This is a genomic window from Klebsiella sp. SYXHC3 (assembly GCF_057196925.1).
The window spans coordinates 172,007-285,592 of record NZ_JBXUNG010000001.1; the positions used below are offsets into that span (position 1 = coordinate 172,007).

Annotated in this window: 110 protein-coding genes and 2 pseudogenes (2 of these 112 only partly in view); 54 read left to right on the top strand and 58 right to left on the bottom strand. The window is 56.4% G+C overall.

The features are described from left to right. Window positions 1-750: the 5' portion of an IclR family transcriptional regulator domain-containing protein gene (locus AC2CGP_RS00825; RefSeq protein WP_484502227.1), read on the bottom strand. The gene continues 57 nt to the left of window position 1, outside the view; only the first 750 of its 807 coding nucleotides appear in the window; the start codon lies at window positions 748-750; its stop codon lies off the left edge, out of view. 167 nt (window positions 751-917) lie between these two features. Here AC2CGP_RS00825 and AC2CGP_RS00830 point away from each other — a divergent pair, with 167 nt between their 5' ends. Genes AC2CGP_RS00830 through pcaC form a run of 6 tightly spaced genes read left to right on the top strand, consistent with a single transcriptional unit; the run spans window position 918 to window position 5,982 of the window. Beyond that, on the top strand, window positions 918-1,604 hold the full coding sequence (locus tag AC2CGP_RS00830; RefSeq protein WP_015705261.1) for a 3-oxoacid CoA-transferase subunit A: 687 nt from the start codon (window positions 918-920) through the stop codon (window positions 1,602-1,604). 10 nt (window positions 1,605-1,614) lie between these two features. Continuing rightward, complete coding sequence (locus AC2CGP_RS00835; protein ID WP_015705262.1) at window positions 1,615-2,271, top strand: 3-oxoacid CoA-transferase subunit B; 657 nt, start codon at window positions 1,615-1,617, stop codon at window positions 2,269-2,271. Between the two features lie 10 nt (window positions 2,272-2,281). Beyond that, window positions 2,282-3,484 carry a 3-oxoadipyl-CoA thiolase gene (pcaF, locus tag AC2CGP_RS00840; protein ID WP_020078965.1) on the top strand — a complete coding sequence of 401 codons (1,203 nt, stop codon included), beginning with the start codon at window positions 2,282-2,284 and terminating at the stop codon, window positions 3,482-3,484. Between the two features lie 9 nt (window positions 3,485-3,493). Next, window positions 3,494-4,846 (top strand): 3-carboxy-cis,cis-muconate cycloisomerase, encoded by a 1,353-nt coding sequence (locus tag AC2CGP_RS00845; RefSeq protein ID WP_020078964.1) that lies wholly within the window; start codon window positions 3,494-3,496, stop codon window positions 4,844-4,846. Further along, window positions 4,836-5,603, top strand: a complete 768-nt coding sequence (gene pcaD, locus AC2CGP_RS00850; RefSeq protein ID WP_020078963.1) for a 3-oxoadipate enol-lactonase — start codon at window positions 4,836-4,838, stop codon at window positions 5,601-5,603. Before AC2CGP_RS00845 ends, pcaD begins: the two co-directional genes overlap by 11 nt. Beyond that, on the top strand, window positions 5,593-5,982 hold the full coding sequence (gene pcaC, locus AC2CGP_RS00855) for a 4-carboxymuconolactone decarboxylase (protein WP_015705266.1): 390 nt from the start codon (window positions 5,593-5,595) through the stop codon (window positions 5,980-5,982). The genes pcaD and pcaC overlap by 11 nt, the downstream gene beginning before the upstream one ends. A gap of 153 nt (window positions 5,983-6,135) precedes the next feature. Here pcaC and AC2CGP_RS00860 read toward each other — a convergent pair whose 3' ends face one another. The 3 genes from AC2CGP_RS00860 to AC2CGP_RS00870 all read right to left on the bottom strand — a co-directional run bounded on the left by AC2CGP_RS00860 (window position 6,136) and on the right by AC2CGP_RS00870 (window position 11,115). Beyond that, window positions 6,136-7,752 carry a mechanosensitive ion channel family protein gene (locus AC2CGP_RS00860; RefSeq protein ID WP_020078962.1) on the bottom strand — a complete coding sequence of 539 codons (1,617 nt, stop codon included), beginning with the start codon at window positions 7,750-7,752 and terminating at the stop codon, window positions 6,136-6,138. A 149-nt stretch (window positions 7,753-7,901) separates the two neighbouring features. After that, entirely contained in the window at window positions 7,902-9,554 is a 1,653-nt protein-coding gene (gene fumA, locus AC2CGP_RS00865; RefSeq protein ID WP_484502228.1) for a class I fumarate hydratase FumA, read from the bottom strand. Window positions 9,555-9,609: 55 nt separating this feature from the next. Then, on the bottom strand, window positions 9,610-11,115 hold the full coding sequence (locus AC2CGP_RS00870) for an anion permease (protein ID WP_015366800.1): 1,506 nt from the start codon (window positions 11,113-11,115) through the stop codon (window positions 9,610-9,612). Window positions 11,116-11,754: 639 nt separating this feature from the next. Here AC2CGP_RS00870 and AC2CGP_RS00875 point away from each other — a divergent pair. Both AC2CGP_RS00875 and AC2CGP_RS00880 read left to right on the top strand, forming a co-directional pair. Beyond that, window positions 11,755-14,532, top strand: coding sequence for a flavocytochrome c (locus AC2CGP_RS00875; protein WP_020078960.1), 2,778 nt, complete (start codon window positions 11,755-11,757; stop codon window positions 14,530-14,532). A gap of 62 nt (window positions 14,533-14,594) precedes the next feature. Further along, window positions 14,595-15,545, top strand: coding sequence for an FAD:protein FMN transferase (locus tag AC2CGP_RS00880; protein ID WP_020078959.1), 951 nt, complete (start codon window positions 14,595-14,597; stop codon window positions 15,543-15,545). Here AC2CGP_RS00880 and dcuR read toward each other — a convergent pair. Both dcuR and AC2CGP_RS00890 read right to left on the bottom strand, forming a co-directional pair. Then, window positions 15,526-16,245, bottom strand: a complete 720-nt coding sequence (dcuR, locus tag AC2CGP_RS00885) for a two-component system response regulator DcuR (protein WP_015366795.1) — start codon at window positions 16,243-16,245, stop codon at window positions 15,526-15,528. The two genes, AC2CGP_RS00880 and dcuR, sit on opposite strands and share 20 nt — an antisense overlap. After that, on the bottom strand, window positions 16,242-17,858 hold the full coding sequence (locus tag AC2CGP_RS00890) for a sensor histidine kinase (protein WP_020078958.1): 1,617 nt from the start codon (window positions 17,856-17,858) through the stop codon (window positions 16,242-16,244). The genes dcuR and AC2CGP_RS00890 overlap by 4 nt, the downstream gene beginning before the upstream one ends. 305 nt (window positions 17,859-18,163) lie before the next feature. On the opposite strand from AC2CGP_RS00890, the gene AC2CGP_RS00895 reads away from it, so the two are divergent. The 3 genes from AC2CGP_RS00895 to AC2CGP_RS00905 all read left to right on the top strand — a co-directional run bounded on the left by AC2CGP_RS00895 (window position 18,164) and on the right by AC2CGP_RS00905 (window position 22,069). Beyond that, complete coding sequence (locus AC2CGP_RS00895; protein ID WP_015366793.1) at window positions 18,164-19,084, top strand: N-acetylmuramic acid 6-phosphate etherase; 921 nt, start codon at window positions 18,164-18,166, stop codon at window positions 19,082-19,084. 244 nt (window positions 19,085-19,328) lie between these two features. Further along, on the top strand, window positions 19,329-20,984 hold the full coding sequence (gene mqo / locus AC2CGP_RS00900; protein WP_046884264.1) for a malate dehydrogenase (quinone): 1,656 nt from the start codon (window positions 19,329-19,331) through the stop codon (window positions 20,982-20,984). Between the two features lie 158 nt (window positions 20,985-21,142). After that, the gene (locus AC2CGP_RS00905; protein ID WP_015366791.1) at window positions 21,143-22,069 is read left to right on the top strand and encodes a LysR family transcriptional regulator; all 927 of its coding nucleotides are present in this window, start codon (window positions 21,143-21,145) and stop codon (window positions 22,067-22,069) included. On the opposite strand, the gene mdcH is transcribed toward AC2CGP_RS00905, so the two are convergent. The 9 genes from mdcH to AC2CGP_RS00950 all read right to left on the bottom strand — a co-directional run bounded on the left by mdcH (window position 22,059) and on the right by AC2CGP_RS00950 (window position 30,377). Next, window positions 22,059-22,961: a malonate decarboxylase subunit epsilon gene (gene mdcH / locus AC2CGP_RS00910; protein WP_015705275.1), complete on the bottom strand. Its 903-nt coding sequence runs from the start codon at window positions 22,959-22,961 to the stop codon at window positions 22,059-22,061. The genes AC2CGP_RS00905 and mdcH overlap by 11 nt on opposite strands. After that, complete coding sequence (locus AC2CGP_RS00915; RefSeq protein WP_046884262.1) at window positions 22,961-23,578, bottom strand: malonate decarboxylase holo-ACP synthase; 618 nt, start codon at window positions 23,576-23,578, stop codon at window positions 22,961-22,963. Before AC2CGP_RS00915 ends, mdcH begins: the two co-directional genes overlap by 1 nt. Window positions 23,579-23,581: 3 nt before the next feature. Further along, window positions 23,582-24,541 (bottom strand): AEC family transporter, encoded by a 960-nt coding sequence (locus tag AC2CGP_RS00920; protein WP_004148291.1) that lies wholly within the window; start codon window positions 24,539-24,541, stop codon window positions 23,582-23,584. A 136-nt stretch (window positions 24,542-24,677) separates the two neighbouring features. Further along, window positions 24,678-25,478 (bottom strand): biotin-independent malonate decarboxylase subunit gamma, encoded by an 801-nt coding sequence (gene mdcE, locus AC2CGP_RS00925; RefSeq protein WP_125991972.1) that lies wholly within the window; start codon window positions 25,476-25,478, stop codon window positions 24,678-24,680. Beyond that, on the bottom strand, window positions 25,478-26,311 hold the full coding sequence (locus tag AC2CGP_RS00930; RefSeq protein ID WP_015705279.1) for a biotin-independent malonate decarboxylase subunit beta: 834 nt from the start codon (window positions 26,309-26,311) through the stop codon (window positions 25,478-25,480). The genes mdcE and AC2CGP_RS00930 overlap by 1 nt, the downstream gene beginning before the upstream one ends. Then, complete coding sequence (mdcC, locus tag AC2CGP_RS00935; RefSeq protein WP_008805033.1) at window positions 26,304-26,603, bottom strand: malonate decarboxylase acyl carrier protein; 300 nt, start codon at window positions 26,601-26,603, stop codon at window positions 26,304-26,306. The genes AC2CGP_RS00930 and mdcC overlap by 8 nt, the downstream gene beginning before the upstream one ends. A 17-nt stretch (window positions 26,604-26,620) precedes the next feature. Beyond that, window positions 26,621-27,463 carry a triphosphoribosyl-dephospho-CoA synthase gene (locus AC2CGP_RS00940; protein ID WP_004190298.1) on the bottom strand — a complete coding sequence of 281 codons (843 nt, stop codon included), beginning with the start codon at window positions 27,461-27,463 and terminating at the stop codon, window positions 26,621-26,623. Continuing rightward, window positions 27,463-29,118 carry a malonate decarboxylase subunit alpha gene (gene mdcA / locus AC2CGP_RS00945; protein WP_015705280.1) on the bottom strand — a complete coding sequence of 552 codons (1,656 nt, stop codon included), beginning with the start codon at window positions 29,116-29,118 and terminating at the stop codon, window positions 27,463-27,465. Before mdcA ends, AC2CGP_RS00940 begins: the two co-directional genes overlap by 1 nt. Window positions 29,119-29,342: 224 nt before the next feature. Further along, entirely contained in the window at window positions 29,343-30,377 is a 1,035-nt protein-coding gene (locus AC2CGP_RS00950) for an AI-2E family transporter (RefSeq protein WP_015366785.1), read from the bottom strand. Between the two features lie 234 nt (window positions 30,378-30,611). Here AC2CGP_RS00950 and AC2CGP_RS00955 point away from each other — a divergent pair, with 234 nt between their 5' ends. The 4 genes from AC2CGP_RS00955 to AC2CGP_RS00970 all read left to right on the top strand — a co-directional run bounded on the left by AC2CGP_RS00955 (window position 30,612) and on the right by AC2CGP_RS00970 (window position 33,762). Further along, entirely contained in the window at window positions 30,612-30,710 is a 99-nt protein-coding gene (locus AC2CGP_RS00955) for a protein YdgV (RefSeq protein ID WP_463732190.1), read from the top strand. Between the two features lie 115 nt (window positions 30,711-30,825). Next, complete coding sequence (mdtJ, locus tag AC2CGP_RS00960; RefSeq protein ID WP_015705282.1) at window positions 30,826-31,188, top strand: multidrug/spermidine efflux SMR transporter subunit MdtJ; 363 nt, start codon at window positions 30,826-30,828, stop codon at window positions 31,186-31,188. Then, window positions 31,175-31,504 (top strand): multidrug/spermidine efflux SMR transporter subunit MdtI, encoded by a 330-nt coding sequence (gene mdtI / locus AC2CGP_RS00965; RefSeq protein WP_015366783.1) that lies wholly within the window; start codon window positions 31,175-31,177, stop codon window positions 31,502-31,504. Before mdtJ ends, mdtI begins: the two co-directional genes overlap by 14 nt. 101 nt (window positions 31,505-31,605) lie before the next feature. After that, window positions 31,606-33,762 carry a putative bifunctional diguanylate cyclase/phosphodiesterase gene (locus tag AC2CGP_RS00970; RefSeq protein WP_411303042.1) on the top strand — a complete coding sequence of 719 codons (2,157 nt, stop codon included), beginning with the start codon at window positions 31,606-31,608 and terminating at the stop codon, window positions 33,760-33,762. On the opposite strand, the gene AC2CGP_RS00975 is transcribed toward AC2CGP_RS00970, so the two are convergent. Next, window positions 33,763-34,575 carry a trypsin-like serine peptidase gene (locus AC2CGP_RS00975; RefSeq protein WP_015366781.1) on the bottom strand — a complete coding sequence of 271 codons (813 nt, stop codon included), beginning with the start codon at window positions 34,573-34,575 and terminating at the stop codon, window positions 33,763-33,765. It lies immediately after the preceding gene. A gap of 653 nt (window positions 34,576-35,228) precedes the next feature. On the opposite strand from AC2CGP_RS00975, the gene AC2CGP_RS00980 reads away from it, so the two are divergent. Next, complete coding sequence (locus AC2CGP_RS00980; protein ID WP_015366779.1) at window positions 35,229-35,486, top strand: hypothetical protein; 258 nt, start codon at window positions 35,229-35,231, stop codon at window positions 35,484-35,486. Between the two features lie 6 nt (window positions 35,487-35,492). Here the strand turns inward: AC2CGP_RS00980 and ydgU are convergent, their stop codons facing one another. The 3 genes from ydgU to AC2CGP_RS00995 form a co-directional block, all read right to left on the bottom strand. Next, the gene (gene ydgU / locus AC2CGP_RS00985; protein ID WP_095103248.1) at window positions 35,493-35,576 is read right to left on the bottom strand and encodes a small membrane protein YdgU; all 84 of its coding nucleotides are present in this window, start codon (window positions 35,574-35,576) and stop codon (window positions 35,493-35,495) included. Window positions 35,577-35,644: 68 nt separating this feature from the next. Continuing rightward, window positions 35,645-36,064 (bottom strand): acid resistance repetitive basic protein Asr, encoded by a 420-nt coding sequence (asr, locus tag AC2CGP_RS00990; protein ID WP_015366777.1) that lies wholly within the window; start codon window positions 36,062-36,064, stop codon window positions 35,645-35,647. A 171-nt stretch (window positions 36,065-36,235) separates the two neighbouring features. Continuing rightward, complete coding sequence (locus tag AC2CGP_RS00995) at window positions 36,236-37,723, bottom strand: carboxypeptidase M32 (protein WP_213759244.1); 1,488 nt, start codon at window positions 37,721-37,723, stop codon at window positions 36,236-36,238. A 194-nt stretch (window positions 37,724-37,917) separates the two neighbouring features. Here AC2CGP_RS00995 and AC2CGP_RS01000 point away from each other — a divergent pair, with 194 nt between their 5' ends. Then, entirely contained in the window at window positions 37,918-38,010 is a 93-nt protein-coding gene (locus AC2CGP_RS01000) for a KPN_01571 family protein (RefSeq protein ID WP_020078946.1), read from the top strand. A gap of 35 nt (window positions 38,011-38,045) precedes the next feature. Here AC2CGP_RS01000 and AC2CGP_RS01005 read toward each other — a convergent pair whose 3' ends face one another. Beyond that, complete coding sequence (locus AC2CGP_RS01005) at window positions 38,046-39,335, bottom strand: MFS transporter (protein WP_071596080.1); 1,290 nt, start codon at window positions 39,333-39,335, stop codon at window positions 38,046-38,048. A 92-nt stretch (window positions 39,336-39,427) separates the two neighbouring features. On the opposite strand from AC2CGP_RS01005, the gene AC2CGP_RS01010 reads away from it, so the two are divergent. The 3 genes from AC2CGP_RS01010 (at window position 39,428) to bioD (ending at window position 42,498) form a co-directional block, all read left to right on the top strand. Further along, window positions 39,428-40,330: a LysR family transcriptional regulator gene (locus AC2CGP_RS01010; protein WP_015366774.1), complete on the top strand. Its 903-nt coding sequence runs from the start codon at window positions 39,428-39,430 to the stop codon at window positions 40,328-40,330. Between the two features lie 124 nt (window positions 40,331-40,454). After that, window positions 40,455-41,675 (top strand): sugar metabolism global transcriptional regulator Mlc, encoded by a 1,221-nt coding sequence (gene mlc, locus AC2CGP_RS01015; RefSeq protein ID WP_015366773.1) that lies wholly within the window; start codon window positions 40,455-40,457, stop codon window positions 41,673-41,675. Window positions 41,676-41,802: 127 nt separating this feature from the next. Continuing rightward, complete coding sequence (bioD, locus tag AC2CGP_RS01020) at window positions 41,803-42,498, top strand: dethiobiotin synthase (RefSeq protein WP_015366772.1); 696 nt, start codon at window positions 41,803-41,805, stop codon at window positions 42,496-42,498. Here bioD and clcB read toward each other — a convergent pair. From clcB to AC2CGP_RS01050, 6 genes are all read right to left on the bottom strand, one after another. Beyond that, window positions 42,451-43,746 (bottom strand): voltage-gated ClC-type chloride channel ClcB, encoded by a 1,296-nt coding sequence (gene clcB / locus AC2CGP_RS01025; protein ID WP_020078944.1) that lies wholly within the window; start codon window positions 43,744-43,746, stop codon window positions 42,451-42,453. The two genes, bioD and clcB, sit on opposite strands and share 48 nt — an antisense overlap. A 101-nt stretch (window positions 43,747-43,847) precedes the next feature. Beyond that, on the bottom strand, window positions 43,848-44,456 hold the full coding sequence (gene dmsD, locus AC2CGP_RS01030; RefSeq protein ID WP_213759245.1) for a Tat proofreading chaperone DmsD: 609 nt from the start codon (window positions 44,454-44,456) through the stop codon (window positions 43,848-43,850). A 42-nt stretch (window positions 44,457-44,498) separates the two neighbouring features. Further along, a complete protein-coding gene (locus AC2CGP_RS01035; protein WP_015366769.1) occupies window positions 44,499-45,356 on the bottom strand; it encodes a DmsC/YnfH family molybdoenzyme membrane anchor subunit in 858 nt (285 codons plus the stop codon). 1 nt (window position 45,357) lies between these two features. After that, the gene (locus AC2CGP_RS01040; RefSeq protein WP_046883579.1) at window positions 45,358-45,975 is read right to left on the bottom strand and encodes a DMSO/selenate family reductase complex B subunit; all 618 of its coding nucleotides are present in this window, start codon (window positions 45,973-45,975) and stop codon (window positions 45,358-45,360) included. 10 nt (window positions 45,976-45,985) lie between these two features. Beyond that, window positions 45,986-48,421: a selenate/tellurate reductase subunit YnfE gene (gene ynfE / locus AC2CGP_RS01045; RefSeq protein WP_213759246.1), complete on the bottom strand. Its 2,436-nt coding sequence runs from the start codon at window positions 48,419-48,421 to the stop codon at window positions 45,986-45,988. A gap of 148 nt (window positions 48,422-48,569) precedes the next feature. Further along, on the bottom strand, window positions 48,570-48,842 hold the full coding sequence (locus AC2CGP_RS01050; RefSeq protein WP_015366766.1) for a DUF1161 domain-containing protein: 273 nt from the start codon (window positions 48,840-48,842) through the stop codon (window positions 48,570-48,572). Between the two features lie 103 nt (window positions 48,843-48,945). Here AC2CGP_RS01050 and AC2CGP_RS01055 point away from each other — a divergent pair, with 103 nt between their 5' ends. Continuing rightward, complete coding sequence (locus AC2CGP_RS01055) at window positions 48,946-49,656, top strand: YnfC family lipoprotein (RefSeq protein WP_213759247.1); 711 nt, start codon at window positions 48,946-48,948, stop codon at window positions 49,654-49,656. Here AC2CGP_RS01055 and speG read toward each other — a convergent pair. Next, window positions 49,650-50,210, bottom strand: a complete 561-nt coding sequence (speG, locus tag AC2CGP_RS01060; protein ID WP_015366764.1) for a spermidine N1-acetyltransferase — start codon at window positions 50,208-50,210, stop codon at window positions 49,650-49,652. The genes AC2CGP_RS01055 and speG overlap by 7 nt on opposite strands. A 57-nt stretch (window positions 50,211-50,267) precedes the next feature. Then, the gene (locus tag AC2CGP_RS01065; RefSeq protein WP_015366763.1) at window positions 50,268-50,609 is read right to left on the bottom strand and encodes a DUF1283 family protein; all 342 of its coding nucleotides are present in this window, start codon (window positions 50,607-50,609) and stop codon (window positions 50,268-50,270) included. A gap of 86 nt (window positions 50,610-50,695) precedes the next feature. Here AC2CGP_RS01065 and AC2CGP_RS01070 point away from each other — a divergent pair. From AC2CGP_RS01070 to AC2CGP_RS01100, 7 genes and pseudogenes are all read left to right on the top strand, one after another. Further along, a pseudogene (locus AC2CGP_RS01070) lies at window positions 50,696-51,084 on the top strand (YnfA family protein). Window positions 51,085-51,216: 132 nt separating this feature from the next. Further along, on the top strand, window positions 51,217-52,500 hold the full coding sequence (locus AC2CGP_RS01075) for an MFS transporter (RefSeq protein WP_032705753.1): 1,284 nt from the start codon (window positions 51,217-51,219) through the stop codon (window positions 52,498-52,500). Between the two features lie 140 nt (window positions 52,501-52,640). Then, window positions 52,641-53,855, top strand: coding sequence for a D-mannonate dehydratase ManD (manD, locus tag AC2CGP_RS01080; protein ID WP_213759248.1), 1,215 nt, complete (start codon window positions 52,641-52,643; stop codon window positions 53,853-53,855). A gap of 10 nt (window positions 53,856-53,865) precedes the next feature. Then, a complete protein-coding gene (locus AC2CGP_RS01085; protein ID WP_213759249.1) occupies window positions 53,866-54,885 on the top strand; it encodes a Zn-dependent oxidoreductase in 1,020 nt (339 codons plus the stop codon). Window positions 54,886-54,927: 42 nt separating this feature from the next. Then, window positions 54,928-56,310 (top strand): MFS transporter, encoded by a 1,383-nt coding sequence (locus AC2CGP_RS01090; protein ID WP_213759250.1) that lies wholly within the window; start codon window positions 54,928-54,930, stop codon window positions 56,308-56,310. A 207-nt stretch (window positions 56,311-56,517) separates the two neighbouring features. Further along, window positions 56,518-57,981: a mannitol dehydrogenase family protein gene (locus AC2CGP_RS01095; RefSeq protein WP_213759251.1), complete on the top strand. Its 1,464-nt coding sequence runs from the start codon at window positions 56,518-56,520 to the stop codon at window positions 57,979-57,981. Between the two features lie 249 nt (window positions 57,982-58,230). Beyond that, a complete protein-coding gene (locus AC2CGP_RS01100; protein ID WP_108429179.1) occupies window positions 58,231-58,662 on the top strand; it encodes a universal stress protein in 432 nt (143 codons plus the stop codon). Between the two features lie 44 nt (window positions 58,663-58,706). On the opposite strand, the gene AC2CGP_RS01105 is transcribed toward AC2CGP_RS01100, so the two are convergent. Beyond that, window positions 58,707-59,393: a GntR family transcriptional regulator gene (locus tag AC2CGP_RS01105; protein WP_045360768.1), complete on the bottom strand. Its 687-nt coding sequence runs from the start codon at window positions 59,391-59,393 to the stop codon at window positions 58,707-58,709. Between the two features lie 93 nt (window positions 59,394-59,486). Beyond that, complete coding sequence (gene ydfG, locus AC2CGP_RS01110) at window positions 59,487-60,236, bottom strand: bifunctional NADP-dependent 3-hydroxy acid dehydrogenase/3-hydroxypropionate dehydrogenase YdfG (protein ID WP_045381673.1); 750 nt, start codon at window positions 60,234-60,236, stop codon at window positions 59,487-59,489. Window positions 60,237-60,408: 172 nt separating this feature from the next. On the opposite strand from ydfG, the gene dcp reads away from it, so the two are divergent. The 3 genes from dcp (at window position 60,409) to AC2CGP_RS01125 (ending at window position 64,204) form a co-directional block, all read left to right on the top strand. Beyond that, on the top strand, window positions 60,409-62,448 hold the full coding sequence (gene dcp / locus AC2CGP_RS01115) for a peptidyl-dipeptidase Dcp (RefSeq protein WP_213759327.1): 2,040 nt from the start codon (window positions 60,409-60,411) through the stop codon (window positions 62,446-62,448). A 355-nt stretch (window positions 62,449-62,803) separates the two neighbouring features. Next, window positions 62,804-63,064 (top strand): hypothetical protein, encoded by a 261-nt coding sequence (locus tag AC2CGP_RS01120; RefSeq protein ID WP_015705301.1) that lies wholly within the window; start codon window positions 62,804-62,806, stop codon window positions 63,062-63,064. Window positions 63,065-63,088: 24 nt separating this feature from the next. Next, window positions 63,089-64,204, top strand: a complete 1,116-nt coding sequence (locus AC2CGP_RS01125) for an AAA family ATPase (RefSeq protein WP_059443942.1) — start codon at window positions 63,089-63,091, stop codon at window positions 64,202-64,204. Between the two features lie 4 nt (window positions 64,205-64,208). Here AC2CGP_RS01125 and AC2CGP_RS01130 read toward each other — a convergent pair whose 3' ends face one another. Continuing rightward, window positions 64,209-65,474 (bottom strand): MFS transporter, encoded by a 1,266-nt coding sequence (locus tag AC2CGP_RS01130; RefSeq protein ID WP_015705302.1) that lies wholly within the window; start codon window positions 65,472-65,474, stop codon window positions 64,209-64,211. A 41-nt stretch (window positions 65,475-65,515) separates the two neighbouring features. Further along, the gene (locus AC2CGP_RS01135; protein ID WP_484502229.1) at window positions 65,516-68,623 is read right to left on the bottom strand and encodes a beta-galactosidase; all 3,108 of its coding nucleotides are present in this window, start codon (window positions 68,621-68,623) and stop codon (window positions 65,516-65,518) included. A gap of 208 nt (window positions 68,624-68,831) precedes the next feature. On the opposite strand from AC2CGP_RS01135, the pseudogene AC2CGP_RS01140 reads away from it, so the two are divergent. From AC2CGP_RS01140 to AC2CGP_RS01150, 3 genes and pseudogenes are all read left to right on the top strand, one after another. After that, window positions 68,832-69,895, top strand: a pseudogene (locus tag AC2CGP_RS01140) (LacI family DNA-binding transcriptional regulator). Between the two features lie 381 nt (window positions 69,896-70,276). Beyond that, window positions 70,277-70,525, top strand: coding sequence for a hypothetical protein (locus tag AC2CGP_RS01145; RefSeq protein ID WP_015366743.1), 249 nt, complete (start codon window positions 70,277-70,279; stop codon window positions 70,523-70,525). A gap of 40 nt (window positions 70,526-70,565) precedes the next feature. Beyond that, window positions 70,566-71,522, top strand: coding sequence for a sensor domain-containing diguanylate cyclase (locus AC2CGP_RS01150; RefSeq protein ID WP_213759253.1), 957 nt, complete (start codon window positions 70,566-70,568; stop codon window positions 71,520-71,522). A gap of 6 nt (window positions 71,523-71,528) precedes the next feature. Here AC2CGP_RS01150 and AC2CGP_RS01155 read toward each other — a convergent pair whose 3' ends face one another. Continuing rightward, window positions 71,529-72,137, bottom strand: a complete 609-nt coding sequence (locus tag AC2CGP_RS01155; protein ID WP_032712621.1) for a glutathione S-transferase family protein — start codon at window positions 72,135-72,137, stop codon at window positions 71,529-71,531. Between the two features lie 177 nt (window positions 72,138-72,314). Between AC2CGP_RS01155 and AC2CGP_RS01160 the strand changes: the two genes are divergently transcribed. Further along, entirely contained in the window at window positions 72,315-73,205 is an 891-nt protein-coding gene (locus AC2CGP_RS01160; RefSeq protein ID WP_100279819.1) for a LysR substrate-binding domain-containing protein, read from the top strand. A gap of 75 nt (window positions 73,206-73,280) precedes the next feature. Here the strand turns inward: AC2CGP_RS01160 and mgtS are convergent, their stop codons facing one another. From mgtS to ftrA, 3 genes are all read right to left on the bottom strand, one after another. Continuing rightward, window positions 73,281-73,376 (bottom strand): protein MgtS, encoded by a 96-nt coding sequence (gene mgtS, locus AC2CGP_RS01165; RefSeq protein ID WP_004102377.1) that lies wholly within the window; start codon window positions 73,374-73,376, stop codon window positions 73,281-73,283. A 139-nt stretch (window positions 73,377-73,515) separates the two neighbouring features. Then, window positions 73,516-73,731 carry a DUF4177 domain-containing protein gene (locus tag AC2CGP_RS01170; RefSeq protein ID WP_015366741.1) on the bottom strand — a complete coding sequence of 72 codons (216 nt, stop codon included), beginning with the start codon at window positions 73,729-73,731 and terminating at the stop codon, window positions 73,516-73,518. Between the two features lie 64 nt (window positions 73,732-73,795). Further along, window positions 73,796-74,797 carry a transcriptional regulator FtrA gene (gene ftrA / locus AC2CGP_RS01175; RefSeq protein WP_015705308.1) on the bottom strand — a complete coding sequence of 334 codons (1,002 nt, stop codon included), beginning with the start codon at window positions 74,795-74,797 and terminating at the stop codon, window positions 73,796-73,798. Window positions 74,798-74,865: 68 nt separating this feature from the next. Between ftrA and AC2CGP_RS01180 the strand changes: the two genes are divergently transcribed. Together AC2CGP_RS01180 and AC2CGP_RS01185 are read left to right on the top strand one after the other, a co-directional pair. After that, on the top strand, window positions 74,866-75,279 hold the full coding sequence (locus AC2CGP_RS01180; RefSeq protein WP_045387751.1) for a rhodanese-like domain-containing protein: 414 nt from the start codon (window positions 74,866-74,868) through the stop codon (window positions 75,277-75,279). Between the two features lie 142 nt (window positions 75,280-75,421). Then, entirely contained in the window at window positions 75,422-76,525 is a 1,104-nt protein-coding gene (locus AC2CGP_RS01185; protein WP_042897583.1) for a cobalamin-independent methionine synthase II family protein, read from the top strand. A 29-nt stretch (window positions 76,526-76,554) separates the two neighbouring features. On the opposite strand, the gene AC2CGP_RS01190 is transcribed toward AC2CGP_RS01185, so the two are convergent. After that, window positions 76,555-77,025, bottom strand: coding sequence for a helix-turn-helix domain-containing protein (locus tag AC2CGP_RS01190; protein WP_032707969.1), 471 nt, complete (start codon window positions 77,023-77,025; stop codon window positions 76,555-76,557). 115 nt (window positions 77,026-77,140) lie between these two features. Beyond that, window positions 77,141-78,325 (bottom strand): efflux MFS transporter YdeE, encoded by a 1,185-nt coding sequence (gene ydeE, locus AC2CGP_RS01195; RefSeq protein ID WP_015705311.1) that lies wholly within the window; start codon window positions 78,323-78,325, stop codon window positions 77,141-77,143. A 193-nt stretch (window positions 78,326-78,518) separates the two neighbouring features. On the opposite strand from ydeE, the gene eamA reads away from it, so the two are divergent. Then, window positions 78,519-79,433 (top strand): O-acetylserine/cysteine exporter, encoded by a 915-nt coding sequence (gene eamA / locus AC2CGP_RS01200; protein ID WP_045360784.1) that lies wholly within the window; start codon window positions 78,519-78,521, stop codon window positions 79,431-79,433. A 33-nt stretch (window positions 79,434-79,466) separates the two neighbouring features. On the opposite strand, the gene marB is transcribed toward eamA, so the two are convergent. The 3 genes from marB to marR are packed head-to-tail and all read right to left on the bottom strand — an operon-like array spanning window position 79,467 to window position 80,539. Continuing rightward, complete coding sequence (gene marB / locus AC2CGP_RS01205; RefSeq protein WP_020078926.1) at window positions 79,467-79,673, bottom strand: multiple antibiotic resistance protein MarB; 207 nt, start codon at window positions 79,671-79,673, stop codon at window positions 79,467-79,469. A gap of 30 nt (window positions 79,674-79,703) precedes the next feature. After that, window positions 79,704-80,087 carry an MDR efflux pump AcrAB transcriptional activator MarA gene (marA, locus tag AC2CGP_RS01210; protein ID WP_015366733.1) on the bottom strand — a complete coding sequence of 128 codons (384 nt, stop codon included), beginning with the start codon at window positions 80,085-80,087 and terminating at the stop codon, window positions 79,704-79,706. A 17-nt stretch (window positions 80,088-80,104) separates the two neighbouring features. Beyond that, on the bottom strand, window positions 80,105-80,539 hold the full coding sequence (gene marR, locus AC2CGP_RS01215) for a multiple antibiotic resistance transcriptional regulator MarR (RefSeq protein ID WP_015366732.1): 435 nt from the start codon (window positions 80,537-80,539) through the stop codon (window positions 80,105-80,107). Window positions 80,540-80,801: 262 nt separating this feature from the next. Here marR and AC2CGP_RS01220 point away from each other — a divergent pair, with 262 nt between their 5' ends. Further along, a complete protein-coding gene (locus AC2CGP_RS01220; RefSeq protein WP_015366731.1) occupies window positions 80,802-81,470 on the top strand; it encodes a MarC family NAAT transporter in 669 nt (222 codons plus the stop codon). 99 nt (window positions 81,471-81,569) lie between these two features. Here the strand turns inward: AC2CGP_RS01220 and AC2CGP_RS01225 are convergent, their stop codons facing one another. Next, a complete protein-coding gene (locus tag AC2CGP_RS01225) occupies window positions 81,570-82,769 on the bottom strand; it encodes a sugar transporter (RefSeq protein ID WP_213759255.1) in 1,200 nt (399 codons plus the stop codon). A gap of 194 nt (window positions 82,770-82,963) precedes the next feature. Here AC2CGP_RS01225 and AC2CGP_RS01230 point away from each other — a divergent pair, with 194 nt between their 5' ends. After that, window positions 82,964-83,761, top strand: coding sequence for a PhzF family phenazine biosynthesis protein (locus tag AC2CGP_RS01230; protein WP_213759256.1), 798 nt, complete (start codon window positions 82,964-82,966; stop codon window positions 83,759-83,761). 41 nt (window positions 83,762-83,802) lie between these two features. Here AC2CGP_RS01230 and AC2CGP_RS01235 read toward each other — a convergent pair whose 3' ends face one another. From AC2CGP_RS01235 to AC2CGP_RS01260, 6 genes are all read right to left on the bottom strand, one after another. After that, window positions 83,803-84,480 (bottom strand): SDR family NAD(P)-dependent oxidoreductase, encoded by a 678-nt coding sequence (locus tag AC2CGP_RS01235; protein WP_047038698.1) that lies wholly within the window; start codon window positions 84,478-84,480, stop codon window positions 83,803-83,805. Next, window positions 84,477-84,950, bottom strand: a complete 474-nt coding sequence (locus AC2CGP_RS01240) for a NanQ anomerase/TabA/YiaL family protein (protein ID WP_213759257.1) — start codon at window positions 84,948-84,950, stop codon at window positions 84,477-84,479. Before AC2CGP_RS01240 ends, AC2CGP_RS01235 begins: the two co-directional genes overlap by 4 nt. Beyond that, window positions 84,947-86,113, bottom strand: a complete 1,167-nt coding sequence (locus AC2CGP_RS01245; RefSeq protein ID WP_015705317.1) for a sialidase family protein — start codon at window positions 86,111-86,113, stop codon at window positions 84,947-84,949. Before AC2CGP_RS01245 ends, AC2CGP_RS01240 begins: the two co-directional genes overlap by 4 nt. 2 nt (window positions 86,114-86,115) lie before the next feature. Beyond that, window positions 86,116-87,528, bottom strand: a complete 1,413-nt coding sequence (locus AC2CGP_RS01250; protein WP_015705318.1) for a sodium:solute symporter family protein — start codon at window positions 87,526-87,528, stop codon at window positions 86,116-86,118. A gap of 73 nt (window positions 87,529-87,601) precedes the next feature. Continuing rightward, entirely contained in the window at window positions 87,602-88,486 is an 885-nt protein-coding gene (locus tag AC2CGP_RS01255) for a dihydrodipicolinate synthase family protein (RefSeq protein WP_015705319.1), read from the bottom strand. Next, a complete protein-coding gene (locus AC2CGP_RS01260; protein ID WP_213759258.1) occupies window positions 88,487-89,653 on the bottom strand; it encodes an iron-containing alcohol dehydrogenase in 1,167 nt (388 codons plus the stop codon). It lies immediately after the preceding gene. 175 nt (window positions 89,654-89,828) lie between these two features. Here AC2CGP_RS01260 and dtnK point away from each other — a divergent pair, with 175 nt between their 5' ends. The 3 genes from dtnK to AC2CGP_RS01275 are packed head-to-tail and all read left to right on the top strand — an operon-like array spanning window position 89,829 to window position 92,806. After that, on the top strand, window positions 89,829-91,064 hold the full coding sequence (gene dtnK, locus AC2CGP_RS01265) for a D-threonate kinase (RefSeq protein ID WP_047038683.1): 1,236 nt from the start codon (window positions 89,829-89,831) through the stop codon (window positions 91,062-91,064). Next, window positions 91,057-92,043 carry a D-threonate 4-phosphate dehydrogenase gene (locus tag AC2CGP_RS01270; protein ID WP_213759259.1) on the top strand — a complete coding sequence of 329 codons (987 nt, stop codon included), beginning with the start codon at window positions 91,057-91,059 and terminating at the stop codon, window positions 92,041-92,043. The genes dtnK and AC2CGP_RS01270 overlap by 8 nt, the downstream gene beginning before the upstream one ends. Window position 92,044: 1 nt before the next feature. Next, window positions 92,045-92,806 (top strand): DeoR/GlpR family DNA-binding transcription regulator, encoded by a 762-nt coding sequence (locus AC2CGP_RS01275; protein WP_015366720.1) that lies wholly within the window; start codon window positions 92,045-92,047, stop codon window positions 92,804-92,806. Window positions 92,807-92,816: 10 nt separating this feature from the next. Here the strand turns inward: AC2CGP_RS01275 and ptrR are convergent, their stop codons facing one another. Then, window positions 92,817-93,695, bottom strand: coding sequence for a putrescine utilization regulator PtrR (gene ptrR / locus AC2CGP_RS01280; RefSeq protein ID WP_015366719.1), 879 nt, complete (start codon window positions 93,693-93,695; stop codon window positions 92,817-92,819). 105 nt (window positions 93,696-93,800) lie between these two features. Between ptrR and sad the strand changes: the two genes are divergently transcribed. The 7 genes from sad to AC2CGP_RS01315 all read left to right on the top strand — a co-directional run bounded on the left by sad (window position 93,801) and on the right by AC2CGP_RS01315 (window position 100,930). Beyond that, a complete protein-coding gene (gene sad, locus AC2CGP_RS01285; RefSeq protein WP_015366718.1) occupies window positions 93,801-95,186 on the top strand; it encodes a succinate-semialdehyde dehydrogenase in 1,386 nt (461 codons plus the stop codon). 80 nt (window positions 95,187-95,266) lie between these two features. Further along, complete coding sequence (gene glsB, locus AC2CGP_RS01290) at window positions 95,267-96,193, top strand: glutaminase B (protein WP_015366717.1); 927 nt, start codon at window positions 95,267-95,269, stop codon at window positions 96,191-96,193. Continuing rightward, entirely contained in the window at window positions 96,193-96,561 is a 369-nt protein-coding gene (locus tag AC2CGP_RS01295; protein WP_015366716.1) for a DUF4186 domain-containing protein, read from the top strand. Before glsB ends, AC2CGP_RS01295 begins: the two co-directional genes overlap by 1 nt. 114 nt (window positions 96,562-96,675) lie before the next feature. Beyond that, window positions 96,676-98,097: a GGDEF domain-containing protein gene (locus AC2CGP_RS01300; protein ID WP_015366715.1), complete on the top strand. Its 1,422-nt coding sequence runs from the start codon at window positions 96,676-96,678 to the stop codon at window positions 98,095-98,097. An 81-nt stretch (window positions 98,098-98,178) separates the two neighbouring features. Then, window positions 98,179-98,718, top strand: a complete 540-nt coding sequence (locus AC2CGP_RS01305) for a GNAT family N-acetyltransferase (RefSeq protein ID WP_032714446.1) — start codon at window positions 98,179-98,181, stop codon at window positions 98,716-98,718. Window positions 98,719-98,821: 103 nt separating this feature from the next. Next, on the top strand, window positions 98,822-100,273 hold the full coding sequence (locus AC2CGP_RS01310) for a tagaturonate reductase (protein WP_032714447.1): 1,452 nt from the start codon (window positions 98,822-98,824) through the stop codon (window positions 100,271-100,273). Window positions 100,274-100,489: 216 nt separating this feature from the next. Next, window positions 100,490-100,930 (top strand): GNAT family N-acetyltransferase, encoded by a 441-nt coding sequence (locus AC2CGP_RS01315; RefSeq protein WP_032711589.1) that lies wholly within the window; start codon window positions 100,490-100,492, stop codon window positions 100,928-100,930. Between the two features lie 159 nt (window positions 100,931-101,089). Here the strand turns inward: AC2CGP_RS01315 and denD are convergent, their stop codons facing one another. The 5 genes from denD to otnK form a co-directional block, all read right to left on the bottom strand. After that, window positions 101,090-102,073 carry a D-erythronate dehydrogenase gene (gene denD / locus AC2CGP_RS01320; protein WP_045360802.1) on the bottom strand — a complete coding sequence of 328 codons (984 nt, stop codon included), beginning with the start codon at window positions 102,071-102,073 and terminating at the stop codon, window positions 101,090-101,092. Window positions 102,074-102,092: 19 nt separating this feature from the next. Beyond that, window positions 102,093-103,409, bottom strand: coding sequence for an MFS transporter (locus AC2CGP_RS01325; protein ID WP_015366709.1), 1,317 nt, complete (start codon window positions 103,407-103,409; stop codon window positions 102,093-102,095). Window positions 103,410-103,472: 63 nt separating this feature from the next. Further along, window positions 103,473-104,252 carry a 2-oxo-tetronate isomerase gene (gene otnI / locus AC2CGP_RS01330; RefSeq protein ID WP_020078910.1) on the bottom strand — a complete coding sequence of 260 codons (780 nt, stop codon included), beginning with the start codon at window positions 104,250-104,252 and terminating at the stop codon, window positions 103,473-103,475. Beyond that, window positions 104,252-104,881 (bottom strand): 3-oxo-tetronate 4-phosphate decarboxylase, encoded by a 630-nt coding sequence (gene otnC / locus AC2CGP_RS01335; protein WP_032711593.1) that lies wholly within the window; start codon window positions 104,879-104,881, stop codon window positions 104,252-104,254. The genes otnI and otnC overlap by 1 nt, the downstream gene beginning before the upstream one ends. Continuing rightward, on the bottom strand, window positions 104,878-106,146 hold the full coding sequence (otnK, locus tag AC2CGP_RS01340) for a 3-oxo-tetronate kinase (RefSeq protein ID WP_045365832.1): 1,269 nt from the start codon (window positions 106,144-106,146) through the stop codon (window positions 104,878-104,880). The genes otnC and otnK overlap by 4 nt, the downstream gene beginning before the upstream one ends. A 220-nt stretch (window positions 106,147-106,366) precedes the next feature. On the opposite strand from otnK, the gene AC2CGP_RS01345 reads away from it, so the two are divergent. Further along, window positions 106,367-107,140, top strand: coding sequence for a DeoR/GlpR family DNA-binding transcription regulator (locus AC2CGP_RS01345; protein ID WP_015705335.1), 774 nt, complete (start codon window positions 106,367-106,369; stop codon window positions 107,138-107,140). Here the strand turns inward: AC2CGP_RS01345 and tam are convergent. Then, on the bottom strand, window positions 107,130-107,894 hold the full coding sequence (gene tam, locus AC2CGP_RS01350; RefSeq protein WP_154105099.1) for a trans-aconitate 2-methyltransferase: 765 nt from the start codon (window positions 107,892-107,894) through the stop codon (window positions 107,130-107,132). The genes AC2CGP_RS01345 and tam overlap by 11 nt on opposite strands. A 177-nt stretch (window positions 107,895-108,071) precedes the next feature. Between tam and AC2CGP_RS01355 the strand changes: the two genes are divergently transcribed. After that, the gene (locus AC2CGP_RS01355) at window positions 108,072-108,872 is read left to right on the top strand and encodes an MBL fold metallo-hydrolase (protein ID WP_045365837.1); all 801 of its coding nucleotides are present in this window, start codon (window positions 108,072-108,074) and stop codon (window positions 108,870-108,872) included. 6 nt (window positions 108,873-108,878) lie between these two features. On the opposite strand, the gene AC2CGP_RS01360 is transcribed toward AC2CGP_RS01355, so the two are convergent. From AC2CGP_RS01360 to AC2CGP_RS01370, 3 genes are all read right to left on the bottom strand, one after another. After that, window positions 108,879-109,169, bottom strand: coding sequence for a hypothetical protein (locus AC2CGP_RS01360; protein WP_015366702.1), 291 nt, complete (start codon window positions 109,167-109,169; stop codon window positions 108,879-108,881). Between the two features lie 215 nt (window positions 109,170-109,384). Further along, a complete protein-coding gene (locus AC2CGP_RS01365; protein WP_032714453.1) occupies window positions 109,385-110,569 on the bottom strand; it encodes an MFS transporter in 1,185 nt (394 codons plus the stop codon). A 475-nt stretch (window positions 110,570-111,044) separates the two neighbouring features. Next, window positions 111,045-111,923: a DMT family transporter gene (locus tag AC2CGP_RS01370; RefSeq protein WP_045365839.1), complete on the bottom strand. Its 879-nt coding sequence runs from the start codon at window positions 111,921-111,923 to the stop codon at window positions 111,045-111,047. 98 nt (window positions 111,924-112,021) lie between these two features. Here AC2CGP_RS01370 and AC2CGP_RS01375 point away from each other — a divergent pair, with 98 nt between their 5' ends. Continuing rightward, window positions 112,022-113,350, top strand: a complete 1,329-nt coding sequence (locus AC2CGP_RS01375; protein WP_154105608.1) for an aminotransferase-like domain-containing protein — start codon at window positions 112,022-112,024, stop codon at window positions 113,348-113,350. Window positions 113,351-113,531: 181 nt separating this feature from the next. Continuing rightward, window positions 113,532-113,586, top strand: the 5' end (the start) of a protein-coding gene (locus AC2CGP_RS01380; protein ID WP_164513129.1) for a YbfB/YjiJ family MFS transporter. It continues 1,112 nt past the right edge of the window; only the first 55 of its 1,167 coding nucleotides appear in the window; its start codon is at window positions 113,532-113,534; its stop codon lies beyond the right edge, outside the window.

A 113,586-nucleotide genomic window follows, 5' to 3' on the forward strand; every position in this document is an offset into this window, starting at 1 on the left:
GTCCAGCATTTCGCGGGTCGACATCTGGCCCGCGTGAACCCCGACGTTCAGCGCTGCTTTCACCTGTCCCTGCGGGTTATATAGCGGTACCGCCAGCGAACGCAGCCCCATTTCCAGTTCCTGATCGTTCAACGCATATCCCTGCTGATGCACGCGTTTTAGCTCCGCGCGCAGCTTATTCACCGAATCTACCGTTTGCGGGGTGTAGCGAATCATCGTCACCCGGCCCAGCATGTCGTTCAGCCGTTCTTCCGGCTGATGGCTTAACAGCACGCGGCCCATGGAGGTCGCCCACGCCGGCAGGCGGCTGCCGATATCAAGATCGATCGTCATAATTCGCGAACTGGAGGCGCGGGCGATATACAGGATATCGTCGCCATCGAGGGTGGCGATTGAGCAGGATTCATTGAGCATTTCGCTCAGATGCTTGAGCACCGGCTGCGCCGAGCGCGCCAGCGGCGTTGAGGCCAGCCAGGCGTGACCGAGGGCGAGGATCCGCGGACGCAGCTGGAAATTCTTACCGTCTTCGGCGTAGACGAATCCCAGTTTGCTTAAGGTATACAGGCAGCGCCGTACCGCCGCTCGGGGGATGCCGGTCTTTTGGCTGATCTGCGAAATCGACAGCACCGGGCGCTGCGGGGTAAAAGCCTGAATCACTTCCAGCCCCCGCGCCAGCGACGCCATAAAGTTCGGGTCGCCCTTAAACGGATCGCCGTCGCCCGCCACTACATCATCTGGATGCTTGTCCATTTTGTTCTCCGTATTTGCCATCGATCACATTCTTTCGCTAAAGATATACGATGTTCGATTATCGCACCATATTTCGATTATCGCCCTTGACCAGCATCGTTAAGCGGGTCACATTTTGTGCGAACAACGCATATAAGTGCGATTACCGCACGTTAAGGAGCGACCTGATGATTGATAAAAGCGTGTCGACGCTGAGTGAGGCCATTGCCGGGATCCACGACGGCGCGACCATCATGATCGGCGGATTTGGCCCCGCCGGGCAGCCGACGTATCTGATTGACGCCCTGATTGACCAGGGCGCCCGCGACCTAACCATTATTAATAACAACGCGGGTAATGGCGAAGTGGGGCTGGCGGCGCTGCTCAAAGCCGGGCGGGTGCGCAAAATGATCTGCTCATTCCCGCGCCAGGTAGATTCACAAATTTTCGATGACCTCTATCGCCGCGGCAAAGTTGAGCTGGAACTGGTGCCGCAGGGCAACCTGGCGGCGCGGATCCAGGCCGCTGGCGCAGGTCTCGGCGCGGTCTTTACCCCTACCGGCTACGGCACGCCGCTGGCGGAAGGCAAAGAAACCCGGGAAATAGATGGCCGCCATTATGTGCTTGAGTATCCGATTAAAGCTGACTTCGCCTTGATTAAGGCCCACCAGGGAGACCGCTGGGGCAACCTGGTCTACCGCAAAGCGGCGCGCAACTTCGGCCCGATTATGGCGACCGCCGCCAAAACCACCATTGTTGAAGTCTCGCAGCTGGTCGCCCTTGGCGAACTCGACCCGGAAAACATCATCACCCCGGGGATTTTCGTCCAGCGTGTATTCTCGCTGGAAAATCTGTCCGTCGCGCAAAGCGCCTGAGGAGCCGAACATGCAAAAACTGACTCGTGACGAAATGGCCCAGCGCGTCGCCCGCGATATTCCGGAAGGCGCTTACGTCAACCTTGGTATCGGTCTGCCGACCCGTATCGCCAACTATCTACCTGCCGATAAAGAGGTGTTCCTGCACAGTGAAAACGGGCTACTGGGAATGGGGCCGAAGCCGCAGCCCGGCGAAGAGGATCCAGAACTGATCAACGCGGGTAAAGAGTATGTCACCCTGCTGCAGGGCGGCTGTTTTTTCCACCATGGCGACTCCTTCGCCATGATGCGCGGCGGACATCTGGATATCTGCGTGCTGGGCGCCTATCAGGTTTCCGCCAGCGGCGATCTCGCTAACTGGAGCACCGGCGCGCCGGATTCGATCCCGGCGGTTGGAGGGGCGATGGATTTGGCTATCGGCGCCCGCCAGGTGTTTGTGATGATGGACCATCTGACCCGCGATGGCGAATGCAAACTGGTCGAACAGTGCAGCTACCCGCTGACCGGCGTCGGTTGCGTCAGCCGTATCTATACCGATCTGGCGGTCATCGATATTACCGACCGCGGCCCGGTGGTGCGCGAAATCTTTAATGGCCTCTCCTTTGAAGAGCTACAGCGCATCACTCCGGTGGCGCTGACTTTTGAACAACTGGCGGAAAGTGCGTAAGGAACCTATGATGAATCAGGCATTTATCTGTGATGCGGTGCGTACGCCGTTTGGCCGTTTTGGCGGCGCATTATCCAGTATGCGCGCCGACGATTTGGCGGCGCTGCCGCTGAAAGCGCTGCTGGAGCGTAACCCGGGACTCGATCCGGCGCTGATCGACGATGTGATCTACGGCTGCGCTAACCAGGCCGGAGAAGATAACCGTAACGTGGCGCGCATGGCGCTGTTGCTGGCCGGGCTGCCGCAGAGCGTTCCCGGCAGCACGATTAACCGCCTCTGTGGTTCCAGTCTCGATGCGATCGGCGTCGCGGCGCGGGCGATTAAAAGCGGCGAAACTCAACTGATGATCGCCGGTGGGGTGGAGAGTATGTCGCGCGCGCCGTTTGTGATGGGCAAAGCCGAGAGCGCCTTTAGCCGCTCGATGCAGATGGAAGATACCACCATCGGCTGGCGCTTTATTAACCCGCAGATGAAAGCGCTGTACGGCGTGCACTCGATGCCGGAAACTGCGGAAAACGTCGCCGATGAGTTTGCCATTTCTCGCGCCGACCAGGACGCTTTTGCGCTACGCAGTCAGTTACGTACCGCGGCGGCGCAGGAAGCGGGGCGTTTCGCCGATGAACTGATCGCCGTATCGGTGCCGCAGCGCAAAGGTGAGCCGCTGCGTTTCAGCCGCGATGAACATCCGCGCAGCACCTCGCTGGAGGCGCTGGCTAAACTGCGCGGCGTGGTCCGCGCCGACGGCAGCGTTACCGCCGGTAACGCCTCCGGCGTCAACGACGGCGCCTGTGCGCTGTTGTTGGCCAGTGAACAGGCGATGTCGGCGAATGATTTACAGCCGCTGGCGCGGGTTGTCGGCGTGGCGACGGCAGGGGTGGCGCCGCGGATTATGGGCTTCGGCCCGGCACCGGCGGTGCGCAAAGTGTTAGCGCAAACCGGGCTGACGCTGGCGCAGATGGATGTCATCGAACTGAATGAGGCTTTTGCCGCGCAGGCGCTGGCGGTTACCCGTGATTTAGGCCTGCCGGATGATGCTGCCCACGTTAACCCCAACGGCGGGGCCATTGCGCTGGGTCATCCGCTGGGGGCTTCCGGCGGACGTCTGGCGATGACCGCCGCTTATCAGTTGAAGCGTACCGGCGGCCGCTATGCGCTGTGCACCATGTGTATCGGCGTGGGCCAGGGGATTGCGCTGATTATTGAACGCGTTTAAGGAGTCGCGATGAGTTTGTTGACCCCCATGTTGCGTAGCAGTCCGCTAACCGACTGGTTCAGCGATGCGCAGCGGGTACAGGGTATGCTGGATTTCGAAGCCGCGCTGGCGCAGGCGCAGGCCGACTGCGGGCTGGTGCCGCAGGCGGCAGTCTCGCCGATAGTCAACGCCTGCCGGCATGCGCTTATCGATTTCGACGCGCTGGGACAATCGGCGGCCAGCGCCGGCAATCTGGCTATTCCGCTGGTTAAACAGCTGACTGCGCGGGTGAAAGCGCAGGATCCGGACGCCGCGCGCTATGTCCATTGGGGCGCCACCAGCCAGGACGCTATCGATACCGGGTTTGTTCTGCAACTGCGGGGCGCGCTGGCGGCGACGGATAGCCTGCTACAAAGCCTGATTGACGCGTTCGCCGAACAGGCGCAGCGCTATCAACATACGGTGATGCCGGGGCGCACCTGGATGCAGCATGCGCTACCGGTCACGTTTGGCCTTAAACTGGCGGGGACGCTGGATGCGCTGCTGCGCTGGCAGCAGCGGTTGATTGAGATGCGCCCACGGGTGCTGGCGCTGCAGTTTGGCGGCGCGGCGGGCACGCTTGATTCATTGAAACAGCAGGCGCCGCAGGTGGCGCAGGCGTTGGCGCAAACCCTCGACCTGCAGTTGCCGGATACGCCATGGCATAGCCAGCGCGACCGTTTCCTCGAGGTCGGCGCCTGGTTCGCCGGCGTTTGCGGCACCCTGGGAAAATTCGCCAATGATTTTTCGTTGCTGATGCAAACCGAGGTTGCGGAAGTCGGCGAGCCGCTGGCGGAAGGGCGCGGGGGCTCCTCGACCATGCCGCACAAACGTAACCCGGTCTCCTGCGCGGCGATTCTAACCGCGGCGCAGCGCACGCCGGGGCTGGTCGCCACCCTCTACGCCGGCCAAATCCAACAGCATGAGCGCGCGCTCGGCGGCTGGCAGGCCGAATGGGAAACGCTACCGGAGCTGATTATGCTGGTGGGCGGGGCGCTGGCGCAAACTGACATGCTGGTGCGCGAGATGCAGGTTTTCGTGCATAAGATGCGTGCCGACCTTGATATCACTCACGGGCTGATTATGGCGGAAGCGGTGACCCTGGCGCTGGCGGAGTTTATTGGCAAAGCCGAGGCGCACCATCGTGTAGAAGCGCTGTGTCGTCAGGCGTTGGATCGCAATGGCTTGCTTGTCGATCTGCTGGCGGCTGACCCGCAGGTCAGTCAGTATCTCTCCCGCGAACGTTTAAACGCGCTACTGGATCCTGCAACGGCTACCGGTAGCGCCGAACGCTTTGTGCGCCAGGTACTGGCGCGTTATCAGGAGCAACATCATGAATCTTGATTATCAACTCGACGGGCCGGAAGGCGCGCCGGTTATCGTGCTGTCGAACTCGCTTGGCACCACGCGCGCCATGTGGCAGCCGCAAATGGAGGCCCTGACGGCGAATTTTCGCGTACTGCGTTATGACACCCATGGCCATGGTAAAACGACGAAAAACGGCAAGGTTACCCTGGCGCAACTGGGCGAAGACGTACTTGCGCTGCTCGATCACCTTAATATCGGTAAGGCACTGTTTTGCGGTATTTCGATGGGCGGGCTGACGGGATTATGGCTGGCGCGCTTTGCGCCGGAACGTTTTTACGCGGTGGCGGTGGCCAATACCGCTGCGCGGATCGGCGATCAGTCGGGCTGGCTTTCTCGCGCTCGTGCGGTGCGTCAGGAAGGGATGGATGTGGTTGCCGCGGGGGCGGCGGATCGCTGGTTCAGCGATGCTTTCCGCCAGCGCGCGCCGGAGGTGGTCGAGGCATTATGCCATCAACTGACTCATAGCGACGCCGAAGGCTACGCTGCCTGCTGCGAAGCCCTGGCGGCGGCTGACCTGCGGGGGGAGGTCGGGCAAATTGCGATTCCGGTGCTGATTATTGCCGGAGAAAGTGACCCTGTCACGACTGTCGCCGACGCTAACTTCCTGCATCAGCAGATTGCCGATTCCCAGGTGGTGGTGCTGAGCGCGTCGCATCTGTCGAATATCGAAGCGCCAGCCGCCTTTAACGCCGCGCTGAACGGCTTTTTGCTGGGGGAGCAAAATGGAAGATAAACAACGTTATCAGCAGGGAATGGAGGTTCGCCGCAAGGTATTAGGCGATGCTCACGTTGACCGTACGCTGCAGAACCTCACGCCGCTGAATGAGGAGTTTCAGGATTTCATCACCCGTTACGCCTGGGGAGAAACCTGGACGCGTCCGGGGCTCGATCACCATACCCGCAGCATGATCACTATTGCGATGCTGATTGCGCTCAACCGCGAGGCGGAACTTAAGATGCATCTGCGCGCCGCCTTTAATAACGGCGTGACCCGTGATGAGCTGAAAGAGTTGATTATGCATTCGGCGCTGTACTGCGGCTTACCGGCGGCAAACGCCACGCTGCACCTTGCGCAGCAGGTGTTTGCCGAGATCGACGCCGCGCAGGCGTAGGGGGCGGCGCATTGCGCCTTGTCCGGGCTACTAAATCGCACGGCGCTGTAGCCCCGGTAAGCGGTAGCGCCACCGGGGATTTTGAGTTGTAGGCCGGATAAGCGCAGCGCCATCCGGCATTACCTGGTGACGCTGCGTTGGCGTAGGATGACGTTATCTGTCGCCTTCCTGCGGCGCGACGGCCGGGGCGGTATACCAATCCTCTTTGGCGACCACCACCGCGCCTTTCGGTTGCATGACAAAATTGGGCGACATAATCTGCACGCCAAATTCGTTAAACACATCGATAATGCTGCTGTGCAGCGCGTTGCGCCCCTCCGGCAGCGTCGTTTCCGGTAACAGCCGCACCTGCAGTTCATACGACGTATACCAATCGAGCAATCCCAGTTTGCGAACCACCGGCGCCACCTGATGATCCACTCCCTGGGCGCGGTGGGCCGCCAGTTCCAGCATCGCCTGTACCTGCCGCCACGGCGTATCGTAACCAATGGTCACGCCGGTGGTGAGGTTGATTCCCTGTTGCGGGTCACTGCCGCTGAGATTGGTGATTTTACCGCTGACCACCACCGCGTTCGGCAGGGTGACAATATAGTTCTCGCGGGTCAGGATTTTGGTCGCCAGCATGCCGATCTCGCTGACCTGGCCTTCGTTATCGGCGATGCGGATCCAGTCGCCTTTATGCAGCGCACGGGTATAAATCAGCACCAGTCCGCTCATGGCGTGATTCATCACCCCCGCTGAGCCCAGCGTCAACATCAGGCCGAAGAACACGCTAATCCCCTTGAAGGCCAGAGAGTTTGCGCCAGGCAAGAAAGGATAGGCGGCGGAGAGCGCAAAGAGCCAGATAACCACGGCGATAAGCTTTCGCGTGGCGCCGACGGTTTCTGGATGCAGACCGGGGATCTGCAGACGCCCGGCGGCGACCTGATCCAACACCACCTTCAGCAGGCGGATGATAAACCACGTAATCAGAAAGATAAGCAGTACGATCATCAATCCCGGCAGCGCCGACACGATGGACAGCGAAATATCACGAATTACCCCTACTGACCACTCACCGAGCGATTCTCCCCATACCCGGGTCCACGGAAACAGGCTGAATACCCAACTCAGCCAGACATAACCCGCCAGTATCCCTAGCAGTACTAACAGCAGCGCGTATAACCGGCTCTCGACGTTACCGAGAAACCGCCGCCAGCTATGTGGGATCATGCTGCGTTTTTCGAGGATCCGTAGATGGAAAAAACGGCGCACTCGCCGCCATGAGCGAAAAGCGAAATAGCAGGCCAGGGCGAGGAGCAACGCGCCGGCGGCGGATTTCAGCGCCGCCAGCAACAAATAGCGGGTATTGTACTGTTCGCGCAGCGACGTCCTTTGCGCTTCCATACGGGCAAGAACGCGCTGCGCCGCCTGATCCAACGTCAGATCGTCGCCTTCATCGAGGTCAGCCTGGCTTAGCAACATAATAGGTTTGCCATTCATCAGAAACAGCCGCCCCGGCTGGTTGTAGCGGGTGACTGGCACCACCTGTAGCGGCTGGCTGATGTCGGCTTCGGTGAAGGCGCGTAGCGTATTGCGGATGCGCAGAACCCGTTCTTCCGGCGTGGTCTGGCCGAATGTAGCCTGTAGCATGACGATCGGTTGATGGAAAATAGCGACGGTTCGCGCCTGCTCGCGAGCGGTGGGCTGCTGACGAGGTTCTGCCGCGGAAAGCGGGAAGGCCAGCCATAGCAGAAAGCACGCCGTTAACAACGCCTGAATCCTGTTCATATGCGACACCAGAAAAGAGGAATTATTGTTATTTTTCAGCCGGTCAAACTCTGAGCGGCTGCTGGATTGAGCATAGTTCAGCGTCGGGTGAATTCAAGAATTAAGGGGGGAGAATACGCCCGACGATGAGCCGCCGGGCGCGGAGGGGATTAGCCGTGTTGTTTACAACCGGCGCACTGCTGATTTTGGATCTGCTGGAAGAAGTCGTTACCTTTATCATCAACGAGGATAAAGGCCGGGAAATCTTCCACTTCGATTTTCCAGATAGCTTCCATTCCCAGCTCCGGATAAGCCACGCACTCGAGGCTCTTAATGCTCTGCTGGGCGAGTACTGCCGCTGGGCCGCCAATGCTGCCGAGGTAGAAACCGCCGTGTTTATGGCAGGCGTCAGTCACCTGCTGGCTGCGGTTACCTTTGGCCAGCATCACCATGCTGGCGCCGTGCGATTGCAGCAGATCGACGTAGGAATCCATTCGTCCTGCGGTGGTCGGGCCGAGAGAACCTGAGGCGTAACCGGCGGGTGTTTTTGCCGGGCCGGCGTAGTAGATCGGGTGATCTTTCACGTACTGCGGCAGCGCTTCGCCGTTATCGATAAGCTCTTTCAGCTTAGCGTGGGCAATGTCGCGGGCCACGATAATGGTGCCGTTAAGGCTCAGACGCGTTGAGACCGGGTGCGCCGACAGCTGCGTCAGGATCTCACTCATCGGCTGATTCAGGTTGATGCTAACCACATTGCCTTCACCCTGTTGGCGCAGGTGTTCAGGGATATATTTCCCCGGGTTGCTCTCCAGTTTTTCGATCCAGATGCCGTCGCGGTTGATTTTAGCTTTGATGTTGCGGTCGGCGGAGCAGGAGACGCCCATACCGATAGGACAGGACGCGCCGTGGCGCGGCAGACGGATAACGCGGATATCGTGGGCAAAATATTTCCCGCCAAACTGCGCGCCGAGGCCGAGATTTTGCGCTTCCTGCAGCAGCTCTTGCTCCAGCTGCACATCGCGGAACGCCTGACCGTGCTCGTTACCCGCGGTCGGCAGGTCGTCATAGTAGCGGGCGGAAGCCAGCTTAACGGTCTTCAGCGTCGCTTCCGCTGAGGTGCCGCCGATCACAAAGGCGATGTGGTAGGGCGGGCAGGCCGCGGTACCGAGGGTACGCATCTTCTCGACGAGGTAGTTTTTCAGCTTCGCCGGGGTGATTAACGCTTTGGTTTCCTGGTACAGATAGGTTTTGTTGGCGGAACCGCCGCCTTTCGCCATGCACAGGAATTTATATTCGTCGCCGTCGACGCTGTAGAGATCGATCTGCGCCGGCAGGTTGGTGCCGGTGTTGACCTCTTTATACATATCCAGCGGCGCATTCTGCGAGTAACGCAGGTTGTCTTCGGTATAGGTGTTATAGACGCCCTGCGCCAGCGCGGCTTCATCGCCGCCGCCCGTCCAAACGCGCTGGCCTTTTTTACCCATGATGATGGCGGTGCCGGTATCCTGGCAGGTGGGCAGCACACCTTTGGCGGCGATTTCGGAATTACGCAGGAACTGCAGCGCGACGTATTTGTCGTTTTCGCTGGCCTGCGGGTCGAGCAAAATGGCCGCGACCTGCTGCTGATGCGAGACGCGCAGCATAAAAGCGGCATCGTGGAAGGCCTGCTGCGCCAGCAGAGTTAACGCCTGCGGTTCAACCTTTAATACTTCCTGGCCCGCGAATTCGGCGACGGAGACGTGCTCTTTGCTGAGCAAATAGTATTCGGTATCGTCATGCGCCATCGGGAACGGGTCTTGATAAACAAAGGGTTTCGTCGACATATTCACATACTCCATAAAGATAAAAACCGCCGGGGGAAGACCCGGCGGTTATGAATCAGAACATCATGGACATCCACGGATAGCCAATCAGCAGCAGGGCGGCCAGGAAGATGGCGCCGAAGATGGTGCCGAGGCGCCAGTAGTCTTTGGTTGGCAGGTAGCCGCTGCCGTAGTAAATCGGGCTCGGACCGGTACCGTACGGGGTGATGATGCCCATCACGCCCAGCGAGGTCACCATCAGCAGGACGAAGACTTGCATATTCATGCCCGGGATAGTCGAAGCGATGGTCAGCATGGCCGGCAGCAGCGCGGTAGTGTGCGCGGTGGTGCTGGCGAACAGGTAGTGCAGCAGATAGAACGCCAGCAGCAGGACGATGGTCGCAACGCCCGGAGAAATACCGCTCATCAGCGCGCCGCCTTCTTTACCCAACCAGGCGATGAAGCCAGTGGAGGAGAGACCGTCAGCCAGCGCGACCAGCGTGGCGAACCAGACAAAGGTATTCCATGCCGCTTTGTTGTTGGTGATATCGCTCCAGGACAGCACGCCGGTCCACAGCATCAGCACGATAACCAGCAGGGCAGCCAGCGCCGGTTCAATCCAGTCGGCGGCGAAGATCCACATCATCAGTGCGAAGCAAACAAACACCAGCAGCAGGATTTCATTGCGCGACAGTTTGCCCAGTTTTTCCAGTTCACGAGCGGCCCACAGCGGTACTTCGTTATTGATTTTTACTTCTGGCGGGTAGAACCAGTACGCCAGCAGCGGCATGGCCAGAATCAGCAGGATACCCAGCGGCAGGAAGGCGATAAACCAGGTACCCCAGGAGATGTTGATACCGACGATGCTTTTTACCAGCGCCAGCGCCAGCAGGTTCGGCGCCAGCGCCGACAGGAACATGGAACTGGTGATACAGGCGGCGGTAATAGCTACCCACATCAGATAAGAACCAATACGGCGTGCGCTCGGATCGTTAGGTTTAGAACCGTACAGCGGCGGCAGGTTAGCAATAATCGGGTAGATGGTCCCGCCGCTACGTGCGGTATTGGACGGGGTAAACGGCGCCAGCAGCAGGTCAGCGAAGGTAATGGCGTAGCCCAGCGTCAGGCTGCGGCGGCCAAGATATTTAACCAGAATCAGCGCCAGACGGCGGCCGAACTGGGTTTTGTCATAGCCCGCGGCGAACATGAATGCGCCGAAGATCAGCCACACGGTAGAGTTACCAAAGCCGCTGACCGCCCATTTAAATGACGCGCCGGCCAGCTTAAAGCTCGGCGCCGCCATCTGTTCCGGGCTGAACAGCAGCCACTGGCTACATAAAGCAATCACCACCACCCCGGTGATACCGATAACGGCGCCCGGCAGCGGTTCGAAGATAAGGCCGACGATAACGCCGACGAAGATAGCAAAATAGTGCCAGGCGAATGGCGGTAAGCCGTCAGGCACCGGGACGAACAGCAGCAGTACGGCGACGATAATGGGCAACGCCATCATGATCAGACGTTTATACGCCGCGTTAGACGCGGCACCGGCAGGCGGTATGGTTGTCTTTTTCTCTTTCATAATGAGTATCTGCTAGTAGTTGAAAATACGGTTCCGTCTTCGCTTACAATGCTCGATTTTTTTAGTTGCGAAAGTTTCTTTAATTATTAATGGTCGAGATTGCTTATTGCTTAAACGGTTATTTAACGCGTTTTTCGCGGCGTTAAATTAAATTCATTGGGTATTTATATATTGCGCTTTCACGTTGCATTGCAATTGATCGAGATCAAAAAAAACAGGTGATCTGGATCTTTTTTTTCGTTTGGCAATAACCACATATGATGATGTGGTTATTATCCGTAAGAAACGTTAATTGTTAATGGAACGCTTAAATAATAATAAATGGCTAAACCGATTTATTATTTAAGTTATTGAAATGGCATGTTTTATTTTTGTTTTGTGCGTTTTTGCAGCGTTAACAAAAGTGACTGAAATGTTATCATTCATTTGTATTATGTAAATGCGATATATAAATTTAATAATACAATAGAGGTATTGCTGTTATTGCAGGTATTAAATAGTTTTTTAACTAACGTAATTAATTTAGTAACTAAAAAACGAGCTATATTATTGGCATGACAACAGGAATGAAAATAAACAATCAATAAAATTTCCGTCACCCAATTCTGAATTTCAATATTTAAAATCTGGAGTATTAATATGACCAGTAACGAACGAATTCTGCAGCCATTTACTTTACCGAATGGGACTGAACTGAAAAACCGTTTGCTAATGGCGCCAATGACCACCTGCACCGGTTATTTCGATGGTACCGTCACCAGCGAGCTCGTTGAATACTATCGCGCCCGTGCCGGCAGCATCGGGACTATCATCGTTGAATGCTGCTTTATTGATGATTATGGTCTGGCCTTCCCGGGCGCTATTGGCATTGATAACGATGAAAAAATCGCCGGACTGGCGAAAATCGCCGAAGCGATAAAAGCGGAAGGCTCGAAAGCGATTCTGCAGATTTACCACGGCGGCCGCATGGTTGACCCACAGTTGATTGGTGGTCGCCAGCCGGTGGCGCCGAGCGCCATTGCCGCGCCGCGCGACGGCGCCGCCATGCCGCGCGCCCTCAGTGGTGAAGAAGTCGAAGGCATGATTGCCAAATTTGGCGACGGCGTACGCCGCGCGATTCTTGCCGGTTTCGACGGCGTCGAAATCCACGGCGCCAACACCTATCTTATCCAGCAGTTCTATTCGCCGAACTCCAACCAGCGTGACGATGAGTGGGGCGGCAGCCGCGACAACCGCGCCAGATTCCCGCTGGCGGTACTGGACATCACGCATAAAATGGCCCGTCAGTACGCTGATGATGCCTTTATTATCGGCTATCGCTTCTCGCCGGAAGAGATGGAAGTCCCGGGGATCCGCTTCGATGACACCATGTATCTGCTGGAGAAACTGGCCGCCCGCGGCGTCGATTACCTGCACTTCTCGGTTGGCGCGACGCTGCGCCCGTCTATCGTAGATACCAGCGATCCGACGCCGCTGATTGAAAAATACTGCGCGATGCGTTCTGAAACGCTGGCGCAGGTGCCGGTGATGGGCGTCGGCGGAGTGGTTAACGCAGCCGACGCCGAACAGGGCCTCGATCACGGTTATGACCTGATGGCCGTCGGCCGCGCCTGCATCGCCTATCCGGACTGGGCTTCACGTATCGCCGCCGGCGAAGAGCTGGAACTCTTTATCGACAGCACCCAGCGCGAGGCGCTGCACATTCCGGAACCGCTGTGGCGTTTCTCGCTGGTCGAAGCGATGATCCGCGACATGAGCATGGGCGACGCGAAATTTAAACCGGGGATGTTTGTCGAAACCGTTCAGGACGATGCCAACGAACTGGTCATTAACGTCAGCCTCGAAAACGATCGCATTGCGGATATTGAGCTGGCCGCAAGCCCAGTACAGAGCGTTGAATTTACCACCAGCTTCGAAGAGATCCGCGAACGTATTCTGACCGCCAACACGCCGCACGTCGACGCTATCTCCGGCGCGACCAGCCAGAGCGAAGCGGTGAAAAAAGCGGTGTCCAAAGCGATGCTGAAATCCAGCAAAGCGCTGGCTGAGGAAGAGGGCGGCAACGATGCCGCGCCGAAAAGCTATGACGTTGTGGTGGTGGGGAGCGGCGGCGCCGGTCTGGCTGCGGCGATTCAGGCCCACGACGAAGGCGCCAGCGTGCTGATCGTTGAAAAAATGCCGACTATTGGCGGCAACACCATCAAAGCTTCCGCCGGGATGAACGCCGCGGAAACCCGCTTCCAGCGCGTCAAAGGTATTCAGGACAGTAAAGAGTTGTTCTATCAGGAAACCCTGAAGGGCGGCCACAACAAAAACAACCCGCAGCTGCTGCGTCGTTTCGTTGAAAACGCGCCGCAAGCCATTGAATGGCTGGCGGACCGTGGGATTATGCTTAACGATATCACCACCACCGGCGGGATGAGTATCGACCGTACCCACCGTCCGCGCGACGGATCGGCGGTTGGCGGCTACCTGATTAGCGGTCTGGTGCGTAATATCACCAAACGCGGTATCGATGTGCTGCTGGATACCTCGGTAGAAGAGATCCTGATGCGCCACGACGAAGTGAGCGGCGTGCGTCTTATCAACGATGAACAAGAGATCATCGACGTGCAGACCAAAAGTATCATCGTGGCGACCGGCGGCTTCAGCGCCAACAGCGCGATGGTGGTGAAATATCGTCCTGACCTCGAAGGCTTCGTGACCACCAACCATAAAGGGGCGACCGGTAGCGGTATCGCGCTGCTGGAGCGCATTGGCGCCGGCACCGTGGACATGGGCGAAATTCAAATTCACCCGACCGTCGAGCAGCAGACCTCGTACCTGATTTCCGAATCGATTCGCGGCGGCGGCGCTATTCTCGTTAACCAGCAGGGGAACCGCTTCTTCAACGAGATGGAGACCCGCGATAAAGTGTCTGCGGCGATTATCGCGCTGCCGGAACACTATGCTTACATCGTCTTCGACGAGCATGTGCGGGCGAAAAACAAAGCCGCCGACGAGTATATCGCCAAAGGCTTCGTCACCAGCGCCAGCTCGCCGCGTGAACTGGCGGAGAAACTGGGGATGGATTACCATGCGTTCCTCGCTACCCTGGAATGCTACAACGGCGCGGTGGAAAAACAGCACGATGAAGCGTTTGGCCGCACAACCGCGCTGCGCGCGCCGATTAACGAAGGCCCGTTCCACGCCATTCGTATTGCCCCAGGGGTGCACCACACTATGGGCGGCGTGACCATTAATACCGATGGCGAAGTGCTGAATGTGGCGCAGCAGCCGATTCGCGGCGCCTACGCCGCGGGTGAAGTGGTTGGTGGTATCCATGGCGGTAACCGCATCGGCGGTAACGCGGTCGCGGATATCATCATCTTCGGTACCCTCGCGGGCCATCAGGCGGCGAAACGTGCCAGAGGATAATAGGTAATTGCTGATGCCGGGCTGGCTTAGCCGCCCGGCTTATCCCTTCTAAGGAGAGCCCAATGTCCGATAACCGCGTCTATAGCTACTCCGCCGTGTTGATGGGATCGCCCATCCTGCTCAAACTCTATTCCCACGATGAGGCGCTGGCCTCCCGCGTATTTCAGTTAATTAAACGCTACGAAGATCTGCTCACCGTGAACCGGGCGCAGTCGCAGGTGATGGATATCAACCATGCCGCCGGGCGTCATCCTGTCACCGTTAGCCGTCCGGTGTACCAACTGATTAAGTGCGCTAAAGCCGCCAGTATGGTGCGCGACAGCGCCTTTAATCTGGCTATCGGTCCGCTGGTTAAACTGTGGCGCATTGGCTTTCAGGGGCATAGCGTGCCGTCGGCGGCGGATATAGCGGCCCGGCTGCCATTAACCCGCCCGCAGGATGTCATTCTCGATGACGAAAAGCAGAGCGTGTGGCTGGCGCAGGCCGGAATGGAAATCGACCTTGGCGCAATCGCTAAAGGATATATCGCTGACCAGGTACGCGATTACCTGGGCCAGCAGGGGATCGAACAGGCGCTGATTAATCTCGGCGGCAATGTACATACGTTAGGGGAATGGGCGATTGGGCTGAAAAAACCCTTTGCCGCGGCGCAGGAACTTATTGGCTCTATTGCCGTTAGCGGGCAGTCGGTTGTCACTTCAGGCACCTATGAACGCTATTTCGAGCAGGATGGCAAACGCTGGCACCATATCCTCGATCCGCGCAGCGGCTATCCGCTGGATAACGAACTCGATAGCGTAACGGTCATTTCCGCGGATTCACTGGACGGCGATATCTGGACCACGCTGCTGTATGGCCTTGGCGTGGAGAAGGGCTGCGCGGCGTTGCGCCAGCGGGACGACATTGAAGCGATTTTTGTCACCAAAAACCGCGACGTGATTCTGTCGTCACCGCAGCGCATCCGCTTTCAACTGCTCGACAGCGGCTACCAGATTACTGACTGTACTGCTTGAGCAGGCCGTACTGCTCGGCGACCAGCCGATAGCGATACACCGGTCGGCCGGTCGCGCCGTAATGGATGGTGGTATAGAGAATATTGATCTGCGCGAGCCAAATCAGATACTTGCGGCATGAGACGCGCGAGATATTCACCGCCGCCGCCAGCTCATCGGTAGAGAATTCCACATCAGGGTGGCTATCAATCCACTGGCACAGCGTGCGTAGAGTTTGCGCCGTTAAGCCTTTCGGTAGCTTACGCGCGTCAGCCGCTTCCGGCGTGCCGCCGTGCAACAGGCGATCGACATCCGCCTGCTCGTAATAGGGCTGGCCGGTCATCAGTTTGCGTTTTTCACGCCATGCGGTCAGCGCTTCTTCAAAGCGCGGGAACTGGAAGGGCTTAATCAGATAATCCACCACGCCATAGTGCATAGCGGTTTGGACGGTGGCGGCATCGGCGGCGGAAGTTATCATAATCACGTCGATGGCACGGCCGCTGGCGCGAATGGTCGGCAGCAGATCGAGGCCGCTATCCTGCTGCATGTAAACGTCCAGCAGCACCAAATCGATCGCCATCTGCGGGTCATTAATCATCTCCTGGGCTTTGCCGAGCGTCGACGCGGTGCCGCAGCAGCTGAAACCGGGGATGCGCGCCACGTACAGGCGGTTCAGCTCGGCAACCATCGCATCGTCGTCAACAATTAATACATTTATCACGCTTTTTTCCTTTTACTATCCCAGGGCAGGTGAACAAAAAATTGGGTAAATACGCCAGGCTCGGACTCGACGGACAACGTGCCGCCGAGTTCGTGGAGCTGCTGGTTGGCGAGAAACAGGCCGACGCCGCGATTTTCGCCTTTAGTGGAGAAGCCCTTATTAAAGATGGCGTCAATATTGGCCGCCGGGATCCCCGGGCCATCGTCGCTCACTTCACCGCTTAGCCAGCCATCCTGATAGTGCAATAGCAGGCTCACTTCGCCTTCCTCCTGGCCGCTCATCGCGTCCAGCGCATTTTCAATCAGATTGCCTAACACCGTCACCAGTACGGTGACCTGTTTTTCATTGGGGCAATCCGGCACCAGGCTCTCTTCGGCGAGGTTCAACGTGAAGCCTCGCTCTTTGGCGCGCTGGATTTTACCAATCAGGAAGCCGGCGACCACCGGCGATTTTATCCGGTGCTGAATTTCACCGATATCGGCCTGATAGGCATGGGCGGTTTGCAGCACATATTCTTCCAGCTTGTCATAGCTTTTCATATTCAGCAGGCCGAGGATCACGTGCAGCTTGTTCATAAACTCGTGCGAAGTGGTGCGCAGGGCATCGACGTAGCTCATCATGCCGTCCAGCCGCTGCACCAGTTGACTCATCTCGGTCTTATCGCGGAAGGTGCTGATCGCGCCGACGATGGCGTTCTGGCTGCGCACCGGGACGGTATTGCTGATCAGCAACAGGCCATTACAGCCGAGCGCACGGTCATAGATGGGCTCGCCGCTGCGCAAAACTTCCTGCAGGTCCGCAAGCAGCGGGGTGCGATCGATGCTTTTATCCGGCCCGCTAAGTAACATGCCGCGGGCGGCCGGGTTAATCAACGTGACCTGGCCGCTGCTATCCACGGCGATCACCCCTTCTTTCAGCGAGTGCAGCATCGCCTGACGCTGCTGGAACTGGGTGGAGATATCCTGCGGCTCCAGCCCCAGCAAAATACGCTTCAAGCCGCGCACCAGGCTCCAGGTGCCGATTGCGCAGACCAGCGCGCTGAACAGAATGGTCAGCAGAACGTCCCAGCGGCTATTGGCGATCTGTTTGTCAACTTTACTCAGCGAAATACCTACCACTACCACGCCTATCTGCTGATGCTGTTCATTGAATACCGGGGTAAACACGCGCAGCGCCGGCGCCAGTACGCCGTGGTTAATCGCCACGTTTTCCCGCCCGGCGAGCGTCGGGCGGATATCCTCGCCGATAAAGGGTTTACCGATGATGGCGCTATCCGGATGCGAATAGCGAATGCCGCGCATGTCGGTCACAATCGCGTAAAGCAGGTCGTTACGCCGGGTAATGGCCTGCGCCAACGGCTGAATAATATTGCTCTGCGGCGGCTCGCCGAGACCGCGCTTCACCTGCGGCATATCGGCCATGGTGCGCGCCACCGCCAGCGCCGTCTCTTTTAAGCCGTCGCGAGTGGCGTTACTGATTTGCATAAACCATAGCGCGTAGACCAGCAGCAGCACCGCGCCGATAACGCTGCCAATCATCAGCGTGACGGCGGTACTTAATTTCAGGCTGCGGGCGCGCTTGCGGGCGGGCGGCTGTAGCTCGGCTTCCTTCATGACAACCCCGATCGATTCGTTGAACGATCATTATCGCCGATAGGGCGGCTTTCATAAAGCCGTGTAATAACAGTAAAACCGGCGTACCGGGTATCCGTTGCCTGACATGCGTAGCCCTCATGCTCGGATAACGCGCAATCGCGCTGCGATTAGGTGTCGGGTGAACAAACTGTGACCCCCGTGGCGGTAAAGCCGTGAATGAAGGCTTTACACTGGCTGCATCAATCAAATAGCCGTGATGAATGAATGGATATGTCACCGCTATTGATTTCGCCGCAGTGAGTTCGGTTTTAAATGGAGGTTTTATGAGCAGTAAGCCAACCGCATCAATGCTGGAACGACGCCACCCGCAAACGCGCCATATCGATACGCTCGCCACCCTCGATATGCTGACCCTGCTGCAGCAGGATAACAAACAGATAGCCGTCGCCATCGATGCCTGCCTGCCGCAGATTACCCGGCTGGTGGATAACGCCGCGGCGACCCTGAGCCGGGGAGGACGGCTGGTGATCGTTGGCGCCGGGGCATCCGGGCAGGCGGCGTTGCAAACGGTTAATGACTATTCCCCTGAAGCCAATCACTCACTGGTGGCGATGATCGCCGGTGGCGAAGGGAGCGCGCTGCAGGCCGCCGAGCGGGCGGCTAACGATTATGACGCGGGCTTACGGGATATGCAGCTATTGTCCCTGAGCGCTAACGATATGCTGCTGGCGCTCACCGTCAGCGGCAAAACGCCGTGGGTGTGGGGAGCCATGCGTCACGCCTGGTCGCTGGGGACGCCGATTGCGATCCTGACGCAGCAACCTGATAGCGAAGCCGCGCAGCTGGCGGATATTATGATTGCGCCGCAGACCGGGCCGGAAGCGGTGGCGGGTTATGGCAATCCGAAAGCGCAAATGGCGCAGCGGCAGATTCTCACCCTGTTAACCACCGGCCTTGCGGTACGCAGCGGCAAAGTGTTCGGCAACCTGCGCGTTGATCTACAGGCAACCAGCCCGCGCTGGGAGGAGCGGCAAATCGCCATGGTGATGGCCGCCGCAGAGTGTACGCGCGCGCAAGCCAAAGCCGCGCTGGCCAGTTGCAATCAGCATTGTCGGACGGCGATTCTGATGCTGATGACGGGGCTCGATGCCTGGCAGGCGCGGGATCTGCTCAGCGAAAACAACAACCATTTGCGTGTCGCCCTGGCTGAAGCGCAAGAGAAAACGCTCAGTAACGTTAATTAATCTCCTCGCCGCGCCGGTTTGTTAAATAACTAAATAAACCGGCGCTATATTTCTTATCGCCCGAATGATCCTGATTTTCCGTCGCTATTTTTCACAATGACTGCCAGCGAAATAAATAAGCTGCTTTTTTAAGTTAAAAAACTGTTTAATTAAAATATCGAAGTGTAAATGATATTTTAAAATAAAGTAAAAGTGCGTTAATATGACGGCTCTTATTACACTTTTGCTACGCGATATTTCTATTATGCCTGCAATTAAAAAAACGATTATATCTATGACCGCATTAGCGATGTTCGTCAGTACGGCGACCTACGCAAATGGCGATACCTCGAAAAAAACTGACTTTCTGCTGATCGGCGGCGGCATCATGAGCGCCTCGCTGGGCACCTGGCTGCAGGAGTTGCAGCCGGAGTGGAAACAGGTGATGGTGGAGAAACTCGACGGCGTCGCGCTGGAGTCCTCCAACGGCTGGAATAACGCCGGTACCGGTCACTCGGCGAATATGGAACTGAACTACACGCCGCAGCGTGCAGACGGTTCTATTGATGTCAGCAAAGCGCTGGATATCAACGAACAGTTTATGATTTCGCGCCAGTTCTGGTCGGCGCAGGTCAAACGCGGTATTTTGCACGACCCGCACTCGTTTATTAATTCCACGCCGCATATGAGTTTCGTGTGGGGCGATAATGTGGATTATCTGCAAAAGCGTTATAACGCGCTGCAGCAGACCACCTTATTCCAGGGAATGAAATTCTCCACCGATCACGCGCAAATTAAACAGTGGGCGCCGTTGGTGATGGAAGGACGCGATCCGCAGCAAAAAGTGGCCGCGACCTGGACGCCGGTCGGTACCGATGTGAACTACGGTGAAATTACCCGTCAGCTGATCGGTAGCCTGAAAAAGAGCAGCAACTTCTCGCTGCAGACCTCTTCTGAAGTCACCGATTTTAAACGCAATGCCGACAACTCCTGGCACGTGACGATTAAGAACGTGCAGAGCGGTGAAGAGCAGGCTATCGACGCCAAATATGTCTTCATCGGCGCCGGCGGTGGCGCGTTGAAGCTGCTGCAGAAAACCGGTATTCCGGAAGCGGACAACTATGCTGGCTTCCCGGTAGGCGGCTCATTCCTGATGACCGAGAACCCGGAGCTGACAAAACTGCACCAGCAGAAAGTTTATGGTCAGGCTTCAGTTGGCGCGCCGCCGATGTCGGTACCGCATCTGGATGCTCGCTACCTCGATGGTAAGCGCGTGGTGCTGTTCGGGCCATTCGCCACCTTCTCCACTAAGTTCCTGAAAAACGGTTCGTTCTTCGATCTGCTGAGCACGACCACCACCAGCAACGTGCTGCCGATGACCCACGTTGGCCTCGACAACTTCGATCTGGTGAAGTACCTGGTTAGCCAGGTTATGCTCAGCGATGATGACCGCTTTGCGGCGCTGAAAGAGTACTACCCGAACGCGCATAAAGAAGACTGGAAACTGATTCAGGCCGGTCAGCGCGTGCAGATCATCAAAAAAGACGCGGAAAAGGGCGGCGTGCTGAAGCTCGGTACCGAAGTGGTGGTCGATGAGCAGAAAACGATTTCTGCGCTGCTCGGCGCATCGCCAGGTGCTTCCACCGCCGCGCCGATCACCCTGAACGTTCTCAAGCAGATGTTCCCGCAGCAGTTTAACTCGCCGGAATGGCAGAGCCGCATTCGCGCTATCGTGCCGAGCTACGGCGAGAAGTTAAACGGCAACGTGGCCCTGACCCAGCAGGTTTGGGATGACACCGCCGCGGCGCTGCAACTGACCAAGCCTCCGGTCATTCAGATGCCAGAGACGGCGCCGACCGCGACCGCCAAACCGGCAGAGACGCCGCGCGAGGCCTCGCCACAGCACGATATGGCGCTGTAACGACGCATCCAGGCAGTGAACAAAAGGGAAGACCATGGTCTTCCCTTTTTTGCGTTTTTTACCGGCTGAGGCCGCGCGCTGCCTGCAACTTTGGCCACATAAAAGATATACTGGTTTGAATTGAAATAAGAAAATTAAACCAGGGGTGTGGAAGGGTTATGAAAGACGATATCAACCAGGAGATCACCTTCCGCAAGCTATCGGTCTTTATGATGTTTATGGCGAAGGGCAATATCGCCAGAACCGCCGAAGCCATGAAGCTCAGCAGCGTTAGCGTTCACCGCGCGCTGCATACGCTCGAAGAGGGAGTCGGCTGCCCGCTGTTTGTTCACAAAGGGCGCAACCTGCTGCCGCTGCAGGCGGCATGGACGCTGCTCGAGTACTGCCAGGATGTGATGAGTCTGATGAGCCGCGGGCTTGAGGCGACGCGTAAAGTCGCCGGCGTCGGTCAGGGACGGTTGCGCATCGGTACCCTCTATTCGCTGACGCTGGAAACCGTTCCGCGCATCATCATGGGGATGAAGCTGCGTCGCCCGGAGCTTGAACTGGATCTGACGATGGGCTCCAATCAGATGCTGCTGGATATGCTGGAAGACGATGCCCTTGACGCTATCTTAATCGCCACCAATGAAGGCGAGTACAATAATTCGGCTTTCGACGTGGTGCCGCTATTTGAAGATGATATCTTCCTCGCCGCGCCGGCGACGGAACAGCTGGATACCACTCAGCTCGCCGACCTGCGCGATTACGCCGATCGTAAATTTGTCTCGCTGGCGGAAGGGTTTGCGACGTATGCCGGATTTCAGGAGGCCTTTCATGTAGCCGGTTTTGAGCCGGAAATCGTGACCAGGGTGAATGATATCTTTTCGATGATAAGCCTGGTGCAGGCGGGCGTCGGGTTTGCGCTGCTGCCGGGGCGCATGAAGAAGGTTTACGAAAACGATGTGCAGCTGTTAAAGCTGGCGGAACCCTATCAGATGCGCCAGCTGATCTCTATCGTCTATTCACATCATCGCGAGCGCGATGCCGACCTGCTGGCGCTGGCGGCGGAAGGGCGCATGTACGCCCGCAGTATTAATCGCTAAGCCGCTGCGCCAGATGGCGGGCGACGTCTACGCCGCTGCGCTCCAGCGAAATTGTCTCGCCGCGCCAGCCCGCCTGGCGGGTCAGGCAGGTGAGCACGCCGCCGGGCGGCATCTCGATTGCCAGCCTTGCGTCGCGTTCATCAGCGGCGATCATCGCCTCCTGCCAATGCACGGTGCGCGCCATGTTCATCGCCAGATCGTCGGCGATCCGCTGCGGATCCCACAGCACGCGCGCCGTCGAGCCGCTTAAATAGGCGCGCTGAGGGCGCGTTAAGGTGACGTCGGCAAAGGCTTTTGCCAGGGCTGCGGCAGGTTTATCCAACAGCGCGCAGTGCGACGGCACGCTGACCGCCAGCCGTTGGGCTTTACTGGCGCCAGCCTGCAGCGCCAGCTGCGCCACCTCGGCCATGGCGTCATCGCGCCCGGCGATCACGATTTGCGTTTCGGCGTTCAGGTTGGCAAGATAAACCTCGTGGCCCTGCATCAGCGCCTCAACCCGCGGGCGGGTCAGCCCCATAATCGCCGTCAGCCCGTAACCTTCGGGATAAGCCTGCTCCATTAAATCGCCGCGTAGCGCCACCAGGCGCAGCGCGCTGGCGAAATCGAGCGCGCCGGCAATCACCGCTGCCGGAAACGCGCCGATAGAGAGCCCGCTGACCATCTGCGGATCCACGCCCTGGCGCTGTAGCTCGCGCGCCCAGGCTACCCCGGCGATCAGCAGACAGAGTTGTACTGCACGGGTATGCTTTAGCGCGTCGGCGCTATCGAGGGTATCGACTTCATCCCCCAGCACGGCGCGCGCCTGGGTGAGGATAGCCTCGCGATCGGGGATTGCCGCCAGCATTGCGGGGCGCTGGCCGCCCTGACCGGGAAAAGTAAATATAATCTTCATCATTCCTCCCTGTGCCACGGCGTCGCGGTTAAGCGCGCGCCGCGGGATGTTTTCAGCAGCGCGCGGCCATCGCGCAGCCACTCATTAAGGGCGAAGGCGCCGTACAGTGTTTCTATCTGGGTATCGGCGCGGCACGGTAGTTGGGCCACCCGGGCCTGCCATTCCAGCAATGCCTCGCGGTCCAGCGGCTGCGGCGCGCGGATCAGCAAATCCAGATCGCTTGCCGCATGCAGCACCGGGATTTCGGTTGCCAGCGCGTAGCCGGTACTGCCGGTGACGCCCCAGCCCCAGGGCCAGCGGTGTAAGGTGAGGGCGATAGCCGCCTGGACCGGCGGCTGCGAGACAAACGGCGAGCAGAGTAATGCTTCGCGCTCGACAAGCGTCTCCGGGGTGACGCTGCGCACGATATTGCGCGGCTGAACCCAGCCGGCGGCGCGCTGTTCGCGCTTCATGCCCCGCACCCCAACCGGGATGCGGGCCTGGCCGTCAACGTCGCGCCTCACCACCACCGGCAGCGCGGCTCGCCACTGTTGAGCCACCCACGGCTCGGCAATGTCTTCCAGGGCGCTGGCGTGGTTTAACCAAACTAAATCGTGAGGACGCGGCGTTGATGACATGGTTTACAGTCCTGAAGTCAAAGAGATAAACAGCGGTAGCGACAGGATACACAGAACCGAGCTTAACAGCAGCACGGCTTCAGCATCCGGAGACTGCACGCCGAAGCGGTTGCCGAAGACCACGCCGAAGAAGCCGGCGGCCAGCGCAATCATCAGGATCGCGGTAATGGCGATAGAACCGTGCAGACCAAGTAACATCACCAGACCCCAGGCAATAAACGGCTGCACCAGCAGTTTTACGATGGTTGATGTAGCGATCAGCGCATTGAGCTGCAGTTTACGTGCCGACAGGATCACCCCGGTGAGGAACAGCGCGGCGGCGGTGGCGGCCAGGCCCAGCGGTTTGATTGACGCCAGCAGCAGGTCCGGCATTTTAATGCCGATCGCGGAAAGCACCACCCCAAGCAGCGGGCCCCAGACGATCGGTTTTTTCACTGAACGCCACATCAGCACCGGCAGCATCGCCAGCGTAGAACCGCTGTTTTCACCCGCGGCGCGGGCTTTTTCACGCTCCAGAATCAGCAGGCAGAACGGGGTCATCAGTACCGAGCCGCAGGCGATAGAAACCGCCACCGACAGCGAGGTTGACGCGCCTTCACCCAGCACGCTGCCGAGGATCGGCAGACCTAACGCGGCATAGTTTGGCAGGGCGACGGTGAGGGTCAGCACCGCGGCATCCTGCGGCGTGCGTTTGAACACGCTGGTGGCGAGGAAGTAGATTGCGGCATAGGTGATCCACATCGCGCCGGTCAGCACCAGCACCAGCGGCGACTGGGCGACGATACCGGCCCACGGCGTTTGTACCGTCGCGCTAAACAGCGTGGCGGGTAAGGCAAAATCCATTACAAAAATATTAAGCAGCGAGACGTTTTTGTTATCTACCATCCCGGCCTTACCGGCCCAGAAGCCCAGCAGCATAATGACGAAAATCGGGGCAAGAGCATGAATAATCACATAAGTCATAAATCACCTGTAAATAAAATAGAGTACTGGCGCGATTGTTATTTTTTCTAAAAGCCGTCCCTTCCCGGAGCGTTTATTCCGCGCTCCGGGAGACTGCTTCCGGCAGGTTTTCTTCTACTACTTACGTACGAACGTCTTACCAGCTGGCGCGCATGCGATCGCGAACCAGTTGCGAGCTGCGGCGGTTTTCCGCGCCCAGACGGCACTTCAGTGAGGTATCGGTGCGCGCGTCAGCGATGGCGTCGCGCAGGGCACGGCTGACCAGTGACAGATCGCCTTCGTCTGGCGCATCCGGATGGTTGATATCGAGCAGGGCGGAGAGCAGGCCGAGCGTAGCGTAGTTGCTGACGTCGTAGGCCATCGGCGGGATCGTCGCCGCCAGTCTCTCCAGCGCCTCTACGGTACGCAGCGTAATGCGCGCTGCCGATTCTTTACCCATCGCGTGAACCAGCACGCCGCTATCGTTAAAGGCGATCAGGCGGTTGGCCTGATAGCCGTGGGCCAGAAACGCCCCGGACATCGCTTTTCCGACAATCAGGCCAATCACCGGGTGGCCGGCAAGACGGGCTTTGGCGTAGGCGCCTGCCGCCCCGGCCAGGGCCTGGTGGATGCCAAAGGCTTCTTCGCGGCGGCCATAGGCCTGGCTCGGGACATCAATTACCGCGACGATCGGCCGTTTGACAGGCCGATCGGCGTCGGCGGCGATGGTTTCGTTGACCACTTTCGCCAGCGTCCAGCCTTCCAGCAGGCCGACTTCGCCGCCGGCGGCGCGCGGATAGTGGTTGTTAGCGTCAGGCACCACGGCGATAAAGCGGACGTTTTCGCCATCAATCTGGCCATCTGCGACCTGCACCGAAGGGCACAGACCACTCATCAGCGGCGCGTCGGGCGCCAGTTTATTCAGCCACAGCGCGGCGCGGTTTGGGAACTGACTCATTATTTATCCTCCCGGGCAAAAAGCTGTTTAATCTGCGCGGTATCCGCCTGCTGGCGAGTATCGAACTGGCTCAAGCGACGCAGATAATCGTCATAGTTGTCGCTGCGGTGCTGTGCCGGTACGCCTTTGGCGATCGCCTCATTCATTGCGGTTTTAACGGCGTTAACGCCATCGTTAACCAGCGCGTCGACCAGCCCGCTGGCGGTGCGAATTTCGCCGCCGGTCATGCTCCAGATAAACGGACGGTTGCGGGAGTCGTACTCTTCAATGCCGGCTTCCTGCTCGATAACCTGCGGGCCGTTGAGGCCGAGACGGGCTTCACGGGTGACGATAAGGTAGCTGCACAGCGCCGCGGCGATGGACATACCGCCGAAGCAGCCGACGGTACCGGTAATAATGCCGACCACCGGGGTGTAGCGACGCAGGTCGACAATCGCGGCATGAATATCGGCGATGGCGGCCAGACCGAGGTTGGCCTCCTGCAGACGTACGCCGCCGGTTTCGAGGCACAGCACCGCCTGGGTCGGGATACCGTTGCGGTTATCTTCCGCCGCCAGCTCCAGCGCGGCGGCCATTTTGGCGCCGGAGACTTCGCCCATACTGCCGCCCTGGAAGGTGCCTTCGATGGCAATCACCACCGCAGGTTGGCCGTTGATCGTGCCTTTGGCGACCACCATACCGTCGTCGGACTGTGGGACGATGCCCTGCGCGCCGAGCCACGGCGACATAATGCCTTCAAACGGATCCAGCAGTTCGCGGTAGCTGCCGTCGTCCAGCAGGGCGTGGGCGCGTTCGCGAGCGCGCAGTTCGATAAAGCTGCGATCGTTACGCATGAGCGGCCTCCTCAAATACTTGTTCAATACGAATACGAGCGACGCCCGGCGTGGCGCCGAAGTCGTGGATAATCAACTGCCCGGCGGGCAGACCGTTGATCAGGTTCAGCCTGTCGAACAGCGCCTGCCAGCGCGCCTGGCTGTTATCCACTGAGGTGGTGATCTGTACGTTGAGCGTGGCGCCCTGTGCGGCGGTATAAAGCACTTCCATATCGCCTGAACCTACGACTCCTGCCAATGCTTTGCCGCTGAGGGCGCGGTTGGCAGGAAATGACAATGTAATCTGTTCCATAACATCCTCTGAATGCGTTAGCCGGAAACCCGGTCGAGAAACAGGGTGGCGGCAAGGAGATCGGCCGCGCCACCCGGCGAGGCGTTTTGCGCCAGCATCTGCGCATCAAGGCGCGCCAGCGCGGCGCGACCGGCGACGCTGGCGCAACCGCCCGCCGCCAGAACCTCGCGGGCGCCTTGCTGCATGGCATGCAGCCCGTTCATGCCGGCGCGCGACAGCACGCAGGTATCGCTCAGCGAGGTCATGATGGCCATCAGCGCATCAAGGCGCGCCTGCTGCTCGCTGGCGCCTCGCGCCCGGCTCTGTTGCAGTTGCGGCAGCGCCAGGGCGGTAACATGCGGAAATCCGCGCTGCGCTTCCTCGCGTGCCCCCGGCACCTGCCAACGGCGGCTGGCGCGCAGCCCCTTACTAAAGCTTTTCGGCGCGAAACCGTCAGGCAGGCGGGCAAGGGCGGCGGCGGTCCCGGCGATCGCCTGTGATTGACCCTCTCCACCCAACATCGCCACCGCGCTGACCAGTAGGCCCAGCGCCCAAATGGCGCCGCGGTGGGTGTTAACTCCACCTGTCGCCATCATCATCTGCGCTTCACCTTCGCGACCGAGGCGGCCGACGGTTTCGCGCAGGGCGATATCAGCCGGACGCTGCCAGCTTTGCTGCGCCAGTGCGTGAAAGGTTGGCTGCAGGCTGCGGGCGGAGCGTTCCATCAGGTCCAGATTGAGATCCTGATGCGCGCCGTTGCCGCGACTATCGACCAGACCCGGTTTCGGACTCAGGCGGGCTTCGTCAATCAGACACGCGCTGGCGGTATGCGCCAGCCAGCTGACGCGGCTTTCTGCGTGTAGGGGGGAGAGATTTTTCATTACCAGCTCCGGAATTTTGCCGGTGGGTTGTACAGTCCGTCGGACCACTCCACCAGCTCGGCGACGCTGCCGGCGGCCAGTAGCGAGCGGGTGGCATCACTACGGCGAATGCCGATATCTTCCGGGTACACCACTTTGCCGCTCTGGCGCAGCGCGGCGACGCGTTTGGCGTCCACCCCGAGGCCAATATCGGTGATCCCGGCCACCGCGGCGACCATCGCCCGGCGCTCTTCAAGGCTCTCCGCGCGGTACAGGTAGGCGATACCCTCTTCGGTCAGCACGTGGGTCACGTCATCGCCATAAATCATCACCGGCGCCAGCGGCATGCCGGAGGTTTTGGCGACGTCGACCGCATCGAGCGTTTCAACGAAGGTCGGTTTTACGCCGGCCTGGAAGGTTTCGACCATCTGCACCACCAGTTTTTTACCGCGCTGCATCGGGTCTGGTTCGGTGATCATATTGAGCCAGGCCGGGGTGGCGTGGCGGCGACCGTGCGGGTCATGGCCCATGTTCGGCGCGCCGCCGAAACCGGAAAGACGACCGCGGGTGACGGTTGAGGAGTTAGCCAGACCATCAACCTGCAGGGTCGAGCCGATAAACATATCTACCGCGTACTGACCTGCCAGCTGACAGAAGGCACGGTTGGAACGCATTGAGCCATCCGGGCCGGTAAAGAAGATATCCGGGCGGGCGCGGATATACTCTTCCATCCCCAGTTCGCCGCCGAAGCAGTGCACGCTCTCCACCCAGCCGCTTTCGATGGCCGGGATTAAGGTCGGATGCGGGTTCAGCGTCCAGTGTTTACAGATTTTGCCTTTCAGTCCGAGCTGTTCGCCGTAGGTGGGCAGCAACAGCTCGATGGCGGCGGTATTAAAGCCGATGCCGTGGTTAAGCGACTGCACCTGATGTTCCGCGTAGATGCCTTTGATCGCCATCATCGCCATCAGAATGTGTTCTTGCTTAATCAGACGAGGGTCGCGGGTGAAGAGCGGTTCAATGAAGAACGGTTTGTCGGCGACCACCACGTAATCAATCCACGAGCCGGGAATATCGACGCGCGGCAGGTCGCATTCGTCGTCCACCAGTTCGTTGACCTGGGCTATCACAATGCCGTCGTGGAAGGCGGCGGCTTCCACCAGCGCTGGCGTATCTTCAGTACTCGGTCCGGTATACAGGTTGCCTTTACGGTCCGCTTTATAGCCGGCGATCAGCGCGACGTTTGGCGACAGATCGACGTACAGGCGGGAGTAGAGTTCAATATAGGTATGGATGGCGCCGATTTCGAGCAGGCCATCTTCCAGCAGCTGCGAGATGCGCAGGCTTTGCGTGCCGGAGAAAGAGAAATCCAGTTTACGGGCAATGCCTTTTTCAAACAGGTCCAGATGCTCACTGCGCCCGACGCTTGGCATAATCATATGCAGGTCGTGGATTTTCTGCGGATTAACCTCGGCGAGCATGCGGGAGAGGAAATCAGCCTGCTTCTGGTTGTTACCTTCCAGTACTACCCGGTCGCCAGGGGCGAGCAGATTTTCCAGTACGCTGACCAGTTGGTCAGTGGGGATGACTTTGCCGGCAATCTTCGTTTCGGCCAGCCGCCGCTGTTTTTCCGTCCGGCGACGGTTCCAGACCCGTCCCGTCGTTTGTTCAGCATTCATTGTTAACCTCCTGATTCGACAAATCGTTTCGTTTGTCCTGGTGGAAGTTAGTGTGCGATGCGCGGCGCTGTGCATCAATTAAGCACGCCGGCTAATCGTTAGCTTTATAGTAATGATTGGATGTGCCCATTTGTGATGGGGATCAATAATAAAAAAGGAGTAACGGTCTGAGCGGAAAAGATGAAAGGAGGGAAGGCTGGCGGATAGGCCAGCCAGATTGCCGATTATTCTTTACTTAAGTCACTGAGTAAGAAGGCAATACTCTGCCCGCCGTTGGTTTGCTCAAGGGCGATTTTCACAATGATGGTCAACGGCACCGACAGCAGCATGCCGACCGGGCCCAGCAGCCAGCCCCAGAATATTAACGACAGGAACACCACCAGCGTGGAGAGCCCCAGCCCACGGCCCATGATACGTGGCTCGAGAATATTGCCGAACACCAGGTTGATAATCAGGTAACCGGCAGTGACGATCAGCGCCTCATACAGGCCGCCAAATACCATCACCTGCAGAATCGGCGGGATGGCCGCCAGTACCGAACCGATATTGGGAATATAGTTCAGCGCAAAGGCCAGTAGCCCCCACATAAAGGCGAAGCGGACGTCCAGCAGCGCCAGCATACCCCAGACCACCAGCCCGGTGACCAGGCTAATCGCGGTTTTCAGTACCAGGTAATGTGAGACGCTATCTATCGCCCGCTGAATGGCGCCCATTCCCTCAACCGGCCGCGACATTAGCTGCTGAAGCTTGGCGGGCAGCTGCGGCACTTCCAACAGCATAAATACTACGGTGAGAAGCAACAGAAAAATGGACGACATCGCATTCGACAACTGGGTCAACAAGCTGGTAACCAGGGTCATCACCGCGTTGGGATCGATATACTTATTCAGCTCAATGGCGGAGACGGTAAAACCAAAGCGCTGTAGCCATGGGGTGACCGTCTTTAGCGGTTCGGCCAGCGACGTGCGGTATTGCGGCAGGGTGCGCGCCAGTTCGTTAAGCGAGGTGCCAAGCGACGCCAGCAGTACCACCGCCAGTAGCACGATAGCGCCCACCAGTAGCGAAATCGCCAGCACTCGCGGCACCCGACAGCGTACCATCAACTGGACCAGCGGATTGATCACCACCGCAAGGAATAGCGCTAAGATAAAGGGGACGATAATGTCGGCGGCAAAACGGATGCCGGTAAGGATGATAACCAACATGCCCAGCATGATGACGATCTTGAGTCCATTTAGGGTGATGATGGGTTTGGCCATTGGGTTCCTTACGGTGAAGATGAAAACGTCCTTGATCATAGCGACTTTGCTATACACGTTTATGATGGAGATCAGTTTGAGAAAATACTAATTGAAATCGCTCGTTAGACGTAAAGAATTGCAAATTCTTTGAGTTAATATTAACACTATGGTAAAAATTTACTTGTGTTTAACTACCGAGGACAATTTTTTTCCGCAATGACGAGAAGCAACACCGCGGATAATTGTAATTTTATGAACAATCAGTTCAGCCTTTATTTTTCTACTCATCACGCATTACCTTTCATCCTTTCCCGATTTGCTGGCGAACAGCACTGGCGCTCCGCGCTATAGTCCCATTCTCTCTGCCTGAGCTGGCGCACCGCGCACGGCTAAAACTACGTCAGAATTTTTTCGGTTTACTCGCGTAAGCCGTCATGGATTGTATTCTCAAGCAGGAGAAGGGATTATGTTTTATTGGATTTTATTAGCCTTAGCTATCGTCGCTGAAATAACCGGCACGTTGTCTATGAAATGGGCAAGCGTCAGCGGCGGTCATACAGGTTATATTTTAATGCTGGCAATGATTGCGCTTTCCTATATTTTCCTGGCCTTCGCCGTTAAAAAAATTGCTCTCGGTGTGGCGTATGCGCTATGGGAAGGTATCGGTATTTTATTGATTACCGTATTCAGCGTGCTGCTGTTCGATGAAAGCCTGTCAGTCATTAAACTCGCCGGACTAGCAACGCTGGTCGCCGGGATCATACTGATTAAGTCCGGCACAAAAAAGGCGGTGAAACAGCGTGAGGAGACAGCTCATGCAACAGTTTGAGTGGATTCACGGCGCCTGGCTGGCGCTGGCTATCGTACTGGAAATAACCGCGAACGTATTGCTGAAATTTTCCGACGGCTTCCGTCGTAAGATCTACGGTATTCTGTCGCTGGCGGCGGTGTTAGGGGCCTTTAGCGCCCTGTCGCAGGCGGTAAAAGGTATCGACCTGTCCGTCGCTTATGCGCTGTGGGGCGGATTCGGGATTGCGGCCACCATTGCCGCTGGCTGGATCCTCTTTGGTCAGCGTCTGAACCATAAAGGTTGGGTTGGCGTCGTGCTGCTGGTGGCCGGTATGGTATTGATAAAACTGGCCTGATATGATGCCGCCTGCGTTCGCAGGCGGCAAATTCTGTTCTCTGTATTACGCTTAAAAAAGCAGATTCGGCATCTTTCTGTACGCCGCTATGAGGACAGCACATGATTCCTTTGCCTGGCTGGCGGAATATTCCCTCTGCCAAAATCCTTTCCATTCTGGTATTTCTTGCCGGCCTGGGCCTGGTCGTCTCTGTGATTTCTCTTTTCTATTTGTCGCAACATCTGGTCAGTATTAAAACTAATGAAATAGATAAACACCGTTCGATGCTTTCGGTAGAAGGCGCCGTGCAGACATCGGTGAACCGGGTGCTGTCATTGGTACTGGATAATTCGATTTGGGATGATGCGGTTAAACAAACCTATACGCCCCATCTTGATGCACACTGGCTGTATGATTCGTGGGGATCGGGTTTTAAGATTAATAATCTCTACGACGGCACTTTTATCCTGGATGAAAACTATCGCATCTTGTGGGGGGCTTTTCGCAGCGAGCCATTTACCGAATCCGATATTGGTTTTTTCGGCAGCGGGTTACAAACCCTTATCGAGCTGCACGCGGATGTGCTGAGACGCGGTAAAAATGCCTTTGCCGGAATCACCCGTACCCGCGCGGGCATTGCGTTTGTCGGTATCGGCTTGATTCGCCCGACAATCGGCCGCTTACCGATTTATGATAAAACCCGTCGCTATCTGGTGATTACCCGCCACATTAATCCAACCATGCTGGAAACCCTGGGGAACACTTTCCAGATTAATCGTCTGCATACGACGCAGTTTGCCGGCGAATACAGCGTACCATTACGCACAGAGGGCGGGGAGACGCTGGCCTATCTGAGCTGGCAACCGCGCCTTCCCGGTGCGGAAGCGGCGCGCGCCGCGTCAAACAGCATCAGGCTCATTGCCATTCTGGCGGCAAGTTTAATTTTGCTGTTTATCATGCTGAGTAGCCTGGGGCTTTACAAGCTGGCGCGCGGCGAACAGCAGGCGCGAAAAAATGCGCTGATCGATTGGCTGAGCCTTTTGCCGAACCGTCGGGCATTGATTGAACGTTTAAATGCGATGGGCGAATGCGGTAAGAATGAAATGCAGAGCGTGGTATTTATCGATCTCGATGGTTTTAAAGACGTCAACGATAACTACGGCCATGATACTGGCGACGCGCTGATTGCCCATATCGCCCGCGAATTACGCGATCGGGTTCCGGCGGGGGCGATGCTGGCGCGGATGGGCGGGGATGAATTCGCCATGACCATGAGCGGCGAACATGCGGTTAATCAGGCCTCAGCATTCGCCCTGGCGGTGCTCGAATTATTAAAAACTCCCGTTGCGCTCAGCGCCCGGAAAATATATATCAGCGCCAGTATTGGTATTGCCAGCGGGGTGCCGACGCAGTGTTCCAGTACTGAGTTGTTTCGCCGTGCGGATATGGCCATGTACCACGCGAAGAAAAGCGGTAAGGGAAGAGCGGCCTGGTATGATGACACCCTTAACGAAACGCGTCAGCACCAGCTGCACATTGAAAATGGTATCCGCGAAGGTCTCGAAAAAGGCGAATTTGATGTCTGGTATCAGCCGATCGTCAATGCCGAAACGCTGGTGATGGAAGGCGTAGAGGCCTTGCTGCGCTGGCCGCGACGTCCTGAAGGCCCGCTGGCGCCGGATGCTTTCATCCCCATTGCCGAAAGCAGCGGATTGATTTATGCCTTGGGCCAGTTTGCGCTGTCGCAAGCCTGTTACGATCTCCAGACGATGGGGGATTTACTCCTTTCCGTCAATATATCCCCGGCGCAGTTCCGCGACCCGGAATTCGAAACTCGGGTGATCCAAACCCTGGGACGCTGTCAGTTTCCTGCCCGCCGCCTGCAGCTTGAGGTAACCGAAAGCTACGTACTGGAAAACCCGGAGCGCGCTCGCGTGGCTATCGAGAACCTGAAATCGTTAGGTATCGCCGTCGCGCTGGATGATTTTGGCATTGGCTATTCCAGTATTGGTTATCTACGCAGCTGTCGTTTTGATAGCCTCAAGATTGATAAGTCGTTAGCCGGGGTGGTGGATGTCGACCCGCAGGCGGCAGAACTGGTGCGCGGCACGGTACGTATCGCTAATGCGCTGGGGATCACCGTGGTTGCTGAAGGGGTAGAAACTCAGCAGCAGCTGGCGCTGCTGCGGCGGGCGGGATGCGATCGACTTCAGGGATATTATTTCAGCCAACCGATGCCGATCGATTCATTGCTTCAACTGCGCCAGCAGCAGGGATAATCACTCGTTAGCCAGCGCTTCCAGCTTGTCGAGAAAACCGGTCACGGCAATAGCCCGGTTATCGGCGCGATAGCGATCTTTCGGTCCCGGCGCCGAGCTTTGCACTGCAATGACCTGCCAGCCGTTGTCCGTTTTTAACAGCAGCGGAGAACCGCTGTCGCCCGGTAGCGTATCGCATTGATGTGATAGAACTGAGGCTTGCGCCCATCCCGTCACCAGACAATCCTGGTGGCTATAGAGGCTATCCAGATGATCTTCCGGGTAGCCGGATTGCGTCACTTTGCGGTCCGTTGCTTTCAGCGCCGCGGTCAGCGCTTCTTTATCACCGCGAAACACAGGAACAGGCGTAATGCCGCCGGGCGCGTAGCGCAGGACGATCAGGCCAAAGTCCCAGGGGGCTGCGGAAGAGGGGACAATCCAGCCATCGCCGTCCGCTTTAAGCCGTTTGCCTAGCGATGGGTCGGTACGGCCGTCAATCCCGTGAATTTCATAGACCCAACTGCCCTTACGCGAGATAAAACGCAACGCAACGGCCTTGTCCGGCTTTCCTTTCGGCGGCTGCAGCAAACAGTGACCGGCGGTGAGGGCCAGATGCGGTGAAATCAGCGTTGCGGTACACAGATTACCACTGGCGGTTTCTAACTGGCCGATGGCATCCCAGGGGGAACTGGCCGGATCGCTGACCGCTTTACGATCGTCATGGCCGAAAAAAAGCGTTTTGATATCTTTCGCGCTCATGCCGTCATCATCGGCGTGAGCAAACAGGGGAAATACACAAAACGAACACAGTAATAACAGTACGTCTCTACGCATATCACTCTCTGGGGAGATAATTATGTCTATTGAAAGTAGCAGGAGATTTAAGTTTATGAAAGTTAAGAATAATTTTTATTAAGCCAAACGGCAGTTAAAATGACTCCTGAAGACATTTCATCTATGCAAGAACCATGTTAATTCAGATGGTTAACGCATTATCTCTGCTGTTGTCATTTCCGCAGAAAGCGGCGTGCAACGCAACATAATTCGTGTATCGGAACGTACGTAAAACGACGGCAAAATAATCACTTTGCCTTACAGGACATTCGCAAAGCGCAATTTTTCGAGGGTGTTTTAGTCGCCTTAAGATCGCAAAAGTTCATGGTCATTGGCGTTTTTTTACCATCTTCTCAATTATTTTCACTACGAAACATTTTCTCACTGTAAACATTGTCATTGGCGATTCCCGTTGAGTGAAATGTGAGGTTGACCCGGCCATCATAAGCGCAATGTCATTTCCCGTAGTGGGAGGGTGTATGTCTAAACAAGGTATTCGCGCATTAGTTTATGTTTCGCTGGTTTCTTTTTTTATGTGGGGAGCGATGGGCTATCTCGTGATTGAGGCGGTACGTGCCATGTAGCGTCACGCCAGCGCCACTGAGGTGGCGTTGGCTATAATATCTGTCAATGAATGCAAACTGGCGGATATGATGACTATCGATGAGAAGCAATTGCGGGCGATCATTACGGGGGAAAAAACCGAAGTGTCGCCCCCAGAACTGGCGAAGGAATTGCTGGCGGCGCGGGTAAAAATTGGCGAGCTGGAACGTCAACTGGCGACGCCGATTCGCTTACCTTTCTCCAGTGCGAGCCCGGTATGCGAAATTGAAGCGGGATATGCTGCGGGCGTCAGCGATTGCCGTCAGGCAATTCGTGAAGCCGGTTTTCCTATTGAGGGGGATGATTAGCGGCGCCTAATAGAGGAAAAAGCGGGTTGCCACCAGCGCGCATATTATCAGCAGTATCAGGATGAGCTCAAAACGATAGCGTCGCAGCATAGCGCTCTCCAGAAAAAAACGGCGCTTAAACAGCGCCGATTTATACAATACCAGACTAACCGAAACGATTATGCAGCCGGCTGAGCAGCAGGTTTAGCAGCGGTGTGTTTAGTGGTTTTGTGGTGTTTTTTCGCAGCCTGAGCTTTCTGCGCTACTGGTTTAGCGGCAGTTTTGTGGTGCTTTTTGGCAGCCTGGGCTTTCTGTGCAGCCGGTTTAGTGGCGGCTTTGTGGTGTTTTTTCGCAGCCTGAGCTTTTTGCTCTACAGCGGGTTTCGCCGCGGCTTTTTTGTGTTTCTTGGCAGCCTGGGCTTTCTGTTCTGCAGCCGGTTTGGCGGCAGCTTTGTGATGTTTTTTATGGTGAGTTGTCTTGGCAGTGGTGCTGTGAGTTGCAGCAGCAGGTGCCTGAGTGGTGCTTGCTGCATCAGCAGCGAAAGCAGCGGAAGACAGACCCATAGCAGCGGCAACGACCAGAGCTAATACTTTTTTCATTCTGATATCCTCGAAAAGGTTTCTTCATTTCAACCCCACTGCGGGGCCGTTGAAGTAACTATATGCTTGTCTTTTGGAGCTTTCCGTGAGTGTTTGGTATCGGCGTGTAACCATATGTACAACGCGAAGCGAACGGGTATAACGCGCCGGAGCAGGCCCCGGCGCGCAGGCTTAGAGATAACGCGCGGTAAGATGCTGGCGGAAATACTCACCGTTGAGATCTTCGCCGGTGGCATTCTTAATCAGCTGCGAAGTGGTAAAGCGGCTGCCGTGCTGCCAGATATTTTGCCGCAACCAGTCGAACAGAGCGTTAAAATCGCCGCCGGCGATATCCTGTGCGAGATTCGGTAACGCGCGTCTGGCGGCCGCCATCAGCTGTGCGGCGTACATCGCCCCCAGCGTATAGGAAGGGAAATAGCCGAAACCGCCATCGGTCCAGTGAATATCCTGCATACAGCCGTCGCGATAGTTGCCGAGGGTCGAAATACCCAGCCAGCTCTGCATTTTCTCATCCCACAGGGCGGGAATATCGTCTACTTCAATATCGCCGTCGATCAGCGCCCGCTCGATTTCATAGCGCAGAATGACGTGCGCCGGGTAGCTGACTTCGTCGGCATCGACGCGAATGAAGCCCGGCTTCACGCGCTGGTTCCAGGCGATAAAGTTTTCCGCGCTGAACGCCGGCTGGTCGCCAAAGCGCTGACGCACGGCGGGCAGCAGGCGGTTGAGGAAGGCTTCGCTGCGGCCAAGCTGCATTTCGAAGAACAGACTCTGAGATTCGTGAATCGCCGTTGAGCGAGCCAGCCCAACCGGCTGATCGACCCAGTTACGCGGGAGGTTCTGTTCATAGCGCGCGTGGCCGGTTTCGTGGATCACGCCAAATAGCGCGCTGAGCAGATCGTTTTCGTTATAGCGGGTGGTGATCCGGACGTCCTCTGGCACGCCGCCGCAGAAGGGGTGTGCGCTAATATCCAGACGCCCGCCGTCAAAATCAAAGCCTAAAACCCGCATCGCTTCCAGGCCCAGCTCACGCTGATCGGCGATGGCGAAGGGCCCCTGTGGCTCGAGCAGCGTCTTCTGCGCTTGCTTATCGACGACGTTTGCCAGCAGCGACGGCAGCCAGGATTTCAGATTGGCGAATAGCACGTCAAGACGCGCGCTGGTCATATCGGGTTCGAAAATATCCAGCAGGGCATCATAACGTGAACAGCCTTTCGCATCGGCACGGATCTGCGCCTCTTCGCGGCTGAGCTTAACGACCTCGCGCAGGTTTTCGGCAAACCCCTGCCAGTCGTTAGCCGGGCGCTGGCTGCGCCAGGCGTGTTCGCAGCGGCTGCCAGCCAGCGATTTCGCTTCCACCAGGCTTTCGGGCAGTAGCGCCGCTTGCTGGTACTGGCGGGTCATTTCGCGCAGGTTAGCCTGTTCCAGATCGTTAAGATCTTCCTGCAGGGCGTTTTCCAGCCATTCACCAACCTTCTTATCGGTCAAAATTTGGTGCTGCAGCACCCCGAGCTCCGCCAGCGCTTCGCCGCGCGCGCGGCTGCCGCCGGGCGGCATCATGGCGAACATATCCCAGCCGGCGATGGCGGCAAGGTGAGAGAAGCGGGAGAGCCGTTGGAAAGTGCGGGTGAGCTGCTGATAGTTGTTGTTGTCAGTCATAGTCTCTGCTGGCCTGTGGCGAGTGAAATAAATCTGTTGTCAGTGGGTACACTAGCGCGTCGGGGTGATTTGGTCGAGTCGCTGGAACGACATTTTGCGTGCATCGAAAAATGCGCATGTGATAACCATAACGGACGGTGCGCTTCGCCAGCGGCTACACTGAAAACAGGCGCTGGCTGTCAGCGGAGGCGAGTATGAATCCGTTCACGTGGGTATTTTTCGCACTGCTTTCTATGGATGCTCTCAGAGAACTGTTGGGGTTACCATCGGTGCTCGGGCTGTGGTGAACGGACGTGACCAATAAGGTCACGTCGTTTAACGATTATTTCAGGCGGTTGTGCAAACAGGCGCCGGTCAGCAGCGCGGCCATTAACAGCAGGGCGATAAAGCCGCCGACGCCATTCCAGCCGTAATGATGCCAGAAGACCCCACCGAGCGTCCCCGCAATACTTGAGCCAAGATAGTAGCTGAACAGGTATAACGAAGATGCCTGGCCGCGCGCGCGACGCGCCCGTGGTCCGATCCAACTGCTGGCGACCGAGTGCGCGGCAAAAAAGCCGGCGGAGAACAGCAGCATGCCGATGAAAATCAGCCACAGCGGCGAGAATAGCGTCATCAGCAGGCCAAACAGCATCACCGCAATAAAGAACAACATTACTGGACCGCGGCCATAACGCACCGTCAGCGCGCCGGCTTTTGGCGAACTCCAGGTCCCGGTCAGGTAAGCAACCGACAGCAGGCCAACCACCGCCTGATTCAGCGACCATGGCGACATCATCAAACGGTAGCCAATATAGTTAAACAGGGTCACAAATGCGCCCATCAGCAGGAAGCCTTCGAGGAACAACAGCGGCAGGCCGCGATCGCGCCAGTGCAGATGGAAGTTAATCAGCAGCGTTTTCGGTTTCAACGAAATAGGGCGGAAGTGGCGCGACTCGGGAAGAATACGCCAGAACATGATTGCCGCAGCGAGGGCGAAGGCGCTTATCACCGCCAGCGCCACGCGCCAGCCGAAGAAATCGGTAAAGACCCCGGTGAGCAGGCGGCCGCTCATGCCGCCTATCGAGTTACCGCTGATATAAAGCCCCATTGAAAACGCCACCACGCTTGGGTGGATCTCCTCGCTGAGATAAGTCATCCCTACGGCGGCTACGCCGCTGAGCGACAGGCCGATCAACGCGCGCATGATCAGAATACCGTGCCAGCTGGTCATCATCGTTGATAATAATGAGCAACACGCCGCCAACAGTAAGGCGGTGACCATTACCGGTTTACGGCCAATGGCATCCGACAGCGGGCCGGTAAATAGCAGGCCGATGGCGAGCATCGCGGTGGAAATCGATAATGAAATACTGCTGCTGGCCGGGCTTACGCCGAACTCGCCTGACAGCACCGGCAGAATGGGCTGCACGCAATAGAGCAGGGCGAAGGTGGCCAGTCCGGCGGAAAATAGCGCCAGGGTGACGCGGATAAACGCCGGGGTGCCGCGTTTAATAAATTGATTTGGCTGGGAAGCGACCTTATCCCTGACATCGCTCGCCGGCGCGGTGTCAGCGGTTGTTGTGTTACTCACGGAGAATTCCTTGCTTATATACAGCTGGATTACAAACAAACTGATGTGACCATTCAGCTCACATTTTTAGGGTATAAAATTGTAAATATTCCGTCTAATATATTAATAATCTCAAATAAGACGTTTTAAATATGAATATCGAGCTGCGTCATCTGCGTTACTTTGTCGCCGTGGCGGAAGAGCTGCATTTTGGCCGCGCGGCGGCGCGCCTGAATATCTCTCAGCCGCCGTTAAGCCAGCAAATTCAGATTCTCGAACAACAGATTGGCGCGCGGCTGTTTGCCCGCACTAATCGCAGCGTCAGCCTGACGGCGGCGGGAGTGCAGTTCCTCGCCGATAGCCGACAAATACTGACGCAGGTTGAAGATGCCGCCGCTCGCGCCGGGCGCCTGCACCACGGCGAAACCGGTGAACTGCGTATCGGCTTCACCTCGTCGGCGCCATTTATCAAAGCGGTTTCCGATACGCTTTCCACTTTTCGTCGCCGCTTTCCCGATGTCCATATCCAGACCCGCGAAACCAACACCCGCGAACAGATCGTGCCGCTGAATGAAGGGGCGCTTGACCTTGGCCTGATGCGCAACACGCAGCTGCCGGATACCTTGTGCTGGGAAAGGGTGCTGCGCGAACCGCTACTGGCGATGGTGCCCAGCGATCATCCCCTGGCCCGTCAGCAATCGGTCAGTCTGCTTGAGCTGGCGCGCGAGCCGTTTGTCTTTTTCGATCCGCACGTTGGTACCGGCCTGTATGACGATATTCTCGGGTTGATGCGCCGCTACGGTACCACGCCCGTTATCACCCAGGAGGTCGGCGAGGCAATGACCATTATTGGCCTTGTGGCTTCAGGTCTTGGGGTATCGATCCTACCGGCCTCGTTTAAGCGGGTGCAGTTAAATGAAATGCGCTGGCTGCCGATTAGTGAACCTGATGCGGTGTCGGAAATGTGGCTGGTGTGGGCCAAACACCGTGAACAGGGTCTGGCGGCGCAGCGCTTTCGCGATTATCTTCTCGCTGCCGCCGCCCTGGCGAATTAAGACAAAAACGGGGTAAAAATGTGCGGCAAATCACAAGGCTAAGTAAAAATTTGACGTGCACCATCGAAGTGCTTCACCATAGCCAAAAGTTTATTTCGAAGCGCGAAAATAAAGGGAGTCAACGGTGGTAGCGGACAGTCAACCAGGCCATATCGATCAAATAAAGCAGACTAATGCTGGCGCGGTATATCGCCTGATTGATCAGCTTGGCCCGGTGTCGCGTATCGACCTTTCCCGATTTGCGCAACTGGCGCCGGCCAGCATTACCAAAATTGTTCGCGAGATGCTGGAAGCGCACCTGGTGCAGGAGACCGAAATCCAGGAGCCGGGGAGCCGCGGCCGCCCGGCGGTCGGGCTGATGGTTGAAACGGAAGCCTGGCATTATTTGTCGTTGCGCATCAGCCGGGGGGAAATCCACCTGGCGCTGCGCGATCTGAGCAGCAAGCTGGTGGTGGAAGAACAACTGGAACTGCCGCTGCAGCATGCGCAACCGCTGCTGACGCGGATCATCGAGCATATCGACCAGTTTTTTATTCGCCATCAGCACAAGCTCGAACGACTTACCGCAATCGCCATCACCTTGCCGGGGATCATTGATACTGAAAACGGTATCATCCACCGGATGCCGTTTTATGATGACGTGAAAGATATGCCGCTCGGTGAGGCTCTGGCTAATCACACCGGAGTGTCGGTCTATATACAGCACGATATTAGCGCCTGGACTATGGCCGAATCGTTGTTTGGCGCCTCGCGGGGGGCGCGCGACGTCATCCAGGTGGTAATCGACCACAACGTCGGCGCGGGAGTGATCACCGATGGCCGCCTGTTGCACGCCGGCAGCAGCAGCCTGGTGGAGATCGGCCACACCCAGGTTGACCCTTATGGTAAACGCTGCTATTGCGGCAATCACGGCTGCCTGGAAACCATCGCCAGCGTCGAAAGCGTGCTGGAACTGGCGCAGATGCGCATGGCAAAATCCATGAGCTCTATGCTGCATCAACAGCAGTTGAGCGTTGAATGGTTATGTCAGGCGGCGCAGCAGGGTGATTTACTGGCGCGGGATATCATTACCGGCGTTGGCGCTCATGTAGGGCGTATTCTGGCTATCATGGTCAATCTGTTTAACCCGCAAAAAATCCTTATTGGTTCGCCGTTCAATCAGGCGTCTGATATTTTGTTTCCGGCAATTTCTGACTGTATTCGGCAACAGGCGCTACCGGCATATAGTCGTCATATCGCGGTTGAGAGTACCCAGTTCTCAAACCGCGGAACGATGGCTGGCGCGGCTTTGGTGAAAGACGCCCTCTATAACGGATCGCTCCTTATCCGACTGTTACAGGGTTAACATTTTTTCATAGTCGCACCAAAAATTGCGCTATCTCAATCTGGGCCCCGACGGCTTCGCGTAGACTTTTCCCACTGTTGATTATTTCTCTTATGTATTTTTCGTATACACAACTTTGGGGTTAGTGATGTTTAAGCGTTTCTTTATAACAGGTACTGACACTGCTGTCGGGAAGACGGTAGTATCCCGCGCGCTGCTGCAGGCACTTGCTGCCAGCGGTAAAAGCGTCGCCGGGTATAAGCCTGTGGCGAAGGGCAGCAAAGAGACGCCGGAAGGACTGCGTAACAAAGATGCGCTGGTATTACAGAGCGTGTCGACGCTGTCGCTGCCGTATGATGCTGTCAATCCCATCGCGTTAAGCGAAGAAGAAAGCAGCGTGGCGCACAGCTGCCCGATCAACTACGGCTTACTCAGTGACGGCCTGCAGCAGCTCAGCGGCAGAGTGGATCATGTCGTAGTGGAAGGTACCGGCGGCTGGCGCAGCCTGATGAACGACTTACGCCCGCTCTCCGAGTGGGTAGTGCAGGAACAACTGCCGGTAGTGTTGGTGGTGGGCATTCAGGAAGGGTGTATCAACCATGCACTGTTGACCGCTCAGGCGATCGCCAACGACGGTCTGCCGTTAATCGGCTGGGTCGCCAACCGCATTAACCCTGGCCTTGCGCACTACGCTGAAATTATTGATGTGTTGAGCAAAAAGCTGCCTGCGCCGCTGATTGGCGAGCTGCCTTATCTGCCGCGCGCCGAACAGCGCGAACTCAGCCAGTATGTTGACTTAGACGTGCTCGGCAACGTGATGGCGATAGATCGAATCCCGGCGTAACGTTCGCGACACTACCGAAGCCAGTACGCAGGCGATCAATAAACCGGGCAGCAGCACATACTGCCCGGTCATCTCACAAATCATCAGCGTCGACATCATTGGCGCATGCGTTGTCGCGGCGAGAAACGCCGCCATTCCGGTTAACCCAATCATAATCGCTATGTTCTGATCGTTATCTAACCACAGCCCGCTAAAAGTGGCGAATAGCATTCCTATTGCCAGCCCGACGAATAGCGTCGGGGTAAAGACGCCGCCCGGCGCGCCGGAGCCGCTGCTGGCCAGCACCGCCAACAGCTTACAGACAAAGACGATGATAATGACGCTAAATAGCGGCGGCGATAGCAGATAGCTTTGCACCACGCTATAACCATTGCCCCATACTGCCGGGGTAATAAGCGATAACATGCCGACGATGAGTCCCCCCAGCGCCAGCTGCCACGGCGGCGACAGTTTCAGCCTCACGAAGCCACGGTGGCTGTAGTCCATCAGCCAGATGAACAGCGGCCCGCACAGACCGGTCAGCAGGCCGGTTGCCAGCATTAAACCGTAATGCAGCGCGGTCAGGTTTTGTTGCAAGACGACGTGGTACAGCGGCGCGGCGCCGCCATTGAGTAAATTGGTCAGCAGCAGGGCGATCACCGCTGAAATGACCACCGGCCCGAGCGAGGCCAGCATCAGGGTGCCGAAGAGGATTTCGGCGATAAACAGGCTCCCCGCCAGCGGCGCATGATAGGCGCTGGCCATCCCGGCGGCGGCGCCGCAGGCGACCCACAGCTTCCATTCAGCGCGCGGGGTAAAACGGCGGGCAAACAGCGAGGCGGCCAGCGCGGCCAGCAGGATCATGGCCCCTTCGCGGCCAATGGCGCTGCCGGTCACGACCACCAGCAGCGATGCCAGCGATTTGACGAGGCTTGCCGGCGTATCGAAACAGCCATCGCCGGTTTCCAGCGCTTCCATGTAATCGGTCGGGGCGTGCGGACGCGACACGTTGCGCCGTTGCCATAACCAGAGTAATGTCCCCGCCGCGATTCCGCCAAGCGCCGGCGTCAGCAGCCGACGCCACCACGGTAGCGACTGCGCGGCGTTCACCAGACTGCCGCTATCATTACCGAGAAATAAAGTTTCCAGTGCCACCATCGAGTGGCGAAACAGCGCCACGGCCAGCGCCGCAAAGATGCCGACGAGCGTGGCGATGATCAGGCGACGGAACATCACCTGCACATCAGGGTAGTTATGAAGACGATGCATTAGCGGGAATGAAATTGGGAGTCATAGCGTTATTGTGATAGGGAATAACCTTAGATGCAAAAGCTATAAGTGCCGCGCCGGGGATCGACGCGGCGGGTGAGTTAACGATACAGCTGCTTTTCCGCCACCGCGATGGGCAAATATTCCTGCCAGTTAGCCAGCGTCGACTGCGCCAGTTGGCCCAGCGCCCGATAGAACGGATGCCCGGCGTTTTCCATAAAGACGCTCAGAAAACGCCCGGACCACGGCAGTAGATGCCAGGCCAGCAGTTGCGCAAACAACTCATCCTGATTTGTTTCACACAGCCATGCGGCCAGCAGCAGCAGTGTTCCGAAGTGGTCTTCGGGTTCGTTGCGCTCAAGATCCAGCGCAATACCGCTGGTGCGCATCCACTCGCGCAGCGCAAGCGTTGAGTCGCCGAATAACACCGACTCTTTATCCAGCCACACCGAACCCCACGGCGGAGCGGGAAGCGCCCATGGACCGATAAACAGACGCTGCCAGGCTTGCGGCAGCGCCTCGTCGCTGCTGGCGGCGAATTCCATTGCCAGTGAATCGGAGACCGGGAACGGCCACTGCGGCTGCCAGCTACCATCGAGAAAAGCGGCGACCAGCGGCGTGTTTTGCTCGCTATTCGGCGCATAAGAGAACAGCGCGCCCAACGTGCGGGCGCTTAGTGCGACGGCGTCGCGATTTGGGATCTGCATCATTACCCTATTCCTTACTGCGGCGCGCACAGGCGCGCCGTCTTGTTAACCCGCAACCGCCATACCCACGGTCATATGCAGGCCATAAAACAGGCCGCGGCCTATACACTCCGCGACTAAAACCATTATCAGCCCGATCAATAACCCGGCGGCGCGCGGCGGCTGGCGGCGGATCAGCGGACACAGCCAGCAGCCGAGACCGAGCGCCAGCAGGATCAGCCGTAGAACCTGTAGTCTGCCGTAATCCGGTAGCAGGGCGTTCGCCTGTTGTACTGAACTGTGGATCGTGCCGAGATCCGCGCTTTGCAAGACAACAACGGCCACGCTGATGATGAGTGCGGCCACGCTAATAGCGGCAAAAAACCAGCCGTTGAAATCGACTTTCGCCAGCTTTAGCAGCAGGGCAGCGAACAGCGGACCGGCGAGCAGTACCGTCAGGAAGAACGCGCTGGTGGTGTAGCCATTGTACCACGTTGGCACGGTGTCAATTTGGTAGACCCGGGTCATCGCCATCACAAATAGCAGCCCCAGCAACATGGTGAGAAACAACCAGATTTTGCCAAGTGCCGAGGGCATTTTTCCCACCGCCGCCAATAGCCACCAGAATCCGCCGACGATGAAGAAGAGGGCGCCGCTGGCGATTTCATTACTGAGCGCTGAAGCGCCAACGCGGTTCAATGAGTTAAATGCCCGTAGCGGCGAGCCGAGATGCATGACAGAAGCAAGAAAACCTATTCCCATCAATAGCCAGATAAAGAACATGCTGCGCACCAGCCGCTCTCGCGCTTCGCGCTGATCGCAGAGCGACACCCAGCCCAGGCCGCTGACAATAACCGCGCCAGCTACGCATTGCCCCAGTACCGTAAACAGAACCAGCGGCCATTCATGCCATCCATTTCCCATTTTAGACCTCCTGCGGATTGGCCAGATAGCCGGTGGTATCGCCGCACGGACGGCTGTTGGCGTTTGGTTTTATCACAATGTTCGGCCTGGTGAAGTGCGCCGACGGCAGCGGCGCCACGGCGGCCAGTTGGCCGTGCTTTTCACGCAGTTCGGCAATCGGCCCGAAGTCCAGCGCCCGCAGCGGGCAGGACTCGACGCAAATCGGTTTCTTGCCTTGTGCCACACGCTCGTGACAGCCATCGCATTTGGTCATATGCCCTTTAGCGGCGTTGTACTGCGGCGCGCCATACGGGCAGGCCATATGGCAGTAGCGACAGCCGATGCACACCTCTTCATTGACCACCACAAAACCATCTTCGCGCTTGTGCATCGCTCCGCTCGGGCAGACCTTGGTGCACGCCGGGTCTTCGCAGTGGTTACAGGCGATGGAAAGGTAGTAGGCAAAAACGTTCTGATTCCAGACACCGTTGTCCTCCTGCCAGTCGCCGCCGGCATACTCATAGATACGACGGAAGCTGACGTCCGGCGTCAGGTTCTTGTAGTCTTTACAGGCCAGCTCGCAGGTTTTGCAACCGGTGCAACGGGCGGAATCGATAAAAAATCCGTATTGAGCGCTCATGGTTTACTCCTTAAACCTTCTCGATTTCGACCAGGTTGGTATGCTGCGGGTTTCCCTTCGCCAGCGGTGAAGGCCGGTGGGTGGTGAGGGTATTCATGCAGGCGCCGTGGTCGACGCGATCGCCAGCCATATTGGCATCGTGCCATGCTCCCTGACCCATCGCCGTTACCCCAGGCATAATACGCGGCGTAACTTTTGCCGGAATACGCAGTTCGCCGCGCTGATTAAAGACGCGCACCATGTCGCCGTTTTTAATCCCACGTTTTTCGGCATCGATGGGGTTAAGCCACACTTCCTGGCGGCAGGCCGCTTGTAAGACATCGACGTTGCCGTAGCTGGAGTGGGTACGCGCCTTATAATGGAAGCCAAACATTTGCAGCGGGAATTGGCTGCGCAACGGATCGTCCCAGCCTTCAAAGGTGGAGGCATAGACCGGCAGCGGGCTAATGACTTCGTCTTTTTCCAGTTGCCAGCGGGCGGCAATATCGGCGAGGCGGCTGGAGTAAATCTCAATTTTGCCGGAGGGGGTTTTTAGCGGATTCGCTTCAGGGTCGCGACGGAAATCGCGATAGGCGACGAAATGGCCGTTCGGGTCTTTACGCTTGTAAATGCCCATTTTCTTGAGCTCGTCATAACCCGGCAGCGCCGGATCTTTGGCGACCATTTTGCCGTACAGATACTGTAACCACTGCTCCTGAGTTCGTCCTTCGGTGAAGCGCTGATGCACATCGTCGCCAAGGCGTTTTGCCACTTCACTTAAGATCCAGTAGATAGGTTTGCGTTCGAACTTCGCCGTGGTGGCGGGCTGGATGAAAATCAGATAGCCCATATTGCCGGCATAGTCGTTAGGAATGATATCTTCTTGTTCGACGGTCATCAGATCCGGCAGCAGAATATCAGCGTATTTTGCCGACGAGGTCATAAAGTTTTCGATAACCACGACCATCTCGCATTTGCTCTCGTCCTGCAGGATATCGTGGGTTTTATTGATGTCGGAATGCTGGTTAATGATGGTGTTGCCAGCATAGTTCCACAGAAATTTAATAGGGACCGTCAGCTTCTCTTTGCCGCGCACGCCGTCGCGGGTGGCGGTCATCTCCGGCCCGCGAGCGATAGCGTCGGTCCAGCTAAAGCAGGAGATGGCGGTTTTTACCGGATTCTCCAGCACCGGCAGGCGCTCAATGGTGATGGTATAGGTCGATTCGCGGGCGCCGCTGTTACCCCCGTTAATGCCGACGTTGCCGGTTAAAATCGGCAGCATGGCGATAGCCCGCGCGGAGAGTTCGCCGTTCGCCTGGCGTTGCGGGCCCCAGCCCTGGCAGATATAGGCGGGTTTGGTCATACCAATTTCGCGCGCCAGCTTAATGATGCGATCGGCGGGAATACCGGTAATACGCGAGGCCCACTGCGGTGTCTTGGCGGTAGCGTCGTCCCCCTGGCCGAGAATATAGGCTTTATAGTGGCCGTTGGCCGGGGCATCGGCCGGCAAGGTTTTCTCATCGTAGCCGATGCAGTATTTATCGAGGAACGGCTGGTCGACCAGATTTTCGTTAATCAATACCCAGGCGATACCGGCGACCAGCGCCGCATCGGTACCGGGACGAATCGGGATCCACTCATCTTCGCGCCCGGCCGCGGTATCGGTATAGCGTGGGTCGATGACGATCATACGGGCGTTAGAGCGCTCACGCGCCTGCTCCAGGTACCAGGTGATGCCGCCGCCGCTCATGCGGGTTTCCGCCGGGTTATTGCCGAACATCACCACCAGTTTACTGTTTTCAATATCCGAGGTGCTGTTGCCGTCGTTGCTACCGTAGGTATAGGGCATGGCGCAGGCGATCTGCGCCGTACTGTAGGTGCCGTACTGGTTGAGCGATCCGCCGTAGCAGTTCATCAGCCGCATTACCGGCGAGGCGGAAGGGGAAGAGCGGGTCATATTGCCGCCGACAATTCCGGAAGAGTAGTTAATATAGACCGCTTCGTTGCCGTACTCTTTTACCACGCGTTTCAGACTTTCTGCGATGGTATCCAGCGCTTCGGTCCAACTAATGCGCTCGAATTTTCCTTCGCCGCGTTTGCCGACGCGTTTCATTGGGTAGTTTAGACGATCGGGGTGGTTGATACGCCGGCGAATAGAACGCCCGCGCAGGCAGGCGCGAACCTGATGATCGCCGTAGATATCGTGGCCGGTATTATCGGTTTCCACCCACACCACTTCGTCGTCGCGGACGTGCAGGCGTAGCGCGCAGCGACTGCCGCAGTTAACCGAGCAGGCCCCCCATACGGTTTTTTCTTCTGCTCCGGTGGCTTGCTGCACGGCGGCGGCCGCGGCGCGTAGACTGAACGGCAGCGACAGACCGCCGGCAGCCAGGGCCAGTGAACCGATTGCTGAGGATTTTATGAGGTTGCGACGGCTGACGCCGCCGGGATGTTCTGGGTAGGACATTGTGCTCACTCCATGATTTTTATTATGCGAAATGCCGCTGGCAACAGCGTGGTTGCTGGCGCATGGGTGAGGAATAATACTTAAATAGGGGTAGGCGAATCTTATCTCCGGTCAACCAGAGATAAGATCCTTCACTCGAAAGCGGCGGTTATTGCCCGTCTGAATCGGTGGCCGCCGCGTCGCCGTTGCGGGTATAGATTATCTTGAAGGTGTCGTTAGCGCAGTGGCCCACCACCTGAGCGCCGGGTTGGTCAGGCTGATCGTTCGGTACAATGGCCAGGCTAAAACCAGAAGCCGGAACGCCGTTGTTGATGATCTTTTGCTGGATCTCGCCTTTTACCCGCTCGCAGGAGTCCGGCGCTGCCAGTGCGGATGCCGAACTCAGCAGCAGGGCCGCGCACAACCATGAGGATAGTTTCATCATAAGCTCCTTATTGATGTCATCCAGTTTTAAGCATAGCAGAATTGGTGTAAACAATTGTATTTGCTAAAATGATTGGAATGTTCCCAAAAAGGTAGCGGCTGTGAATAAACTGTTATTGCTGATCCCGGCGGCGTTGCTGCTCAGCGCCTGCGATAAGCCGTCAGCGCCGGCGGCGTTTACCCCGGAGATGGCCAGTTTTTCCAATGAGTTTGAGTTCGATCCGCTGCGCGGCCCGGTTAAAACCTTTACTCAGATCCTGTTCGACGACCAGGGCGAAATGGTGAAACGGGTGCGTGCCCAGGTGTCGGCAGAAGGCTGTTTTGATCTGCTGGATTTTACCGACCTCGAAAACAAAACCGGCGCCACGCTGATACTTGACGCGAATTACTATCTGGATGCGCAAACGCAGGAGAAACGCCTGCGGCTGCAGGGGAAATGCCAGCTCGCCGAGATGCCGGCGGCGGGCGTCAGCTGGGAGACCGATGACAACGGCTTTGTGGTGACGGCTCGCGGGAAAGAGAGTACTTCCAGCTATCGCTACGACAGCGAAGGTTATCCGCTGGGCAAAACCACCACCGCGAAAGATGAGCGCTTCAGCGTCGTATCGACGCCGTCCACCGATCCGCGTAAAAAGCTCGATTACAGCGCGGTGAGCGTATTTAACGACCGCGCGTTAGGCAAGGTCAATCAAACCTGCGACTATGACGATCATGACAACCCGATCCGCTGCGAGATGCAGGTTGTCGATGAAAGCGTCCAGCCGGCGGTGACGCGACACTACAGCATCAAAAACAGTATCGACTATTACTGAGCCGTGGGCTTGAGTAGCGTCTGGCCTTGAGGACGATGTTTCTCAAGGTACTGATGCTGGAACAGGCACATGCGAATAGTATTGCGGTATTCGCCGTTGATAAAGAACTCGTGAATCAGCTCGCCTTCGACCATAAAACCGAGTTTGCGGTAGATGTGGATCGCTTTTTCATTTTCTTTATCGACAATCAGATACAGCTTATACAGATTCAGAACGGTAAAGCCGTAGTCCATTGCCAGCTTAGCGGCGCGCGTCGCCAGCCCTTTGCCCTGATATTCCGGGGAGATGATAATCTGGAACTCGGCGCGACGGTGAACGTGGTTTATCTCCACCAGTTCAACCAGCCCGGCTTTTTCGCCATCGCATTCGATAACGAAACGGCGTTCACTTTGATCGTGAATGTGTTTGTCGTAAAGGTCAGAGAGTTCGACGAAGGCCTCGTAAGGTTCTTCAAACCAGTAACGCATTACGCTGGCGTTATTATCAAGCTGGTGGACGAAGCGCAGGTCTTCGCGCTCAAGCGGGCGGAGTTTGACGTGAGGGGCGTCAGACATGGGAAATCCTGTGTGCATGAATAGAAATAGAGGATGGCGCCCACGGGCGCCGGGGAATTATGGCGTAATAACGCGACCGGTACGGCGGTCAAGACAGCGCAGGGTGTTAGGTTCCCAGTAGGCGTTGACGTTGGCGCTCTTCTGGCAGTTATCCTGCGCATCGAAGGCGACGTCGGTTTTGTCCCACTCTTTCTCCGCGCGTTTATTCACCTTCTGCCGTAGCGAGCGGGTATCGTTCCACTGCTCTTTTTCCATTGCGGCTTGCTGACGGCTCTGCGCGCTGTCGCCGGACTCGATCACCAGTTTGTCGGTTTGCGCGAAGGACGAAGCGGTATAGACCATTGCGCTTGCCGCCAGCAGGGCGGTCAGGCACCAGCGTTTATTGCGTGTCATTTTCATCACGATTTCCTTTGAGTGATAAAAAGGGTTAACCAGTTGGACAAGTTTACTACAACTCGCTACCCGCGCCTACCGGACAAAATGGCATGGGTGCCTGCGCATTATCGCGTACACTAGTGCAACAAATTGTCTCATTTACCAAACTTTAATGCTGAAAACCACGTTACTTTTCTTTGCTACCGCGCTGTGTGAAATCATCGGCTGTTACCTGCCGTGGCTATGGCTGAAGCGGGGCGGTTCGCCGCTGTTGTTGATCCCGACTGCGATGGCGCTGGCGATGTTCGTCTGGCTACTGACCCTGCACCCGGAGGCCAGCGGCAGAGTGTATGCCGCTTATGGCGGCGTCTACGTCTGCACCGCGCTGCTGTGGCTGCGTTTCGTCGATGGTGTGAAGCTAAGCCACTTTGACTGGGCGGGGGCGGCGATTGCGCTATGCGGCATGCTGATCATCGTTGCAGGCTGGGGGCGGGCTTAACGTCGCGCATCAGGATAAAAAATCGCCCTTTGTGATCTTCCACGCTAATTTTAACCTTGATTCTTGTATGGTAGCCGACTAGTTGCCTTACTTACTCTAACCGCATCATGCTGTTTATCGTAAGAGGCAATTATGGCTACACAAACCCTTGCCAGCGAAGCTGGCGCCAAACCCGTGCGCATTGGCCGGGTGCAAAAAGTCACCCTGACGCTGCTGTTTATCGCCGGTATCGTCAACTTCCTCGATCGTTCGTCATTAAGCGTCGCCGGTGAGGCTATTCGCGGCGATCTCGGGCTCAGCGCGACCGAATTTGGCGTACTGCTCTCCGCCTTCTCGCTATCATATGGTTTCGCGCAGCTGCCCTCGGGGATTTTGCTCGACCGCTTCGGCCCGCGGATCGTATTGGGGGCGGGGCTGATTTTCTGGTCGCTGATGCAGGCGCTGACCGGGGTAGTGAACTCCTTTAGCCATTTTATTTTACTGCGCATTGGCCTCGGAATTGGCGAAGCGCCGTTTATGCCGGCGGGGGTAAAATCCATTACCGACTGGTACGTACAAAAAGAGCGCGGCACCGCGGTCGGCATTTTTAACTCGTCAACGGTGCTTGGCCAGGCGATTGCGCCGCCAGCGCTGGTACTGATGCAGATAGCCTGGGGCTGGCGCACCATGTTCGTGGTTATCGGCCTTGCCGGGATCGTTGTGGGCCTGTGCTGGTACGCGTGGTATCGCAACCGCGCGCAGTTCGATCTGCAGCAGGAGGAGCGCCAGTATCTGGCGGCGCCGGAAAAAGCGCGCCCAACGCTGGTATTCAGCGAGTGGCTGGCGTTGTTCAAACGGCGCACCACCTGGGGAATGATTTTAGGCTTCTCCGGGGTTAACTATACCGGCTGGCTGTATATCGCGTGGCTGCCGGGTTATCTGCAGGCGCAGCAGGGATTGAGCCTTGCGAAAACCGGCTGGGTGGCGGCGATCCCGTTCCTGGCCGCGGCGGTGGGCATGTGGGTCAATGGGCTGGTGGTCGATGCGCTGGCGCGCCGCGGTTACGATCTGGCAAAAACGCGCAAAACGGCCATTGTGGTTGGCCTGACGCTTTCTGCGCTCGGCACGCTGCTGGTGGTGCAATCAAACTCGCCGACCCAGGCGGTGGCGTTTATCTCCATGGCACTATTCTGCGTCCACTTTGCCGGGACCTCGGCCTGGGGGCTGGTACAGGTGATGGTCAGCGAGAATAAAGTCGCGTCGGTGGCGGCGATTCAGAACTTCGGCAGCTTTGTTTTCGCCTCTTTTGCACCGGTCGTCACCGGTTGGGTGGTGGATACCACGCACTCCTTCAACCTGGCCTTGGTTATCGCCGCCTGCGTGACCTTTGCCGGCGCGCTGTGTTATTTCTTCATCGTAAAAGACTGCATCAATTAATCGCTAACGGGGGCGCCAGTCGCCCCCGCAACCACATCCGTTTGTGATCCTTCGCATCTTTTTTAAATATCATACTTGTATGGTAGTAGGTCTGGTGATTTAATTTTGATCACTAACCGCACAGATGTAAGGAATTACCCATGAAGATCGTTGCCGCCGACGTGTTCGTTACCTGTCCAGGGCGTAACTTCGTCACCTTAAAAATCACCACCGATGAAGGGATTGTCGGCCTCGGTGATGCCACGCTAAACGGCCGTGAATTGTCGGTCGCCTCATACCTGAAAGATCACCTTTGTCCGCAGCTGATTGGCCGTGATGCTCACCGCATCGAAGATATCTGGCAGTTCTTCTACAAAGGCGCTTACTGGCGCCGCGGCCCGGTGACCATGTCGGCGATTTCCGCCGTTGATATGGCGCTGTGGGATATCAAAGCCAAAGCCGCCGGAATGCCGCTTTACCAACTGCTGGGTGGCGCCTCGCGCGAAGGGGTGATGGTCTACTGCCACACCACCGGTCATTCCATTGATGAAGTGCTGGACGACTACGCCCGCTATCAGGAAATGGGTTTTAAGGCGATCCGCGTGCAGTGCGGTATTCCGGGGATGAAGACCACCTACGGCATGGCCAAGGGCAAAGGTCAGGCATACGAGCCGGCGACCAAAGGCGTGTGGCCGGAAGAACAGCTGTGGTCAACGGAAAAATATCTCGATTTTACCCCGCGGCTGTTTGCCGCCGTGCGCGAAAGATTTGGCTTTAACGAGCACCTGCTACACGACATGCACCATCGCCTGACGCCAATCGAGGCGGCGCGCTTTGGTAAAAGCATTGAGGAGTATCGCCTGTTCTGGATGGAAGATCCGACCCCGGCAGAGAATCAGGCGTGCTTCCGCTTAATCCGCCAGCATACCGTCACGCCGATTGCCGTGGGCGAAGTCTTTAATAGCATCTGGGATTGCAAACAGCTGATTGAAGAGCAGCTCATTGATTATATCCGCACCACCATTACCCACGCTGGCGGGATCAGCGGCATGCGGCGCATCGCCGATTTTGCTTCGTTGTACCAGGTACGCACCGGTTCTCACGGGCCGTCAGATCTCTCTCCGGTATGTATGGCGGCGGCGCTGCATTTCGACCTGTGGGTGCCAAATTTCGGTGTACAGGAGTACATGGGCTATTCCGAACAGATGCTGGAGGTCTTCCCGCATAGCTGGCGTTTTGACAATGGCTATATGCATCCGGGCGATAAACCGGGGCTGGGCATCGAATTCGACGAGAAGCTGGCGGCGAAATATCCCTATGAACCCGCCTGTCTGCCGGTGGCGCGCCTCGAAGATGGCACGCTGTGGAATTGGTAAGGAGAGAAAAATGAAAAGTATTGTTATCCAACAGCCAAACGCGCTGGCGATTGAAGAACGGCCGCTGCCGCAGCCGGGAAACGGGGAAGTACGGATAAAGGTGAAACTGGCGGGAATTTGCGGCTCAGATAGCCACATCTATCGTGGACATAACCCGTTCGCCAAATATCCCCGGGTCATCGGCCACGAGTTTTTCGGCGTGATTGATGCCGTGGGCGAGGGGGTGACGGATAAAGTCGTGGGCCAGCGGGTGACGGTTGATCCGGTTATCAGCTGCGGCCACTGTTATCCCTGTTCGGTCGGTAAGCCCAACGTCTGCGCTTCGCTGGTGGTGCTGGGCGTCCATCGCGATGGCGGTTTTAGCGAATACGCGGTGGTGCCGGCCAAAAATGCCTGGCCGGTGCCGGAGAACGTGAGCGACCATCATGCGGTAATGGTTGAGCCCTTTACCATTGCGGCGAATGTCACCGGGCAGGCTAAACCACGCGAACAGGATATCGCGCTGGTCTACGGCGCCGGGCCGATGGGGCTGACCACCATTCAGGTGCTCAAGCGCGTCTATAACGTGCGGCAGGTCATCGTTGCCGATCAGATCCCCGAGCGGCTGCAGATGGCGCAGCAAAACGGCGCCGACTTGACCATCAATAATAAGGAACAGCCGCTGGCGCAGGCGCTGGAAGCGCAGGGTATCCGGCCGACGCTGATTATCGACGCCGCCTGCCATCCGGCGATTTTCGCAGAGGCCATCGCACTGGCCTCGCCGGCGGGCAGGATCGTATTGATGGGCTTTTCTACCGAACCTTCAATGGTGGCGCAGCAGGGGATTACCGGCAAAGAGCTCACTATTTATTCTTCCAGACTCAATGCCAATAAATTCCCGCTGGTTCTTGAGTGGTTGGCAAACGGATTAATAAATCCTGATCGGCTCATCACCCATCAGTTTGCTTTCGAGCATGTAGTCGATGCCATGACGTTATTTGAAGAAGATCGCAAGCATTGTTGTAAGGTGTTATTAACCTTCAACGCATAAATATAAATAACCTCGCTGTATCCTACTTTAGAGATTATTATTATGACGACAGCTAAAAAAGAGAGAAGCACCTCGGATCTAATTCGCGCCGCGGTATCCGGTTGGCTTGGCACGGCACTGGAGTTTATGGATTTTCAGCTTTATTCTTTAGGCGCCGCGCTGGTCTTTCATGAGATATTTTTCCCGGAGCAGTCGGCGGCTATGGCGCTGATATTAGCGATGGGAACCTATGGCGCAGGATATATTGCGCGGATCGTTGGCGCTTTCATATTCGGTAAAATGGGGGACCGCATCGGGCGTAAAAAGGTTCTGTTTATTACCATCACCATGATGGGAATTTGTACCACGTTGATCGGCGTTTTACCTACCTATGCGCAGATCGGTATTTTTGCACCGGTGTTACTGGTGACCCTGCGTATTATCCAGGGGCTGGGGGCGGGCGCCGAAATTTCCGGCGCCGGAACCATGCTGGCGGAGTATGCGCCAAAAGGCAAACGCGGCATCATCTCTTCTCTGGTGGCGATGGGCACCAACTGCGGGACGCTGAGCGCCACGGCCATCTGGGCGATAATGTTCTTCCTGCTCGATCGCGAACAACTCATCGCCTGGGGCTGGCGTATTCCGTTCCTCGCGAGCGTCGTGGTAATGATCTTTGCCATCTGGCTGCGTGTGAATCTGAAAGAAAGCCCGGTATTTGAACAGGTCAACGAAGCCGATGAAATTCAGGCTAAAGCCGCCGCCGCGCAAAACACGTTCGGCGCAATGTTAAAAAGTAAATCATTCTGGCTGGCGACCGGTTTACGTTTTGGTCAGGCTGGTAATTCCGGTTTGTTGCAAACATTTCTCGCGGGATATCTGGTACAGACTCTATTATTTGATAAGGCGATTCCGACCGATGCCTTAATGATTAGCTCAGTGATTGGTTTTATTACTATTCCGCTGTTAGGTTGGTTGTCAGATAAAGTTGGGCGCCGTTTACCTTATATTATCGTCAATATTTCGGCCATTATTCTGGCCTGGCCGATGCTGGCCATTATTGTCGATAAAAGCTATAGCGCCAGCACCATTATGCTATCGCTGATTGTCATTCATAACGTGGCGGTGCTGGGCTTGTTCGCGCTGGAAAATATTACTATGGCGGAAATGTTCGGATCGCGTAATCGCTTCACCAGAATGGCTATCTCAAAAGAGGCTGGCGGTCTGGTGGCGGTGGGATTCGGGCCGGTGCTGGCCGGTATCTTCTGTAACGTAACCGGTTCGTGGTGGCCGATTGTCGCGATGCTGATCTGCTATTCAGCTATCGGTCTCATCTCGTCCTTGCTGATGCCGGAAGTGTGCGACCGTGACCTGAGTCTGGACCACGATGCGGCGGACGCCGGTACGCGCCAGGCGCTGAGCGCGAACGGCCAATACGCGAAATCCTAATTTCATCGTTAACGCTATCCAGCCGGGTTTATTCCCGGCTCATTCCCGCCATTGCGCGCAGGATCACGAAACGCGACAGCGCCGGATCTTCTTGTATGGTAGTTGATGGAAATCAAAGATGTCATACCAATTGCGTGCGATGGTTTACCTCACCAAAACATTCTGTTTGAGAATGATTTATCAGTCATCATAAAAATGAGAGACACCATGGAAAACACGCTTTTAAACGCCAGGGCAACGCTTCCTTCTTACGATCGCAGCAAGCTGGTTTCTCGCATCGTTCATCTCGGTTTTGGGGCTTTCCACCGCGCCCATCAGGCGGTATATGCCGATATCCTTGCCGCCGAACACGGCAGCGACTGGGGCTATACCGAAGTGAACCTCATTGGCGGTGAGCAGCAGATTGCCGATTTGCAACAGCAGGACTTGCTCTATACGGTGGCTGAAATGTCCGCCGATGCCTGGACCGCGCGCGTCGTCGGCGTGGTGAAGCAGGCGATGCATGCGCAGGTCGATGGCCTGGAAAGCGTGTTGGCGAAAATGTGCGAACCGCAGGTGGCGATTGTCTCGCTGACCATCACCGAAAAAGGCTACTGCCACTCTCCGGCCACCGGCCAGCTGCAGCTCGATAACCCGCTGATTGCCGCCGATCTGCAAACTCCACACCAGCCGAAATCGGCGCCGGGCGTGGTGGTAGAAGCGCTGGCGCGCCGTCGCGCCGCCGGTCTGCCGGCTTTCAGCGTGATGTCCTGCGATAATATGCCGGAAAACGGCCACGTAATGCGCAACGTAGTTTGTGCGTATGCCCGCGCCGTTGATGACGAACTGGCGCAGTGGATTGAGCAGAACGTGACGTTCCCTTCCACAATGGTCGACCGCATCGTTCCGGCCGTGACCGCAGATACGCTGGATAAAATTGAACAACTCACCGGGGTGCGCGATCCGGCTGGTGTGGCCTGTGAACCGTTCCGCCAGTGGGTTATCGAAGATAACTTCGTGGCTGGTCGTCCGCAGTGGGAGAAAGCCGGTGCGGAGCTGGTCACTGACGTGGTGCCGTTTGAAGAGATGAAGCTGCGTATGCTCAACGGCAGCCACTCGTTCCTTGCTTATCTGGGTTATCTCGCCGGTTATCAGCATATCAATGATTGCATGCAGGATGATAACTACCGCCGCGCAGCGCAGGCGTTAATGTTGCAAGAGCAAGCGCCGACGCTAAAAGTACAGGGCGTCGATCTGGCGCGTTATGCTGGTTTGCTTATTGAGCGTTATAGCAATCCGGCGCTTAAGCATCGCACCTGGCAGATTGCGATGGACGGTAGTCAGAAGCTCCCGCAGCGTATGCTTGATTCCGTGTGCTGGCACCTGGCGCATCACAGTGATTTCAGCCTGCTGGCGCTGGGTATTGCCGGCTGGATGCGCTACGTGAGCGGCGTCGATGATCAGGGGCAGGCGATTGAAATCAGCGATCCGCTGCTGCCGGTAATTCAACAGGCGGTGCAGGGCAGTAAAGAGGGTAGCGAACGCGTGCAGGCGCTGCTGGGTATTAAGGCCATTTTCGGCGATAGCCTGCCGCAGGAAGCGCGTTTTGTCGATGCGGTGACGGCGGCGTATCTCTCTTTACAGATTCACGGCGCGAAGGCGACCGTTGCCGAATGGGCTAAAGCCCAGTAAAAAACCATCATTCCATTAGTAGCCCGGCAACGTATAGCGTGCCGGGCTATTTTTGTATTAGCAATACGAATACCTTTTGATATTTCCCGCCTGTACATCACTCTAAAAATCTATAATTAATTATACATTTCTGAAATTTATTTTTATCTCTGAAGTATTTATTTGGGTGATTGATCGTATTCCCATACGTTTAAATATGGCAGAATAAAATCATCCCAACGGTTTCTTCAGGACTAAGGAGCTCAGGCTATGTACAAAAAAATACTGTTGCCGGTCGATGTTTTTGAAATGGATTTAAGCGATAAGGCCGTTCGTCACGCCGATTTTTTAGCATCTGCCGAAGAGGGTGAAATCACGTTGCTGAACGTGCTGCCAAACAGCACCAGTTCTTTGCTGCGCGGCTTTACGGCGGATATTCGTAAATTTGAAGCCTATATGAAAGAGGAGTCGGAAAAGAAAATGCGCGATCTCTCGCGGTTGTTTTCTACCCCGGCTTCGCGGATCCATACCCACATTGTTTTTGGCAATGTGCGCGATGAAATATTAGCGCTGAGCGAAAAAGAGAATTTTGACGTTATCGTTATTGGCTCACGTAAACCGGGTATTTCAACCCACCTTCTTGGTTCAAACGCTGAATCCGTTTTACGCTATGCCAAAGTTCCGGTGTTAGTGGTGCGGTAATCTATTTTACGGCAGCTACGCGACGTTGGCTGCCGTTGAACCCATTATTCTTCGCTGAACCACTCGCTATTTTCCTGACGAATTAACAATACCGACTCGCTAATCTCATGCAGGTGGATATTCATCGCCTGTTCGACGGCATCAAGATCGCGTTTTTCCAGCGCATGAAAAATATCGAGATGCTGACGCAGCAGCATCTCCGGCGGGGTCACGTGATCGAGACTCATATAACGAACCCGGTCGATGGTCGCTTTAATATTTTCAATGGTGTCCCACGCCAGCTGGCAGTCGGCGATAAGAGACAATTTCTGGTGAAATTCGTCATCGAGCTGGAAAAAATCATTGAGCTGCTGACGCTCTACCGCCACCCGCTGCTGGTTGAGGTTTTGCTCCAGCTGATAGAGCTGTTCATCGTTGATCATCGATCCTGCGCGGCGTACTACCGCGCACTCAATGGCCTGACGCACGAAACAGCCGTTGCGCACCTGGGTCATCGAGATTTTATTCACATAGCTGCCGCGCTGTGGGCGGATCTGAATCAGCCCGTTTTCCGCCAATTTGATAAAGGCTTCGCGTACCGGTTGGCGAGAGACATCAAATCGCACCGACACCTCTTTCTCCGACAGCGGCGTTCCCGGCGGGATCAGGCAATGGACAATATCCCGGCGAAGGATGCGATAGATTTGCTGATTGACGGGCTGGGTCGGATTCAGTTGCGTTTCTGCGGCCATTGATGATTACTTTTTAATGGGTTATGAGCATTATTTTACTCGTTTTTTACCGTTCCGCCCAGACCTGGCCCGCAGGCCAGGCCGCAGAGGACGTTAGCCCTGACGATGGACGCTGAGACCGGCAAAGCTCTGGCTGACCGGCATCATTTCCAGCGTGTTTATGTTGACGTGTTTCGGCAGATTCGCGACCCACCACACCGCTTCGGTGACATCTTCCGGCGTCAGCGCCTGGGTGTTCTCATAGGTTTTACCGGCTTTCGCATCGTCGCCTTTAAATCGTACGTTGGAGAATTCGGTGCCGCCTACCAGGCCCGGCTCGACATCGGTGACGCGAATCGCAGTGCCGTGCAAATCGGTGCGCAGATTCAGGCTGAACTGGCGCACGAACGCTTTGGTCGCGCCGTAGACGTTACCGCCAGCGTAGGGCCAACTGCCGGCGGTCGAACCGATATTAATAATATGGCCGCGATTACGCTCAACCATCCCCGGCAGCACCGCGCGGGTCATGTAAACCAGGCCTTTATTGTTGGTATCGATCATGTCTTCCCAATCTTCAACGCTGGCGCGATGGGCGGGTTCCAGACCTAACGCCAGGCCGGCGTTGTTCACCAGGACGTCGATAGCCTGCCACTGTGCAGGCAACCCGGCGATCATCTCTTCGATGGCGGCGCGATTACGCACATCGAGTTGCGCGGTATACAGGTTATCGCCAAGCTCCTCTTTGAGCGTCTTCAGGCGCTCTTCACGACGCCCGGTGGCGATCACTTTGTGGCCGTTAGCGATAAAACGACGAGTAATACTTTCGCCAAATCCAGCAGTTGCACCAGTCACCAGAATAATCATCTTACTGTTCCTCAACGCTTTTTGTGTTGTCATAACATAGCACGCGTTAACGCCGCGCGGTAAAGGAAAATCGTATCCTAATCTGTTGGTATAGCCTGCAGGCTGGATAAATCATTGCGGCCAATCAATGAGTTGCCTAATCTTAGTGGATACCCGCGTTCAGGAGAGAATGATGACGGACAATAATCCCTTTTTACACGTCAGCCTACTGCCGTACCAGGCGCCGCATTTTGATTTGATTGAAGATAGTCATTATCGCCCGGCTTTTGATGAGGGCGTACGGCGCCAGCGCGAGGAGATCGCGGCGATAATCAATAACCCGGCGCCGGCGGATTTTGACAATACCCTGGTCGCGCTGGAGCAGAGTGGTCAGTTGCTGGGGCGGGTGACCCGAGTCTTTTTCGCGATGGCCGGGGCGAATACCAATCCGCTGATACAGCAACTGGACGAACAGTTTTCCGCCGAGCTCGCCGAGCTTGGCAACGATATCTGGCTCAACGATGCGCTGTACCAGCGAGTCAAACAGGTTTGGCAGCAGCGCGATGCCCTGAGTCTGGATCCGGAGTCGCGGCGTCTGCTGGAGGTGAGCTGGCAGCGTTTTCAGCTGGCGGGAGCCGCGTTGGCGCAAGAGCAGAAAACCGCGCTAAAAGCATTGAATACCGAGGAGGCGTTGCTGCAAAGTCAGTTCCAGCAGCGTCTGCTGGCGGCAGTGAAGTCCGGCGGTCTGGTTGTTGATTATCTACACCAGCTTGACGGACTGGCCGCGGATGAGATTGCCGCCGCCGCCGATGCCGCGCGCGACAAAGGCCTGCATGACCGTTGGCTGCTGGCGCTGACCAATACCACCCAGCAACCGGCGCTGCAGGCACTTGCCGATCGCCAGACCCGGCACAATTTGTTCGCCGCGGGCTGGACGCGTAACCAGAAGGGCGATGCCAACGACACCCGTGAACTGGTTTTGCGGCTGGCGGAAATCCGCGCGCGTAAGGCCGCATTGCTCGGTGTCGCCGATTACGCGAGCTGGTCGATGGCCGATCAAATGGCGAAAACGCCGTCTGAGGCGCTTGCCTTTATGCGCCGCATCGCGCCTGCGGCCCGCCGACGCGCCGAACAGGAGCTTGCCGACATCCAGCAGGTTATTAATGAAGAGGGCGGTGATTTTCAGGCCGCGGCCTGGGACTGGTTATATTACGGCGAGCAGGTGCGGCGCGCTAAATTCGCCATCGATGAAGCGCAGCTAAAACCCTATTTCGCTCTGGACCGGGTGCTGGAAGATGGCGTTTTTTGGACCGCCTCCCAACTGTTTGGCATCCGTTTTGTCGAACGTTTTGATATTCCGCTTTACCATCCCGATGTGCGGGTCTGGGAAATCTTTGATGCCAACGGCGAAGGCATGGCGCTGTTTTACGGCGATTATTTCTCGCGTGATAGCAAAAGCGGCGGCGCCTGGATGGACGTATTTGTCGAGCAATCGACGCTGCGTGGCCAGCGTCCGGTGATTTACAACGTTTGCAACTACCAGAAACCAAAAGCCGGCGGCTGCGCGCTGCTATCCTGGGATGACGTCATCACGCTGTTCCACGAGTTTGGCCATGCGCTGCACGGCCTGTTCGCTAACCAGCGTTATGCGAGCCTTTCAGGCACCAATACGCCGCGCGATTTCGTCGAATTTCCGTCGCAGATTTACGAACATTGGGCCCGCGAGCCGCAGGTCTTCGCCCATTATGCGAAGCACTACCAGACCGGCGAAGCCATGCCGGACGATCTGCGAGACAGCATGTTCCGCGCCTCAACGTTCAATAAGGGTTATGACATGAGCGAACTGCTGGCGGCGGCGCTGCTGGACATGCACTGGCACAGCGTCACCCCGCAGGGGCTGCCGCAGGATGTCGATGCTTTCGAACAGCAGTCTCTGCGCGAGGAGCAGATGGATCTGGCGGCGGTTCCGCCGCGCTATCGCAGCAGCTATTTCTCACATATTTTCGGCGGCGGTTATGCGGCGGGCTATTATGCCTATCTGTGGACGCAAATGCTTGCCGACGACGGTTATCAGTGGTTTGTCGAGCAGGGGGGATTAACCCGGGAAAACGGTCAACGTTTCCGCGAGGCGATCTTATCGCGCGGTAACAGCTGCGATCTCGAAGCGCTGTATCGCGACTGGCGCGGGCACGATCCGCTGATCGAGCCGATGTTGAAAAATCGCGGTTTGTAGATACTGTGCTACCCGCCGCCGCCAGGGTTTTTCCCGGCGGCGGCGCATTGCGCCTTGTTCGGGCTACCAAAACGCACGGCATGCTACTGTCACCAATGTACATTTTGCGACCATTCTCAACGCCCGGAGCAACAAATAAGAGTTGTTAAGATTCACAATTCCACTTTTTTCCTTCATCATTTGTCGGCCTTTACTACTAATAATGCGTACTTACAAAGTGCAATTTGTTTTTTTTTATATTCCTGGCCGCTATGAACTATAAAAAAGTACTTACGATGATGTTTTTTCCTGCGGCGCTTGGGCGTGGCCAGGGACTTGTTCAATGACATTTTTGACCCCACTCGGGAGGAACACAGTGCACCCGTTAATTAAGGTCATGCTGGTGGGCGGCAAAGCAGATGGTCTGCTGGTCAGCGTCGCCGACACCGCGACGGAAGTTTCCGTCACGCCTGCGCAGTACGGCGCGCCATCCGGGCTTCCGCTGAACTACCGGGTGGTGTCGCAGGTTATTGATAATGAACGCCTGTTTTTCGGCGTGTTTAGTGATACACACCTGGATGCCGATAAGCTCGCCAGAGTCGCGCTGACGCGCGGGATGAAAAAATCGCTCAGTTGAGCGTCGGCACGCCTGAGGAATGGCATGATTAACCGTATTCGTATCAATAATTTCCGTTCAGTCAGAGCGATTGAACTGGAACTGGGGCCGCTGAATATTGTGTTTGGCCCTAACGGTTGCGGAAAATCGAATATCTACAAAGCAATCCATCTGTTAACCGCCTCGGCTAACGGCCAGTTCTCCAGCTATGTCAGCGAGGAGGGCGGGCTGGAGAACATCATGTGGTCAGGCAAGCAGGCGCCGACCGACCGCCACCCACGGCGTCTGCAAATCGCCTGCCTGACCGATGAATTTGAATATGAACTGCAGGTCGGGTTTCCGGAAAAACTGCCGTATCCGACGCAATTCATGCTCGATCCGATCGTTAAAGAAGAGAATATCTGGCTGTCGGGCTTTAACCGCCGGCCATCATCGCGTGTACTGCAGCGGAAAAACCAGGCGGCGTTCCTGGTCGATGTCAATGGTGAAAAAAGTACCTTCACCGATACCATTTACGAAAACGAGTCCATCTTCGGCCAGCTTGGCGAGCCGCATCGTTTTCCGGAAGTATCGCGCGTGCGGGAGACCATGCGCCGTTGGCGTTTTTACCATGAGTTTGCCATCGGCAGGCTTTCACCGCTGCGCCAGCCGACGGTCGGCTACCGTTCGCCGGTGCTCGATAGCGATGGCGGCAATCTGGCGGCGGCATTTCAGACTATCGTCGAAATTGGCGCTGAGGAGTTGCTGCATGAAATCCTCGGCGAAGCGTTCCCCGACTGTACCTTTTTCTGTGAGAACGACAACTCGCGGTTCGTGATGAAGATGCGCCGGGAGGGGATTTATCGGCCTCTGCTGGCGGCGGAGATGTCTGACGGTACCCTGCGTTTTTTATGCCTGGCGGTTGCCTTACTCAGCCCACGACCACCGGCCTTTCTCGCCATTAATGAGCCGGAAAACAGCCTGCATCGTCAGATGTTCCCGGCGCTGGCGCGACTGATTGTCGAAGCATCACGCTATAGCCAGATCTGGCTCACCAGCCACTCGGCGGAACTGGCGCAATTGATCTCGGCGCGTGCGCAGAGCCGCATCTACGAATTGGAAAATAACGGTGGGCAAACGCAAATTAGGGCGGCGTTGCCGTCATCCCTGACGGAACGTTAATCTCTCAGGCCGCGTTGTTATACTCTGCCGTGGGCAGCAGCGTCTTACCGCCTTTTAAGGTAAATAGCGATACCAGGGTAAAGCTCAGGGTGATTGAGCCGAGGATCAGGTAGGCCTGGTGAAAACCCACGGTGTCGTACATCCGCCCGACCCAGGCCGAAAGCACTACGCCGGAAAGCTGTTTCGACAGGTTAAAGCCGATTAAAAATAGGGTGGCGGAAAGCTTAGGGTTAAATGCGGAAGAAATATATTTGAAGGTCCCGACCAGCAGGAACGGTAATTCAAACATGTGCAGCATTTTTAAAATGACCACTTCCACCGCCGAAGTCGCAAATGAAGATCCGAGAATGCGCATCGACATAATTATACCGGCGATCAGCAGGGCGTTTTTCGCGCCGATGCGGTTAATAATTGCCGGGGCGCAGAACATAATCATCGCGTTGAGTAATTCACCGCCGGTGGTGACAAAGCCAAAAACTTCGGTCCCGCGCTGCGGCGTGGCGAAAAAGCCTTTAAAAAAGTTTGCGAACTGCTGGTCAAAAACGTCATATACGCTGGCGACGCCCACAACATAAATAATAAATCCCCAGAAACGCGGCATTCGCAGCAGTTCGGCCGCCGTACGCAGAGAAAAGGCCTGGCGGTTGGCGCCGATGGCGTCAATAACCTGCGCGCTGCTGCTGGCTTCCGGGCGCGATAGCCATAACAACACGCCAAGCACCAGCGCAAAACCGGAGGCTATCCAGAAGGTTATATTAGGATCAATACCGAACAAGATGCCGGTAATTGACGCGCACAGGGCCCAGCCGACGCAGCCCGAGACGCGCACTTTGCCGTATTCAAAACGGTTGGCGCGGCTGACGCGTTCAATATAGGCCTCGACCGCGCCGGAACCGCTGGAAAATACCACGCCTAAATAAATGCCCCCCACCAGCGCGCCGGCGATAATGTTCATTTGCAGCAACGGCGAGAAGACAAAAATAAAGAACGGGGCGAATAAAATAAGCAGTACGGTAATGGTCCACAGCAGATGTTTACGCAGCCCGAGCTTATCGGAAATCAGGCCAAACACCGGTTGGAAAATAATCGCGAACAGCGAAATGGAGGAGAAAACAATCCCTGTTTCGGTTTTCGTTAAATGGTTTACTTCCGCCAGCCATACCGGGAAAAAGGGAAAGTAAGCCGACATAATGAAATAGTAAAAGAAAAAGAACAGCATGAAATAGATAAAATTGTGCCGTTCGCGGGGCGTGAGTTCAGAGAGTTTCATATCTTATTATACCTGTGCGGTGGGGGCCGAGGCCCCCGTTATTATTGACAATGAAGCGTAACCTGATAGTGCCAGTGTGTCTCGAGCAGCAGCCACTGTGGCAGAACGCTTGGTGTCCAGGAATCATCGCCGCCAACGCCCATATGCTGGCCGTCGAGGGTGATCCAGACGCCTTTTCCCGGCGTCATGCGATGCCAGTGATCGGTCGTCATCAGCTGTTCCGTGCTGTACGGCTGCACCGAAAAGTGGAACTGGCCTGCGACGTGCCAGCATCCCCAGTCCAGCGCTTTGCAATCGCAGCGCAGACCGTTTTCGCTGGGGAAGATATAGGGCGTGCTCATCTCGCGCAGCGGCTGTTGCCAGCGTGAAAAACAGGCGCTACTTTTGCGATCCGGATAGTTTTCGTGCGGCCCTAATCCCAGCCAACTGACCTCAGTGTGTTGATCGGCGACCTGGAAGCGCAGCCCGACGCGCGCCAGCGGCGGTAACGTGGCGGCACGTTCGCCATCAATGGTGAGCTGGAGCTTGCCGTCGGCGGTGAAGGTCATGCGCCAGTGGCTGGCAATGACCGTCTCCTCGCCGCGCAGATAGTGCCAGTGGCTATCAACGATCACCTCCCGTGCCAGCTGTTGCGCCTCGCATTTTACGCAGCGGGTCGTCAACGAATATAGACCGGCGCTCTTCCAGCGTTCGACCCAGGCGTTCGGATCGATACGTTCGACTTCGCTGACGCCGATATCATTGTCCAGCGGCGCACGGACAAACTGATCCTCCAGCGGGGTCAGCAGCTGCTGTTCTCCCGCGCAATACCATTCGCTTAAACGCCCGCTCTGGCGATCGATAACCCAGCGCTGGGATCCGACGCTAACCTCGTAGATCGCGGGTTTGATGGTCAGGACCGGCGCCGGGCCTTCGGCGGAGGTCTCAGCAAGCGCCAGCGGCGCGGTAAGCGCTAGCTGCTGCCAGGCGACGCGGTGACCGGGCTCAGACCATGACGTCGCCTGCGGCTGGATCACCTCGAGCAGCAGCCAGACATCGCGGGCGCCGCGCGGCAGGGCCAGGCTGTCGCTAAGAATCAATTCTGCCCGCCCTTGCGGCGGCAGCACCAGCGCTAAGTCGCCGCTGGCTATCGTTTCTCCGGCGCACTGAACCTGCCAGCGCAGCGTTTCGTTGTCGGTGGCGCGGAACAGGTATTCGCTGGTGATAGCAATGCACAGTGGATTTTGTTCCAGCAAGGCGAACTGGAAATACTGTTGCGCATGTTTGGCCTCGATAAGCGAAGGATGAGCGCGCCGGTCGGGGAATACCAGGCCATTCATGCAGAACTGCCGGTCGTTAGGCTTATCGCCGAAATCGCCGCCATAGGCCCAGCCGACGCTACCATCCGGGAATGTTTTTTCGATTGCCTGGTCGGCCCAATCCCAGATAAAACCGCCCTGCAGGCGAGGATAGTCACGGAAGGCTTGCCAGTAATCGGCGAAATTGCCAAGGCTATTGCCCATCGCGTGGGCATATTCGCAGAGGATTAGCGGGCGTTGTTCGCCAGGCATACCGATCCACTTTTTGATCGACCATTTGGGCACCGCCGGGAAGGGCTGGTCGCGCTCGACGCGGGCGTACATCGGGCAGATAATATCGGTGGCGCTGCTGTCGGCGCCGCCGCCTTCATACTGTACCGGACGCGAAGGATCGTTGTGCTTCAACCATTGGTACATGGCCTGATGGTTGTCGCCGCAGCCGGACTCATTACCCAGCGACCAGATAATGATCGAGGGATGGTTGCGGTTGCTCTGGACCATACGGGTGACGCGCGCGCTGTAAGCGGCAAGCCAGGCCGGATCGTCAGACAGCCGATTCATCGGCACCATGCCGTGAGTTTCGATATTGGCTTCGTCCACCACGTACAGGCCGTAGCGGTTGCATAGCTCGTACCAGCGCGGCGCGTTGGGGTAGTGCGAACAGCGCACGGCATTGAAATTGTTCTGCTTCATCAGCAGAATGTCCTGCACCATATCCTCTTCGTTGACCACCTGGCCGCGCTGATGATGATGTTCGTGGCGGTTGACGCCGCGGATCAATAGCGGCTTGCCGTTGAGCAACAGTAGCCCGTCGCGGATTTCTACCTGGCGAAAACCAATATCCCAGCCTTCCGCTTCAAGCAACGTCTCGCCGCGCCATAGCGATACCACCGCGCGGTAGCAATGAGGCTGCTCGGCGCTCCACAGCCGCGGGCGTTCGACGTCGAGATTGATGATTGCCCGCTCGCCGTAGCTGCCGCGTTCATCAATAATCGGCGTACCCAGCGGCTGGCGCTGGCTGGCAAGGCGCGTTTTGCCATCCCACAGCGCAACCTCCACTTCCAGCGCCGCCAGCGCTTCAGACGCGGCCTCGACGCTAAGTTTGACCTGCAATTGCGCATCGCGATAGCGCGCATCGAGCTGCGGGGTTAATTGCACATCGCTGAGGCGGGCCTGCGGTTTATGCAACAACCAGACTGAACGGAAGATACCGCTCATGCGCCACATATCCTGATCTTCAAGCCAACTGCCCGCGCTCCAGCGCATCACCATCACGCACAAGCGGTTGGCGCCTTGCTGCAGATACGGGCTTAAATCAAAGGCGGCGGGCAGGCGGCTATCCTGGGAGTAGCCAACCCATTCGCCGTTGCACCACAGATGAAAGGCGGAGTTGACGCCGTCAAAGATAATTTGCGTTTGCCCTTCGGCCCGCCACGCCTCATCGACGGTCAACTGCAGCGAATAGCAGCCGGTAGGATTGTCTTCGGGCACCCGCGGCGGCACGGTATCAATCGGATAGCGGACGTTGCTGTATATCGGCGCGTCATAACCCTCCATTTGCCAGTTTGAGGGCACCGGCGTCGGGCGACTGTCGGGCAGGTCATGCTGCAGCCAGCTGGCATCAACCTGAAACGGACTGCGGGCATAGGAAAATTGCCATTCGCCGTCCAGTTGACGACGGCGGTCAGAATGGCGGTTGTCGCGCGCCGCATCGGTATCGCGCCAGCTGGCAAAAGTGGGATGTGCGGGCAGGCGGTTGAGGTGGGTGATAGTCTGGTTCTGCCAGTCCTCGCGGGCCAGGACTTCGTGAAAAGCGGGGCCGCGAGCGGCGCCTGAATCATATCGTTGCATACGCATTCCTGACGGATAATGGTGATAAATGTTATTCGCTAAACAATCTCATCGGGTTATCGGGTATTTTTTGCAGGCCCGCAACGTTGGCGAAAATGAAACCCATTCACGATCACGAATCGCGGCGCAAATAGCAGATTTCTGTCGTAAGGAAGACATAAAATGTTAGCGTAAGACATTAAGCCATTTTCACTGACAGGAGTATGCGATGCAGCGCCGTTCAGCCACTTTAGAAGATGTCGCCCGCGAGGCGGGCGTTTCACAGCAGACGGTTTCGCGGGTGGTGAATAACCCACAGATAGTGGCGCAGCGCACCCGTGAAAAGGTGCTGCGCGCGATGCAGACGCTGCACTATGTACCTAACCGGTCAGCACAGCTATTGGCGGGCAAAGCGGCAGCGTCGATAGGTTTATCACGGCGTCGTTGACCTTACACGCGCCGTCGCAAATTGCCGCGGCGGTTAAACGGTATGCCGGTGAGCAGGGGCTGGAGGTCGCCATCGCCATGCCGGCGCAAAGTGATTACCCGGCACTGCAGGCGCGGCTGGATGAATTTCGCGCCCAGCATATTCGAGGCGCCATTATCAGCCTGCCGCTGGAGAGCAGCGTCGCCGAACGGCTGGCGGCGGAAAATACGGATATCGCCTGCCTGTTTCTCGATGTCTCGCCGGAGACGGATGTCTCCTGCGTGCGTTTTGATCATCGTGATGGCTGCGGCGCCTGCGTGCGCCATCTTTGGGAATTAGGGCATCGCGAGTTTGGCCTGTTGGCCGGGCCGGAAAGCTCGGTATCGGCGCGGATGCGCCTTGGCAGCTGGCGCGAGACGCTGCACCGGCTGGGGGTCAGTCAATCGATTACGGTGTTCGGCGACTGGAGCGCCGCCAGCGGCTGGCAAAAAACCTTTGAGTTGCTGCATAAAAACCCGAAATTAAGCGCGATCGTGGTCGCCAACGATCAGATGGCGCTCGGGGTGTTAAGCGCGCTGGCGCAGCTTAATCGGCGCGGCAGCCAGGCGATTTCGGTGACCGGCTATGACGATACGGCCGATAGCCTTTACTTTCAGCCACCGCTTACCACCGTCGCCCAGGATTTTGATCTGTTAGGCCGCCGGGCGGTGGAATTACTGATGCAGCAGATGGCGGCGCCGACCGGTCGCCTGCGCGAACTGCTGCCGGCGCGGCTGGTGGTACGCCAGTCGACGTGGCCGCTCGCGGCGCAGGACAATACCGCGCCGCTGATCGCTGAACTCAAAGCGCTGGTAGAGAAGCTATGAGTACGTCTGCGGTTTAAGATTTATTGAACAAGGGCGTGCTAGCCTGCGAGTCAGACGTAGGAACTCACGACGCTTTTCTACGAAAACGCTAAATACAATCTACGATCTATCCATGCAAGCATTTATTCACCGCCAGTCACATGGCGGTTTTTTTTTGCCCATTCCCCCGGTCTCGTCGCTTGTCGATTTTATTATCCTCTGCTGGTTGTTGATAATTTGCGCTGATGGCAGCGTAAATACGTTGTTTTTCATAGCGAGGGTCTCGGACATTCCCAGGGCTGTATTTTTTAAGGCAGCATAAAATGCTGATAGCTATCGGGATGGAAAAAACGGCCAGGGCTAACCATACTGATGACATTGTGACAGGAGGTGGTGCTTTCAATGAACGATGATTTTCAGGCGATTAAGAACGAATTTGCGAAGTATGCCGATGCGACGCAAGGGACCGCGGTGGCTTTTGCCATGTATGAAGATTTAGCCCGACGGCTGGCAACTTACTTCCACAACCTCGATCAGCTTAACAAACGACGTTTTCTGCTGAAGCTGGAAGAGGGGGAACGCGAAATTGGCACCCAGGGCAGCTATGACTGGTATGGGGCGCTGACGCGCTTTTCATCGGCTGCGCATTAATCCAGCCACCTGATTTTTCGCTTTAGTGCAATGAGGCTTTATGAAATTCCCTGGCGTACCGGAAAATGAAGAAGAAAGACTGAAATCGCTATATCTGGCGGACCTGCTCGATACCCGTGATGATGAGCGTTTCGAACGCCTCACTCGGCTGGCTAAAAAAATTTATCAGGTGCCGGTGGTACTTATCAGCCTGCTCGACCGGGAACGGCAGTGGCTGCTCGCCTGTCAGGGGCTGGGGATTCGCCAGACCCGGCGCGATATCTCTTTTTGCGCCCACGCCATCTTGCAGGACGGCGCCTTCATCGTTAACGATGCGGTCAATGACGATCGTTTTTATGATAACCCGCTGGTGACGGGCGAACCCTATATCCGCTTCTACGCGGGCTATCCTGTCCATCTGCCCGATGGCGCCGTGGCCGGTACGCTATGCCTGATTCATACCACGCCGCGCGAGTTTAACGATGAAGAGATCGCCGTCCTCAAGGATCTGGCGTATATCGTCGAGGATGAGTTCCAGGTGATTGGCATGGCGATGACCGACAGTCTGACCGGCATCGCTAACCGGCGCGGCTTTTACCGCATCGGCGATAAACGTTTCCGTACGCTTACCAGCAATGCAACGCCGTTTAGCCTGGTCTTTTTTGATCTCGATAAATTCAAACCCATTAACGATCTGTGGGGGCATGCGGAAGGTGACGAGGTGCTAAAAACCTTCGCGGCGTTTCTGGCGCAACATCTGCTGCCAGGCGAGGTTGTCGGCCGTTTAGGCGGCGATGAGTTCGCCGCCATCATTACCCGCAACGGGCGTGCCGACACATTCTTGCAAAAGCTGCGTGAGAGTGTCGATCATTACAACCAGACGTCAGGAAAACCCTATAACATTAATTACTCTTACGGCGAGCTACAGAGCGATGTCAGCCGTTATCCGACGCTCGGGGATATGCTAAAACAAAGCGATGAAGTGATGTATTCGCGCAAGCGTAGGAAAACCTTATAAACGCGATTATTCCGCCAGAGGATATTTTTTAAAAACGGCTAAAGCCTCACATGCTTCGGCTAAACCATGTATATGTTTAAAATCGTGGGGCGGGATCGTCGTTGGGATCATGGCCTGAATAAATGACCAGACGACAGTACTGGTTATCATGACCTGATCCAGCTGTTGGGCGGTAGTGCGGCCGGCCAATCTTGCATCCCATTCATGACAAGCTGCCAGCAGTTGCTGTGTTACACGCTCAATCCATGGCTGATGCTGTTTTTCCGCCGGACGGAGACGATGTTCATAAATATTTTGTACCGCCTTTTCGCTGGCAGCGAGAATAAACCCCAACAGTTGCAGATCCTCCGCTAACCGATGCGGATTTTTCGCTAACAGTTTACGCCTGGGTTCGGCCTGCATTTCGAAATATTGTAGAATCAGTGTCGAGTCCATTAATAACAAACCGTTATCCAGTACCGCCGTTGGCGCTTTAACAACCGGGTTAATTTGTGAAAACGCATCAAAGGTGCTGAATACTGATAAAGGAACGCTCACAAATTGTATGCCGTATAGTTCCAGCGAGATTGCAACACGCCTAACGTAAGGCGAATCCATCATACCAATAAGTTTCATCGTCATTTTTTTATTCCAGATTAACATCATTCTATTATCGGGAAATCATGTGTTCAGGCGCTGCCGATAAGCAGACCACCGCAGATTAGCGTAAACCGATAGCGACGAATATCATGGTTTTCTTATACAGAGCGTAAGTATTTCTGACATTAGCCGGCAAGGTGCAGAGAACAACAGATGTCGAATTATCCACCCATTGCAAGTTTACGCAGTTTCGAGGCCGTCGCCCGTCTTGGCAGCGTGACGCTAGCGGCGAAGGAACTGAATGTGACACATTCGGCGATTAGCCAACAAATCAAAATCCTCGAGGAGCTCGTTGGGGTAAAACTCTTTATCCGCCAGGGGCGTGGCGTACAAATCAATGAAGAAGGGCGGCTGTACGCGCTGCAAATTCGCGAGGCTCTGCAGCACATCGCAGAGGCGACAAAGCTGGTACAGATTAAACCTCGGACGTTGGAACTTACGTTGTCAACACTACCTTCATTTGGCTGTCACTGGCTATTGCCGCGGCTAATGAGATTCCGCGAGAAATATCCTCATATCTTATTGCGGCTTCAGGTCAGCTTGTCGGTGAGCGATCTGGAACAGGAAGGGATTGATATTGCTATCCGTATGGGGCGTGGTGAATGGGAAGGGGTTAAAAGTCATTTTCTCTTTGCGGATGAATTAATGGTAGTCGCCGCGCCAAATTATAACGGCGGCAAGCTGCCAGCGACGCCGGAGGAGGTGGCTGCGAGCAACATTATTTTTTCGATGGAATCATGGAAAAGCTGGTGCCTGAACGCTGGGCTGGAGAAAGAGATCGAGCCTGGCGGACTACGGGTTAATGATTCAAATCTGGTTCTTGATGCGGTACGGCTGGGCGAAGGTATCGCTCTGGAGCGTAGATCTCTGGTTCAGGGGGCGCTGGATAGAGGAGAGTTGGTGCAGATAACGGCAATTACTGCGCCTTATCCCTGGCACTACTGGTTGGCGGTCTCTCCGTTGGCGGAAGAAAAGGAGGAGGCAGCGCTGTTTATCGGCTGGCTTTTTGACGAAATCACTATCTGGCAGCAACAACGGCAATAATGGTCTTTAAAAACAGAACGCCCCCTGGTGCAACAGCAGCAGGGGGCGCTTGCGGGTGGGGATTATCGTCGTTCATCAGTCATCCCATTTGTGGCTTAGATACGCGGCCAGAAAACCAAAGAACAGGATTGTTCCCAGTACGGCCATAAAAACATGCATGTTTCCCAGCATGGTCTACCTCCATCATATTTATGCGCTAATGTTGTCCTCATTGAACAGGGTTTACGGTTGTTGAATAGATAATATCCTGGTCAATCTAAACAAACGATTAACCAGAATGGCGTTAGGGTATATGAAATAAATTAACGCATCAGATGGCGCGTTCAAGCACAAATAAATACGCTTCGCGCGACCAGAACAGTGCGCTGCGGCGGCGTTCGACCGCCATGGTTTTGACTTCCCAGCCCTGCTGCGTGTACTCAGTGAGGAACCGGCTCATTTTATCGGGATCGGCTTTCGCTTCGCCAAAAAACATACTGCCCAGCAGCCCCTCTTTATAGATAACGACGCGACACTCTTTTTTCATCAGCTTAATCCTTGCAGGTGTAAATCAACGACGCGAATAATTGTCGCTGGCCATCTTAATATTATCACTGACGGGGGGAAAACTTTTTTCGATATTGCAGCGGGCTCACGGCGAAATGCTGGCGAAAGTGATGACGTAGCGTACTGGCATTAGCGAAACCGCAGATTTCGGCGATTCTGTCGATGCTGAGGCGGCTGTCGGTGAGCTGCTGGCGGGCGCGAAGCAACCGCTCATCGAGCAGCCAGCGGGCCGGTGATTTGCCGGTCGCCTGTTGAAAACGGCGCAAGAAAGTGCGCGGGCTCATATCCATCCGTTGCGCCAGCGAGGCGAGGGTATGGCTCTCAGCGAGATGCTGATGCAGGTAATCAAACAGCTGGCCGAGGCGCTGGCTTTCACGCGCTGTAGCCACCGGGCGAATCACCTGCTGCGCCTGCCCACCGTCGCGGTGCGGCGACACCACCAGCCGCCGTGCGACGATATTCGCCGCTTCATGGCCGAAATCTTCGCGCACCAGATGCAGACAGAGATCGATGCCCGCGGCGCTGCCGGCGGAGGTCATCAGCCGCGCATCGCCAACGTACAGCACGTCTTCCACCACCTCAATCAACGGAAAACGCTGCTGCAGCCGGGCAGTATAACGCCAATGGGTGGTGGCCTGCCGCCCATTGAGCAATCCGGCGGCGGCGAGCACAAACACCCCGGAACAGATAGAAACGATTCTGCAGCCGCGCGCGTACGCAGCCGCCAGCGCCTGGCACAACGCTTGAGGAACATCGCTTTCTATGCCACGCCAGCCGGGCACCACGATGGTGTCCGCTTCATCAAGCAGCGCCAGCCCGCCATCGCTGACGATACGGATACCGCCGGTGGCGCGAAGCTCGCCATCATCGACGGCGGCGACCGCGAACCGATACCAGCTTTCCCCCATTTCCGGGCGCGGGAGGCCAAAAATCTCCACCGCCACGCCGAATTCAAATGTACACAGGCCGTCATAGGCCAGAACGACGACTTTTGGTGGTGACAGTGTCACATTGCGGGTTGTCAGGATTTCAGCGTTTTCTGTCATCAATGGGGGCGGTGGTCCGGGTACGGTGGTGGTTAAAGTAGTGTTACCACAGACAAGGAGAATACGCCATGAGTGTTGTAAGCCAATTTACACCAGCCGCCCCGGTCGATGCCGCTGCCTGGTTTGCCCATAAATTGAGTTTCGAAACCGACTGCGCGGATGTCCATCACGCCATGCAGCACGGCGAACAGGACTTTGTGCTACTGCACGTGATTGGCAGTCATGATGTGTTTGCCCGTCGCCACCTGCCTGGCGCGCTGCATCTGCCGCATCGCGAGATCAATGCCGCGCGAATGGCGCAGTGGCCCGCGGAAACGCTGTTTGTTGTCTATTGCGCCGGGCCGCACTGCAACGGCGCGGATATTGCCGCCTTAAAGCTGGCACAGCTTGGCAGACCGGTAAAAATGATGCTCGGCGGCCTGACTGGTTGGGCGGATGAGGGGTTCGCATTTAGCCTCAGCGAAGCCAGCAACATGAAATAAATTCAACAGCCATGAATTTTTCTCGTTTGCCGATGCTCTCTCCGCATGACAGTATCTGGACATATAGACATCCAGAAGTCTAAAAATTCAAATAATGAATTATCACGGCGGGCAACTACCTGCCTGCCGTTAAGGAGAGAACATGCAACGTCACCAGGCCCCGTTCCGCGCAGATATTGTCGGCAGTTTTTTACGTCCTGACGCTATTAAGCAGGCGCGCCTGCAGCTGGCGGAAGGCAATATTGATGCCGGCCATCTGCGTGAAATTGAGAATGAAGCCATCCGCCAACTGGTTCAGCAGCAGTGCGATTGCGGCCTGCACGTGGTGACCGACGGTGAGTTCCGGCGCGCGTGGTGGCACTTCGACTTCTTCGACGGTCTGGAAGGCGTGGAACGTTACGATTCAGAGAAAGGTATTCAGTTCAACGGCGTACAGACCAAAGCGCACGGCGTGCGCGTGACCGGTAAACTGGGCTTCGGCAACCATCCAATGCTGGAAGATTTCCGCTTTTTGAAAAGCGTCAGCGGCAATGCGCAGCCGAAAATGACCATCCCCAGCCCCAGCGTGCTGCACTTCCGCGGCGGGCGTAAAGATATCGATAGCACGGTATACCCGGACCTGGCCGAATACTTTGACGATTTAGCAACCACCTGGCGTGACGCGATCCGCGCTTTCTATGACGCTGGCTGCCGTTATCTGCAACTCGATGACACCGTCTGGGCCTATTTATGTTCAGACGAACAACGCCAGCAGGTACGCGAGCGCGGTGACGATCCGGACGAACTGGCGCGTACCTATGCCCGGGTGCTGAATAAAGCGCTGGAAGGGAAACCGCAGGATCTGACCGTTGGTCTGCACGTCTGTCGCGGTAACTTCCGTTCGACCTGGATTTCAGAAGGCGGCTACGAGCCCGTGGCGGAAATTCTCTTCGGCGGCGTCAACATCGACGCGTTCTTCCTCGAATATGATAATGACCGTTCCGGTGATTTTGCCCCGCTGCGCTTTATCCGACCAGGCCATCAGCAGGTGGTACTGGGGCTGATTACCACCAAGAATGGCGAACTGGAAAACCCGGAAGGCGTGAAGGCGCGCCTGCAGGAGGCGGCGCAGTATGTGCCGCTGGAGCAGATTTGCCTGAGCCCGCAGTGCGGCTTTGCCTCCACCGAAGAGGGCAATTCGTTAAGCGAAGCCCAGCAGTGGGATAAAGTGCGGCTGGTCACAGGGATCGCCGCCCAGGTCTGGTAAGGAGATAGCCCGCATTAAGCGGGCTTTTTCTATTTGCGCAGCAGGCGCTGTAGGCGTGCCTGTCGCCAGTGGCGGATCCACCCGGCAAAGACAAACAGACGTAATCCCCGTAGTAGCAATAATGCACCCCAGACGATCGCCACCCATACTGACCAGTAGACATCCGGTTGGGTGAAATAATTAATCACCAGCAACAAAACGCAAACCGTTACCGCCACGCTTAGCGAGCGGAAAAAACGGCTCTCCTGATGCAGACGGCTTTTCGCTTCTTCGATCCGTAAATCGAGCGACGCTTCGTGACCGACAGGCGCATCGTCGCTGAGTTCGGCCACATTTATCTCAAACACTGCCGCCAGAGCGCTCAGGGTTTCTAACCCCGGGCGATCGCCGTTTTCGATCCTCTGGATAGTGCGAACGCTGACGCCAGCCAGTTCGGCAAGCTGTTCCTGGGACCAGGCGCGCTGCAGACGTAATTGTTTGACTCGGGTACTGCTGTTCATGATGTTAATCTCCGGATGGGAACCTGAGACCAGTGTGGTTTTTTAGCCTGCCGGGCGCCACGACAGGCACCCGACAGACAGACGACAGCAACCCGACAGCCGCATGACGCGCGGTTTACGCCTGTACGGTTTGCCACGGACGCACGTTCATGCCGCGGAAAATCATCAGCCAGGCGGCGACTATCGCCAGCATTAAAATGAAGAATAGCGACCAGTGCGGCAGATGGGTGAGGATTATCCCGGTTAGCATCGGATTGAACGCCGCGCCTAACCAGCCTAACGACTGGGCGGAAAAGTAGCTGGCTTTCATACCGGGTGGGGCAATCTGATCGATCAGCATATATTCGCCCGGCGCATAAATAATTTCGCCAAGGGTAAAGATGGCGGCGGAAATGCCCCACATCAGCAGATTATTACCGGAGAGGATAAACCCGCCGAGACCCAACACATAGCACAGGGTGCCGAAGGTCATTAGCGGGCGGATGTTTCGCGCCGAAAGCCGTCGCCCGACGGCATATTGCAACGCGACGACCACCGCGGCGTTGACCGGCAGCACTACCGCGACCACTTTTTCCGCGAAGTCGCTGGTGCCTGCGGCCAGCACATACTGCGAAATGCAGGAGGCGAAAGAGCCGCCGACAAATGACGCCAGCAAGCCGGAAAAGGTAAACCACAGCAAGGCGCGGTCGCGCAAAAGCACCGACGGCGTCCACTGCGGCGTGATGCCTTCCGCACTGGCGGCAGAGGTGCGCTCGACGAAGAGCTGAATAAACACCAGCGGGAAGGCGGCGCACAGCGCAGCCAGCCAGAAAGGCAGGTTAATACTCTGCATTACCAGCAGGGTGCCGATTGGCGGCCCAACGGTCCAGCCGATATTGAGGAAGGTATAGTTGAGCGAAAAGATGCGCGCTTTTTTCTCCGGCGTCAGCACGTCGGCAAACCAGGCTTTCAGTACCGTGGAGAAAACCGAATAGGCGCAGTTGATCAATGAGAAAAAGAACACCACCAGCGCCACGCTATTGACCGCGGGGATGGCGATAAAGCCCACGATAAACGCTACGATGGCGATCAGCATATAGCGTTTTTTGTCGAACTTATCGGCAAGAATACCGAAGCCCATGCTGAAGATAACGCCGACGACCAGCGCGACGGAGAGCGCATAGCCAATGACATCGACTTCCAGCTGGAACCGACGGGTGAGATAAATCGTCATAAAAGGAAGCGTTGCGCCGCGGCCGATGGTTAACAGCAACGACGACGCCAACAGCGCTACCGTTGAGCGCCTGATGGTGGTTGTCATTTTTTCCTTGCCCGATGAAGTGTTTTATTTTTGTTGTGCCCGATCACAAATAGCATGCTAACTGAGCCTTGTATAGCGGGCTCCGTGTCGGAAAGTGCCTTCAGCACCTGCTAAAAATAATGATCTGTTCGAGCGGCGGGAATTTGGTTACTTTGACGGTGGTCATCGTTGACCAGGAAGACAGGGGCTTCGTATGACGCGCAGAGATGGACTGCTGGCAATGCTGGTAGTGGTGGTGTGGGGGCTTAACTTTGTGGTGATTAAGCTCGGGTTGCACAATATGCCGCCGCTGATGCTGGCGGGGTTACGTTTTTTGCTGGTGGCGTTTCCGGCGCTGCTGTTCGTTGCTCGGCCCAAAATACCGCTGCGTCTGCTGCTGGGCTACGGCCTGACCATCAGTTTCGGTCAGTTCGCCTTTTTATTCTGCGCGATTAACCTCGGTATGCCGGCCGGGCTGGCTTCTCTGGTGCTGCAGGCGCAGGCCTTTTTTACAATCGTGCTGGGCGCTTTTGTCTTTGGCGAGCGGTTACAGGGAAAACAGGTCGCCGGTATCGCGCTGGCGATTTTTGGCGTCCTGGTACTGGTTGAGGCCAGCCTCGGTGGCCAGCACGTGCCGCTGGTCGGTTTTATGCTGACTCTGGCGGCGGCGTTTAGCTGGGCCTGCGGTAACATTTTCAACAAGAAGATTATGTCTCAGCAGCACAAGCCGCCGATTATGTCGCTGGTGGTGTGGAGCGCGTTGATCCCGGTTTTACCGTTTATGCTGGCGTCGGGTATTGTTGATGGGCCGCAGGCGATGGCGGAAAGCCTGGTGAATATCGACGCCACGACCGTGCTATCGCTCATGTATCTGGCGTTTGTCGCCACTATTGTTGGTTACGGTATCTGGGGAGCGCTGCTGGGACGTTATGAAACCTGGCGGGTGGCGCCGTTGTCGCTGTTGGTGCCGGTGGTCGGGATGGCCAGCGCGGCTCTGCTACTCGGTGAACGGCTCAATGGCCTGCAGCTGTTGGGGGCGGCGCTGATTATGGGCGGGCTCTACATTAACGTGTTTGGTCTGCGGCTGGTGCGCCCGGGCGCGGCGCGGGATAAAAAAGCCCCGCGTTAGCGGGGCCCAGGAGATATCAGAACAAGTGGAGCATTAGTTGTAATACGGTACGCCCAGCTCATCCGATTTATCATTGCCGGCAGCCATGTGATTAAAATCAAACGGCGAGTCGTTATGTTCCGAAGGAATAATCATCGCATCCCGGTTATTGTGGCGAACCGGAGTGGTGGTTTGCTCCGCGTAACTCTGGCTTGCAGCCAGCGCCATTAGCACGATGGCGGCGGTAGCGAATAATTTCATGATTTCCTCGATACGTCTTTATGCAGGCGATTAACAACAATAATTATTTAGTGGCATCAGGTAGCGGGATTCTCCCGGAACGTTGGTGATGCGATATTTGTGCGGCGGAACATCGAAGTAGTTTTTAAACGTTCGCGTCAGCGTCTGTTGCGATTCAAAACCGTAACGTTCAGCCAGATACAAAATTGGCTCGTTGCTCTGCTTGAGTTTTTGCGCAATCTCCGTCAGCTTACGACTGCGGATGTACTGGCCCAGCGAGTGGCCGGTCTCTTTCTTGAACATTCTTTGCAGGTGCCATTTGGAGTAACCTGAGCGCTCCGAAACTTTCTCCAGCGACAATGGAGATTCCAGGTTCTCTTCGATCCACGACAAAATACTATGGATAGTGATGGCGTCGTTATTGCGTCTGGACATCATCTTACCTCTTCTTATTACGGCAGGACTTTCTTGAGCAGTTGCTCAAGCATGACCACTTCGTCTGCCGTTAGATTTTTTGTTAGTTCCTGGTGCAATTTTTGACCCACAACCTGATGACAGTGCTCACAAAGGGCTGCGCCTTCTGGAGTCAGTTGCACCAGAATACCGCGCTTGTCATTGGGGTTGGGCAACCGTTCTATCCAGCCTTTGCAGACGAGTCTGTCGAGCATGCGCGTCATTGCGCCTGGATCGACCGACAGAACGGTCTTCAGCTCAACGGGTGTCGTACATACCTCGCAGCGAATGGAACAGAGCACCCGAAATTGGGTAGCGGTGATATCCATGGGTGAAAGGTAGTCGTTGAGCAGTCGATCTTTTTTCTGGTTAACCATCTGGATCAATCGGCCGAGAGGGATCATCTCGTTGAACAGATTGTTGGTGTTTTCCATGATAGTTGCCCAGGCAATTATTTAGTTGCGATGGATATTATTGCCGTGGCAATCATAAGTCAACATTATGAATTCGCCGATGCCACGATTTGCTAAAGAACGATAATTTGATGGTGGTCACTTTTTTCCATTTTACTAACGCTTGTTATTTTTTATAAGCGTGATTTTTTCATGGGGTGTGGCATCTGCGCTGCTGCTGTCGATATACTCACGGGGTGAAACTGTACTGAAAAAATGATACTTAACGGGATGTTGACTCACTATGCTGGAACTCTTTAAAGCAATAGGGATCGGTCTGGCGGTGATTTTACCGCTGGCGAACCCGCTCACCACCGTGGCGCTGTTCCTCGGCCTGGCGGGCAATATGAACAACGCCGAGCGTAACCGGCAATCGTTGATGGCATCGGTGTATGTCTTCGCGATCCTGATGGTGGCGTGGTATGCCGGCCAGGTGGTCATGAATACCTTCGGTATTTCCATTCCCGGTCTGCGTATCGCCGGCGGGCTGATCGTGGCTTTTATCGGTTTTCGTATGCTGTTTCCGCAGCAGAAAGCCCATGATTCGATGGAAGCGAAGATCAAATCGGAAGAACTGCAGGATGAACCCACGGCGAATATCGCCTTCGTGCCGTTGGCGATGCCCAGCACCGCCGGGCCGGGCACCATTGCGATGATTATCAGCTCCGCCTCGACGGTGAAGCACGGCGTCGATTTCCCTGATTGGGTAGTATTGGCGGCGCCGCCGATTATCTTCGCGCTGGTGGGGATCATTCTGTGGGGCTGCCTGCGAAGTTCCGGGGCAATCATGCGGCTGGTGGGGAAAGGCGGCATAGAAGCGATTTCCCGCCTGATGGGTTTCCTGCTGGTCTGTATGGGGGTTCAGTTCATCATTAACGGCGTGCTGGAGATTATCACCAACTATCACGCCTGATCGCGATAACTTTCTGAAAGGCCCGGCGACGTGTCTGTTTCGGGCCTTTTGGGGATAGGATGTCGGCGCCGCGGGCGGCATTGACCGCCCGCGGCGTTATCATGAGTGATGCGCTTGCTGTTCATCAAGCGGCGTTGGCCAGCGGCGAAAAATCATCACTGCCCAGACCAGCGCCACCAGCGCCGGCACTGCGCCAACGTAGCCTATCGCCGACATCGACAGCTGCTTACTCACCTGGCTGCCGACCAGCGCGCCGGCGCCTATACCAATATTGAAAATACCCGAAAATAGCGACATCGCGACATCGGTAGCATCCGAAGCCAGCGCCAGCACTTTCACCTGCATGCCGAGGCCGATGACCATTATCGCGATCCCCCAAAACACGCTGAGCAGCATCAGCTGGTTGGCGTTCCGTGAGGCGGGTAGCAGCAACAGCAGGCATATTAGCAACAGGCCGATAGCGGTGGTAATCAGCCCTGAAGCATGTTGATTGCCCAGCTTGCCGAAGATAATACTGCCGATAATACCTGCGCCGCCGAGCACCAATAGCAGTAGGGTGGCGAAGTTACCGCTAAGGCCAGCGACGGTTTGAACGAAGGGTTCAATATAGCTGTATGCCGTGTAGTGCGCGGTCACCACGATAACCGTCAGCAGATAAATGCCGAGCAGCGCCGGGCGGCGGAACAGTTCCGGCAGGCTCTTCAGCGAACCGGAATGTTCGCTTGGCAGCGCCGGCAATAGTTTCGCCAGGCACACCAGCGTCGCTAAAGCGCCAAGACCAATGGCCAGGAAGGTGGTGCGCCAGCCGAAATATTGCCCGACGATACGGCCAATAGGGATGCCGAACACCATGGCCAGCGCGGTACCGGTGGCGATAAGACTTAGCGCCTGTGCGCGCTTGCCGGGAGGGGCCATACGAATAGCCAGCGCGGAGGTGATCGACCAGAACACCGCATGGGCGAACGCAATGCCAATTCGACTCACCACCAGCACCGTGAAGTTCCACGCGAAAAATGACAATACGTGGCTGGCGATAAATAAGACGAACAGGCCAATGAGCAGGCGACGGCGCTCCATCTGGCTGGTCAGCAGCATGAATGGCAGCGACATCAATGCCACTACCCAGGCATAAATGGTCAGCATGATCCCGACCTGGGCCGTTTCCATGCCGAAGCTGTCGGCGATATCAGACAGCAAACCGACCGGCGCAAATTCCGTGGTATTAAAGATAAAGGCGGCAATTGCCAGCGTGACGACCCGCAGCCACGCGACTCTGCGTGAGACCGTATTTGTAAGCATAAATTCCGGGCTGGTAGTAATGAGAAGAAGAGAAGGCGATCTTAAAACGAATGCTGCTGAAAATACAATCACTTTGTGATCTGTGTCTCATTTTATGCTGACACCTGTGCCTGCTAACAACTTAATTTTTCAGCTAATAGTGTGCACCCGCGCTTTCTGTGTCATGTTGATAGACGATAAAAAAGGGGAGCACGATGAAAGAAATTAGTTTTTACCTGGTCGATGCCTTCAGCGATCGCAATTTTGGCGGCAACGCGGCGGCGGTGTGTCCGCTCAGCGAATGGCTGCCTGATGAAACGCTTTTAAAAATGGCGCAGCAGCATAATCAATCCGAAACGGCGTTTTTTGTTCGTACCGACAGCGGCTATGAGCTGCGCTGGTTCACTACCCTTGATGAGATTAATCTCTGCGGTCACGCCACCCTCGCAGCATCGCACGTGATTTTTGAATATCTCGATCACCCTTCGGCAACCATCGTATTCAGCACCCGTTTTGTCGGTGAACTGCGGGTGACGCGCAGCGGCGATTGGCTGACGCTGGATTTCCCCGCCTGGCAAACGACGCCGGTGCGCGACGTGCCGACGGCACTGTTCGCCGGGTTGGGTATCGATGATGCGCTGGAGGTGCGGGAAGGGCGTGATTACCTGGTGGTGCTACGCGACCGGGCGCAGGTTGAAGCGGTACGTCCGAATATGGCGCTGCTGGAGGCGCTGGATAAGCGGATTTGCATCAGCGCCGCCGACGAGGAGTACGATTTTGTCAGCCGCTTTTTCTGTCCCGGTGATGGGGTGCCGGAGGATCCGGTAACCGGTTCAACCCACAGTATGCTGATCCCCTACTGGGGAGCGAAGCTCAATAAAACCGACCTGCTGGCGCGCCAGGTGTCGGCGCGCAGCGGCGAGCTGCGCTGCCAGTGGCGCGATGACCGCGTATTGATTAGCGGCCAGGTGACCACCTATCTGCGCGGCACGGTCTATTTGCGCGAAAGTTAACGATAGTTTCCCCGGCTGACGCAGCGCTTAGCCGGGCAATCCTAACTAAGCGAGGCGCCGCCGCACATTACCAGCTCTTGTCCGGTCATGGCCGCGGCTCCTTCGCTAAGAAGCCAGCTCACCAGCGACACCACTTCCTGTGGCTTAATCAATCTACCGAGCGGCGGCGTCTTCGGCGGCGAACTCTCCCGCCCTGGCTGGCGCAGCATTGGCGTATCGGTGGCGCCGGGGGCGACCACGTTAACGGTAATGCCCGCCGCGGCAAGTTCCGCCGCCCAGCTTCTCGCCAGCGCCACCAGCGCCGCTTTGGTTGCCGTATACTGAGAACGGCCTGCCGCTCCGCGAGAGGTTCGGCTACCCAAAAGGATAATCCGACCGCCGCGGCTCATAACGGGCGCAAAGCGGTTGGCTAAGGTCTGCGCTGCATCCACATGCAGACGCCATAACGTCTCGCCACGCAGTGCGTCAAGTTCTCCTAGCGGCGCCGCCGCCATCATACCGGCGGCATGGATAATCGCCTGCGGCGTCGGTACCGACGACAGAGCATCAACCAGCTCCTGGCGGTCGCTCAAATCGACTGCCAGATGCCTGAAGCCTTCATGAGCGAATGGCGGCGCGGAGCGGCTTAGCCCGAGCACCTGCCAGCCCTCCGCCAGCAGTTGCCCCACAATCGCCGCGCCGATCCCCGAACTGGCGCCTGTGACCAGTGCCTGCTTCATGGCGCCTCCAGCATGCTGCGCGGTACTTTAAACACCGCTTTCCTCACCGGGGCGGGTGTTGCAAAGGCGCATAGCGCCTGGTGTGGTTCGCCGGGCAGAAAGACCGCGAAGTCGCCGGCATGCAAATGCAGCGTGACGCTTTGCGGCGTCTGCTGGCTGATAAAGAGATCTGGTTTGCGTTGTTCATCGTCGGGTTGGCCGCTGTACAGCATACCGGCATGAATAGTCTCCTTTCCGCTTAAAATGACCTGAATATCGGCCCACTGGTGGTGGTATTCGGTATGTCGCTGTTCTGCCGCCTGGGTTTGCGCGGTGCCGATGGTGCAGTACCAGTCGCTATCAGTAGGCTGAAAGCGACCATCTTCACGGGCTGTCAGGGCGGCAAGAGAACATTCAGGACGGCTGAGGATTTGCCGTAACGCCAGTGGCAACCCCGCCTGAGGCAGGGCGTTCAGATTACCGATGATCATGCGATTTCTCCTTTCACCCACTGCGGCGATACGCGGATATACTTGATGGCCTGTCGGTACCAGGTATAGGCAATGTGTAAATTACCGTCTTCACCCTGTTTAATACTGGGGTAGGAGAATTCGCGGTTCAGTTTTTGTTCGGAATTGTTGGTCATACAGTAGCCGTCGCCCTCATCAAGGTTGCGCATCCATGGCCAGCTTTTACCGCCGTCAGCGGAAATCGCCACGGTCATTGGCGCACGCGGTGCGCCCCAGAAGGCGGTTTTGCCAGTGCGTTCAGGCTCTTTACGACCGTCATCATCTTCTATTTCATCGTATAACGATGCCCGACGCTCGCTGGCGCCTGCTGCGCTCATGTTATTGAACACCAGTGCCAGATCGCCGTTGCTCAACGTGGTAACCTGAATGGACGAGTTATTGTTTGGCAGCGTGGTGGGGATCGGCGCTGACCAGCTTTCGCCAAAATCTGTCGACCGGCTGTACCAGATATGATCGGCCCAGCGGCTGCGGAAGAAGGCGACCAGCGAGCCATCGGCCAGTGGGGTGATATTCATATGCACGCAGCCGAGGCTCTGCGGTACCGCCACGTCGCGCCAGCTCTTGCCGCCATCGGCTGAGATTTTTACCGCACTCACATCATCGTTACCGACCCATTTCTCCCCCGGACGGGTACGACAATAGAAAACCGGCAGCAACCAGTTGCCGTTGGGCATCACGCTGATGGGTTGCCGAATAAAGGTGCCGGGTTCATCGAGCAGGGTGGCGATTGCGCCCCAGTGCTTTCCTCCATCGCGCGACTGGCGATAACGCACAATAGCGGTGTCCTGATTTCCGGCGTGCTGCGCGGTCCATAACAGCCACAGCACGCCATCTGGAGCCTGAAACAGCACCGGGTTCTGTTCCGAACGCTGCGGATCGTCGGATAACTTTACTGCTTCGCTCCACGTTGTGGCGCCCGGCGCTAAACGCGCCCCCCAGACTGAAATATCCGCTTTTCCTTCCTGCGAACCGCCAAACCATACGCACAGCAGCGTGCCATCGGGCAGCGGCAGAAGATTGGCGGCGTGGTTTTGCGGGCAGCCGGAGGGCAACATTGCCCATGCCAGATGAGGATCCTGTTGGTGTTGGCGAATTACGCCGTCAAAAGTTGGGGTGGTGGTCATTTTTACACTCCACGTTGTTCAATGGGGGCCGGGGATGATTGTTGCGCTTTATTGGGGATCAGGCGGTCGATCACCATAATCAGGGCCGGGGTGATCAGCGCGATGTACATGTTATTGATGCCGAACGGATCGCCGAGCAAATACCACGCCGAAGTCACCACGCAGGCGCCGATAAGGCCAGCGTTCGCGCCGCGGGCGCTCTTAAAGAACGGCGCATAGAAGGCGATGACCGCGACGACGGTGATAGAGAGCCTGATGGCGCGGGTAAAGAAGGAGAGCTTCAGCACTTCCGGTACCAGCAGCACAAAAATAAGCGGCAGAAAACCGATGATCAGCGAGGCCCAACGAGTGGCTTTAAACTCCTGCTCCGGCGTTGGATTGCGCCACGGCACGTAAAAATCTTTTACCACCAGCGAGGCAATCGCCAGGGCAACGGTACTGACGCTAACGAAAATTGAAGCTACAAGTGACGTTGTCACTAACCCGGCAAGCCACGGGTTCATATCTTGCAGGAACACCGGCAGGGCGTACAGGCTATTGATTTCCGGGTGTAAAAACTTCGCCGCCACGCCGATAATGGCGATCGCGAAGGCGATAGGCAGGCAGAAGAAAAAGGCAATCCAGGTAGAGCGTTTCGCCGATTTTACGTTTTTTGTCGAGCTGATAGCCTGAATGACAAACTGGGTACAGAAGATGGAGCCGATGGTGCCGATAAGCCAGGCGCAGATCGTGCCGGCGCCAAAATTACCATCCCAGGTCCAGTAGTAATCTGGCATTTTCTCGATCATTGGCGTAAAACCGCCGGTTTTTGCCAACGCGAAACCCATAATAATAAGCAGGCCGGCATATTTTAAAGCGCTGTGCAGCATGGTTACCCAGGCCACGCCTTTCATACCGCCAAAGGCAAAATAGAAAGTACTGACGATGGCGGTAATAAACGCCGCGAGGGGTAAATTGATCTTTAATACCGTAGAAATGGCCGCCGCGCCGCTGACGTAGTTACCGACGTTCACCAGCAACAGGGCGTAAATCATAATAATGGAAATAATATTCTTGGTGCTGGTGCCGTATTTCTCGGCAATCGCCCCGGAAATAGTAATTTTGCCAGTGTTATAGATGCGCTTAACCAGTATCAGGCCAAATAGTGGAAAGCCAATGGCGGCGCCCAACACCGACCAGGAGGCGGCAATCCCGCTCTCAAAGGCGGCCTGTGCGGTTCCGATAGTGGACTTGGCGCCGATATATTCCGACATCAGCAGGATACCGACAATAAAGGCCGGCATCGCGCGCGAGCCCTCCATAAAATCCCCGGAGTTTTTACTTCTAATACGGAACGTCAGCCAGGTGGTAAATAAGATATAGGCGATGACAATGCCAACAATAATAAAGGTATCTTCAGTGGTAAAATGATTCATCTTAGCCTCTCTTTGGGCGTACGAATCCTGGGCACGCAGGTGCCCGGTCTATTTTGTTGAAGAAGCGCAGCGCTTAATTAAGATACTGCGCGATGATTCCACGTATTTGCTGCAGTTGAGATGCGCTAAACTGCACCGCGTAGCGGCTATCGCCGACCTCATGGCCCATCAGCTGCAATGCTTTTTTCACCGCGGCGGGGGAAAAGGCGACTTTGTAGAGATCGGTACGCAGGCCGGTGACGTTTTCCTGCGCCAGCCTGGAGGCTTCAATATCGCCTGCCTGGAAGGTTGACCAAATCGCGTTAATCTCCCGTGGCGCAACGTTAGCCAACCCGGAAATGCAGGCTGAACAACCGTCAACGAAACCCTGATGAATCAACGAATCCGGCCCGTTCAGAACATTAAAACCGTCGATATCCTTCACCGCATCAAGAAAGCCCTTAAGACTCTCATAACTCCCGGCGCTATCTTTGATGCCAATGATGTTGCCATGCGCAGCCAGCTGACGTGCGGTTTGCGGTTCAATGGTGTTACCGGTGCGCGCCGGGATGTTATAGAGGAATACCGGTACGCTTAGCGCATCGGCGATCGCCGTGTAGTGGCTTACCAGCTCATCTTGTTTTAGCGGCACGAACCACGGGGTGATGACGGACACCGCGTCGACGCCTGACTTTGCTATCTGCTGGCCAAGACGAATGGTTTCCCGCGTCGACACTTCGCCAATATGCGCCACCACCGGCGCGCGTCCGGCAACCGCCTCGACGCAGGTTTCGGCAACAGCTATTTTTTCCGCCTCATTAAGGACGAAAAACTCACCGTTGGTCCCGCCGCAAAAAATGCCATTACCGGCGGCCAGCTGACGTTCTACCTGTTGGCGCAGCGCCGTCAGGTTCAGTTCACCGCTGGCGGTAAAGGGGGTAACAATGGCGGTTAACACGCCGCGAATGGAATGATGCATTTATTTCTCTTCTCCCTGATGAGATGACTGTGGAAACAGCGTCTGGTAAATCGCCTGGACTTCGTCCTGGTTCACGCTGCATGGGGCATTATTCATTAATCGTTTTACTTCCAGCGCCGCGGCGCTTAGCGTTTCAATACTCTCTGGTGGTACACCCAGCGCGGCGAGGTTGTCCGGCAGCGCCAGGCGTTTCACCAGTTGCGCCAGCCAGCGGACCAGCGCATGAGATTTCTCTTCGTTATTCAAGGTCAGATCGGCGTCCGGGATCAGATCCCAGACCTGGGCGAATTTATCCACCGCGTGCGGGCGTACGACCTGCATACAGGGGGCCAGCAGAATGGCGTTCGCGACGCCGTGCGGCAGATGCCAGGTGCCGCCAAGCGGGTAGGAGAGCGCATGCACCAGATGCGTACCGGCATGATTGATAGCCACGCCGCCGTAATACGAGGCCCATAGCATCTCCAGTTTCGCCGTAAGATCCTGCGGGTGGGTTACGGAACGCTCAATATGCCGCACCAGCTTATGCAGGCCGATTAAGGCGGCGTTATCGCTCACCGGGTTAGCGACGGTTGAAGTAAAGCACTCCAGTAGATGACACAGCGCATCGATGCCGGTGGAGGCGGCAATGGCCGCAGGCATACTGGTGGTCAGTTCCGGCAACAGAGCCACGAAATCCGGCAGCAGTAGCGGGGAGATAATCCCCACTTTGGTATTACGCTCGGGAATAGCCAGGATGGCGTTTGGTGTCGCTTCCGAGCCGGTGCCTGCGGTGGCGGGTATCAGCAGCGATGTCAGACGCAGGCGCGGTTTCTCGCCGTCGATCAGCGCGTTGAGCGCAGGGGAGGCGGGATGAAGTAATACCGAGAGCAGCTTCGCCACGTCGAGGACGCTGCCGCCGCCGATACCGACGACCATCTCCGGTTGCGCTCCCGCGAGTTGGTCAACAATTTGCGCCACGTCATGTTGGCTGGGCTCTGCCGGTACGGAATCCACGATCCTCACCTCAACGTTATTCTCGCCCAGCAGATGTTGGATCTGTTTGGTCGCTGCCAACTTACCAACGTTCGCATCGGTGACCAGTAAAATGCGCTTTTTACCTGCCAGCACTGGCTTCAGGGCTGATATGGCGCCCGCGCCGCTGATAATCGTGCTGTTAATCGTCGCCATGTCTCACTCCTCTATTGTTATGATTGAATTCAATCAACATGCTTAGTGTTCACTCATTTCAATGAGCAAAAGTTATAATTTATACGGACGTTTAATAACTTGAGCTTGCTCACATTTAATCAAATATGATTGAATATAATCATTAACGATTCAAATAAGCGATGAAGGAAAGAGAATGAGCTGCGGCGATAACCCTGTTCTGGTGCTGGCAGATGACTTTACCGGGGCCAATGATGCTGGTGTCAGTCTGGCGGAAGCGGGCCTGGCGGTTGAGGTGGCCTTTAACGCCGGCCATCAGTCCACCACCCGGGCGTTGGTCCTCAATAGCGATAGTCGGGCGCTTTCCAGGGCGCAGGCTGCAGAGAAAGTGAACGCAGTACTCCGTGATGCGGCAAATTTCGCCGCCGTCTGGCAGGTGAAGAAAATCGACTCCACCCTGCGCGGCAACCCCGGCGCGGAACTGGAGGCGATGATGCGTGCGCGGAGCTGCTCTGTCGCGGTTGTCGCGCCTGCCTTTCCGGGGGCAGGGCGTATAACCCGCGGGGGGCGCTGTTATGTCCACGGCGTAGCGCTTAATGAAACAGAATTCGCCAGCGACCCCAAAACCCCGGTCACTAGCGCCGATATTGGGCAATTGCTCGCCATGCAGAGCCAGCTGCCGTGCCGTTCGCTTGACGTGCGACAGCTGGCAGCCGCCCTTGCGGAAGAGAGCGACCAACCACGGGTGTTGATTATTGATGCCGAAGAAGACGAGCAGCTGGATGAGGTTATCGCCGCGGTAGCCAGCCGCGCGCGGCAAACGCTGCTGGTGGGCTCTGCGGGGATCTGCGAGGCGCTGGCGCGCTATCTGCGCCGGGATGCGGCCGGGCCGTTGCTGGCGGTGGTCGGCTCCATGAGCGAAATAGCACAGGCTCAGGTCGCCGCTTTGGCCGGCCATCCGCGGGTCGAGCGGATCGGGATTGATGCCGCCCGCGCCTTTAACGGTGACGCCCTGGCCGATGCCCGGCGAATCGCCGCGGTGCTGGCGGCAAGTCATCATTGCGTGGTTACCACCTGCGCGGACAGCGCTGCCCGGCACGGTATTGAGGCGCAGTGCCGTGAACGCGGGTTGAGCCGCGCGTCGCTGGGAGAACGGATCTGCGCTTATCTCGCGCAGGTCACCCAACTTGCCGTTGAGTTACATGCGCCCGGGGCGCTTTATCTGTCCGGCGGCGATGTCGCTATCGCCGTCGCTCATGCGCTCGGCGCGCAGGGGTTTTATATAACCGGCCGGGTGGCGCAATGCGTGCCGTACGGCCATTTTCTCGGAAGTCGCTGGCCGCGTCCGGTGATGACCAAAGCAGGGGGATTCGGTACGGAGACCACGCTGCGGGATGTCGTGAATTTTATTGAGGAGAAACTGAGTGTCTAACATGATTGCGGTAACGATGGGCGACCCGGCGGGCATTGGTCCGGAAATTATTATTAAATCACTGTGCGAAGGCGAGCTGAGCGGTGCGCCGGTGGTGGTCGTGGGCTGCGCGCAGACGCTGCGGCGAATCCTGGCGCTGAACATTACCCCGCGTGCGGAGTTGCGGATTATTGAGCACCCGAGAGAAGCGCTGTTTTCACCCGCGACGATTAACGTGATTGATGAACCGTTAAGCGATCCGCAGGCGTTGCGGCCAGGCGAAGTCCAGGCACAGGCCGGGGATTTGGCGTATCGCTGCATCAAGCGCGCCACCGCGCTGGCGCTGGCGGGCGAAGTCAAAGCTATCGCCACCGCGCCGTTGAATAAAGAGGCGTTACATCTGGCCGGGCACCATTTCCCTGGACACACCGAACTGCTGGCCCATCTGACGCAGACCAAAGATTATGCCATGGTGCTGTACACCGATAAGCTCAAGGTGATCCACGTCACCACCCATATCGCGCTGCGGCGTTTCCTCGATACCCTAAGCCAATCGCGGGTGGAGACGGTTATCCGGGTTGCCGATGATTTTTTACGCCGCGTGGGGTATTCGCAGCCGCGCATCGCGGTAGCCGGAGTGAACCCGCACGCCGGTGAAAACGGTCTGTTCGGCGATGAAGAAATCCGTATCGTCGCCCCAGCGGTTGCCGCCATGGAGGCGCAGGGTATCCATGTTGTCGGACCGTGCCCGCCGGACACCGTCTTCATGCAGTGCCACGAAGGCATGTACGATATGGTGGTGGCGATGTATCACGATCAGGGGCATATTCCGCTCAAGCTGCTTGGATTTTATGATGGGGTGAATATCACCGCCGGGCTGCCGTTTATCCGCACGTCCGCGGACCACGGCACCGCCTTTGATATTGCCTGGACAGGTAAAGCGAAGTCTGAGAGCATGGCAACCTCCATTGAGCTCGCCATGCAAATCGCACAGGAATAACATGAAGGGATATAATCGGTTAGAGCAGATTATGGACTTCCTGAAAAGCCATAATCTGGTAACGGTCGACCAACTGGTTGCGGTAACTAACGCCTCGCCGGCGACCATCCGTCGCGATCTGATTAAACTCGATCAGGAAGGGGTCATTAGCCGTACCCACGGCGGCGTGACGCTCAACCGATTTATTCCCACACAGCCGACGACGCTGGAAAAAGCGCAGCGTAGCCCTCAGGAGAAATACGCCATCGCCAGGGCGGCGGCGTCGCTTATCAAGGCCGGCGATGCCATTGTGCTGGACGCCGGTACCACCATGATTGAACTGGCGCGACAGATTACGCATCTGCCGCTGCGGGTCATCACCAGCGATCTGCATATCGCGCTGTTTCTGGCTGAATTCAAACAGATTGAGGTGACGATTATCGGCGGGCGCATCGATGACAGCAGCCAGTCGTGTATTGGTGAGCATGGGCGACGCTTGCTGCAGAATGTGTGGCCGGATCTGGCCTTCGTCAGCTGTAACGGTTGGGATTTGCAAAAGGGCATTACCGCGCCGACGGAAGAGAAGGCGGCGCTGAAGCGCGATCTGATCGCCAACGCCCGGCGGCGGATCCTGCTGGCCGACAGTTCGAAATACGGCGCCTGGTCGCTGTTCAATATCGCGCACCTCGACTCACTCACGGACATCATCACCGATGCGCATTTGCCAGGGGAGACCCGTGATGCGCTCCAGGAACTCTCGCCGCGGCTGATTATCGCCGATTAACGTCCGGCCATCATGTCGCGCTTGCCGCCTGACGGTCCTCGTTCAGCAATTCAATAAATGCCTCCAGCTGGCGCGTCTTCGCGCCGCGTCGCCACACAAGCCAGGTCGTCAGCCAGCGCCACTCTTCGGCGAGCGGCCAGGCGGAAACCTGCTGATGGCCTGGCATACTTTCCAGCATACTGCGTGGGATCAGCGCCAGCCCGGCGCCGGCGATCACGCAGGCTAACATACCGTGGTAGGACTCCATCTCATGGATCCTTCCGGGCGTCGCTCGGTCGGCGTGAAACCAACTCTCAAAATGACGGCGGTAGGAGCAGTTGGCGCGAAATGCGTAGACATTCGCGCCGTTGACCTCGCTGGCGCGGGTTACCGGCGCATGGCCATAAGGGGCGACGATCATCATCTCTTCCGGGAACACCGGTAGCCCCTCCAGACCGGGATGAACCAGCGGACCGTCGACAAACGCCGCGCTGAGCGTGCCTTCCAGTACTCCGTCAATCATGGTGCCGGAAGGGCCGGTGGACAACGCCAGGTGGATCTTCGGGTAACGCTGGTTGAAAAGGGCTAACGTGGTGGGGATGCGCACCGCAGCGGTACTTTCCAGCGAGCCGAGGGAAAACAGCCCCTGCGGCTCATCGCCGGCGACCACCATCCGCGCTTCATCGACTAACGCCAGGATTTGCTGGCTGTAGCGTAAAAAACTGTGCCCGGCGGGCGACAGACGCAGCCGTTGATTTTCGCGAATAAATAGCTCGACGCCGAGGTCGGCCTCCAACTGGCGAATGCGGGTGGTCAGATTCGACGGGACGCGATGCACCTTCTGCGCGGCCTGGGTAATACTGCCGGTACTGGCGACGGCGTTAAACATCTCAAGTTGGGTAAGGTCCATAGTATTCTTCTTTTGTGAATGTATTGCTTAATATTATTCATTTTCAATGAAAGGAAGAGTAGGCCACACTATCCACACTTCGCAATCCCTACAGAGAGAATAACCATGAATTTATCTGCCACCCACGCGGTTTCCGTGAACCCGACCACTGGTGAAGTCGTGTCGTCTCTGCCGTGGTCAACCGAACAACAAGTGGATTCAGCCATTGCCCTGGCGCAACAGGGTTTTCGCCAGTGGCGCCAGGTAACGGTCGCCGATCGCGCCGCCGCGCTGCGTAAAGTCGGCGGCGCAATGCGCGCCCGCGGTGAAGAACTGGCGCAAATGATCAGCCTTGAAATGGGTAAGCCCATCGCCCAGGCACGCGGCGAAGTGAGCAAATCGGCTAATCTCTGCGACTGGTATGCCGAACATGGCCCGGCGATGCTGGCGACCGAAGCCACCCAGGTAGAAGATAATAAGGCGGTGATTGAATACCGGCCGCTGGGGCCGATTCTGGCGGTGATGCCGTGGAACTTCCCGGTCTGGCAGGTTCTGCGCGGCGCGGTACCGATTCTGCTGGCTGGGAATAGCTATCTGCTGAAACACGCGCCGAACGTGATGGGCAGCGCGCAGCTGCTGGGCGAACTGTTTGCCAAAGCGGGTCTGCCGGCTGGCGTCTTTGGCTGGATCAACGCCACCAATGAAGGCGTCTCGCAAATTATCAATGATGATCGTATCGCGGCGGTCACGGTGACCGGTAGCGTACGCGCCGGGCGGGCAATCGGCGCTCAGGCCGGCGCAGCGCTGAAAAAATGCGTGCTGGAACTCGGTGGTTCCGATCCCTTCATCGTGCTTAACGATGCCGATCTGGACGAAGCGGTGAAAGCCGCCGTTGTCGGCCGTTATCAGAACAGCGGGCAGGTCTGCGCGGCGTCGAAACGCTTTATCGTTGAGGCGGGTATCGCCGACGCTTTTACTAAAAAATTCGTGGCCGCGGTGGCGGCGCTGAAAATGGGCGACCCGCGCGACGAGCAAAATTACATCGGCCCGATGGCGCGTTTTGATTTGCGCGATGAACTGCATCAACAGGTTGAAGCCACGCTGAAGGAAGGGGCGACGTTATTGCTTGGCGGCGAGAAAATCGCCGGCGCCGGCAACTACTACGCGCCAACGGTACTGGCCAACGTGACCCCGGAGATGACCGGTTTCCGTCAGGAGCTTTTCGGCCCGGTGGCTACCATCAGCGAAGCCCGCGACGCGGCCCATGCCCTTGAACTGGCTAACGATAGCGAGTTTGGCCTTTCGGCAACCGTCTTTACGTCAAGCAGCGCGGAAGCGGAGCGTTTTGCGCGTGGTCTGGAGTGCGGCGGGGTGTTTATCAATGGCTACAGCGCCAGCGATGCTCGCGTGGCGTTTGGCGGCGTGAAGAAGAGCGGCTTTGGTCGGGAACTGTCGCATTTCGGTTTGCATGAGTTCTGCAATATTCAAACCGTATGGAAAGACCGCCGCTAATCGACGTTAGCGCCTGACGTCCGTCGCCGCGCTCTGCTATACTCGCCACCCGAATTTCGATGGTGGGCAAGGAGCCGAGTGTGGCGACGGTTATTAATAATGCAATGCTGGATGCCGTTCTGGCAGAAATCAGGCCGCTGATAGGGCGCGGCAAGGTAGCGGACTACATTCCAGCCCTGGCGCGGGTCAGCGGCAATAAACTGGGCGTCGCCATCTGTACGGTTGACGGCCAGCACTATAGCGCCGGCGATGCCCACGAACGTTTCTCGATTCAATCTATCTCGAAGGTGCTCAGTCTGGTGGTGGCGATGAACCATTATCAGGAAGAGGAGATCTGGCAGCGCGTCGGTAAAGATCCCTCCGGCCAGCCCTTTAACTCCTTACTGCAGCTGGAGATCGAGCAGGGCAAACCGCGTAATCCTTTTATCAACGCCGGGGCGTTGGTGGTCTGCGACATGCTGCAAAGCCGCCTGAGCGCGCCGCGTCAGAGAATGCTGGAGATCGTGCGTCGGCTGAGCGGGGTGGACGATATCGCCTATGATTCGGTGGTCGCGCGCTCCGAGTTCGAACACTCCGCACGTAACGCCGCCATCGCCTGGCTGATGAAATCCTTCGGCAATTTCCATAATGATGTCGCCACGGTGCTACAAAACTATTTCCACTACTGTTCGCTGGAGATGAGCTGCGTTGAGCTGGCGCGGACTTTCCTGTTTCTCGCCGATCGGGGGATTGCCCCGCATCTGGCGGACCCGGTCATCGCGCCGATTCAGTCGCGGCAGGTTAACGCGCTGATGATGACCAGCGGCATGTACCAGAACGCCGGCGAGTTTGCCTGGCGTGTCGGGCTGCCGGCAAAATCCGGCGTCGGTGGCGGTATTGTGGCGATTGTGCCGCAGGAGATGGCGATTGCGGTGTGGAGTCCTGAACTTGATGAAGCGGGTAACTCGCTGGCGGGGATCGCCTTACTGGAAAAACTCACCCAACGTTTAGGAAGATCGGTGTTCTGATGTCTGCAATGGAAAATCTGTTCGCCCGGCTTGGGCGTTCAACGTTCCGCTCTCGTTTCCACCTCGGGGTGAAAGAGCGGCAGTATTGTTATGATAAAGGGCCGGAGATTATCGACAGCCACGCGGCGGATTTTATCGCCAAACGGCTGGCCCCGGCGCAGATTGCTAATGACGGCAAGCAGACGCCGATGCGCGGGCACCCGGTATTTATCGCCCAGCACGCTACGGCGACCTGCTGCCGCGGATGTCTGGAAAAGTGGCATGCGATCCCGCGCGGGCGTGAACTGAGCGGCGAGGAGCAGCGTTACGTGGTACAGGTGATTCACCACTGGCTGGTGATGGAAATGAACGCGATTACCAACCGTTAACCGATAACGCTCAGGCATGGCAGTATGCCTAACAAATATTCTCATGCTATGATAATCCGCTAACTAATTATTTACATAATAATTGCCTGAAACAATTAGACGGATAATTACTGAATGTCTTCACTGTCGATTCGGTCATTCACGCTATTTCGCGAGGATCAACCGGTGCGCGATGCGCTGGTGTTATTCACGCTGACGATCCTGCTGCACTTTATGGGCGCTATGTTACGTCTGGTGCAGGAGCTCTCGTTCTTTTGGCCGCTCAATGCCGTTATGGCAGGTATTTTCGCACGCTACGTCTGGCTAAATCGCAGCTATTTTTACGCTATTTGTTTTGCCGCGATGCTGGTTTATGACGGCCTGACTTCCCGTTGGGGCATGGGTTTTGCGTCGCTGCTGATTAACTTCTCCAATATCGTCTTCATCGTCATTCTGGCGCAACTGGTGCTGTGGGATAAGCGGCGTGCCGATTCGATGCCGGGGCCAATTAACGCTCTGAATCTTTTTTGTTATTGCCTGCTGGCGGCGCTGGTGTGCGCGGCGGTTGGCGCGTTGGGCTCGGTTGATGTTGAACGGGCGACTTTTATTCCGCAACTGGCGGACTGGTTTAGCGAGCAGTTCTCGACCGCGGTCCTCATCCTGCCGTTTATTCTGACCCTGACGCTGCCATCGGTGCTGGGCCGCTTTCGCTTTAGCCAACTACTGCCGGTGATAGCGCTGGTGCTATCGATGGCGCTCGGCGTGGCGGTAGGCGGCGCCGGAAGCCTGACTTTCCCGCTGCCGGCGCTGATCTGGTGCGCGATTCGCTATCCATTGCCGCTGACCTGCCTGCTAACGTTTATTACCGGTATCACTGAGATTCTGCTGGTGGCAAACTCGCTTATCCATCTGTCGCCGGATGCGCGTCCGCAGCCGTGGCAGCTGTTTTCAACCCGTCTCGGCATGGCGGCGATGCTGATTAGCCCGGTGATCGTGGCGACCAGCGTCGAGGCTATCAATAACCTGGTCAAACAGCTGGCGCTCCGCGCTGATTTCGATTTTCAGACCCGGGTTTACTCTCGTTCCGGTTTGGGCGAGGCGCTGAAACGCCAGGCGCCGCACCCGGATAAACAGCTCTCGGTGATGGTGCTGGACATCGATGGTTTTAAACGGGTGAATGATACCTGGGGCCACGAATGCGGTGACTGCGTGCTGACCCAGTTTGCCCAGCGCGTACGTGAACTGGCGGGCGAAGAGGGAATGGTGGCGCGTATCGGCGGGGAAGAGTTTGCCGTTGCGGCGCTGCTCGATAATGCTCAACAATCCCATCTGCTGGCGGAAAAAATTCGTCAGGGGATTGAGTCGGAAACGTTCACCTGGGGGCAGCAGCGTATTCGCCTGACGGTGAGTCTCGGCTTGCAGTGCCGCGAAGTCGGTGAAGGACGGATCGCCGAGCTGTTTAATCAGCTGCTGATGGAAGCGGATGACCTGTTAGTCAACGCCAAGCAGGCCGGGCGCAATCGTGTTTGCGTGCAGGCGCTGCCTGACGGCGTATGATAAGAAAATCCAATGGTCTTTTTGCTTGAGTTAAATATTAGTTAAAAACATAGTGATGTGGTCATTTTCAGGGAGCAACCTATGGCCACACCTATATCACTTCGCACGCTGACGAGTGAATCTATTCTTGAATCCCTTCCGCAATTAAATGAAATCCTCGCCAGCTGCGTGAACGGCGGGGCTTCGGTCAGTTTTATGCAGCCGTTTTCACCGGACACCGGCGAGCGCTTCTGGCAGCGGATGGCGCAAAGCGTCGCTGCCGGCGAGCGGATTGTTCTGGCGGCCGAAAACCAACAACGGCAGATAGTGGGGACCGTCCAGTTGATTATCGACCAGCCGGAAAACCAGCCGCACCGCGCCGATGTCGCCAAGCTTTTGGTTCACCAAAATGCGCGCCGGCAGGGGATCGCCGGGTTACTGATGAGCGAGCTTGAGGCTATTGCACTGGCGCACGGGAAAACCGTGCTGGTGCTGGATACCGCCACCGGCAGCGGCGCGGAGAGCTTCTATCAGCAGTGCGGCTGGCAAAAAGCGGGAGAAATTCCGCAGTTTGCCTTAATGCCTGACGGGGAAATGTCGGGTACCTCGCTGTTCTATAAGATCCTCCCGACGACAGAATAATGCGAAGAGGTTTGATCAAAACGGGGTTTTGCGAAGCATAAAACCTGATAACTTATTGGACCAATTACTCAGGTTGTATGACTACTCTAAGAGGGAACCCATTGTGAAAACCTTAAACCGTCGTGATTTCCCCGGCGCGCAGTACCCTGAACGTATCATCCAGTTTGGCGAAGGTAACTTCCTGCGGGCGTTTGTTGACTGGCAAATTGACCTGCTTAACGAGCATACTGACCTGAATGCTGGCGTGGTCATCGTCCGACCCATCGCCAGCGATTTCCCGCCGTCGCTGAGCACTCAGGACGGCCTCTATACCACGATTATTCGCGGACTGAATGAAAAGGGCGAAGCAGTCAGCGATGCCCGTCTTATTCGTTCGGTAAACCGCGAAATTAGCGCCTACGCCGACTATGACGAATTTCTGCGCCTGGCGCACAATCCGGATATTCGCTTTATCTTCTCCAACACCACCGAGGCCGGTATCAGCTACCATGCCGGGGACCGTTTTGACGATGCCCCGGCGGTAAGTTATCCGGCGAAACTGACCCGGCTGCTATATGAGCGTTTCAGCCATTTTGCCGGCGCCGCTGATAAAGGCTGGGTCATCATCCCTTGTGAGCTCATCGATTATAACGGCGAGGCGCTGCGTGAACTGGTGCTGCGCTATGCACGTGAATGGGCGCTGCCGGCAGCTTTCGCCGCCTGGCTTGCAGAGGCGAACACCTTCTGTTCAACGCTGGTGGACCGCATCGTTACCGGCTATCCGCGCGATGAAGCGGAGCAGATTGAAACGCAGCTTGGCTATAACGACGCCTTTCTTGATACCGCCGAGCACTTTTACCTGTTCGTGATCCAGGGGCCGAAATCGCTGGCCGCCGAACTGCGCCTCGATAAATTACCGCTCAACGTGCTGATTGTTGACGATATCAAACCGTATAAAGAACGAAAGGTAGCGATTCTCAACGGCGCGCATACCGCACTGGTGCCGGTGGCCTGGCAGGCAGGTCTGGACACCGTTGGTGAAGCGATGAACGACGTGGAAGTCTGCGCATTTGTCGAAAAAGCGATATACCAGGAGATTATCCCGGTTCTCGATCTGCCGCGCGATGAGCTGGAATCATTCGCCAGCGCGGTAACAGGACGCTTCCGCAACCCCTATATCAAACACCAGCTGTTATCCATCGCCCTCAATGGCATGACTAAGTTCCGTACACGTATCCTGCCGCAGCTGCTGGCAGGGCAGAAGCAAAGCGGTAAATTGCCACTGCGCCTGACTTTCGCGCTGGCGGCATTGATCGCCTTCTACCGCGGTGAGCGTAACGGTGAAGTCTACCCGGTTCAGGACGACGCGGAGTGGATCGCACGCTTTCAGAAGCTGTGGGCGCAGCATCGCGATGGCCAGCTTTCAACGCAGGATCTGGTAGCGTCGGTGTTGTCGGTAGAATCGCACTGGCAGCAGGATCTGACGCAGGTGCCTGGACTGACGGCGCAGGTAACGGCTAATCTGGATGCTATCTTACGTGACGGCATGCGCAGCGCCGTAAAACCGCTGTGCTAAACGCTCCTCTGCAATGACCCGGCATGCTGCCGGGTTAATCTCTTTCATTAGTTACAACATTCTGGTTGTTGTTAGCAGTAAACCGTTGCAGTAACATCGTACCGACATCGCTTCGCAGCGGGGAAAGGGATGAAATGTGCACTCGGCGCTTGAAGTCATTTTCAGAAAGCAAAATAATGACTTAACGATGATGTTTAGCGTGCGGAGATCCCATCAATGAATATAGACATACGTGAACCTACTGACCGGGATTACAGCGCCTGGCGAGTGTTATGGGAGGGGTACACGCAGTTCTATAATAGCCCGCAGCCGGAAACCGTCACCGAACATACCTGGCGACGTCTGCTGGATCCGCAGTCTCCGGTGATCGGTCGGGTAGCCGTGGTTGAGGGCGAGGTGCTGGGGTTTGCTATCTGCGTACTTCACGAAGGCACCTGGGTAACGACGCCTGTCTGTTATCTGGAAGACCTGTTTGTTGCACCAAAAGCCCGCGGACGGGGAGTCGCGAGAACGCTGATTCGAACCCTGCAGGCTGAAGGTAAAATTCAGGGATGGTCGCGGCTGTACTGGCACACCCGTCACGATAATCCTGCACGCCGACTGTATGATGAATTCACCCCTGCGGACGATTATGTTCGGTATCTGATGAAGCTCTAGCTGTGCGACACAGGAGAAGCAGCATGGAAAAACGAATCGAAACTACCGTTAATCTGATTATGTTTCTGTCGTTACTGGCCACCGCCTGGGATCTTTCGCTGGTTCACGACTTCCCCTGGTAACATGCAGCGGCGCCGTCGGGCGCCGCTGGTACCGAACCTATTTGAGGTAATCTGCCATATACTCTTCGATCATTTCGCTGAAGCTGTGGTTGGCGATAAACCCAAGACGCTGAGCATAGCGCGTGTCGAAATCGCCGGGCCACGAATTGACAATGCGTTCAATGGCGGCATTGTGCGTGAAGGTGATACGCTGCGCGACTTCACTGCCGGCAACCTGGCGCAACGCCGCGATCATCTGTTCGACGCTGACCGACAGCCCGCAGAGATTAATCACCCGACCGTCCGTCAACTGTGCTTCAGCCAGTTCATGCCCGTGAATTAAAGCCTTAATTGCGTTACGGGGCGATAACAGCCACAGACGGGTATCCGCCGTGACCGGGCAAACGGCGGATTCCCCATTAAGTGGCTCGCGGATAATACCGCTGGCAAAACTCGATGCCGCCTGATTGGGCCTCCCCGGGCGCACGACGATGGTGGGCATGCGCAGGCTTCTGCCATTAAGCCAACCGCGACGGCTATAATCCGCCAGTAACAGATCGCAAATGGCTTTTTGCGTGCCGTAAGAACTCTGCGGCAACCATACCTGTGAATCGCTCACTTTTTCCGGCAAGTCGCCGCCGAATACCGCCACCGAACTGGTGGTCACCAGTTTGACGCTCTGCGGCAACTGGCGCAGGTGCTCGAGCAGTTGGCGGAAGGCATCAACGTTGATTTTCATCCCCAGCTCGAAGTCCTGTTCCGCCTGGCTTGAAACGATGGCGGCTAAATGAAAGACGCTATCGACCTGAGCGGGAATCGCGCTACATAACCATTCGCTATCGCTGATGTCGCCGGTTAATACCTGTAAACGGCTATCGTCAATCCCCTGTAACGCCACGCGGTCGATAGCGATCAGTCTACCGATTTCTTGCGTTTCGCCCTGCGGGCCGCTTAGCGAACCACGCTGAAGTAGCGCCTTGACCAGTTGGGAGCCAAGAAATCCGGCGGCGCCGGTGACGGCAATCGTTAATTTATTATTCATGGTGATTTTCTCAATATTATTAATGGTTAACCATACGGGCAGGAATACGGAATATCGCCGCAGCGCCGATAAACAGCGTCGCGGATATGATTAAGGTGCCGGTTAGCGTCGAATGGGTCATATCGGTGAGCAGGCCCATAATCCACGGGGCGACAAAGCCGGCGAGATTGCCAAAGGAGTTGATTACCGCGATACCGACCGCGGCGGAAGCGCCGCCAAGGAAGGCCGTCGGCAGGCTCCAGAAGAGTGGTAGGGTGCTCAATCCGCCGGCGGCGCCAATTGTTAAACCGATCATCGCAATCACCAGATCGTGGCTGAACAGCGCCGCAATAATCATCCCCAGGCCGCTCATGACGGCGATGGCGGCGAGATGCCAGCGACGTTCTCTGCGTTTATCGGCGCTGCGCGAAGCGGCAATCATGGTGACTATCGCTGCGGCATAAGGAATAGCGGTTAACAATCCGACTTTCAGCACATCGCCTTCACCGGCGTTATGAATCAGCGTTGGCATCCAAAAACTGACGGTATAGAACCCGGCAATCAGGCAGAAATAGATAAAAGTCAGTAACCACACCTTCGGATTCTTCAAAACAGCCAGCATCGAACCATGCTGTTCGGTCTTATGGCTGCCATCGCTGCGCAGTCGCGCCTCGAGCAACGCTTTTTCGTCATCTGACAGCCATTTCGCCTGCGCAATGCGGTCGGTCAGCAGAAATATCACCAGCACGCCAATGAGCAGAGATGGCGCGCCTTCAATAATGTACAACCACTTCCAGCCAGCGAGACCGCCGTACTCATGAAAATGGCCCATAATCCACCCTGAGAGCGGAGCGCCGAGGATCCCGGAAAGCGGTACGGCGGTAGCAAAGAGGGCGAACATCCGCCCGCGGCGATAGCTGGGGAACCAGAACGAAAGATACAGAATTACCCCGGGATAAAAGCCAGATTCCGCCACGCCTAAAAAGAAGCGCACGGTATAAAACTCCAGCGGCGTGCGCACAAATGCCGTCAGCGGCGCAATGAGCGCCCAGGAAATAAGTAAACCGCCAAGTAAACGTCTGGCGCCAAAGCGATGAAGGATCATATTACTGGGAATTTCAAAAAAGAAAAAACCGATGAAAAATATTCCCGCACCGATACCGTAAACGGTGTCGGAAAATGCCAGATCGCTCGACATTTGTAATTTAGCGATACTGACGTTGATCCGGTCAAGATAGGCCAGAATATAGCAAATCATTAATAAGGGCAGCGTGCGGCGGACGACTTTCTTCCACACTAACTCTTCATTTATGGCAGGCGCAACGCCCTCCAGGCTCAACGCAGAGTGGTTTGACATAGTTCTATCTCCGAAAAATGAGCGCGCACCGGTGCTCACTGAGGCATTGATATTATGTAGGTTTTAGTTATTTAACCAGGCTTGCGCCCAATCCAGTCCGGCTTGCGTTCCGGCGCGAGGACTATATTCCGCGGCGACGTAACCATCATATTTTTCCTGCTCGAGTACGGCGAAAATCCATTGATAATCCACTTCGCCGTCAATCGGTTCCTGGCGCGCCGGTACCGACGCAATCTGAATATGGCCGATATACTCTTTATAGTTTTTCAATAAATACGTTAGATTGCCATCGACCTGCTGGGCATGGAAAATATCAAGCTGCAGTCGAATATTGTCGCGGTCCGCCTGGCGAATATATTCCATCGCCTGATATTGGCTGGAAAATAAATAACCCGGACGGGTGGCGGGCGATAAACCTTCAAGCAAAATGGTGATGTTATGCGGTTTGGCCAGATCCGCCGCGTAGCGTACGTTGTCAATAAACGTGTCCGCACAGTGCTGCCGATCGAACCCTTCGGTGACGCCCGCCATAACATGTATCGCCGGGCACTGCAGAGCCGCAGCATAGTGAATGGCTAAATCAATGGCTTTGCGGGCTTCCTCTTCACGGCCAGGTAAAGCCGATAATCCCCATTCGCCGCGTGCGGTATTGCCTGCCGGAGTATTAATGCCGATAAGCTTGAGGTGATGTTTCTCTAATTCGCGGGCGACGGTCTCTACGGGATATTCGTAAGGGAACCACATCTCAACGGCATTAAAACCGGCTCTGGCCGCCAGGGAGAAGCGCTCCAGAGGCGGATTTTCGCCGAATAACATCGATAAATTGGCAGCAAGTTTCAACATTATTGCATTCCTCGAAGCACAGTCATTTGTTGATGATCGAGATAGTTCACCGGGCTGTTTTTCAACGTGAAGAACAGGCGGGCGGACGCTTCCATCTCTTCCAGATTGTCGGCGGCATCGCGTAGCGATTTACCCACCACCACCGGGCCATGATTAGCCAGCAAAAAAGCCTTATGCTGCGCGGCGCGTTCGCCGAGCCATTGGCCAATCTGCGGATCGCCTGGGCGGAAATAGGGGACCAGCGGTATTTCGCCGACCCGCATGACCACATACGGTGTACAGGCCGGCAGGGTATTAGCCGGGTCCAGGTCCTGCAGGCAGGATAGGGCCGTCAGGTAATGGCAATGCAGATGGACGACGGCGCGACACTGCGGATTGTTGCGGTACAGCGCGAGATGAAAACTCACCTCTTTTGAGGGTTTTAAACCCGAGAGCAATTCACCGCTCAGAGTCACGTGCGACAATTCTTCGGCGTTAAGCTCGCCAAGACAGGAGCCTGTCGGGGTGGCCAGAATCGTGCCGTCAGCAAGCTGGACGGAAAGATTGCCAGCCGAACCGGTTGCATAGCCGCGATTAAAGAAAGAGCGAGCGATAGAGACCATCTGTTGGCGTAAGGATGACTCGTTCATGCACAAGCCTCCGCGGTCTGCGCGCGGGCAAAGAAATTGTCATCGCCAAAATTACCCGATTTGAGCAGCAGGAAAAGCGGCCGGGAATCTGCCTTGATCCACGGAACGCCGGGTGAGACTGCAGCGCCGATAGTGAAATGGTGAATATCAAGCGCTTGCGTTACCGCGCCGGAGGTCTCTCCGCCCGCGACGATGAACCGGCTCACGCCTTGCTGCGCAAGTTGTTTTGCTAATTGAGAAAACAGCGTCTCAACGATCAACCGACTTGGCTCGGCGCCATAGCGCTGTTGGATGTTGTGCAGCTCTGCGACCGAAGTCGTGGCGTAAACCATTGGCGCCATGGCCGCGTCGGACTGCTGGTGCAGCCATTCAACGATCTGACCGCAATACTCATCAAGCGTCCAGCGTTTATCAAGCAAACCTGCCACGTCCACGGCCAGCGCTGGCGCCAGTTGGCGGTATTTTTCCACCTGTGACTGAGTTCTCATAGAGCAGGACCCGGATAATACTACCGTACTGGCCGCTGGCGTGGTGACGCTAAAGGGAAGGGAAGGCTCCGTGGCGTTGGCCCAATTACGTGCGAGACCGGCGGCTAAGCCGGAACCTCCGGTAACCAGCTTCATCTCTTGTAGCGCTTGCCCCTGAATTTGCAGATGTTTCTCGTTTAATGCGTCCAGCGCGATATAGCGATAGCCCGCGGCGGATAGGGTTTGGAGCGCGTCGCGCACGGCCGCCTCGCCGGATTCCAGAATCTGCGCATTGATAAGACCGCATGTGCCGCGTGACTGACGTTCCATTAAACGGCGCAGATCGCTGTCATCCATGGGATTGACTGGATGATTGCGCATACCGGACTCCTGCAACAGGCGGTCTTCAACGAATAAATGTCCCTGATACACCGTACGACCGTTAATAGGCAACGCCGGAGAGAGCACCGTGGTTGCGACGCCCAGCGCATCCATCAAGGCATCGGTGACCGGACCGATATTCCCCTCGATCGTGCTATCGAAGGTGGAGCAGTACTTAAAATAAAAACGATCGCACCCCTGTTGTTGCAACCAGCGCAGCGCATTCAGTGACAGCGTCACAGATTCTTTGGCTGAAACAGAACGTGATTTCAGACTCACGACTAATGCGCGAGCATCGCCCTGGTAATCTTCACCGGGGACGCCGCTAAACAGGCTGGTCGCTATTCCGTTATTAGCCAGAAAACTGGCGATATCCGTCGCGCCGGTAAAATCATCGGCAATTATGCCTGCTCTCATATCCTGTCCCCTCATACAGCGAGTGTTAATTTACGGTATTATCTGTTGTTAAATGTTAATATCAATGATTGAGGTGATGAATACAGCGACGACGATCACAATAAATAACATTTATTATCTATTTTTCACATTAACTGGCACTGTTAATCCGGTGTACAGCCCTGGATAATGTGATAAAATGTGAAAATATGAGATAGCGAGACACCATCAGGAGAAATCGATGCTGCCATTGGAGAGACAAGAGAAGATATTGGAAATCATTAAAGACAAAGGGGTGGTCAGCGTCGTCGAACTGGTCGAGGCGCTGGGCGTGTCGCATATGACAATCCGGCGCGATATTCAGCGCCTGGAGCAGCTTAACGTGCTGGCCAGCGTATCGGGGGGTGTGGCACTTCCGCAACGAACCCGCCTGCTGAATGAACCTTCGCATCGCGATAAAACGCTTATGTTTCCCCAGGAAAAGGAGGCTATTGGTCTGGCGGCGCTTAAGCATATTCCCGCGAACAGCACCGTCTATCTGGATGCCGGGACCACGACGCTCGCACTGGCCGAAAACCTGGTTGAGCGTCAGGACTTGCTGATCATCACCAATGATTTCGCCATTGCCAATTTGATGATTGAACGCGGGCAATGTGAATTGATCCATACCGGCGGACGCTTATGCCGTGAGAATCAGTCGACCGTTGGCCACCTGACGGCAAAAATGCTGGAGAACCTGTTTATCGATGTCGCGTTTATTTCGGCGTCATCATGGAATTTGCGCGGACTGTCGACGCCCAACGAAAATAAAGCCATCGTGAAACAGACCGTGGCGAAGGTAAGTGAAAAATGTATCCTGCTAAGCGACTCATCAAAATATGGAAAAATGGCGAATTACCTGATCCTGCCGCTGAGCGAGCTTGATGTCATCATCAGCGATGACCGGCTGAGCGGCAGTGTGGTAAATCAGCTGAATGCGCTTAACGTTGATGTCGAACTGGCGACTACGCGTTAACCCGGCGTCGCGCGACAATAAACAGTCGCGGGAACAATAACAGCACTTTCCCGTTACACTGTAACGGATAATGTTGTTGTAACAGCATCAGATAACGCTCTAAAAACACGTTCTTTTCTTCTTCATCAAGATTCTGCAGATACGGGCGCAGACCGGTCGCCTGCAGCCAGTCAACGATCGCCTGGTGCGATTCCAGAGGGTGATAATAGGTGGTGCGCCAGATGTCCACCTCGCAACCGCTGTTGCTCAGCATGTCGTAATACTGCTGGACGCTGGGGAGCGGCTGTCGGCCACTTTCCGGAAATCCCAGCTCTTCAGCGACCTGACGCATCAGGGTATGAGAGGGCTCTTGCCAGTTATCCGGCATCTGAACCGCCAGAACGCCGCCATCGCTTAACTGGCCGGCCAGTCGCGGGAACAGCGTTTGATGGTCTGTGAGCCATTGTAAAGAGGCATTGGCATAGATCACGTCTGCGGGCTCAGATGGCTGCCAGTCTTCTATATTTGCGGTGATAAACTCACAATCGGGAAGCGCTTGCGCCGCCTGTGCCAGCATGGCGGCGGAATTATCAACGCCAATAATTCGCGCTTCAGGCCACGCTGCACGCAGTAAGGCCGTGCTGTTGCCTGGACCGCAGCCCAGATCCACAGCCAGCTTGACCGGCTGTTGCGCAATACGCGCCGTTAACTCAGCCGCCGGTCGGGTGCGCTCATCAGCAAATTTCAGATACAGCGAGGGATTCCAGTCTGCCATAGATAACCTCAAGTTAACGATCCGCGTCTATCAGCATAGAGGACGTAGCGCGGTTGTGAAGTTGTTTTTTAGTGACAGCGTCACTTTTTTGGGGCGAAGGGTGCGGCGCTCATCACACAGATTGCAGGGTTTCTTCGTTACACTGGTAGGGCATATATAACAGGGATGAATGAAATAATGGCCTTAACCATCAGGGTATTACTGGAAAATCGCCTTGCGGCGCACGCCGATCCGGCGTTGACTGCCAAAGCCGGACTTAGCCTGCTCCTTGAAGATGAAACCAGCAAAGTGCTGTTTGATACCGGCCCTGACGGCAGTTTTCTTAAGAATGCGCAGCGGATGGGGATTAAACTGGATAACTTGACCGCGGCGGTATTATCACACGGCCATTACGATCACTGCGGTGGCGTCCCCTGGCTGCCGGAGGGGAGCCGAATTATTTGTCATCCACAGCTTACCCAACCGCGCTATGCCGCTATCAGCCTTGGCCGGCACGTACGCAAAATCAAAAAACTCTCGCTTGAGCTCGACTATTCCCGCTTTCGCATGGAATGCTACCGGCAGCCGTTTGCCATCAGCGAACGTCTGTTGTGGTCCGGCGAGATTGTGGTAAACCGTCCGCAATCCTTTGGCGTTTTAGCCAGCGCGCCGTTGACGCCTGATTATATCGTCGATGAAGGCGTCCTTATTTATCTTTCCGACCACGGTCTGGTCATCATCTGCGGCTGCGGACATCGTGGCGTAGAGAACATTGTGCGGCATTGTCAGAATATCACCGGCATCGAGCGGGTCCACGCATTGATCGGTGGGCTACACCTGCGCGCCGCATCCGTCGCCAGGGTCTGGCAGGTGAGAAGTTACTTACAGCAGCTGCAGGTGGAGAAAATTTTGGCCTGCCACTGTACCGGCGCCTGGGGAAAACTGTGGCTCGCCGGCGCACAGTCGCCGGCTACAGGGGATATTTTGCAGCTAGCTTAATAAGGATCAGTCGGCATCTTTGAGCATTTCGGCGCGCCGGGCGGTGGCATAGACGAATTCCAGCATCGGCTCAAGGTCAGTATCATGACCGGCCTGGATAATTTTTCCGCGTAGCCATTCGATTTCGCTGGTGATATCCGGGTGAAAGATGTTGTTGTCCTGCGCTTTACGCAACCATTTGAGAAGAAAGTTATTTTTCCCTCTCGCTCCGCCCGATTTTTTCGTTTTTACGTGGATTTTCAGCGCGACCAGAATGCAGTAGTAAAAATGAACGCGCTGGTTGAAACTTTGATGCATGTCGGTATTTCCCGCCAGGGTAAGCCGCTCGCCGCATCAGGCGACGAGTCGAATGGAGCCAGGTCACGGGGGGATCGTTTTGTTGACGACCTCTATCACTGCACCCGTACCGCCCGGCATCCAGGACTGGATGCTCGCGGAATGGTGGCACGGATATTAAAGCGTCGTCAATTATTGATTAAATTGTTACCAGTATCATGATTAATCGGCATACATCATACGTTCGCCCTGGTCTGTTGCAGACGAACCCGAAGCAGCAGGATAAACGCCATGGCGACTATCACCGCAGCTAGCAGATACAGCGTATCAAGCGCATAATAACCCGCCACCCAACCGGCCACCGGGCCGGTCAAACCCAGCGCCAAATCGAGAAAGGCTGAATAGGTACCCAGCGCCGTACCCTGGTTTTGTTCTTCTACCTGTTTCACCGCCTCGACGCCCAGCGCCGGAAAGACCAGCGAGAAACCAGAACCGGTGAGGAATGCGCCGATACCGGCGATCCACGCCGACGGTGCCTGCCAGATAATCAATAACCCAAGACACTCTACTACGAAGCAGACAAGCGACACCGGCACGCCGCCGTAGCGGGTAATGGTGTTGCCAAGGATCAGGCGTATACAAATAAAACCGATGCTGAAAAGAGAGAGGGTGAAGGCCGCGCCTTGCCAGTGGTGAGCCGAAAAATAGAGGGTAATAAAGGTGGCGATAACGCCAAAGCCGACGGTACCCAGCGCCAGTCCCAGCCCGTAGGGCCAGATTCTGCGCACTACCACATGGAATGGCGCTCTCACTCCGGCGGTCACGCTGACATCCTGGCGGGTACGGGCGAAGAGTAATCCAATTAGCGCAACCAGCACCACCACTACGGCAAAACCGCTGATGCCAAAATAACTATTGAGCATCACCCCCAGCGGCGCGCCGACGGCCATTGCCACGTAGGTCGCGACGCCATTCCATGAAATCACCCGCGAGGTGTGAATCGCGCCAACGGTTTTAATGCCCCATAACGTTGCCCCGGTGGCAGTAAAGCTCTCTCCCACGCCGAGGAAAACCCGGCCAATCAACAGGGCACTGACGGCGAGAAGCGGTATAGCTTGCAACATCACCGCCGCGAGGGTGAAGAGTCCGCTTAACATGCAGCAGATGATGCCGAGGCTAACGACCTTTTTTGGCCCCCAGATATCGGTATAGCGGCCAGCATGCGGGCGGCTTACGAGCGTTGAAATGTACTGCAGGCTGATAACGACTCCGGCGATTAGCGTACTGTACCCGAGCTGGTAGTGGATGTAGCCGGGAAGCACCGCCAGCGGCAGGCCGATGGAGAGATAGCAGATACAGGTGAAGACAACGATGGAAATAATTCGCAGGTTAAGCTGAGTGGTGCTGACAGAAGTAGTCATAACGCTAAGTGTTTAAAACGAAAGGGAGGTTAAGCATAGCGCAAGCGCGGCGGCTCCGGCGAGCGGGCGAGCATTTTATGCCAACGCTCGGTTCATTTATTGGCAAAATGACCGATAATATAGCTATACAGATGATAAATAACGCCCATATTATTTCTTAGAGTGATACCTGAGTTTGAAAGGGAAATGGATGAGTGGCCAGTCTTAGGATGGAGCACGGCAATCTATTTGCTTCCCGGAGGTCATCGCGATGAAAAAATTACTTATATTGCTCATTGTTTTTGCTGTATCCGCCTGTTCAGGAGGTTCCTCATCATCCTCGGGGATGGCGCCGGGTCAGGGCCTTGATTCGCAAACCTGCATGAACGACACCATTGATGCTAACAGCGCCTGCGGCCATTCGGTTGCGCCACAGTTTAATTGATAGAAGACAGCCTGAGAGAGGAACGCGCCTCAAATCAGGCTGCCGACTATTTTAACGGGCAAAGCGCTTCGAACCGATCACGCAGAAAATGATGCCAAGCGTGACGACAACCATCAACGGGCTCACTGATTCATGAAGGAGTAGTGCCGCCAGTGCCAGGCCGAAAAAGGGCTGCAATAGCTGGAGTTGACCGACCGCCGCAATACCGCCGATTGCCAGTCCCCGATACCAGAAGATAAAGCCGATCATCATGCTGAATAACGAGACATAGGCCAGCGCCGTCCATGCAGACGCACTGATACCACGGAAACTGACGGGAAGCGTTAACCCGCAGGCTAGCAACATCAGGGGTAGGGACAGAAGCAGCGCCCAACAGATGACCGCCAGCCCGCCAAGCTCTCGGGTGAGGCGCGCCCCTTCGGCATAACCCAATCCGCAGACCACTACCGCCGCCAGCATCAGCAGATCGCCCGCGACGGAGATCCCGACATTACCGGCCAGCGCGAAACTGGCTACCAGTATGCTGCCCAGCAGCGAGAATCCCCAAAAGGCAGGGCGCGGTCTCTCACCACCGCGGATCACCGCGAAAATCGCCGTCGCTAGCGGCAATAACCCAATAAAAACAATTGAGTGGGCAGACGTCACCCGCTGCAGCGCTAGCGCCGTCAGCAGCGGAAAACCGATGACCACGCCGCCGGCAACCAGCGCCAGTGAACGCCATTGTCCCGCTTGCGGGCGCGGCAGGCGTAAAAGCCAGATCAGGCCCAGCGCAAGCACCCCGGCAATCGCCCCACGGCAGAAAGTCAGGAAAAAAGGATCGAACTCCTGCACGGCGATGCGGGTGGCGGGTAGCGAGCCGCTAAAAATAGCGACGCCGATAAAACCGTTTATCCAACCGGATATAGAAGTGGAAGCGCGACGGTTGTGCACGTGTGACCTCTTTGTAGTGATAGTTAATGTGGTTGACCGGGTCGATAGTAGGTCGCAAAATCCATGACAATCAAATAATTGTCATGGATACAATGACGATGAAAAACCGCTATAAATCTCTGGTTGATCGCTATGCGGCAGCCATCCGCAGCGGTGCGCTGGCGGCTGGCTGCCAGCTGCCGACCCATCGGCAATTGGTCGTTGAACACGGAATTTCGCTGGCTACCGCGACGCGGGTCTACCGTGAACTGGCGTTAATGGGGCTGGTCAGCGGCGAAACGGGACGCGGCACTTTTGTGCGTGAACTGAGCTTGCCGCCGGGGCTGGGTGTCGATCAGCACGCCATTGCCCCGGACATGATCGATCTTAATTTCAACTCTCCGGCGTTGCCGGAACAAACCGTTCTCCTGCGCGAGGCATTAAAAAAACTGTCTGGCGCGGGCGATCTGGAGGCGTTGTTACGCTATCAACCGCACGCCGGACGCATGAGCGAACGGGAAATAGTGGCCCAGCATCTTAACAGACAGGGTATGGCGGCCAGCGCCGGGCAGGTCGCTATCGTTAACGGCGCTCAGCATGGGCTGGCGGTCACGCTCGGCGGCCTGCTGCGTCCCGGCGATGTGGTTGCGGCAGATGCCTTGACCTATCCGGGATTTCGCGCTCTCGCCAGGCTCTATCAACTTGAACTGGTTGCTATCCCGCACACAACACAAGGGCCGGATCTCGACATGCTTCGCAGCCTGTGTGAAAAACGGCGGGTAAAAGCGATTTACACCATGCCGACGCTGCATAACCCTCTTGGCTGGGTAATGAATCTGGCGCAGCGTAGTCAACTGGTTGATATTGCCCGCCAGTTCGATTTGTTCATCATTGAGGATGCCGCCTATGCGTGGTTGATTGAAAACGCGCCGCCGCCGCTGATGTCGCTGGCGCCTGAGCGTACGGTCTATGTGTGCGGTTTTTCAAAAAACATCGCCACCGGTTTACGGGTTGGCATGGTGGTATGCCGCGAAGCGTTAATGCCGGCGATAGAGCGGACGATCCGCGCCACCAGCTGGAATACGCCGGCCTTAACGACGGCGCTGGTCTGCGGCTGGATCCAGGATGGGACGCTGGCCCGGCTCGAAACTATAATGCGCGCAGATGCGCGGCGGCGGCAGGCCATCGCCCGTCAGGCGCTGGCGGGTTTACCGATGATCGGCAATGAAAATGCCTGGTTCCTTTGGCTGCCATTGGGCGAGGAGATCCGCGCCGATCGCGTCGTGAAACAGCTGCTAACCATGAATATCGCTATTTCCACCGCCGAACCTTACAGCGTCGGGCGCGATGCACCGCACGCTTTGCGTCTGGCGCTGGCGTCACCGAGCCTCGAAAAACTGAGCGCTGCGCTGAAGATGATGAGGCCTATTATCGAGTACGGCGTTTAACGACCGTGCGCTTTTGACAACCATCCTTCGTCGCTAACCGAAGTATCCTCTGGTTGGTGCTTTTACTCTTTGCCCTGGCGCGGCGGCTTGCTCGTCGCATCATGCTAATACATAATAAAAAGAGAATTAAAAGTAAATAACATTCTCTTTTTGAGATTAAATTGTGCAAGGGGTAACGCAGATGCGACAAATCAGGCCGGAGATAAACGCTTTCTTATTAGCGCTGGCAGGGGCGA

Bases quoted from the DNA above. Each gene is read 5' to 3' on its own strand.
- AC2CGP_RS00830 (WP_015705261.1), top strand. From the start codon at position 918: ATGATTGATAAAAGCGTGTCGACGCTGAGTGAGGCCATTGCCGGGATC.
- AC2CGP_RS00835 (WP_015705262.1), top strand. From the start codon at position 1,615: ATGCAAAAACTGACTCGTGACGAAATGGCCCAGCGCGTCGCCCGCGAT.
- pcaF (WP_020078965.1), top strand. From the start codon at position 2,282: ATGAATCAGGCATTTATCTGTGATGCGGTGCGTACGCCGTTTGGCCGT.
- AC2CGP_RS00845 (WP_020078964.1), top strand. From the start codon at position 3,494: ATGAGTTTGTTGACCCCCATGTTGCGTAGCAGTCCGCTAACCGACTGG.
- pcaD (WP_020078963.1), top strand. From the start codon at position 4,836: ATGAATCTTGATTATCAACTCGACGGGCCGGAAGGCGCGCCGGTTATC.
- pcaC (WP_015705266.1), top strand. From the start codon at position 5,593: ATGGAAGATAAACAACGTTATCAGCAGGGAATGGAGGTTCGCCGCAAG.
- AC2CGP_RS00860 (WP_020078962.1), bottom strand. From the start codon at position 7,752: ATGAACAGGATTCAGGCGTTGTTAACGGCGTGCTTTCTGCTATGGCTG.
- fumA (WP_484502228.1), bottom strand. From the start codon at position 9,554: ATGTCGACGAAACCCTTTGTTTATCAAGACCCGTTCCCGATGGCGCAT.
- AC2CGP_RS00870 (WP_015366800.1), bottom strand. From the start codon at position 11,115: ATGAAAGAGAAAAAGACAACCATACCGCCTGCCGGTGCCGCGTCTAAC.
- AC2CGP_RS00875 (WP_020078960.1), top strand. From the start codon at position 11,755: ATGACCAGTAACGAACGAATTCTGCAGCCATTTACTTTACCGAATGGG.
- AC2CGP_RS00880 (WP_020078959.1), top strand. From the start codon at position 14,595: ATGTCCGATAACCGCGTCTATAGCTACTCCGCCGTGTTGATGGGATCG.
- AC2CGP_RS00890 (WP_020078958.1), bottom strand. From the start codon at position 17,858: ATGAAGGAAGCCGAGCTACAGCCGCCCGCCCGCAAGCGCGCCCGCAGC.
- AC2CGP_RS00895 (WP_015366793.1), top strand. From the start codon at position 18,164: ATGAGCAGTAAGCCAACCGCATCAATGCTGGAACGACGCCACCCGCAA.
- mqo (WP_046884264.1), top strand. From the start codon at position 19,329: ATGCCTGCAATTAAAAAAACGATTATATCTATGACCGCATTAGCGATG.
- AC2CGP_RS00905 (WP_015366791.1), top strand. From the start codon at position 21,143: ATGAAAGACGATATCAACCAGGAGATCACCTTCCGCAAGCTATCGGTC.
- mdcH (WP_015705275.1), bottom strand. From the start codon at position 22,961: ATGAAGATTATATTTACTTTTCCCGGTCAGGGCGGCCAGCGCCCCGCA.
- AC2CGP_RS00915 (WP_046884262.1), bottom strand. From the start codon at position 23,578: ATGTCATCAACGCCGCGTCCTCACGATTTAGTTTGGTTAAACCACGCC.
- AC2CGP_RS00920 (WP_004148291.1), bottom strand. From the start codon at position 24,541: ATGACTTATGTGATTATTCATGCTCTTGCCCCGATTTTCGTCATTATG.
- mdcE (WP_125991972.1), bottom strand. From the start codon at position 25,478: ATGAGTCAGTTCCCAAACCGCGCCGCGCTGTGGCTGAATAAACTGGCG.
- AC2CGP_RS00930 (WP_015705279.1), bottom strand. From the start codon at position 26,311: ATGCGTAACGATCGCAGCTTTATCGAACTGCGCGCTCGCGAACGCGCC.
- mdcC (WP_008805033.1), bottom strand. From the start codon at position 26,603: ATGGAACAGATTACATTGTCATTTCCTGCCAACCGCGCCCTCAGCGGC.
- AC2CGP_RS00940 (WP_004190298.1), bottom strand. From the start codon at position 27,463: ATGAAAAATCTCTCCCCCCTACACGCAGAAAGCCGCGTCAGCTGGCTG.
- mdcA (WP_015705280.1), bottom strand. From the start codon at position 29,118: ATGAATGCTGAACAAACGACGGGACGGGTCTGGAACCGTCGCCGGACG.
- AC2CGP_RS00950 (WP_015366785.1), bottom strand. From the start codon at position 30,377: ATGGCCAAACCCATCATCACCCTAAATGGACTCAAGATCGTCATCATG.
- AC2CGP_RS00955 (WP_463732190.1), top strand. From the start codon at position 30,612: ATGAACAATCAGTTCAGCCTTTATTTTTCTACTCATCACGCATTACCT.
- mdtJ (WP_015705282.1), top strand. From the start codon at position 30,826: ATGTTTTATTGGATTTTATTAGCCTTAGCTATCGTCGCTGAAATAACC.
- mdtI (WP_015366783.1), top strand. From the start codon at position 31,175: ATGCAACAGTTTGAGTGGATTCACGGCGCCTGGCTGGCGCTGGCTATC.
- AC2CGP_RS00970 (WP_411303042.1), top strand. From the start codon at position 31,606: ATGATTCCTTTGCCTGGCTGGCGGAATATTCCCTCTGCCAAAATCCTT.
- AC2CGP_RS00975 (WP_015366781.1), bottom strand. From the start codon at position 34,575: ATGCGTAGAGACGTACTGTTATTACTGTGTTCGTTTTGTGTATTTCCC.
- AC2CGP_RS00980 (WP_015366779.1), top strand. From the start codon at position 35,229: ATGACTATCGATGAGAAGCAATTGCGGGCGATCATTACGGGGGAAAAA.
- ydgU (WP_095103248.1), bottom strand. From the start codon at position 35,576: ATGCTGCGACGCTATCGTTTTGAGCTCATCCTGATACTGCTGATAATA.
- asr (WP_015366777.1), bottom strand. From the start codon at position 36,064: ATGAAAAAAGTATTAGCTCTGGTCGTTGCCGCTGCTATGGGTCTGTCT.
- AC2CGP_RS00995 (WP_213759244.1), bottom strand. From the start codon at position 37,723: ATGACTGACAACAACAACTATCAGCAGCTCACCCGCACTTTCCAACGG.
- AC2CGP_RS01000 (WP_020078946.1), top strand. From the start codon at position 37,918: ATGAATCCGTTCACGTGGGTATTTTTCGCACTGCTTTCTATGGATGCT.
- AC2CGP_RS01010 (WP_015366774.1), top strand. From the start codon at position 39,428: ATGAATATCGAGCTGCGTCATCTGCGTTACTTTGTCGCCGTGGCGGAA.
- bioD (WP_015366772.1), top strand. From the start codon at position 41,803: ATGTTTAAGCGTTTCTTTATAACAGGTACTGACACTGCTGTCGGGAAG.
- clcB (WP_020078944.1), bottom strand. From the start codon at position 43,746: ATGCATCGTCTTCATAACTACCCTGATGTGCAGGTGATGTTCCGTCGC.
- dmsD (WP_213759245.1), bottom strand. From the start codon at position 44,456: ATGATGCAGATCCCAAATCGCGACGCCGTCGCACTAAGCGCCCGCACG.
- AC2CGP_RS01035 (WP_015366769.1), bottom strand. From the start codon at position 45,356: ATGGGAAATGGATGGCATGAATGGCCGCTGGTTCTGTTTACGGTACTG.
- AC2CGP_RS01040 (WP_046883579.1), bottom strand. From the start codon at position 45,975: ATGAGCGCTCAATACGGATTTTTTATCGATTCCGCCCGTTGCACCGGT.
- ynfE (WP_213759246.1), bottom strand. From the start codon at position 48,421: ATGTCCTACCCAGAACATCCCGGCGGCGTCAGCCGTCGCAACCTCATA.
- AC2CGP_RS01050 (WP_015366766.1), bottom strand. From the start codon at position 48,842: ATGAAACTATCCTCATGGTTGTGCGCGGCCCTGCTGCTGAGTTCGGCA.
- speG (WP_015366764.1), bottom strand. From the start codon at position 50,210: ATGTCTGACGCCCCTCACGTCAAACTCCGCCCGCTTGAGCGCGAAGAC.
- AC2CGP_RS01065 (WP_015366763.1), bottom strand. From the start codon at position 50,609: ATGAAAATGACACGCAATAAACGCTGGTGCCTGACCGCCCTGCTGGCG.
- AC2CGP_RS01075 (WP_032705753.1), top strand. From the start codon at position 51,217: ATGGCTACACAAACCCTTGCCAGCGAAGCTGGCGCCAAACCCGTGCGC.
- manD (WP_213759248.1), top strand. From the start codon at position 52,641: ATGAAGATCGTTGCCGCCGACGTGTTCGTTACCTGTCCAGGGCGTAAC.
- AC2CGP_RS01085 (WP_213759249.1), top strand. From the start codon at position 53,866: ATGAAAAGTATTGTTATCCAACAGCCAAACGCGCTGGCGATTGAAGAA.
- AC2CGP_RS01090 (WP_213759250.1), top strand. From the start codon at position 54,928: ATGACGACAGCTAAAAAAGAGAGAAGCACCTCGGATCTAATTCGCGCC.
- AC2CGP_RS01095 (WP_213759251.1), top strand. From the start codon at position 56,518: ATGGAAAACACGCTTTTAAACGCCAGGGCAACGCTTCCTTCTTACGAT.
- AC2CGP_RS01100 (WP_108429179.1), top strand. From the start codon at position 58,231: ATGTACAAAAAAATACTGTTGCCGGTCGATGTTTTTGAAATGGATTTA.
- AC2CGP_RS01105 (WP_045360768.1), bottom strand. From the start codon at position 59,393: ATGGCCGCAGAAACGCAACTGAATCCGACCCAGCCCGTCAATCAGCAA.
- ydfG (WP_045381673.1), bottom strand. From the start codon at position 60,236: ATGATTATTCTGGTGACTGGTGCAACTGCTGGATTTGGCGAAAGTATT.
- dcp (WP_213759327.1), top strand. From the start codon at position 60,409: ATGACGGACAATAATCCCTTTTTACACGTCAGCCTACTGCCGTACCAG.
- AC2CGP_RS01125 (WP_059443942.1), top strand. From the start codon at position 63,089: ATGATTAACCGTATTCGTATCAATAATTTCCGTTCAGTCAGAGCGATT.
- AC2CGP_RS01130 (WP_015705302.1), bottom strand. From the start codon at position 65,474: ATGAAACTCTCTGAACTCACGCCCCGCGAACGGCACAATTTTATCTAT.
- AC2CGP_RS01135 (WP_484502229.1), bottom strand. From the start codon at position 68,623: ATGCAACGATATGATTCAGGCGCCGCTCGCGGCCCCGCTTTTCACGAA.
- AC2CGP_RS01145 (WP_015366743.1), top strand. From the start codon at position 70,277: ATGAACGATGATTTTCAGGCGATTAAGAACGAATTTGCGAAGTATGCC.
- AC2CGP_RS01150 (WP_213759253.1), top strand. From the start codon at position 70,566: ATGAAATTCCCTGGCGTACCGGAAAATGAAGAAGAAAGACTGAAATCG.
- AC2CGP_RS01155 (WP_032712621.1), bottom strand. From the start codon at position 72,137: ATGAAACTTATTGGTATGATGGATTCGCCTTACGTTAGGCGTGTTGCA.
- AC2CGP_RS01160 (WP_100279819.1), top strand. From the start codon at position 72,315: ATGTCGAATTATCCACCCATTGCAAGTTTACGCAGTTTCGAGGCCGTC.
- mgtS (WP_004102377.1), bottom strand. From the start codon at position 73,376: ATGCTGGGAAACATGCATGTTTTTATGGCCGTACTGGGAACAATCCTG.
- AC2CGP_RS01170 (WP_015366741.1), bottom strand. From the start codon at position 73,731: ATGAAAAAAGAGTGTCGCGTCGTTATCTATAAAGAGGGGCTGCTGGGC.
- ftrA (WP_015705308.1), bottom strand. From the start codon at position 74,797: ATGACAGAAAACGCTGAAATCCTGACAACCCGCAATGTGACACTGTCA.
- AC2CGP_RS01180 (WP_045387751.1), top strand. From the start codon at position 74,866: ATGAGTGTTGTAAGCCAATTTACACCAGCCGCCCCGGTCGATGCCGCT.
- AC2CGP_RS01185 (WP_042897583.1), top strand. From the start codon at position 75,422: ATGCAACGTCACCAGGCCCCGTTCCGCGCAGATATTGTCGGCAGTTTT.
- AC2CGP_RS01190 (WP_032707969.1), bottom strand. From the start codon at position 77,025: ATGAACAGCAGTACCCGAGTCAAACAATTACGTCTGCAGCGCGCCTGG.
- ydeE (WP_015705311.1), bottom strand. From the start codon at position 78,325: ATGACAACCACCATCAGGCGCTCAACGGTAGCGCTGTTGGCGTCGTCG.
- eamA (WP_045360784.1), top strand. From the start codon at position 78,519: ATGACGCGCAGAGATGGACTGCTGGCAATGCTGGTAGTGGTGGTGTGG.
- marB (WP_020078926.1), bottom strand. From the start codon at position 79,673: ATGAAATTATTCGCTACCGCCGCCATCGTGCTAATGGCGCTGGCTGCA.
- marA (WP_015366733.1), bottom strand. From the start codon at position 80,087: ATGTCCAGACGCAATAACGACGCCATCACTATCCATAGTATTTTGTCG.
- marR (WP_015366732.1), bottom strand. From the start codon at position 80,539: ATGGAAAACACCAACAATCTGTTCAACGAGATGATCCCTCTCGGCCGA.
- AC2CGP_RS01220 (WP_015366731.1), top strand. From the start codon at position 80,802: ATGCTGGAACTCTTTAAAGCAATAGGGATCGGTCTGGCGGTGATTTTA.
- AC2CGP_RS01225 (WP_213759255.1), bottom strand. From the start codon at position 82,769: ATGCTTACAAATACGGTCTCACGCAGAGTCGCGTGGCTGCGGGTCGTC.
- AC2CGP_RS01230 (WP_213759256.1), top strand. From the start codon at position 82,964: ATGAAAGAAATTAGTTTTTACCTGGTCGATGCCTTCAGCGATCGCAAT.
- AC2CGP_RS01235 (WP_047038698.1), bottom strand. From the start codon at position 84,480: ATGAAGCAGGCACTGGTCACAGGCGCCAGTTCGGGGATCGGCGCGGCG.
- AC2CGP_RS01240 (WP_213759257.1), bottom strand. From the start codon at position 84,950: ATGATCATCGGTAATCTGAACGCCCTGCCTCAGGCGGGGTTGCCACTG.
- AC2CGP_RS01245 (WP_015705317.1), bottom strand. From the start codon at position 86,113: ATGACCACCACCCCAACTTTTGACGGCGTAATTCGCCAACACCAACAG.
- AC2CGP_RS01250 (WP_015705318.1), bottom strand. From the start codon at position 87,528: ATGAATCATTTTACCACTGAAGATACCTTTATTATTGTTGGCATTGTC.
- AC2CGP_RS01255 (WP_015705319.1), bottom strand. From the start codon at position 88,486: ATGCATCATTCCATTCGCGGCGTGTTAACCGCCATTGTTACCCCCTTT.
- AC2CGP_RS01260 (WP_213759258.1), bottom strand. From the start codon at position 89,653: ATGGCGACGATTAACAGCACGATTATCAGCGGCGCGGGCGCCATATCA.
- dtnK (WP_047038683.1), top strand. From the start codon at position 89,829: ATGAGCTGCGGCGATAACCCTGTTCTGGTGCTGGCAGATGACTTTACC.
- AC2CGP_RS01275 (WP_015366720.1), top strand. From the start codon at position 92,045: ATGAAGGGATATAATCGGTTAGAGCAGATTATGGACTTCCTGAAAAGC.
- ptrR (WP_015366719.1), bottom strand. From the start codon at position 93,695: ATGGACCTTACCCAACTTGAGATGTTTAACGCCGTCGCCAGTACCGGC.
- sad (WP_015366718.1), top strand. From the start codon at position 93,801: ATGAATTTATCTGCCACCCACGCGGTTTCCGTGAACCCGACCACTGGT.
- AC2CGP_RS01295 (WP_015366716.1), top strand. From the start codon at position 96,193: ATGTCTGCAATGGAAAATCTGTTCGCCCGGCTTGGGCGTTCAACGTTC.
- AC2CGP_RS01300 (WP_015366715.1), top strand. From the start codon at position 96,676: ATGTCTTCACTGTCGATTCGGTCATTCACGCTATTTCGCGAGGATCAA.
- AC2CGP_RS01305 (WP_032714446.1), top strand. From the start codon at position 98,179: ATGGCCACACCTATATCACTTCGCACGCTGACGAGTGAATCTATTCTT.
- AC2CGP_RS01315 (WP_032711589.1), top strand. From the start codon at position 100,490: ATGAATATAGACATACGTGAACCTACTGACCGGGATTACAGCGCCTGG.
- denD (WP_045360802.1), bottom strand. From the start codon at position 102,073: ATGAATAATAAATTAACGATTGCCGTCACCGGCGCCGCCGGATTTCTT.
- AC2CGP_RS01325 (WP_015366709.1), bottom strand. From the start codon at position 103,409: ATGTCAAACCACTCTGCGTTGAGCCTGGAGGGCGTTGCGCCTGCCATA.
- otnI (WP_020078910.1), bottom strand. From the start codon at position 104,252: ATGTTGAAACTTGCTGCCAATTTATCGATGTTATTCGGCGAAAATCCG.
- otnC (WP_032711593.1), bottom strand. From the start codon at position 104,881: ATGAACGAGTCATCCTTACGCCAACAGATGGTCTCTATCGCTCGCTCT.
- otnK (WP_045365832.1), bottom strand. From the start codon at position 106,146: ATGAGAGCAGGCATAATTGCCGATGATTTTACCGGCGCGACGGATATC.
- AC2CGP_RS01345 (WP_015705335.1), top strand. From the start codon at position 106,367: ATGCTGCCATTGGAGAGACAAGAGAAGATATTGGAAATCATTAAAGAC.
- tam (WP_154105099.1), bottom strand. From the start codon at position 107,894: ATGGCAGACTGGAATCCCTCGCTGTATCTGAAATTTGCTGATGAGCGC.
- AC2CGP_RS01355 (WP_045365837.1), top strand. From the start codon at position 108,072: ATGGCCTTAACCATCAGGGTATTACTGGAAAATCGCCTTGCGGCGCAC.
- AC2CGP_RS01360 (WP_015366702.1), bottom strand. From the start codon at position 109,169: ATGCATCAAAGTTTCAACCAGCGCGTTCATTTTTACTACTGCATTCTG.
- AC2CGP_RS01365 (WP_032714453.1), bottom strand. From the start codon at position 110,569: ATGACTACTTCTGTCAGCACCACTCAGCTTAACCTGCGAATTATTTCC.
- AC2CGP_RS01375 (WP_154105608.1), top strand. From the start codon at position 112,022: ATGAAAAACCGCTATAAATCTCTGGTTGATCGCTATGCGGCAGCCATC.